Origin of the sequence: Ramlibacter tataouinensis (assembly GCF_027941915.1) — a bacterium.
Classification (GTDB): domain Bacteria; phylum Pseudomonadota; class Gammaproteobacteria; order Burkholderiales; family Burkholderiaceae_C; genus Ramlibacter; species Ramlibacter tataouinensis_C.
Map to the genome: position 1 here is coordinate 170,564 of NZ_CP116009.1, position 113,680 is coordinate 284,243.

At 70.0% G+C, this 113,680-nt stretch carries 93 protein-coding genes, 4 tRNA genes and 1 riboswitch (2 of these 98 cut by a window edge); of the genes, 63 read left to right on the plus strand and 34 right to left on the minus strand.

Going from position 1 to position 113,680, the window contains the following annotated elements; all coding sequences use genetic code 11:
• The 3 genes in view from PE066_RS00750 to PE066_RS00760 are tightly spaced (at most 7 nt apart) and all read right to left on the minus strand, a layout consistent with a single transcriptional unit that may run on beyond the window.
• Positions 1 to 269: the 5' portion of a hypothetical protein gene (locus PE066_RS00750; protein WP_271234665.1), read on the minus strand. It extends 46 nt beyond the left edge of the window; only the first 269 of its 315 coding nucleotides appear in the window; it begins with the start codon at positions 267 to 269; its stop codon lies beyond the left edge, outside the window.
• Complete coding sequence (locus tag PE066_RS00755) at positions 269 to 700, minus strand: DNA polymerase III subunit chi (RefSeq protein WP_271234666.1); 432 nt, start codon at positions 698 to 700, stop codon at positions 269 to 271. Before PE066_RS00755 ends, PE066_RS00750 begins: the two co-directional genes overlap by 1 nt.
• A 7-nt stretch (positions 701 to 707) precedes the next feature.
• Positions 708 to 2,255, minus strand: a complete 1,548-nt coding sequence (locus PE066_RS00760; protein ID WP_271234667.1) for a leucyl aminopeptidase — start codon at positions 2,253 to 2,255, stop codon at positions 708 to 710.
• Positions 2,256 to 2,293: 38 nt separating this feature from the next.
• Between PE066_RS00760 and lptF the strand changes: the two genes are divergently transcribed.
• From lptF to PE066_RS00785, 5 genes are read left to right on the plus strand one after another with little or no spacing between them, the layout of a single operon-like run.
• Positions 2,294 to 3,400, plus strand: a complete 1,107-nt coding sequence (gene lptF, locus PE066_RS00765; protein ID WP_271234668.1) for an LPS export ABC transporter permease LptF — start codon at positions 2,294 to 2,296, stop codon at positions 3,398 to 3,400.
• Positions 3,397 to 4,497 (plus strand): LPS export ABC transporter permease LptG, encoded by a 1,101-nt coding sequence (lptG, locus tag PE066_RS00770; protein WP_271234669.1) that lies wholly within the window; start codon positions 3,397 to 3,399, stop codon positions 4,495 to 4,497. Before lptF ends, lptG begins: the two co-directional genes overlap by 4 nt.
• Complete coding sequence (locus PE066_RS00775; RefSeq protein ID WP_271234670.1) at positions 4,494 to 4,856, plus strand: sirohydrochlorin chelatase; 363 nt, start codon at positions 4,494 to 4,496, stop codon at positions 4,854 to 4,856. The genes lptG and PE066_RS00775 overlap by 4 nt, the downstream gene beginning before the upstream one ends.
• 44 nt (positions 4,857 to 4,900) lie before the next feature.
• Positions 4,901 to 5,845, plus strand: coding sequence for a CysB family HTH-type transcriptional regulator (locus PE066_RS00780; RefSeq protein ID WP_271234671.1), 945 nt, complete (start codon positions 4,901 to 4,903; stop codon positions 5,843 to 5,845).
• Positions 5,835 to 7,004 (plus strand): pyridoxal phosphate-dependent aminotransferase, encoded by a 1,170-nt coding sequence (locus tag PE066_RS00785; protein ID WP_271234672.1) that lies wholly within the window; start codon positions 5,835 to 5,837, stop codon positions 7,002 to 7,004. The genes PE066_RS00780 and PE066_RS00785 overlap by 11 nt, the downstream gene beginning before the upstream one ends.
• 6 nt (positions 7,005 to 7,010) lie before the next feature.
• Here PE066_RS00785 and PE066_RS00790 read toward each other — a convergent pair whose 3' ends face one another.
• Positions 7,011 to 7,904 carry a ketopantoate reductase family protein gene (locus PE066_RS00790; RefSeq protein ID WP_271236646.1) on the minus strand — a complete coding sequence of 298 codons (894 nt, stop codon included), beginning with the start codon at positions 7,902 to 7,904 and terminating at the stop codon, positions 7,011 to 7,013.
• A 149-nt stretch (positions 7,905 to 8,053) separates the two neighbouring features.
• On the opposite strand from PE066_RS00790, the gene PE066_RS00795 reads away from it, so the two are divergent.
• Entirely contained in the window at positions 8,054 to 8,749 is a 696-nt protein-coding gene (locus PE066_RS00795; RefSeq protein WP_271234673.1) for an SGNH/GDSL hydrolase family protein, read from the plus strand.
• Between the two features lie 83 nt (positions 8,750 to 8,832).
• Positions 8,833 to 9,297 carry an EVE domain-containing protein gene (locus tag PE066_RS00800; protein ID WP_271234674.1) on the plus strand — a complete coding sequence of 155 codons (465 nt, stop codon included), beginning with the start codon at positions 8,833 to 8,835 and terminating at the stop codon, positions 9,295 to 9,297.
• A gap of 61 nt (positions 9,298 to 9,358) precedes the next feature.
• Here PE066_RS00800 and clpA read toward each other — a convergent pair whose 3' ends face one another.
• Together clpA and clpS are read right to left on the minus strand one after the other, a co-directional pair.
• Positions 9,359 to 11,674: an ATP-dependent Clp protease ATP-binding subunit ClpA gene (gene clpA, locus PE066_RS00805; protein WP_271234675.1), complete on the minus strand. Its 2,316-nt coding sequence runs from the start codon at positions 11,672 to 11,674 to the stop codon at positions 9,359 to 9,361.
• 54 nt (positions 11,675 to 11,728) lie between these two features.
• Entirely contained in the window at positions 11,729 to 12,097 is a 369-nt protein-coding gene (clpS, locus tag PE066_RS00810; RefSeq protein ID WP_271236647.1) for an ATP-dependent Clp protease adapter ClpS, read from the minus strand.
• Positions 12,098 to 12,373: 276 nt separating this feature from the next.
• On the opposite strand from clpS, the gene PE066_RS00815 reads away from it, so the two are divergent.
• Complete coding sequence (locus PE066_RS00815; protein WP_271234676.1) at positions 12,374 to 12,691, plus strand: cold-shock protein; 318 nt, start codon at positions 12,374 to 12,376, stop codon at positions 12,689 to 12,691.
• A gap of 123 nt (positions 12,692 to 12,814) precedes the next feature.
• On the opposite strand, the gene icd is transcribed toward PE066_RS00815, so the two are convergent.
• Positions 12,815 to 14,068 (minus strand): NADP-dependent isocitrate dehydrogenase, encoded by a 1,254-nt coding sequence (gene icd / locus PE066_RS00820; RefSeq protein WP_271234677.1) that lies wholly within the window; start codon positions 14,066 to 14,068, stop codon positions 12,815 to 12,817.
• 212 nt (positions 14,069 to 14,280) lie between these two features.
• Between icd and PE066_RS00825 the strand changes: the two genes are divergently transcribed.
• From PE066_RS00825 to PE066_RS00835, 3 genes are all read left to right on the plus strand, one after another.
• Positions 14,281 to 14,487, plus strand: coding sequence for a hypothetical protein (locus tag PE066_RS00825; protein WP_271234678.1), 207 nt, complete (start codon positions 14,281 to 14,283; stop codon positions 14,485 to 14,487).
• Positions 14,488 to 14,674: 187 nt separating this feature from the next.
• Entirely contained in the window at positions 14,675 to 14,890 is a 216-nt protein-coding gene (locus PE066_RS00830) for a hypothetical protein (RefSeq protein WP_271234679.1), read from the plus strand.
• A 67-nt stretch (positions 14,891 to 14,957) separates the two neighbouring features.
• On the plus strand, positions 14,958 to 15,395 hold the full coding sequence (locus PE066_RS00835) for a DUF192 domain-containing protein (RefSeq protein ID WP_271234680.1): 438 nt from the start codon (positions 14,958 to 14,960) through the stop codon (positions 15,393 to 15,395).
• A gap of 75 nt (positions 15,396 to 15,470) precedes the next feature.
• On the opposite strand, the gene PE066_RS00840 is transcribed toward PE066_RS00835, so the two are convergent.
• Both PE066_RS00840 and xseA read right to left on the minus strand, forming a co-directional pair.
• On the minus strand, positions 15,471 to 16,052 hold the full coding sequence (locus PE066_RS00840) for a superoxide dismutase (protein ID WP_271234681.1): 582 nt from the start codon (positions 16,050 to 16,052) through the stop codon (positions 15,471 to 15,473).
• Between the two features lie 49 nt (positions 16,053 to 16,101).
• On the minus strand, positions 16,102 to 17,394 hold the full coding sequence (xseA, locus tag PE066_RS00845) for an exodeoxyribonuclease VII large subunit (protein ID WP_271234682.1): 1,293 nt from the start codon (positions 17,392 to 17,394) through the stop codon (positions 16,102 to 16,104).
• 329 nt (positions 17,395 to 17,723) lie between these two features.
• On the opposite strand from xseA, the gene PE066_RS00850 reads away from it, so the two are divergent.
• The 6 genes from PE066_RS00850 to adk all read left to right on the plus strand — a co-directional run bounded on the left by PE066_RS00850 (position 17,724) and on the right by adk (position 21,513).
• Positions 17,724 to 18,356 (plus strand): MotA/TolQ/ExbB proton channel family protein, encoded by a 633-nt coding sequence (locus PE066_RS00850; RefSeq protein ID WP_271234683.1) that lies wholly within the window; start codon positions 17,724 to 17,726, stop codon positions 18,354 to 18,356.
• On the plus strand, positions 18,353 to 18,781 hold the full coding sequence (locus tag PE066_RS00855) for an ExbD/TolR family protein (RefSeq protein ID WP_271234684.1): 429 nt from the start codon (positions 18,353 to 18,355) through the stop codon (positions 18,779 to 18,781). Before PE066_RS00850 ends, PE066_RS00855 begins: the two co-directional genes overlap by 4 nt.
• Positions 18,782 to 18,786: 5 nt before the next feature.
• The gene (lpxK, locus tag PE066_RS00860) at positions 18,787 to 19,788 is read left to right on the plus strand and encodes a tetraacyldisaccharide 4'-kinase (RefSeq protein WP_271234685.1); all 1,002 of its coding nucleotides are present in this window, start codon (positions 18,787 to 18,789) and stop codon (positions 19,786 to 19,788) included.
• Positions 19,769 to 19,975 (plus strand): Trm112 family protein, encoded by a 207-nt coding sequence (locus tag PE066_RS00865; RefSeq protein WP_271234686.1) that lies wholly within the window; start codon positions 19,769 to 19,771, stop codon positions 19,973 to 19,975. The genes lpxK and PE066_RS00865 overlap by 20 nt, the downstream gene beginning before the upstream one ends.
• A gap of 4 nt (positions 19,976 to 19,979) precedes the next feature.
• Entirely contained in the window at positions 19,980 to 20,744 is a 765-nt protein-coding gene (kdsB, locus tag PE066_RS00870) for a 3-deoxy-manno-octulosonate cytidylyltransferase (protein ID WP_271234687.1), read from the plus strand.
• 112 nt (positions 20,745 to 20,856) lie between these two features.
• Positions 20,857 to 21,513: an adenylate kinase gene (gene adk / locus PE066_RS00875; RefSeq protein ID WP_271234688.1), complete on the plus strand. Its 657-nt coding sequence runs from the start codon at positions 20,857 to 20,859 to the stop codon at positions 21,511 to 21,513.
• 161 nt (positions 21,514 to 21,674) lie between these two features.
• Here the strand turns inward: adk and PE066_RS00880 are convergent, their stop codons facing one another.
• Entirely contained in the window at positions 21,675 to 22,601 is a 927-nt protein-coding gene (locus tag PE066_RS00880) for an asparaginase (protein ID WP_440480560.1), read from the minus strand.
• 78 nt (positions 22,602 to 22,679) lie between these two features.
• Between PE066_RS00880 and lexA the strand changes: the two genes are divergently transcribed.
• The 9 genes from lexA to PE066_RS00925 all read left to right on the plus strand — a co-directional run bounded on the left by lexA (position 22,680) and on the right by PE066_RS00925 (position 31,612).
• Positions 22,680 to 23,354: a transcriptional repressor LexA gene (gene lexA / locus PE066_RS00885; protein WP_271234690.1), complete on the plus strand. Its 675-nt coding sequence runs from the start codon at positions 22,680 to 22,682 to the stop codon at positions 23,352 to 23,354.
• A 122-nt stretch (positions 23,355 to 23,476) separates the two neighbouring features.
• Positions 23,477 to 23,812, plus strand: coding sequence for a hypothetical protein (locus tag PE066_RS00890; protein ID WP_271234691.1), 336 nt, complete (start codon positions 23,477 to 23,479; stop codon positions 23,810 to 23,812).
• Positions 23,813 to 23,868: 56 nt separating this feature from the next.
• On the plus strand, positions 23,869 to 24,876 hold the full coding sequence (locus tag PE066_RS00895; RefSeq protein ID WP_271234692.1) for a D-2-hydroxyacid dehydrogenase family protein: 1,008 nt from the start codon (positions 23,869 to 23,871) through the stop codon (positions 24,874 to 24,876).
• 13 nt (positions 24,877 to 24,889) lie between these two features.
• Positions 24,890 to 26,083: an MFS transporter gene (locus PE066_RS00900; RefSeq protein WP_271234693.1), complete on the plus strand. Its 1,194-nt coding sequence runs from the start codon at positions 24,890 to 24,892 to the stop codon at positions 26,081 to 26,083.
• A gap of 8 nt (positions 26,084 to 26,091) precedes the next feature.
• Complete coding sequence (locus tag PE066_RS00905; RefSeq protein ID WP_271234694.1) at positions 26,092 to 27,615, plus strand: 3-hydroxyacyl-CoA dehydrogenase; 1,524 nt, start codon at positions 26,092 to 26,094, stop codon at positions 27,613 to 27,615.
• A 3-nt stretch (positions 27,616 to 27,618) separates the two neighbouring features.
• Positions 27,619 to 28,398 carry an oxepin-CoA hydrolase, alternative type gene (locus PE066_RS00910; protein ID WP_271234695.1) on the plus strand — a complete coding sequence of 260 codons (780 nt, stop codon included), beginning with the start codon at positions 27,619 to 27,621 and terminating at the stop codon, positions 28,396 to 28,398.
• Positions 28,399 to 28,490: 92 nt separating this feature from the next.
• Entirely contained in the window at positions 28,491 to 29,210 is a 720-nt protein-coding gene (locus PE066_RS00915; protein ID WP_271234696.1) for a Crp/Fnr family transcriptional regulator, read from the plus strand.
• Entirely contained in the window at positions 29,210 to 30,313 is a 1,104-nt protein-coding gene (locus PE066_RS00920; RefSeq protein ID WP_271234697.1) for a phosphotransferase, read from the plus strand. The genes PE066_RS00915 and PE066_RS00920 overlap by 1 nt, the downstream gene beginning before the upstream one ends.
• Positions 30,314 to 30,337: 24 nt before the next feature.
• Complete coding sequence (locus PE066_RS00925; protein ID WP_271234698.1) at positions 30,338 to 31,612, plus strand: acyl-CoA dehydrogenase family protein; 1,275 nt, start codon at positions 30,338 to 30,340, stop codon at positions 31,610 to 31,612.
• A 5-nt stretch (positions 31,613 to 31,617) separates the two neighbouring features.
• Here PE066_RS00925 and PE066_RS00930 read toward each other — a convergent pair whose 3' ends face one another.
• Positions 31,618 to 32,310, minus strand: coding sequence for a hypothetical protein (locus PE066_RS00930; RefSeq protein WP_271234699.1), 693 nt, complete (start codon positions 32,308 to 32,310; stop codon positions 31,618 to 31,620).
• Between the two features lie 60 nt (positions 32,311 to 32,370).
• Between PE066_RS00930 and PE066_RS00935 the strand changes: the two genes are divergently transcribed.
• On the plus strand, positions 32,371 to 33,063 hold the full coding sequence (locus tag PE066_RS00935; RefSeq protein ID WP_271234700.1) for a glutathione S-transferase C-terminal domain-containing protein: 693 nt from the start codon (positions 32,371 to 32,373) through the stop codon (positions 33,061 to 33,063).
• Positions 33,064 to 33,096: 33 nt separating this feature from the next.
• A complete protein-coding gene (locus PE066_RS00940) occupies positions 33,097 to 33,606 on the plus strand; it encodes a hypothetical protein (protein WP_271234701.1) in 510 nt (169 codons plus the stop codon).
• A gap of 6 nt (positions 33,607 to 33,612) precedes the next feature.
• Here the strand turns inward: PE066_RS00940 and PE066_RS00945 are convergent, their stop codons facing one another.
• The 3 genes from PE066_RS00945 to PE066_RS00955 all read right to left on the minus strand — a co-directional run bounded on the left by PE066_RS00945 (position 33,613) and on the right by PE066_RS00955 (position 35,136).
• The gene (locus PE066_RS00945; RefSeq protein WP_271234702.1) at positions 33,613 to 34,029 is read right to left on the minus strand and encodes a hypothetical protein; all 417 of its coding nucleotides are present in this window, start codon (positions 34,027 to 34,029) and stop codon (positions 33,613 to 33,615) included.
• Positions 34,030 to 34,340: 311 nt separating this feature from the next.
• Positions 34,341 to 34,416, minus strand: a tRNA-Lys gene (locus PE066_RS00950).
• 72 nt (positions 34,417 to 34,488) lie between these two features.
• Positions 34,489 to 35,136, minus strand: a complete 648-nt coding sequence (locus PE066_RS00955) for a phosphoribosyltransferase (RefSeq protein WP_271234703.1) — start codon at positions 35,134 to 35,136, stop codon at positions 34,489 to 34,491.
• A 430-nt stretch (positions 35,137 to 35,566) separates the two neighbouring features.
• Between PE066_RS00955 and PE066_RS00960 the strand changes: the two genes are divergently transcribed.
• Positions 35,567 to 36,691 carry a hypothetical protein gene (locus tag PE066_RS00960; protein WP_271234704.1) on the plus strand — a complete coding sequence of 375 codons (1,125 nt, stop codon included), beginning with the start codon at positions 35,567 to 35,569 and terminating at the stop codon, positions 36,689 to 36,691.
• Between the two features lie 2 nt (positions 36,692 to 36,693).
• Here the strand turns inward: PE066_RS00960 and lysC are convergent, their stop codons facing one another.
• From lysC to PE066_RS00980, 4 genes are all read right to left on the minus strand, one after another.
• Positions 36,694 to 37,146: an Rz1-like lysis system protein LysC gene (gene lysC / locus PE066_RS00965; protein ID WP_271234705.1), complete on the minus strand. Its 453-nt coding sequence runs from the start codon at positions 37,144 to 37,146 to the stop codon at positions 36,694 to 36,696.
• Positions 37,147 to 37,687: 541 nt separating this feature from the next.
• A tRNA-Arg gene (locus PE066_RS00970) sits at positions 37,688 to 37,764 on the minus strand.
• A gap of 46 nt (positions 37,765 to 37,810) precedes the next feature.
• Entirely contained in the window at positions 37,811 to 37,912 is a 102-nt protein-coding gene (locus PE066_RS21395; protein WP_369128083.1) for a DUF3606 domain-containing protein, read from the minus strand.
• Between the two features lie 245 nt (positions 37,913 to 38,157).
• Positions 38,158 to 38,234: transfer RNA gene (locus PE066_RS00980), tRNA-Pro, on the minus strand.
• Positions 38,235 to 38,279: 45 nt separating this feature from the next.
• Between PE066_RS00980 and PE066_RS00985 the strand changes: the two genes are divergently transcribed.
• Positions 38,280 to 38,669, plus strand: coding sequence for a DUF488 domain-containing protein (locus tag PE066_RS00985; RefSeq protein ID WP_271234706.1), 390 nt, complete (start codon positions 38,280 to 38,282; stop codon positions 38,667 to 38,669).
• Positions 38,670 to 38,750: 81 nt separating this feature from the next.
• Here PE066_RS00985 and PE066_RS00990 read toward each other — a convergent pair whose 3' ends face one another.
• The 4 genes from PE066_RS00990 to PE066_RS01005 form a co-directional block, all read right to left on the minus strand.
• Positions 38,751 to 39,353, minus strand: coding sequence for a hypothetical protein (locus PE066_RS00990; RefSeq protein WP_271234707.1), 603 nt, complete (start codon positions 39,351 to 39,353; stop codon positions 38,751 to 38,753).
• 250 nt (positions 39,354 to 39,603) lie between these two features.
• Positions 39,604 to 41,028: a benzoyl-CoA 2,3-epoxidase subunit BoxB gene (boxB, locus tag PE066_RS00995; RefSeq protein ID WP_271234708.1), complete on the minus strand. Its 1,425-nt coding sequence runs from the start codon at positions 41,026 to 41,028 to the stop codon at positions 39,604 to 39,606.
• Between the two features lie 32 nt (positions 41,029 to 41,060).
• Positions 41,061 to 42,752, minus strand: a complete 1,692-nt coding sequence (gene boxC / locus PE066_RS01000) for a 2,3-epoxybenzoyl-CoA dihydrolase (protein WP_271234709.1) — start codon at positions 42,750 to 42,752, stop codon at positions 41,061 to 41,063.
• Positions 42,749 to 43,717, minus strand: coding sequence for a helix-turn-helix transcriptional regulator (locus PE066_RS01005; protein WP_271234710.1), 969 nt, complete (start codon positions 43,715 to 43,717; stop codon positions 42,749 to 42,751). The genes boxC and PE066_RS01005 overlap by 4 nt, the downstream gene beginning before the upstream one ends.
• 110 nt (positions 43,718 to 43,827) lie before the next feature.
• On the opposite strand from PE066_RS01005, the gene PE066_RS01010 reads away from it, so the two are divergent.
• The 11 genes from PE066_RS01010 (at position 43,828) to glgA (ending at position 61,752) form a co-directional block, all read left to right on the plus strand.
• Positions 43,828 to 44,301, plus strand: coding sequence for a flavodoxin domain-containing protein (locus PE066_RS01010; protein WP_271234711.1), 474 nt, complete (start codon positions 43,828 to 43,830; stop codon positions 44,299 to 44,301).
• A 113-nt stretch (positions 44,302 to 44,414) separates the two neighbouring features.
• Positions 44,415 to 45,986, plus strand: a complete 1,572-nt coding sequence (locus tag PE066_RS01015; RefSeq protein WP_271234712.1) for a benzoate-CoA ligase family protein — start codon at positions 44,415 to 44,417, stop codon at positions 45,984 to 45,986.
• Between the two features lie 74 nt (positions 45,987 to 46,060).
• Positions 46,061 to 47,254, plus strand: a complete 1,194-nt coding sequence (locus PE066_RS01020; protein ID WP_271234713.1) for an ABC transporter substrate-binding protein — start codon at positions 46,061 to 46,063, stop codon at positions 47,252 to 47,254.
• A 197-nt stretch (positions 47,255 to 47,451) separates the two neighbouring features.
• The gene (locus PE066_RS01025) at positions 47,452 to 48,315 is read left to right on the plus strand and encodes a branched-chain amino acid ABC transporter permease (RefSeq protein WP_271234714.1); all 864 of its coding nucleotides are present in this window, start codon (positions 47,452 to 47,454) and stop codon (positions 48,313 to 48,315) included.
• Positions 48,312 to 49,337 (plus strand): branched-chain amino acid ABC transporter permease, encoded by a 1,026-nt coding sequence (locus PE066_RS01030; protein ID WP_271234715.1) that lies wholly within the window; start codon positions 48,312 to 48,314, stop codon positions 49,335 to 49,337. The genes PE066_RS01025 and PE066_RS01030 overlap by 4 nt, the downstream gene beginning before the upstream one ends.
• Complete coding sequence (locus PE066_RS01035; RefSeq protein ID WP_271234716.1) at positions 49,330 to 50,079, plus strand: ABC transporter ATP-binding protein; 750 nt, start codon at positions 49,330 to 49,332, stop codon at positions 50,077 to 50,079. Before PE066_RS01030 ends, PE066_RS01035 begins: the two co-directional genes overlap by 8 nt.
• Positions 50,079 to 50,792: an ABC transporter ATP-binding protein gene (locus PE066_RS01040; protein WP_271234717.1), complete on the plus strand. Its 714-nt coding sequence runs from the start codon at positions 50,079 to 50,081 to the stop codon at positions 50,790 to 50,792. Before PE066_RS01035 ends, PE066_RS01040 begins: the two co-directional genes overlap by 1 nt.
• 231 nt (positions 50,793 to 51,023) lie before the next feature.
• On the plus strand, positions 51,024 to 52,916 hold the full coding sequence (glgB, locus tag PE066_RS01045; protein WP_336298444.1) for a 1,4-alpha-glucan branching protein GlgB: 1,893 nt from the start codon (positions 51,024 to 51,026) through the stop codon (positions 52,914 to 52,916).
• A gap of 31 nt (positions 52,917 to 52,947) precedes the next feature.
• Entirely contained in the window at positions 52,948 to 55,104 is a 2,157-nt protein-coding gene (gene glgX / locus PE066_RS01050) for a glycogen debranching protein GlgX (RefSeq protein ID WP_271234718.1), read from the plus strand.
• Between the two features lie 133 nt (positions 55,105 to 55,237).
• Positions 55,238 to 60,274 carry a malto-oligosyltrehalose synthase gene (locus PE066_RS01055; RefSeq protein ID WP_271234719.1) on the plus strand — a complete coding sequence of 1,679 codons (5,037 nt, stop codon included), beginning with the start codon at positions 55,238 to 55,240 and terminating at the stop codon, positions 60,272 to 60,274.
• Positions 60,271 to 61,752 carry a glycogen synthase GlgA gene (glgA, locus tag PE066_RS01060; protein ID WP_336298445.1) on the plus strand — a complete coding sequence of 494 codons (1,482 nt, stop codon included), beginning with the start codon at positions 60,271 to 60,273 and terminating at the stop codon, positions 61,750 to 61,752. The genes PE066_RS01055 and glgA overlap by 4 nt, the downstream gene beginning before the upstream one ends.
• Before the next feature lie 745 nt (positions 61,753 to 62,497).
• Here the strand turns inward: glgA and PE066_RS01065 are convergent.
• Complete coding sequence (locus PE066_RS01065) at positions 62,498 to 63,061, minus strand: NADPH-dependent FMN reductase (protein ID WP_271234720.1); 564 nt, start codon at positions 63,059 to 63,061, stop codon at positions 62,498 to 62,500.
• Between the two features lie 117 nt (positions 63,062 to 63,178).
• The gene (gene epsC / locus PE066_RS01070) at positions 63,179 to 64,087 is read right to left on the minus strand and encodes a serine O-acetyltransferase EpsC (RefSeq protein WP_271234721.1); all 909 of its coding nucleotides are present in this window, start codon (positions 64,085 to 64,087) and stop codon (positions 63,179 to 63,181) included.
• Between the two features lie 174 nt (positions 64,088 to 64,261).
• Here epsC and PE066_RS01075 point away from each other — a divergent pair, with 174 nt between their 5' ends.
• Entirely contained in the window at positions 64,262 to 64,534 is a 273-nt protein-coding gene (locus PE066_RS01075; RefSeq protein ID WP_271234722.1) for an oxidative damage protection protein, read from the plus strand.
• Between the two features lie 12 nt (positions 64,535 to 64,546).
• Positions 64,547 to 66,394, plus strand: coding sequence for a tRNA (5-methylaminomethyl-2-thiouridine)(34)-methyltransferase MnmD (mnmD, locus tag PE066_RS01080; protein ID WP_271234723.1), 1,848 nt, complete (start codon positions 64,547 to 64,549; stop codon positions 66,392 to 66,394).
• Here mnmD and PE066_RS01085 read toward each other — a convergent pair.
• Positions 66,369 to 67,118, minus strand: a complete 750-nt coding sequence (locus tag PE066_RS01085; RefSeq protein WP_271234724.1) for a response regulator — start codon at positions 67,116 to 67,118, stop codon at positions 66,369 to 66,371. The genes mnmD and PE066_RS01085 overlap by 26 nt on opposite strands.
• A 136-nt stretch (positions 67,119 to 67,254) precedes the next feature.
• Here PE066_RS01085 and PE066_RS01090 point away from each other — a divergent pair, with 136 nt between their 5' ends.
• From PE066_RS01090 to PE066_RS01140, 11 genes are all read left to right on the plus strand, one after another.
• Positions 67,255 to 69,066 (plus strand): nitrite/sulfite reductase, encoded by a 1,812-nt coding sequence (locus tag PE066_RS01090; RefSeq protein WP_271234725.1) that lies wholly within the window; start codon positions 67,255 to 67,257, stop codon positions 69,064 to 69,066.
• Positions 69,063 to 69,455 carry a DUF934 domain-containing protein gene (locus tag PE066_RS01095; RefSeq protein ID WP_271234726.1) on the plus strand — a complete coding sequence of 131 codons (393 nt, stop codon included), beginning with the start codon at positions 69,063 to 69,065 and terminating at the stop codon, positions 69,453 to 69,455. Before PE066_RS01090 ends, PE066_RS01095 begins: the two co-directional genes overlap by 4 nt.
• Positions 69,455 to 70,177 carry a phosphoadenylyl-sulfate reductase gene (locus PE066_RS01100; protein WP_271234727.1) on the plus strand — a complete coding sequence of 241 codons (723 nt, stop codon included), beginning with the start codon at positions 69,455 to 69,457 and terminating at the stop codon, positions 70,175 to 70,177. Before PE066_RS01095 ends, PE066_RS01100 begins: the two co-directional genes overlap by 1 nt.
• Positions 70,174 to 71,106, plus strand: coding sequence for a sulfate adenylyltransferase subunit CysD (cysD, locus tag PE066_RS01105; RefSeq protein WP_271234728.1), 933 nt, complete (start codon positions 70,174 to 70,176; stop codon positions 71,104 to 71,106). The genes PE066_RS01100 and cysD overlap by 4 nt, the downstream gene beginning before the upstream one ends.
• The gene (locus PE066_RS01110; protein WP_271234729.1) at positions 71,106 to 72,368 is read left to right on the plus strand and encodes a sulfate adenylyltransferase subunit 1; all 1,263 of its coding nucleotides are present in this window, start codon (positions 71,106 to 71,108) and stop codon (positions 72,366 to 72,368) included. The genes cysD and PE066_RS01110 overlap by 1 nt, the downstream gene beginning before the upstream one ends.
• Positions 72,369 to 72,477: 109 nt before the next feature.
• Complete coding sequence (gene fdxA, locus PE066_RS01115) at positions 72,478 to 72,801, plus strand: ferredoxin FdxA (RefSeq protein WP_271234730.1); 324 nt, start codon at positions 72,478 to 72,480, stop codon at positions 72,799 to 72,801.
• Between the two features lie 145 nt (positions 72,802 to 72,946).
• A complete protein-coding gene (locus PE066_RS01120) occupies positions 72,947 to 74,050 on the plus strand; it encodes an NAD(P)/FAD-dependent oxidoreductase (protein ID WP_271234731.1) in 1,104 nt (367 codons plus the stop codon).
• Positions 74,051 to 74,134: 84 nt separating this feature from the next.
• Positions 74,135 to 74,235, plus strand: a riboswitch (TPP riboswitch).
• Positions 74,236 to 74,294: 59 nt separating this feature from the next.
• Positions 74,295 to 75,593 (plus strand): purine-cytosine permease family protein, encoded by a 1,299-nt coding sequence (locus tag PE066_RS01125; protein WP_271234732.1) that lies wholly within the window; start codon positions 74,295 to 74,297, stop codon positions 75,591 to 75,593.
• A gap of 379 nt (positions 75,594 to 75,972) precedes the next feature.
• Entirely contained in the window at positions 75,973 to 77,985 is a 2,013-nt protein-coding gene (locus PE066_RS01130; protein ID WP_271234733.1) for a TonB-dependent siderophore receptor, read from the plus strand.
• Positions 77,986 to 78,023: 38 nt separating this feature from the next.
• Positions 78,024 to 78,099, plus strand: a tRNA-Asn gene (locus PE066_RS01135).
• Positions 78,100 to 78,221: 122 nt separating this feature from the next.
• Entirely contained in the window at positions 78,222 to 79,028 is an 807-nt protein-coding gene (locus PE066_RS01140; RefSeq protein WP_271234734.1) for a universal stress protein, read from the plus strand.
• Between the two features lie 91 nt (positions 79,029 to 79,119).
• Here PE066_RS01140 and PE066_RS01145 read toward each other — a convergent pair whose 3' ends face one another.
• Positions 79,120 to 80,823 (minus strand): ShlB/FhaC/HecB family hemolysin secretion/activation protein, encoded by a 1,704-nt coding sequence (locus tag PE066_RS01145; RefSeq protein ID WP_271234735.1) that lies wholly within the window; start codon positions 80,821 to 80,823, stop codon positions 79,120 to 79,122.
• Positions 80,820 to 98,642 (minus strand): leukotoxin LktA family filamentous adhesin, encoded by a 17,823-nt coding sequence (locus PE066_RS01150; RefSeq protein ID WP_271234736.1) that lies wholly within the window; start codon positions 98,640 to 98,642, stop codon positions 80,820 to 80,822. Before PE066_RS01150 ends, PE066_RS01145 begins: the two co-directional genes overlap by 4 nt.
• 289 nt (positions 98,643 to 98,931) lie before the next feature.
• Here PE066_RS01150 and aat point away from each other — a divergent pair, with 289 nt between their 5' ends.
• Genes aat through PE066_RS01165 form a run of 3 tightly spaced genes read left to right on the plus strand, consistent with a single transcriptional unit; the run spans position 98,932 to position 101,276 of the window.
• The gene (gene aat, locus PE066_RS01155) at positions 98,932 to 99,690 is read left to right on the plus strand and encodes a leucyl/phenylalanyl-tRNA--protein transferase (RefSeq protein ID WP_271236477.1); all 759 of its coding nucleotides are present in this window, start codon (positions 98,932 to 98,934) and stop codon (positions 99,688 to 99,690) included.
• A complete protein-coding gene (locus tag PE066_RS01160) occupies positions 99,687 to 100,448 on the plus strand; it encodes an arginyltransferase (RefSeq protein WP_271234737.1) in 762 nt (253 codons plus the stop codon). Before aat ends, PE066_RS01160 begins: the two co-directional genes overlap by 4 nt.
• A 30-nt stretch (positions 100,449 to 100,478) precedes the next feature.
• Positions 100,479 to 101,276, plus strand: coding sequence for an IclR family transcriptional regulator (locus PE066_RS01165; protein ID WP_271234738.1), 798 nt, complete (start codon positions 100,479 to 100,481; stop codon positions 101,274 to 101,276).
• Positions 101,277 to 101,351: 75 nt separating this feature from the next.
• On the opposite strand, the gene PE066_RS01170 is transcribed toward PE066_RS01165, so the two are convergent.
• The 7 genes from PE066_RS01170 to PE066_RS01200 form a co-directional block, all read right to left on the minus strand.
• Entirely contained in the window at positions 101,352 to 102,392 is a 1,041-nt protein-coding gene (locus PE066_RS01170; protein WP_440480594.1) for a D-alanyl-D-alanine carboxypeptidase family protein, read from the minus strand.
• 124 nt (positions 102,393 to 102,516) lie between these two features.
• Positions 102,517 to 104,055, minus strand: coding sequence for a 2-isopropylmalate synthase (locus tag PE066_RS01175; protein WP_271234740.1), 1,539 nt, complete (start codon positions 104,053 to 104,055; stop codon positions 102,517 to 102,519).
• 11 nt (positions 104,056 to 104,066) lie between these two features.
• Entirely contained in the window at positions 104,067 to 105,761 is a 1,695-nt protein-coding gene (gene leuA / locus PE066_RS01180) for a 2-isopropylmalate synthase (RefSeq protein ID WP_271236478.1), read from the minus strand.
• Positions 105,762 to 105,978: 217 nt separating this feature from the next.
• Entirely contained in the window at positions 105,979 to 106,797 is an 819-nt protein-coding gene (gene pssA, locus PE066_RS01185) for a CDP-diacylglycerol--serine O-phosphatidyltransferase (RefSeq protein WP_271234741.1), read from the minus strand.
• A 138-nt stretch (positions 106,798 to 106,935) separates the two neighbouring features.
• Positions 106,936 to 107,952 (minus strand): ketol-acid reductoisomerase, encoded by a 1,017-nt coding sequence (gene ilvC / locus PE066_RS01190; RefSeq protein ID WP_271234742.1) that lies wholly within the window; start codon positions 107,950 to 107,952, stop codon positions 106,936 to 106,938.
• Between the two features lie 34 nt (positions 107,953 to 107,986).
• Entirely contained in the window at positions 107,987 to 108,478 is a 492-nt protein-coding gene (ilvN, locus tag PE066_RS01195; RefSeq protein WP_135265519.1) for an acetolactate synthase small subunit, read from the minus strand.
• Positions 108,479 to 108,591: 113 nt separating this feature from the next.
• Positions 108,592 to 110,379 carry an acetolactate synthase 3 catalytic subunit gene (locus PE066_RS01200; protein WP_271234743.1) on the minus strand — a complete coding sequence of 596 codons (1,788 nt, stop codon included), beginning with the start codon at positions 110,377 to 110,379 and terminating at the stop codon, positions 108,592 to 108,594.
• 265 nt (positions 110,380 to 110,644) lie between these two features.
• On the opposite strand from PE066_RS01200, the gene PE066_RS01205 reads away from it, so the two are divergent.
• The 6 genes in view from PE066_RS01205 to PE066_RS01230 are tightly spaced (at most 43 nt apart) and all read left to right on the plus strand, a layout consistent with a single transcriptional unit that may run on beyond the window.
• Positions 110,645 to 111,211, plus strand: a complete 567-nt coding sequence (locus PE066_RS01205; RefSeq protein WP_271234744.1) for an RNA polymerase sigma factor — start codon at positions 110,645 to 110,647, stop codon at positions 111,209 to 111,211.
• Positions 111,208 to 111,630: a DUF3619 family protein gene (locus PE066_RS01210; RefSeq protein ID WP_271234745.1), complete on the plus strand. Its 423-nt coding sequence runs from the start codon at positions 111,208 to 111,210 to the stop codon at positions 111,628 to 111,630. Before PE066_RS01205 ends, PE066_RS01210 begins: the two co-directional genes overlap by 4 nt.
• Entirely contained in the window at positions 111,630 to 112,373 is a 744-nt protein-coding gene (locus PE066_RS01215) for a DUF3106 domain-containing protein (protein WP_271234746.1), read from the plus strand. The genes PE066_RS01210 and PE066_RS01215 overlap by 1 nt, the downstream gene beginning before the upstream one ends.
• Before the next feature lie 43 nt (positions 112,374 to 112,416).
• Positions 112,417 to 112,944, plus strand: a complete 528-nt coding sequence (locus tag PE066_RS01220; RefSeq protein ID WP_271236479.1) for an RDD family protein — start codon at positions 112,417 to 112,419, stop codon at positions 112,942 to 112,944.
• Between the two features lie 13 nt (positions 112,945 to 112,957).
• On the plus strand, positions 112,958 to 113,365 hold the full coding sequence (locus PE066_RS01225) for a diacylglycerol kinase (RefSeq protein ID WP_271234747.1): 408 nt from the start codon (positions 112,958 to 112,960) through the stop codon (positions 113,363 to 113,365).
• Positions 113,362 to 113,680: the 5' portion of a TIGR00730 family Rossman fold protein gene (locus PE066_RS01230; RefSeq protein WP_271234748.1), read on the plus strand. It continues 269 nt past the right edge of the window; only the first 319 of its 588 coding nucleotides appear in the window; the start codon lies at positions 113,362 to 113,364; its stop codon lies off the right edge, out of view. Before PE066_RS01225 ends, PE066_RS01230 begins: the two co-directional genes overlap by 4 nt.

Here is a 113,680-nt window from a genome sequence, read left to right on the forward strand (position 1 = left end):
ACCAGTTCATCGGCCAGCGCCTCGGCGACGACGGCGCCGACCACCGCCTCGACCTCTTCGCGCAACGCCGGCGCGAGCGTGCGGCTGTGCTCCAGCACCACGCTGGCGATCGCCTCGCGCAGCCGCTTGTCCAGCGTGAGGTCGATGCGCTGCATGATGCGATGGACCAACTCGTGCTGCGAGGGCGCTTCGCTCGCCGCGGGCGGCGCGGCGCCCGCCACCACCTCGGTCAGGGTCGGCACGTAGCGCGGCGGGGTGCGGTGGGCCATCAGCGCGCGGGCCCCACTTCGAACTGGTCGACGGCGTAGCCGCGATCCTTGTAGTGGCGCCAGCGGCGCCGCCCGTGCTGCCGGTCGTCCGGCTCGGCCGAAACGACTTCGATCAGGCGCTCGAAGCGTTCGAAGCCCTCGGGCACCGCGGCGCCCAGGTTCACCAGCACCTGCTGGTGCGGCGCCGAACGCGGCGCCGATGCCAGCACGATGGGCGAGCGGGCCTGGACCCGCTGCCCCTGGGCGGCGTCATGGCAATGCGGCAAAAAGTCAAGCGGGCTGAACGACCACAGGGCGATGTCCAGCTCGCGCAGGACATCGTCCTCCCCGGTCACGACCACCTGCGCGCCCGTGCCCCAGGCCTTGCGCACCAGCCGGCACGCGTAGCCCAGCTTGTCGGGCGCGTTGAAGTGGAACGCGACCTCGGTCATGACCGGTTCAGGCGGCCGCCTTGCGGCCCGCGCCGCCCGTGCGCCTGGCCATGGCGGCGCCGGCGGCAGGCTTGCGCTTGGCAGCGGCAGCCGGCTTGCGACCGGCAGCGCTGGGCGCCTGCTGGCCCAGCAGGTACTGCACCAGGAGGCCGACCGGGCGGCCGGTGGCGCCCTTGGCCGCGCCGCCCTTCCAGGCCGTGCCGGCGATGTCCAGGTGGGCCCACGGGTAGCGGGATGCGAAGCGCTGCAGGAACTTGGCGGCCGTCACGGCGCCGGCCGGGCGACCGGCCACGTTGGCCATGTCGGCGAAGTTGGTCTTCAGGCCCTCGCCGTACTCGTCGTCCAGCGGCATGCGCCAGCAGGGATCGCAGGCCGCATCGCCCGCCTCCTGCAGCGCCAGGGCGAGATCGTCGTCGCTGGCGAACAGGCCGCTGCGCACGGCGCCCAGCGCGATGACGCAGGCGCCCGTGAGCGTCGCGATGTCGACCACGGCGCGCGGCTTGAACCGCTCGGCATAGGTCAGCGCGTCGCACAGGATCAGGCGGCCCTCGGCGTCGGTGTTCAGCACTTCGATGGTCTGCCCGCTCAGGCTGGTGAGCACGTCCCCCGGCTTGAGGGCGCGGCCGTCGGGCAGGTTCTCGCAGCTGGGGATGAGGCCGACGACGTTGATGGCCGGCCGGACCTCGCCCAGTGCGCGGAAGGTGCCCAGCACGCTGGCGGCGCCGCCCATGTCGAACTTCATCTCGTCCATCTCGGGCGCCGGCTTGATCGAGATGCCGCCGCTGTCGAAGGTGATGCCCTTGCCGACCAGCACCACCGGCGCCTCGGAGGCCGCCGCACCCTGGTACTTCAGCACGATGAAGCGCAGCGGCTCCTCGGAGCCGCGTGCCACGGCCGCGAGCGCGCCCATGCCCAGTTTGGCGACTTCCTTCGGGCCCAGCACCTCGCACTGGAACCCATGCGCCTTGGCCAGCTTCTTCGCCTCCTCGCCCAGCCGCGTGGGCGTGGCCAGGTTGGGCGGCAGGTTGCCCAGCTCGCGGGCGAATTCGATGCCGTTGGCGGCAGCGCGGGCCGCATCGAAAGCGCCCTGGTGGGCCGCGACGTCACCCGCCACGGCAATCGTGACGCGCTGCAGTTCGCGGCCTTCCGGCTTGGATTTGGTGGCGACGAAGACGTAGCTGGCCTCGGCCGTGCCGGCGACGGCGGCGCGCACCGCGCCTTCGGGCGCGTCGGCCGGCAGGCAGACGACCAGGCGCTTGACGCCCTTGCTGCGCAGGGCGGCTACCGCGGCATGCACGGCGGCCTGGATGCGTTTGGCAGAACCGTCGCCCGCCCCCGCCAGCACCAGCCGGCTGGCGGCGACGCCCTCGAACCGGTAGGCCTGCAGGAGCTTGCCGGGCTTGCCTTCGAAGTCGCCGGCCTTGCGCGCCTCCTGCGCCAGCCGCGACACCGGGTCGGACCCGCCGGCGAAGTCCTCGCCCATCACCACCACCAGTGCATCGCACTTTTGCGCGGCCGCCTCGGCGAGCCCCAGTGCCTTGAGTTCGAAGTTCATAATCCCGTGTTTCTTCTCGCGAGCCGCGTTTCGCGCCGATGTTATTCCATTCCTCCCTGCGCAGAGAGCTGGCCCGCAGCTTCGGCGCGACCCTCGTGGTGCTGGTGACCATCGTCATGACGATGACCCTGATCCGCACCCTGAGCCAGGCCAACCGCGGCAGCGTCAACCCCCAGGAAGTGCTGATGGTCATGGGCTATACGGTGCTGGGATACCTGCCGCCCATCCTGACGCTGTGCCTGTTCATCGCCATCGTGGGCACGCTCTCGCGCATGTACAGCGACAGCGAGATGGTGATCTGGTTCTCCGCCGGGCGCGGGCTGTCGGCGCTGCTGCGGCCGCTGCTGATGTTCGCCTGGCCGATCCTGGCCGTGATCGCCGCCATGGGGCTGCTGGTCTGGCCCTGGGCCAACCAGCAGACGCAGGACCTGAAGGACCGCTACGGCAGCCGCGGCGACCTCGAACGGGTGGCGCCCGGCCAGTTCCAGGAGTCGGCCAGCGGCACCCGCGTCTTTTTCCTGGACAAGGACACGCCGGACAACAAGTCGGGCAAGAACATCTTCATCTCCACCGTCGAGAAGGGCAAGCAGACCGTCACCACGGCGCGCACCGGGCGGGTGGTGACCGAAGGCGAGACCCAGTTTCTGCTGCTGTCCAACGGCCAGCGGCTGGAGACCCAGGTGGAGGGCGGCAACCTCAAGATCAGCGAGTTCCATGAGCTGGGCAACAAGGTGGGCAGCACCCAGCTCGGTCCGCAGGACAACGCGCCGTCCAAGACGCTTTCGACCTATGCGCTGCTGGCCAGCCCCAGTGGCCCCAACCTGGGCGAGCTGGCGTGGCGCATCGGACTGGCGCTGGCGGCCCTCAATTTCGTGGTCATCGCCATCACCGTCTCCAGCGTCAACCCGCGCGCCGGCCGCAGCGGCAACCTGGTGTTCGCGCTGTTCGCCTTCATCGTCTACTACAACCTCCTGAACCTGGGCCAGAGCTGGATCAGCAGCGCGCGCGTGGGCTTCCTGCCGTTCATGCTCACCCTGCACGGCGGCACCTTCGCCCTGGCCGCCCTGTGGCTGGGCAAGCAGCACAACAACTGGGCATTGCCGCGGCTGCGGCGCCAGCAGCGGGCCGCAGGGGCGGCGGCATGAAGACCATCCGCCGCCTGATCTACCGCGAGGTGCTCTCGGCCGTGGTGTTCGTGGCCGCCGGCTTCCTGGCTCTTTTCTTCTTCTTTGATTTCGTCGACGAGCTGCCCAACGTCGGCAAGGGCGGCATCGCCACCTACAAGCTCACGCAGGCGCTGCTGTACGTCACGCTGCTGATGCCCAACCACCTGTACGAGCTGCTGCCGATCGCCGTGCTGATCGGCACCATCTTCGTGATGGCGCGGATGGCGCAAAGCTCCGAGTACACCATCCTGCGCACCAGCGGCCTCGGCCCGGGGCTGGCGCTGCGGACCCTGCTGCTGCTGGGCCTGGGCTTTGCCGCCCTCACCTTCGCGGTCGGCGACTACATCACCCCGGCCGCCGACAAGGCCGCGCAGTTGCTGCGGGCGCGCTACCAGGGGCGCATCAGCATCGGCCAGACCGGCGCCTGGCTGAAGGAGCGCCAGGCCCAGTCCACCTGGAACGTCAACGTGGCGGCGCTCGCGCCCGACGGCTCCATGCAGGGCGTGCGCCTGTTCGAGGCGGACGACCGTGGCCACATGATCAGCACCACCACGGCTGCGCGCGCGGTCTTCGGCGACCAGGGCTGGGTGCTGCAGGACGCCCAGGTCACGCGCTACCTCACGCGCACGCAGGCACCCACGGTGGAGCATGTCGTGCGCGCCGAGTTCGAATGGCCGACCCGGATCACGCCGGAAATGGTCTCGGTGGCGCTGCTCAAGCCCGACCGCATGAGCACCGTGGCCCTGTTCGAGTACATCCAGCACCTGGAAGACAACGGCCAGACCTCGCAGCGCTACGAGATCGAGTTCTGGCGCAAGGTGTTCTATCCGCTCAGTTGCCTGGTGATGGTGGTGATGGCGCTGCCCTTTGCCTACCTGCACTTCCGCGCGGGCGGGATCACCAGCTACGTCTTCGTCGGCGTGCTGATCGGCATCAGCTTCTTCCTGCTCAACAACGTGTTCGGCTACATGGGCAACCTGCGAACCTGGTGGCCGTGGCTGACGGCGGCCGCGCCCGGCCTGCTGTACAGCCTGCTGTCGCTGGGGGCGTTCACCTGGCTGGTGCTGCGGCGATGACGCGCGGCATCGTCCTGCTGGGCCACGGCTCGCGCGATCCGGCCTGGCGCGAGCCCATGGACGCGGTGGCGGCGCGCATCCGCGCACGCGCGCCCGATGCGCTGGTGGCCTGCGCCTTCCTCGAGTGGCAGGCTCCCGACCTCGCGGCGGCGATCGACCAGGTCGCGCAACAAGGGGCCACGTCGGTGGCGGTGCTGCCGGTGTTCGTCGGCGTCGGCCGGCACGTCCGCGAGGATCTCCCGGAGCACTTGGCCGCTGCGCGGCGCCGGCACCCGGCCCTGACGATCACCGCCCTGGCTTCGGTCGGCGAACAGGCGGCGGCGCTCGACTGCATGGCCTCGATTGCGCTCGGAGCTTAGTACGCTGCAGGCATAATAGGTTCCTGCTTAAGACCAAATTCGGCATGAACCTTCACCAGTTCCGCTTTGTCCAGGAAGCGGTCCGCCGCAACCTCAATCTCACCGAGGCGGCCAAGGCGCTGCATACCTCGCAGCCGGGCGTGTCCAAGGCGATCATCGAACTCGAGGAAGAGCTGGGGGTGGAAATCTTCGCCCGCCACGGCAAGCGCCTCAAGCGCGTCACCGAACCCGGCTTGCACGTGCTCAAGAGCATCGAGCTGATCATGCGCGAGGTCGGCAACCTCAAGCGCATCGGCGAGCAGTTCAGCGCCCAGGACAGCGGCACCCTGTCCATCGCCACCACCCACACCCAGGCCCGCTACGTGCTGCCGGGACCGGTGGCCAAGCTGCGCGAAGCCTACCCCAAGGTGAACGTCAGCCTGCACCAGGGATCGCCCGACCAGGTGGCCCGGATGGTGATCGACGAGGTGGTGGAGATCGGCGTGGCCACCGAATCGCTGACGGACTACCCCGAGCTGGTGACCCTGCCCTGCTACGAGTGGCAGCACATGCTGGTGGTGCCGCACGAGCATCCGCTGGCGCGCAAGGAACGCATCACGCTGGAGGACCTGGCGGCCGAGCCGATCATCACCTACCACCCGTCCTTCACCGGCCGCACCCGCATCGACGCCGCCTTCGCCCAGCGCAAGCTGAAGCCGCGGGTGGCGCTGGAGGCGATCGACTCGGACGTGATCAAGACCTACGTGCAGCTCGGCCTGGGCATCGGCATCGTCGCCGAGATGGCGATCCGCGGCGATGGGCAGGACGGTTTGACCGCGCGCCCGCTGGGCGCGCTGTTCGGCCAGAACGTCGCGCGCATCGCCTTCAAGCGCGGGGTCTACCTGCGCAACTTCGTCCTGCGGTTCGCCGAGCTGCTGTCGCCCGACCGGCTGAACCGCAACCTGATCGCCAAGGCCATGAACGGCCACGTGAACGACTATGACCTTTGAAACTGCGCCGCGCACGCCGGCCGTCCAGACCAAGCTGCCCAGCGTGGGCACGACCATCTTCACCGTGATGTCGGCCCTCGCCAGCGAGACCGGCGCCGTCAACCTGGGCCAGGGCTTCCCCGACTTCGACTGCGACCCGCGGCTGGTGCAAGCCGTGACCGACGCGATGACCAGCGGCTTGAACCAGTACCCGCCCATGGCCGGCGTGCCGGCGCTGCGCGAGGCGGTCTCGGCCAAGGTCGAGGCCCTGTATGGCCGCAGCTACGACCCGGGCGCCGAGGTGACCGTCACGGCCGGCGCGACCCAGGCCATCATCACCGCGATCCTGGCCGTGGTCCGGCCGGGGGACGAAGTGATCGTGCTGGAGCCCTGCTACGACAGCTACGTGCCCAACATCGAGCTGGCCGGCGGCACCGTGGTGCGCGTGCCGCTGGTGCCCGGCAGCTTCCGGCCGGACTTCGAAGCGATTGCAGCGGCGATGACGCCGCGCACCCGCGCGATCCTGGTCAACTCGCCCCACAACCCCAGCGCCACGGTCTGGACGCGCGAGGAGATGCTGCAGCTGCAGGACCTGCTGGCGCCCACCGACGTGCTGCTGATCAGCGACGAGGTCTACGAGCACATGGTGTTCGACGGCCAGCCGCACCAGAGCGCGGCGCGCTTTGCCGGCCTGGCGGCCCGCGCGTTCATCGTGTCGAGCTTCGGCAAGACCTACCACGTCACCGGCTGGAAGGTCGGCTACGTGCTGGCGCCGGCGGCCCTGTCGGCGGAATTCCGCAAGGTGCACCAGTTCAACGTGTTCACGGTCAACACGCCGGTCCAGCACGGGCTGGCGGCCTACATGGCGGACTCCCGGCCGTACCTGGAGCTGCCGGGGTTCTACCAGCGCAAGCGCGACCTGTTCCGCGAGGGCCTGGCACGCACCCGGCTGCGCATGCTGCCCAGCCAGGGCAGCTACTTCCAGTGCGTCGACATCTCCGCCGTCAGCGACCTGCGCGAAGACGAGTTCTGCCAGTGGCTGACGCGCGAGATCGGCGTCGCCGCCATCCCGCTGTCCGCCTTCTACGGCGACGGCTTCGACCAGCGCGTGGTGCGCTTCTGCTATGCCAAGAAGGACGAGACGCTGAACCAGGCGCTGCAGCGGCTGGCGCGGCTCTGAGGAGCGTTACCGCTTGCCCTCGATCAGCTTCACCAGGGCCCACAGCACCCGGTTGACCGGCGTCGCAATGCCCAGCGCCTGCCCACGCCGCATCACCAGGCCATTGAGGTAGTCGATCTCGCTGGGCTTGCCGCGGGCGAGGTCCTGTGCGGTCGACGAGAACTGGGCGGGCATGGTCTCGGCGATGCGGCGCACCGCGGCGTCGATGTCGCCGGGCAGCTGCACACCGTCGGCCGTCGCCACGGCCAGGCATTCATCCACCACGTCGCGCATCACTTTCTGGATGCCCTCGCCGCGCACGTTCTCGCCGTAGGGCCGCTGGGCAATCGCCGACACCGCGTTGTAGGCGCAGTTCAGGATCAGCTTGGCCCAGAGGGCGCCCCGCACGTTGTCCGAGATCTCGGCGGGAATGCCGGCGGCCGCCAGGGCCTGCGCCGCTTCGGCGCTTCGCGCGGCCGGCTCGATCACCAGTTCGCCCCGGCCGTGGTGCCGGACGTGCCCCGGGCCGGCCATCTCCGTCGCCACATAGACCACCGCCGCAGCGACCGAGTGGCCCGGCAGCACCGCGCGCAGGCGATCGGCGTTGTCCACGCCGTTCTGCAGGCACAGCACCAGGGCGTCGCGTTCGAGGTGCGGCGCGATCTGCGCGCCCGCCGACTCGGTGTCCATCGACTTCACGCAGAACAGCACCAGGTCCGCGCCGCGCACCGCCGAAGCATCGCTGCCTGCAGCCAGCCGCACGCGCTCGTCGAAGCTGCGTGTTTCCATGCGCAGGCCATCGCGCTCGATCGCCTCGGCGTGAACCGGACGCGCGATCAGCGCCACCTCGTGCCCGGCGCGGGCCAGCATGCCGCCGTAGTAGCAGCCGACCGCCCCCGCCCCCATCACCGCCACGCGCAATGCACCAGCCATGCGCCCGATTGTAGGCAGGGCGCGGTGCCAGGCGATCGGCAACGGAGCGCTACACACGGGCGCGCCTGCTTACAGACGGCGGCGCCGGGCGACTTCCAGAATGCGGTGCTTTGAATCGCTTGCGGGAAGAAGGAAGCATGAACCGCAGAGAAGCGGCCAGTCTGCTGGGGTCGCTGCTGCTGGCCGCATGCGGAGGCGGATCCGGACTCGATGCCACCCCCGAGGCGTCGGGTTCGGCGAGCCTGCGCACACCACCCACCCCCGATCTGGCCTTGTGGGGCGACTCCATGGTGCCGCCGCTGGCGCGCGCGCTGAGCCAGTTGCAGCCGGGGCGGCAGGTGTTCGACGGCGGCGTCGACGGCGAGACGTCCATGCAAGTGCTGGAGCGGCTGAGGGCGGCGCAGCCGGCGTTGCGCGACCGGATCACGATCTTCTGGTTCGGCCACAACAACTTCCGCCAGTCGGGCCCAGCGGCCGCCGCCCGGATCAAGTCGGACCTCGCGGCGGCGGTTGCCAGCCTGGCTCCCGGCAACGACGACTTCGTGGTGCTCGCGCTGGTGAACGACGCCGGCGCCGCACCGGCCGGCACGGCCGAACACGACGCCGTCGTCCGTCTCAACCAGGACCTGGCGGCTGCGTACCCGCTTCACTTCCTGGACATCCGCCGCTTCATGGTGGACCAGGCCGATCCCGCGACGGCGCAAGGCGCGAGCGACCTGCGCAACGACGTTCCGGCGTCCACCCTGCGCGCCGACAGCATCCACCTGAATGGCTTCGGCGCCGACGTGCTGGCCCGGCGCATCCAGGTGCTGCTGCAGGACTTCGGCTGGTAGCGCCGTTTCCCGGCCTGGTGCCGCCACGGCTTCCTGGCCGCCGGCGGCCGCCCATAATCCGGCGCGACTGTCCTGGGGGAGCGATGAAGCACTACTGGCTGATGAAGTCCGAGCCCGACGAGGCCTCGGTGGACGATTTCCTGGCGGCGCCCGGTGCAACCCTGCCCTGGACCGGGGTGCGCAACTACCAGGCGCGCAACTTCATGCGCGACACCATGCGCATCGACGACGGCGTCCTGTTCTATCACTCCAGCTGCGCCGAGCCGGGCATCGTCGGCCTCGCGCGGGTGGCGTCGGCGCCCTACCCCGACCCCACCCAGTTCGACCCGACGTCGCCCTACCACGACGAAGCCTCCCGCCCGGATGCGCCGCGCTGGATGCTGGTGGACGTGCAGGTGCTGGAGAAGACGCGCAACCTCACGCTGCCCGAGATGCGCGGCATTCCCGAGCTGGCCGACATGCTGGTGCTGAAGAAGGGCAACCGGCTGTCGATCACGCCCGTCGAACCCCAGCATTGGCGGCTGGTGACGAAACTGCTCGGCCCATAGAAAAGCCGCCCCAGGGGGCGGCTTTCGGTCGCGGGGCGGCGGTTCGCCCTGCTCGGGCGCGTTACTCGGAAGAGATCTCTTCCGGTTCCGGCTTGGCCCTGCCCTCCTTCTTCGGCAGCGGCTGGATGTCGAGCAGGACCTCGTCCTTGTCGTCCAGGTCCACCGTCAGGCGCCCGCCTTCGGTCAGCCGGCCGAACAGCAGTTCGTCGGCCAGCGCGCGCCGGATCGTGTCCTGGATCAGGCGCTGCATCGGCCGCGCGCCCATCAGCGGGTCGAAGCCCTTCTTGGCCAGGTGCTTGCGCAGCTTGTCGGTGAAGGTGACATCGACCTTCTTCTCGGACAACTGCTGCTCCAGCACCAGCAGGAACTTGTCGACCACGCGCAGGATGACCTGCTCGTCCAGCGCCTTGAAGCTGACGATGGCGTCCAGGCGGTTGCGGAACTCCGGCGTGAACAGGCGCTTGATGTCGGCCATCTCGTCGCCCGCCTCGCGCGGGTTGGTGAAGCCGATCGCCGCCTTGTTCATGGTCTCGGCCCCCGCGTTGGTGGTCATGATGATGATCACGTTGCGGAAGTCGGCCTTGCGCCCGTTGTTGTCGGTCAGCGTGCCATGGTCCATCACCTGCAGCAGCACGTTGAAGATGTCGGGGTGCGCTTTCTCGATCTCGTCGAGCAGCAGCACCGCGTGCGGCTTCTTGGTAATGGCCTCGGTCAGCAGGCCGCCCTGGTCGAAGCCGACATAGCCCGGGGGCGCACCGATCAGGCGCGACACCGCGTGCCGCTCCATGTACTCGGACATGTCGAAGCGGATCAGCTCGATGCCCATGATGTAGGCCAGCTGCTTGGCCGCCTCGGTCTTGCCGACCCCGGTGGGGCCGGAGAACAGGAACGAGCCGATCGGCTTGTCGCCCTTGCCCAGGCCCGAGCGCGCCATCTTGACGGCGCCCGCCAGCACCTCGAGGGCCTTGTCCTGGCCGAACACCACGGACTTGAGGTCGCGCTCGAGGTTCTGCAGCTTGCCGCGGTCGTCGTTGGACACGTTGGCCGGCGGGATGCGGGCGATCTTGGCCACGATCTCCTCGACCTCGGCCTTGGAGATCGTCTTCTTGCGCTTGCCCGCGGGCAGGATGCGCTGGGCCGCGCCGGCCTCGTCGATCACGTCGATGGCCTTGTCGGGCAGGTGCCGGTCGTTGATGTACTTGGCCGACAGCTCGGCCGCCGCCTGCAGGGCGTTGGCCGCGTACTTGACGCTGTGGTGCTCCTCGAAGCGCGACTTCAGGCCCTTGAGGATCTCAATGGTCTGCTCGACGGTCGGCTCGACCACGTCGACCTTCTGGAAGCGCCGCGACAGGGCCGCGTCCTTCTCGAAGATGCCGCGGTACTCGGTGAAGGTGGTCGCGCCGATGCACTTGAGCTGGCCGCTCGAGAGCGCCGGCTTGAGCAGGTTGGACGCGTCCAGCGTGCCGCCCGAGGCCGCGCCGGCCCCGATCAGGGTGTGGATCTCGTCGATGAACAGGATGGCGTTGGGCTTGTCCTTGAGCGACTTGAGAACGCCCTTGAGGCGCTGCTCGAAATCGCCGCGGTACTTGGTGCCCGCCAGCAGCGCGCCCATGTCGAGCGAGTAGACGTTGGAATCGGCCAGGATCTCGGGCACGTCCTTCTGGACGATGCGCCAGGCCAGGCCCTCGGCGATGGCCGTCTTGCCGACGCCGGCCTCGCCCACCAGCAGCGGGTTGTTCTTGCGCCGGCGGCACAGGATCTGGATGACGCGCTCGACCTCGTACTCGCGGCCGATCAGCGGGTCGATCTTGCCGTCCTTGGCCTGCTGGTTGAGGTTGACGGTGAACTGCTCCAGCGGCGAGGCCTTCTCGTTCTTCTCGCCGCCTTCCTCGCCGTCGGCGCCCGACGACTCGCCGCTCTTGGCGGGCTCGGGCGGGTCGCTCTTCTTGATGCCGTGGGCGATGAAGTTGACCACGTCCAGCCGCGTGACGCCCTGCTGGTGCAGGTAGTACACGGCGTGCGAATCCTTCTCGCCGAAGATGGCCACCAGCACGTTGGCGCCGGTGACTTCCTTCTTGCCGTTGCCGGTGGACTGCACGTGCATGATCGCGCGCTGGATCACGCGCTGGAAGCCCAGCGTCGGCTGGGTATCCACGTCGTCGGTGCCGGCGACCTGCGGCGTGTTGTCCTTGATGAAGTTGGACAGCGACTTGCGCAGGTCGTCGATGTTGGCCGAGCAAGCCCGGAGCACCTCGGCCGCGCTGGGGTTGTCCAGCAGGGCCAGCAGCAGGTGTTCCACGGTGATGAACTCGTGGCGCTGCTGCCGCGCCTCCACGAACGCCATGTGGAGGCTGACTTCCAATTCCTGGGCAATCATGAACTTTCCTTTTGCCTTGCTTGCTGGGAACGCGGTGAGCGCTTGGACTGCGCGTTACTCGACAGGTTCACTCACGCACTGCAGCGGGTGGCCTGCCTGGCGGGCGGCTTCCTGGACCTGCTCCACCTTGGTGGCAGCGACGTCGCGGGAATAGACCCCGCAGATGCCTTTTCCGTCGAGGTGGATCTTGAGCATGATCTGGGTTGCCGTCTCGCGGTCCTTGTTGAAGAACTCCTGGATCACCACGACCACGAACTCCATCGGGGTGTAGTCGTCGTTGAGCATGACGACCTGGTACATCTGGGGCGGCTTCGTCTTCTGGGTCCGCCTCTCGAGCACCACGGAGCCGCCGTCGTCCTCCGTCGGCTGCGCGCGGGGCGCGACCGGTGCGGGCACGGGTGGTTTGCTGGCCATGAAATTCATTCTATCGAGCAGGCTTTCGCGCTGCACCGCCAATCTGAAATGGTGACGGGGGCGCCACATTCAAGCAGCGCGGCCGGAGCCAGCTGAGGGCCTTCCGCGCGCTCAGCCGGGTCGGCTGCGCGCCTCTCTAGTTTCCCCGCCGAGCGGGGCTCGCGGCCGATTGCATCGCCCGAAGGAGCCATCAAAACTTTAGTATGTGGAAATGTTGACAGCCCCGGGCCTGATCCGTGACACTCGCGCGCAGGAATTCGAGGGATTGGAGAGAGGGGCCCCGTCATGGCGACCGGTACTGTCAAGTGGTTCAACGATGCGAAGGGATTCGGGTTCATAGAGCCCGACGGCGGCGGCTCGGACGTGTTCGCCCATTTCTCGGCCATTGCGATGGAGGGGTTCAAGACCCTCAAGCAGGGCTCGCGCGTGAGTTTCGAGATCACCGAGGGCCCGAAAGGCCAGCTCGCGCAGAACATCCAGACCGAGGCCCAGCCCAACGGCGCCGGCCCGGCAGCCGAAGACGAGAGGCCGCCGCGGCAGTCCAAGGTGCGGGCGCCGCAGTTCCATGCTTCCGGGCAGCGGGCGGATCTTCCGGCCGAGTAGGCGGCCTGGCCATGAAGAACAGCCGCCCCGTGGGCGGCTGTTTCGTTTCTGGGGCTGTGGATCCCCGCTTTCGCTGCGCTCGCGGGGATGACCTCGCGCGAGGGCCTTCGGCCCTCATGCAAGTCACATCTGGTCGATCATGACCTGGCCGAAGCCGGAGCAGGACACCTGGGTGGCGCCGTCCATCAGGCGGGCGAAGTCGTAGGTCACCTTCTTGGACAGGATGGCTTTTTCCATCGAGCTGATGATCAGGTCGGCGGCCTCGGTCCAGCCCATGTGGCGCAGCATCATCTCGGCCGACAGGATCTCGGAGCCGGGGTTGACGTAGTCCTTGCCGGCGTACTTCGGCGCGGTGCCGTGGGTGGCCTCGAACATGGCGACCGTATCGCTGAGGTTGGCGCCCGGGGCGATGCCGATGCCGCCCACCTGGGCCGCCAGCGCGTCGGAGACGTAGTCGCCGTTGAGGTTGAGCGTGGCGATCACGCTGTATTCCGCCGGGCGCAGCAGGATCTGCTGCAGGAAGGCGTCGGCGATGGAATCCTTGATGGTGATGTCCTTGCCCGTCTTCGGGTTCTTGAACTTGCACCACGGGCCGCCGTCGACCTCGACCGCGCCGAATTCCTTCTTGGCCAGCGCATAGCCCCAGTCACGAAAGCCCCCTTCCGTGAACTTCATGATGTTGCCCTTGTGCACCAGCGTGACGCTGGGCTTGTCGTTGTCGATGGCGTACTGGATGGCCTTGCGCACCAGGCGCTCGGTGCCCTCGATCGAGACCGGCTTGATGCCGATGCCGGACGTCCCGGGGAAGCGGATCTTGGTGACGCCCATCTCCTCGATCAGGAACTTGATGACCTTCTGCGCCTTGTCGGACTGGGCCTCGTACTCGATGCCGGCGTAGATGTCCTCGGAGTTCTCGCGGAAGATGACCATGTTGGTCTTCTCCGGCTCCTTCAGCGGCGAGGGAACGCCCTTGAAGTACTGGATCGGGCGCAGGCAGACGTACAGGTCCAGCTCCTGGCGCAGCGCCACGTTCAGCGAGCGGATGCCGCCGCCCACGGGCGTGGTCAGCGGGCCCTTGATCGAGACGACGTAGTCGCGCACGGCGTGCAGCGTCTCCTCGGGCAGCCAGACGTCGGGGCCATAGACCTTGGTCGATTTCTCGCCGGCATAGACCTCCATCCAGTGGATCTTGCGCTTACCGCCGTAGGCCTTGGCGACCGCGGCGTCGACCACCTTGAGCATGACCGGCGTGATGTCCATCCCCGTGCCGTCGCCCTCGATGTAGGGAATGATCGGCTGGTCCGGCACGTTCAGCGAAGTGTCGGCGTTGACGGTGATCTTCTGGCCCTGGCTGGGCACCTTGATGTGCTGGTACATGGAGGAAAGCGTCCTTCGGGGAGGATGTGGAATGCTGGGTCGCCGCGGGCTGCGGCAAACCTCGGGATTCTAGCCGCCGGCACCGGCGCCCCCTCGCGCGCAGGCCGCCAGCCCGTCCGTGTCAACCGCCGGCCAGCCCCGCGCGTTGCGGCTGGAGCTTCCCGGCGACGGGAGGTGCTTTTCGAAAATCATCATCCCAAAGGAAGAAAACCATGACCAAGCTTCTCGGCTCCCTGATCGCCGCCCTGTTCGCCACCGCCGCCTTCGCGCAAGCCACCCCGGCCGCCGCCCCGGCTGCCCCGGCCAAGGCCGAAGCGAAGAAGGAAGAGAAGAAGGAAGCCAAGGCCGAAGCCAAGGCGGAGAAGAAGGAAGCCAAGGCCGAAAAGAAGGCCGACAAGAAGGAAGAAGCCAAGAAGTAAGGCCTTCCGGCCCCTGGAAGATGCCCGCCTCGCGCGGGCATTTTTCATGGGACCGAGGCCGGCCCCGATCCGCCGGACAGGCACTGTCAACGGGCGCATCGGCCGCCCCGTTACGGGGGAGCCTTCCGCACCCCGGGAGGACAACCGAAACCGGTTCCCTGCAAACTGACCCGAGAGGATCCTGATCATGTCCAAGCTGCTCGCCGCCCTGACGGCCGCCCTGTTCTCCGCCGCCGTGTTCGCGCAGGCCACCCCGGCCACGCCCGCCACGCCGGCGGCCCCGGCCAAGGCCGAAGCCAAGAAGGAAGAAAAGGCCGCCGCCAAGGAAGACAAGGCTGCCGCCAAGAAGTCCAGCAAGAAGACCGCGAAGAAGGCGAAGAAGGCCGAAGACAAGAAGGCCTGATTTCCGCGCCTTGGCGCCCGGTGCCCGCTTCGGCGGGCACTTTCGTTTCGGCCGCACAATCGTGCCCATGAAAGCCCTGATTGCAGCCATCGCGCTGGGGGCCGCCGCCGCGGCCGCCGCGCAGGAGCCCCAGACCGACCTGCCGCGCGTGCACCTGGCCGCCGGCATGCACCAGATCGACGCCCAGCTCGCGCGCAGCCCCGACGAGCGCGCCACCGGTCTGATGTGGCGCCGCCAGATGCCCCAGCACGAAGGCATGCTGTTCGTGTTCGCTCAGCCCTCGGTCCAGTGCTTCTGGATGAAGAACACCCTGCTGCCCCTGTCGGCCGCCTTCCTGGACGATGACGGCACGGTCGTCAACATCGCCGACATGCAGCCGCAGTCGCTCGACTCCCACTGCTCCGCGCGCCCCGTGCGCTACGTGCTCGAGATGAACCAGGGCTGGTTCGCCAAGCGCGGCGTCAAGGCTGGGTCAAAGCTAACCGGCCAGCCTTTCCAGAAATAGCGGAACCACAAAAGGACAAGGGCCGCGAAGCGGCCCTTGTTTCCTATTGGAGCGGAGCGGATACCAGCGTAGCGGTTACGCGAAGTTCTTCTGCGCGAACTCCCAGTTCGCCAGCTTGTCCAGGAAGGTCTCGACGAACTTCTGGCGCAGGTTGCGGTAGTCGATGTAGTAGGCGTGCTCCCAGACGTCCACCGTCAGCACCGCCTTGTCGGCCGTGGTCAGCGGGGTGCCGGCGGCGCCGGTGTTGACGATGTCGACGCTGCCGTCCGGCTTCTTGACCAGCCAGGTCCAGCCGGAGCCGAAGTTGCCGACGGCGGACTTGACGAAGGCTTCGCGGAACGCCGCGTAGCTGCCCCACTTGGACTGGATCGCCTGCGCCAGCGCACCGGTGGGCTCGCCGCCGCCGTTGGGCTTCATGCAGTTCCAGAAGAACGTGTGGTTCCAGACCTGGGCCGCGTTGTTGTAGATGCCGCCGGAGGACTTCTTGACGATGTCTTCCAGTTCCATCTTCTCGAACTCGGTGCCCTTCTGCAGGTTGTTCAGGTTCACCACGTAGGCGTTGTGGTGCTTGCCGTGGTGGTACTCCAGGGTTTCCTTGGAATAGTGCGGCGCCAGCGAATCGATCGGGTACGGGAGCGGGGGCAGGGTGTGTTCCATGGTTCCTCGAGTTGGTTGTTGGTCTGTCAGAAGCGGACGATTCTAGGCACTAAAGCAACCTCGGCTGGACCACCGCCAGATCAACCTCTCCTTCCGACAGGGTTGCCCGCAGCACCTGGCCGGTGCGGGTCTGCGCCGCCCGGCAAACCACGTGCCCGTCCTCGTCGGTCAGCAGCGCATAGCCGCGCTGCAGCACCAGCCGCGGGTCCAGCAGTTGCAGCCGCAGGTCGGCGCGGTGCAGGCGCTCGTGCTGGCGCTGCAACTCGCGGGGCAGCGCGGCCGCGTGGCGGCTGTCGCGTGCGGCCAGTTCCGAGCGCGCCCGTTCGAGCCGCAGCCGCACCGCATGGCGCAGCCGGTCGCCGAGCTGGCCGAGGGCGCGCTGCTGCTGGGCGAGCCGCGACGAGGGCCGGCCCAGGCGTCCGCTGGCCTGGTCCAGCCGCTGCGCGGCCGTGTCCAGCCGGCGCATGACGGCGGCCCGCAGGCGCTCGTCCGTGCCTTGCAGGTCCTGCAGCCAGTCCGCACGCGGCCGGGTCACCAGCTCGGCGGCGGCGGTCGGGGTCGGCGCGCGCAGGTCGGCGCAGAAGTCGGCGATGGTGAAGTCGGTCTCGTGGCCGACGCCGCACACCAGCGGCACCGGACTGCGCACCACCGCACGGGCCAGCGCTTCCTCGTTGAAGGACCACAGGTCCTCGATCGAGCCGCCGCCGCGCACCAGCAGGATCACGTCGATGCGGCCCGCCGCCGCTTCGACGTACAGCGCCTCGAGCGCACGGACGAGCTCGCCCGCGGCCTGAGGCCCCTGCACCGGCGCGGGCGCCAGCACCACCGGGATGTGCGGCACGCGCCGCCGCAAGGCGGTGGCCACGTCGTGCAGCGCGGCGGCGCCGGTGGAAGTGACCAGGCCGATCGCGCGCGGCATCGCCGGCAGGGGCCTCTTGCGGTCGGCATCGAACAGGCCTTCGGCTTCCAGCCGGGCCTTGAGCTGGGCGAAGCGCTCGTACCAGGCGCCCTGCCCTGCCCGCCGCAGGCTTTCGACCACCAGCTGCAGGTCCCCGCGCGGCTCGTAGACCGTCAGCCGGCCCTGCACCTCGACCAGGTCGCCGTCGCGCGGCACGAAATCGAGCAGGCCGGCCGCCCGGCGGAACATGGCGCAACGCAGCTGACCCTGCGGATCCTTGAGCGAGAAGTACAGATGCCCGCTGGACGGGCGCGAGCAGCCCGAAACCTCGCCGCGGACCGCCACCGGATTGAGTCGCGCGTCCAGGAAGTCCGCAACGGCGCGGCACAGCGCGCCGACTTGCCAGATCCGCGGCGAAAACGCTGGGTCGGCCGGGCCGGTCATCAGGCGCGACGCGGCTGGCCAGCACATCCGCAACGGGACTTAGTCCACAGCGCGAGCGGGCTGCACTTGGAAACGAACCCGTCCCGGGAAAATGCTGATTCCGTCGAGCAAGTGCTTGATTTCACAGCGTTTTTTCCTGCTGAATTTGTGATCGAACTGACAAATGGAAGCATTCATGCGGCCTGCGCGGCCATGGGGCGGTGGTTCTGCACAAAGTTGTCCACATCTTCTGTGAGTCGCTTCCTACGGTCGATGGCGTTTGTCCGACCGCGCCCGAGCTCCTCCATAATCGCGCCACCTTTTCGCATTCCAAGCCCGGCGGAGCCCCTTTGTTTTCGATCATACAAGCCGCAGGCTGGCCGATCTGGCCGCTGGTTGCCTGCTCCATCCTTGCCCTGGCCCTGGTCATCGAGCGCTTCCTCAGCCTCAAGACCGCCCGGGTGGCGCCTCCCCGGTTGCTGGACGAGGCCATCTCGGTTTCGCGGGCGGCGGTCCCCGCACCGGACGTCGTCACCCAGCTCGAGCAGAACTCCGCCCTCGGTGAAGTGCTGGCCAGCGGCTTTCGCGCGCTCAACAGCGACCCGCGCTGTACCGAATCGGACCTGCGCGCCACCATGGAAGGCGCCGGCCGCGCCGTCGCCCACCGGCTGGAGCGCTACCTGAGCGCGCTGGCCACCATCGCCTCGGCGGCGCCGCTGCTCGGCCTGCTGGGCACGGTGATCGGCATGATCGAGATCTTCGGCTCGCAGGCGCCCAGCGGCGGCGCGCCCGGGGGCAACCCGGCGCAGCTGGCGCACGGCATCTCGATTGCGCTCTACAACACGGCCTTCGGCCTGATCATCGCGATCCCGGCGCTGATCTTCTGGCGCTACTTCCGCGCCCGCGTCGATGCCTACCTGCTCACGCTGGAACTGGCGTCCGAGCGCTTCGTGCGCCACCTGCTGGCCCTGCGGCGCGCATGAACTTCCGCGGCCGCACCCGGGAAGAGCCGGAGATCAACCTGATCCCGTTCATCGACGTGCTGCTGGTGGTGCTGATCTTCCTGATGCTGTCCACCACCTACAGCAAGTTCACCGAGCTGCAATTGCGCCTGCCGGTGGCCGACGCCGACGCCCAGCGCGACTACCCGCGCGAGGTGATCGTCGGGGTGGCCAGCGACGGCCGCTACACCGTCAATCGCGAGGCGGTCAGCGGCCGCAGCCCCGACGTGCTGGCGCAGGCGCTGTCCGAAGCCGCCAAGGCCGGGCGCGAGAGCGTCATCATCATCAGCGCCGACGCCACTGCGCCGCACCAGTCGGTGATCACCGTGCTGGAAGCGGCACGCCGCTCCGGCCTGCAGCAGATCACCTTCGCGGCGCAGTCGTCGGCGCAGGCCGGCGGACGCTGAAGCCGATGCGCCAGGCCCTGCAGAGCGCCTGGCTGCGCCGGGGGCCGCTGGCCCGGGCGCTCTTCCCCGTTTCCCTGCTGTACGGCAGCGCGGTGCGCGTGCGTGGAAGCCTGTACCGCGCCGGCATGCTGGAAGTGGAACGCGCGCCGGTGCCGGTCGTGGTGGTCGGCAACGTCGTGGCCGGCGGCGCCGGCAAGACACCGGTGGTGATGGCCATCGCCGAGCGGCTTGCGGCCGAAGGGCTGAAGGTCGGCGTGGTCTCGCGCGGGCACGGCCGGCACGGCGGCGACTGCCTGCCGGTGGCGCCCGGCAGCGATCCGGCCAAGGTCGGCGACGAACCCCTGCTGGTGGCCACGCGCTGCCGCGTGCCGGTGTTCGTCGCCGCGCGCCGTCCGCAGGCCGTGCAGGCGCTGCTGCAGGCGCATCCCGGCACGCAGGTGATCCTCAGCGACGACGGCCTGCAGCACCGCGCGATGGCGCGGGACGTGGAGATCTGCGTCTTCGACCGGCGCGGGGTGGGCAATGGCTGGCTGCTGCCGGCGGGGCCGCTGCGCGAGCCATGGCCGCGCGCGGTCGACCTCGTGCTGCGCGACGCGCAGACGCCCGGCATCGAGGGCTTCGTGGTGCGGCGCCGGCTGGCAGGCTACGCCTGGCGAGCCGACGGCGAGCGCCTGGAGCTGCGGGCGCTGGCGGCTGCGGGTGATTGCGCGGCCCTGGCGGGGATCGCGCAGCCGCAGGCCTTCTTCGACCAGCTGCGCGCGGCCGGCATCCGGCTGCGCGAGACCTGGGCCTTGCCGGACCACCACGAATTCGGCGCCCCGGAGCCCTGGTCCGCGACCGCCGGGCCGCTGCTGTGCACCGAAAAGGACGCCGTCAAGCTGTGGCGCCACCGCCCCGACGCCTGGGCCGTTCCGCTGGAGCTGGAGATCGACGCCGGCTTCTGGCCTGCCCTGCATTCGCTGCTGCGGCCAAAGCTATCATCGCCGGATGGACCCCAAACTGCTTGAGCTGCTGGTCTGCCCGGTCACCAAGGGCCACCTCGACTACGACCGCTCGCGGCAGGAACTGGTCTCGCGCAGCGCCCGCCTCGCCTACCCGGTCCGCGACGGCATCCCGGTGTTGCTGGAGGACGAGGCGCGCGCCCTGAGCGACGAGGAACTCGAGCGCCTGCCCACGCGCACCCCGCTGGCCTGACGCCGTGGGCTTCACCGTCGTCATTCCGGCGCGACTGGCCTCGACCCGGTTGCCCAACAAGCCGCTGGCCGACATCGCCGGCAAGCCGATGGTGGTGCGCGTGGCCGAGCGGGCCCGCCGCTCGGGAGCCAGCCGCGTCGTCGTCGCCGCCGACAGCACCGCCATCGTCGAAGCCTGCCGCAGCCACGGCGTCGAAGCGCTGCTGACCTCGCCCGACCATCCATCGGGGACCGACCGGCTGGCCGAAGCCAGCCGCCTGCTGCAACTGGGCGACGACGAGATCGTGGTCAACGTGCAGGGCGACGAGCCGCTGATCGAGCCGGCCCTGGTCGACGCGGTCGCCGCGCTGTTGCTGCAGCGGCAGGACGCATCCATGGGTACCGCGGCGCACCCGCTGCAGGACGTCGCCGAGTTCGCCAATCCGAACGTGGTCAAGGTCGTCACCGACGCCGCCGGCCTGGCGCTGTACTTCAGCCGGGCGCCGATCGCCTGGTGGCGCGATGGCTTTGCCAACGGCATGGCCAGCCTGCCCGAGCCGGCCCCGCTGCGGCACATCGGCATCTACTCCTATCGCTCCGGCTTCCTGCGCCGCTTCCCCGACCTGCCGCCGGCGCCGATCGAGCAGCTCGAGGCGCTGGAGCAGCTGCGCGCGCTCTGGCATGGCCACCGGATCGCGGTGCACGTGAGCGCCGGTGCGCCCGGCCCCGGGGTCGACACGCCGGACGACCTGGCGCGGGTGCGCGCCGCCTTCGCGCGGCTGCCGGATTGAGCGCAAGCCGCGCCGAGGCTGCGTGCTATCCTCAAGCGCAATGACGCGCAGCGGCCCGGCGGGAGGATGATCACGGGCCCGCGGCGCCGCTTCCAACCTTCCGAGGACATCCATGAGACTGATCTTGCTGGGCGCACCGGGCGCTGGCAAAGGCACGCAGGCCGCTTTCGTCTGCCAGAAGTACGGCATCCCCCAGATCTCCACCGGTGACATGCTGCGCGCCGCCGTGAAGGCCGGGACGCCGCTGGGTCTGGCCGCCAAGCAGGTGATGGATTCGGGTGGCCTGGTCGGTGACGACATCATCATCGGCCTGGTCAAGGAACGCCTGACCCAGCCCGATTGCGCCAAGGGGTTCCTGTTCGACGGCTTCCCGCGCACCATCCCGCAGGCCGAGGCGATGAAGCAGGCCGGCGTCGCGCTCGACTACGTGCTGGAGATCGACGTGCCGTTCGACGCCATCGTCGAGCGCATGAGCGGGCGCCGCTCGCACGTGGCCTCGGGCCGCACCTACCACGTCAAGTTCAACCCGCCCAAGGTGGACGGCGTCGACGACGTCACCGGCGAGCCGCTGATCCAGCGCGACGACGACCGGGAAGAAACCGTGATGAAGCGCCTGCAGGTCTATGCCTCGCAGACGCGCCCGCTGGTGGACTACTACGCCAACTGGGCCAAGGACGATCCCGCCCGCGCGCCCAAGTACCGCGCGATCAGCGGCATCGGCACGGTCGAAGAGATCACCGCCCGGGTGCTGGCGGCGCTGGAGAGCTGAGCCCGTCTCGGCAGCCTTCCCGCGCAGGCGGGGCCTTCGCGTCGAGGTGCGTTGCGCTGGATCCCCGCCTTCGCGGGGGGTGACATTGCTTCCCAAGCCAATCTGAATGCCCCGCCTTCGCGGGGGACGGTGCCCCGCGGTCGCGGGGGACGGCGGCTTCCTCAGCCCAGCAACTCCAGCAGGAGGTCCACCCGCGCCTTCACCGGTGTCAGCGGGTGCGCCGGCAGGCGGTCGCCGGGCTGGCCGATCACCTCGCCGTCCAGGCAGCGGGTCGAGCGCACCACGCGCACGCCCCGGTCCATGGCACGCAGCAGCGCCTGCTCCATCTCCGAGTTGAGGCTGCCGTTGCCGGTGCCGGCCGCCACCAGGCCGCGCACGCCGGCGGCCACCAGGGCATCGACCGTGCGCGCGCCCGCGCCGGCCTGGTTGGTGACGATCTCGACCCACGGCCACTCGCGCGTGCGTGCGAGCCGGTCCAACAGCGCCGCCTCGGCCGAGCCCTGCGGCCAGGCCCGCAACCGGCGCAGCCGGCCGGCTTCCACGTAAGCCAGCGGCCCGGCGTCGCCGGAACCGAACGCATCCAGCCGGTACGGGTGCAGCTTGCGCACCTCGGCCGCGCCGTGCACAACGCCGGCGCAGACCGCCGTCACGCCTTGCGCCCCGGGGTGCCGGGCGACGGCAAAGGCGTCCACCAGGTTCTGCGGACCGTCCGGCACCAGCGCCGTGGCCGGCCGCATGGCGCAGGTGATCACCACCGGCCTGGCGGGCGCCAGCACGCGCTGCAGGAACCAGGCGGTTTCCTCCAGCGTGTCGGTGCCATGGGTGATGACGATGCCGGCCACGTCCGCCTGCGCCAGCCAGTGGGCGCAGCGGGCCGCCAGGGCTTGCCACACGCCGAAAGCCATGTCCTTGCTGTCGATCTGCGCCACCTGCTCGGTGGCGACCGGCACGCCGGCCAGCTCGGGAATGCCCGCCAGCAGCTCGCCGACGCCGATCTGGCCGGCGACGTAGCCCATGTCCGCGCCCGGTGCGCCCCTTCCTGCGATGGTCCCCCCGGTGCCCAGCACCACGATCCTGTTCGAAGTCACTTGCACTCTTTCCCTAAACTGGTTAAAAATACAGATACTGGATGGGTAGCCAGTGACTGCCCCCGAAGGAGCCAGCCCATGACCGAGTCGCCCAAGCTCACCGCGCGCCAGCAGCAGATTCTGGACCTGATCCAGGCCGCCGTAGCGCGCACCGGCGCCCCGCCCACCCGCGCCGAGATCGCCGCCGAACTGGGCTTCAAGTCGCCCAACGCCGCCGAGGAGCACCTGCAGGCGCTCGCCCGCAAGGGCGTGATCGAGCTGGTCAGCGGCACCTCGCGCGGCATCCGCCTGAAAGACGCCACGCTGCGCTCCATCCACGAGTCGCGCTTCAAGCAGTTCGCGCTGTCGCTGCCGGGCATGGCGCAGATCCCGCTGCCGCTGGTCGGCCGCGTGGCGGCCGGCTCGCCCATCCTGGCGCAGGAGCACATCGACCAGACCTACTACGTCGAGAGCACCCTGTTCCAGCGCCGCCCCGACTACCTGCTCAAGGTGCGCGGCATGTCTATGCGCGACGCCGGCATCATGGACGGCGACCTGCTCGCCGTCATGGCCACCCGCGAAGCCAAGAACGGCCAGATCGTGGTCGCGCGGCTGGGCGACGAGGTCACGGTCAAGCGCTTCCGGCGCAACAAGCAGGTGGTCGAGCTGCACGCCGAGAACCCGGACTACCCGACCATCGTGGTCAATCCCGGCGAGCCGTTCGAGATCGAGGGCCTGGCCGTGGGCCTGATCCGCAACACCATGCTGATGTAGGCCGCCGCCGGAAGGCAGCAGGTGGCGGGCGTATGGCGCGCAAGGCGCCATCACCCTGCGCCTTCCGGCACCGCATCGCCAATCTCGCCTGTGTTTCGTGCCTGAAGTTCAAGGAAAGCGACATGGGACTCACGATCTGCACTTTCGCCCGCGTGCTGGGCGCGGCTCGCCGCTGGTTCGCCGGCCGCGCCGCTTCCGCGGCGCATCAGCCGGCCTTCGCCGGCTCGCCGCTGCGGCCGGCGGGCATCCGCGGCCTGCACACCGCACCCTGCCGCGCGCAGGTCGCCTGGCCGCAGCGCAGCCCCTCGCCCCTGCCGCGGCGGCCGTTGCGCGTGCTGCGCGTGGTCGACGCCGCGCTCGGCCCCCGCACGGCCGGGCGGCTGGTGATCTCCGGCCGCATGGCCGACGTCTGCGCCGAGCTCGACCGCCTGGTCGCGCTGGAGTCGGCCGCCGCCTGAGCTGTTCATGGGCCACAAGCGGAAACGCACAGCGTTTCCGATGTGACAATCGCCCCATGAACATCGTGATCCTCGACGATTACCAGGACGCCGTTCGCAAGCTGCAATGCGCGGCCAAGCTCGAGGCCTTCCCCGCCAAGGTCTATACCAACACCGTCAAGGGCATCGGCCAGCTGTCCGTTCGCCTGCGCGACGCCGACGTGATCGTGCTGATCCGCGAGCGCACCCCCATCAGCCGCCAGTTGGTCGAGAAGCTGCCGCGCCTGAAGCTGATCTCCCAGACCGGCCGCGCCGGCCCACACATCGACGTGGCGGCCTGCACCGAGCGCGGCGTGGTCGTCACCGAGGGCATCAGCTCACCCGTGGCCCCGGCCGAGCTGACCTGGGCGCTGATCATGGCCGCCATGCGGCGCCTGCCCCAGTACGTCGCCACGCTCAAGCATGGCGCCTGGCAGCAGTCGGGCATGAAGTCGGCCTCCATGCCCACCAACTTCGGCCTCGGCATGGTGCTGCGGGGCAAGACCCTGGGCATCTGGGGCTACGGCAGGATCGGCCAGCTGGTGGCCAGCTATGGCCGCGCCTTCGGCATGCAGGTGCTGGTGTGGGGCCGCGAGGGCTCGCGCTCGCGCGCCGAGGCCGACGGCCACATCGCCGCCGAAAGCCGCGAGCAGCTCTTCACCTACAGCGACGTGCTCAGCCTGCACCTGCGGCTCAACCCCGAGACCGAGGGCATCGTGAGACTCGAGGACCTCTCGCGCATGAAGCCGCACTCGCTGTTCGTCAACACCTCGCGCGCCGAGCTGATCGAGCAAGACGCGCTGATCGCCGCCCTGAACCGCGGCCGCCCCGGCATGGCCGCGATCGACGTGTTCGAGAGCGAGCCGATCCTGCAGGGCCACGCCCTGCTGCGGCTGGAAAACTGCATCTGCACCCCGCACATCGGCTACGTCGAGCAGGAAAACTACGAGTTGTTGTTCGGCTCGGCCTTCGACAACGTGGTCAACTTCATCCGCGGCGAGCCGACCCACGTGGTCAACCCCGAAGCCCTGCAGGTGCGCCGCTGAAGCGGGCCGCGCCATGACAGCGCCCGGCGCCGCCGCAGCCACGGCCGGCCGCGCCGCCCCAGCGCCGGTTCTCTGGGCGCTGCTGTTCGGCAACTTCGTCATCGGCGCCGGCGTGATGGTGGTGGCCGGCACCCTCAACGAGATCAGCGATTCCCTGCAGGTGCCGGTGGCCACCGCCGGCCAGTTGATCACCGTCGGCGGCGTGGTGATGTGCCTGGGCGCGCCGCTGCTGGCCGCCGTGGTCGCCGGCTGGGACCGGCGCCGGCTGCTGGCCCTGGTACTGCTCTGGTACGCGCTGCTGCACCTAGCGTGCGCGCTGGCGCCGGGTTTCGGCGCCCTGCTGTCGCTGCGGGCGCTGGCGGTCGTCGCGCCCGCCATCTTCACGCCGCAGGCCGCGGCCTGCGTCGGCTTGCTGGTGCCCGCACACGAACGCGGCCGCGCGATCACCTTCGTGTTCCTCGGCTGGTCGCTGGCCTCGGTGCTGGGAATGCCGATGGGCGCCTTCATCGGCGGCGTGCTCGGCTGGCAGGCGGCCTTCGGCGCCGTGGCCGTGCTGGCGATGGTCGGCGCCGCTTGGGTCTGGCGCAGCATGCCCGACGGCGTGCGTCCACCTGCGCTCTCGGCGCGCGCCTGGGCCGACACGCTGGGCTCGCGTCCGCTGATGCTGTGCATCGCGGTGACGGTCCTGTACTCGGCCGGGCAGTTCGTGCTGTTCTCCTACCTCGCGCCCTACTTCCGCCATGCCCTGGGCACGGGGCCGACGGCGATCAGCCTGATGTTCATGTGGTTCGGGCTGTTCGGCTTCATCGGCAATGTTCTGATGTCGCGCAACGTCGACCGCGTGGGCGCCGCCCGCTCGGTGGGGATCGGCATCGGCCTGATGGTCGCCAGCTTCGCGCTGTGGCCGCTGGGCACCTCGGTGCTGGCGATGGCGCTGGTGGTGGTGCCGTGGGCGCTGGGCTGCTTTGCCTCCAACTCGGCCCAGCAGGCCCGGCTGGTCGGCCTGGCGCCCGGCCTGGCCGCCGGCTCCATCGCCCTCAACTCCTCCGCCATGTATGCCGGACAGGCGATCGGCGCCGCCGGCGGCGGCTGGCTGATGCTGCACAGCGGATTCGGCCTGCTGCACTGGGCCGGGCTCGCTTCGCTGATCGCGGCCCTGGGCCTGAGCATGCTGGCCACCCGGGCGACCAGGACCGCGCGCGGATAATCCCGGCCATGCAAACACCCCTCTTCCCAACGATGGCCGTGGTGGGCACCGGCGCCATGGGCCGCGGCATCGCGCAGATTGCCGCGCAGGCCGGCAGCCGCGTGCGCCTGTTCGACGCGCAGGCCGGCGCCGCCGGCAAGGCCGTGCAGGAGATCGGCAACCAGTGGGACCGCCTGCAGGACAAGGGCCGCATGGACGCCGCCGCGGTCGCTGATTGCAAGGCCCGCTTGCTGCCGGCCGGCGACATCGCCGAGCTGGCCGACTGCCAGCTGGTGGTCGAGGCGGTGGTCGAGCGCCTGGAGGTGAAGAAGGAGCTGTTCGCGCGGCTCGAGACGATCGTGGCACCCGAGGCCGTGCTGGCCACCAATACCTCGTCGCTGTCGGTGACCGCCATCGCTGCGGGCCTGCAGCGTCCCGGCCGCTTTGCCGGCTACCACTTCTTCAACCCGGTGCCGCTGATGAAGGTGGTGGAGGTGATCGCCGGCCTGCGCAGCGACCCGGCCGCCTGCGAGCAGCTGGCCGCCTACGCGCGCCAGATGGGCCACACGCCGGTGCAGGCCCAGGACACGCCCGGCTTCATCGTCAACCACGCCGGCCGCGGCTACGGCACCGAGGCGCTGCGCATCGCCTCGGAAGGCGTGGCCGACTTCGCCACCATCGACCGCATCCTGCGAGACCAGGCCGGCTTCAAGCTCGGGCCGTTCGAGCTGCTGGACCTCACCGCGCTCGACGTCTCGCACCCGGTGATGGAGTCGATCTACCGCCAGTACTACGACGAGCCGCGCTACCGCCCGAGCGTGATCACCGCGCAGCGCCTAGCCGGCGGCCTGCTGGGCCGCAAGTCGGGCGAGGGCTTCTACCGCTACGTCGAGGGCAAGGCCCAGGTGCCGGCCGAGCCGGCCCCGCCGAAGGTCGACGAGATGCCGCCGGTGTGGGTGTCGACCCGGGCGGCGCGACGGCAGGAGCTGTACCAGTTGCTCAAGGACCTGGGCGCGACGATCGAGACCGGCCAGTCTCCCTCGCTCAACGCCCTGACGCTCGTCGCCCCGCTCGGCTTCGACGTCACCACGGTGGCCGTGGTCGAGCGGCTCGACCCCGCCCGCACCGTTGGCATCGACCTGCTGATCGACGATGCGGCCACCCGGCGCCGCGTGCTGGCCACCAACCCGGCCACGCGCGCCGACATGCGCGATGCGGCGCATGCGCTGTTCGCCCGCGACGGCAAGCCGATCAGCGTGATCCGCGACTCGGGCGGCTTCGTCACCCAGCGCGTGCTGGCGACGATCGTCAACATCGCGTCCGACATCTGCCAGCAGCGCATCTGCACGCCCAAGGACCTGGAGACCGCCGTGACCCTTGGTTTGGGCTACCCGATGGGCCCGCTGGCGATGGGCGACCGCTGGGGCCCGGCCAACGTGCTGGAGGTGCTGTTCAACCTGCAGACGGTCTATGGTGATCCGCGCTACCGCCCCAGCCCCTGGCTGCGCCGCCGCGGCGCGATCGGGCTGTCGCTGCTGCAAGAGGAAACCTAGGCCGTGCCCGCCCAGCTCCAGAGCACCAGCGAAGGCAGCACCATGGTGCTGACCATCCGCAACCCCGAGCAGCGCAACGCGCTCGGGCCGGAAATCTACGCCGCGGGCGTCGAGGCGCTGAACGTCGCCGAGTCCCACCCCGACGTGCGCAGCGTGGTGATCACCGGCGAAGGCGGCATCTTCTGCGCCGGCGGCAACCTGCAGCGCCTGCAGGCCAACCGGCAGCAGCCGCCCGAGGTGCAGGCGCGCAGCGTCGAGGGCCTGCACGACTGGATCGAGACCATCCGCAGCTTTCCCAAGCCGGTGATCGCGGCCGTGGAAGGGCCGGCCGCCGGCGCCGGCTTCTCGCTGGCGCTGGCCTGCGACTTCATCGTGGCCGCCGCCGATGCGGTGTTCGTCATGGCCTACAGCACGGTCGCGCTGTCGCCCGACGCCGGCGCCACCTGGTCGCTGGGCCGCGCGCTGCCGCGCCAGCTGGCCAGCGAGCTGCTGCTGTCGGGCGAGCGCATCGGCCCCGACCGGCTGCATGCACTGGGCGTCGTCAACAGGGTCGTGCCGCAAGGCAGTGCCCTGGCCGAAGCGCTGGCCCTGGCCGAGCGGCTCAACGCCCGCGCACCCAATGCGCTGGCCAGCATCAAGGAACTGCTCAACGAAGCGCCGGGCGCCAGCCTGCACCAGCAACTGGCCGCCGAGCGCGACCACTTCGTGCGCAACCTGCACCACCCCAACGGCGGCATCGGCATCGCGGCGTTCCTGGCCAAGGAAAAGCCGCGCTACCGCTGAGCCGCAGCGCGGTCGCGCTGCGCCGCGACGCCGGGGCCGCGGGTCCCGCAAGCGACAATGGCCGCGCCTGCCAGTCACTGACAAGACAGACCATGGACGAGCCCATTCTTACCATCGAGGAACGCGAGGCGATCAACGGCGGCCGCTGGTTCTCTTCGCTCTCCCCTTCGCTGCGCCACGACATCCTCCGATGCACCTACGTCAAACGCTACAAGGACGGCGAACTGATCGCCGCGCGCGGCGATCCGCCCGAGGAATGGATCGCGTGCGCCAAGGGCGCGGTGCGGGTGAGCTCGACCTCGATCTCGGGCAAGCAGATCACGTTGACCTACGTGGAGCCGGGCATCTGGTTCGGCGACGTCGCGATCTTCGACGGCGACCGGCGCACGCACGATGCCTACGCGCACGGCGACTCCACCATCGTGTGCGTGGCGCGGGCCGACCTGCGCAAGATCCTGGCCTCGCACGTCGAGCTGTACGAGGCGCTGCTGCGCCTGCATGCGCGGCGCATCCGCCAGCTTTTCGGGCTAGTGGAGGACCTCAACACCCTGCCCCTGCGCGCGCGCCTGGCCAAGCAGCTGCTGCACCTGGTGCGCAGCTACGGCGTGCCGCAACTGGCCGACGGCAGCGAGATGCGCATCGGCCTGCACCTGGCGCAGGAGGAGCTGGCCCAGCTGCTGGGCGCCTCGCGCCAGCGGGTCAACCAGGAGCTCAAGGCCATGGAACGCGATGACGTGATCCGCATCGAGCCGGGCGGCCTGATCGTGCGCAACCGCGAAGGGCTGATGCGCATCGTCGAGGCTGATCTCTGATGAGCGAGTTCGACCACTTCATCGGCACCGGCCCCGTCGGCGAGCGCCACGCCTTCGACGTCGCCGCCCTCACCGCCTGGCTGCGCCAGAACCTGCCCGGCTTCGAGGGGCCGCTCTCGGTCGAGCTGTTCAAGGGTGGCCAGTCCAACCCGACCTACAAGCTGGTCACGCCGGCGCGCAACTACGTGATGCGCGCCAAGCCGGGGCCGGTGGCGAAGCTGCTGCCGTCGGCCCATGCCATCGAGCGCGAGTTCGCCGTGATGACCGGCCTGGCCGGCACCGACGTGCCGGTGCCGCGCATGCACTGCCTGTGCGAGGACGAGTCGGTCATCGGCCGCGCCTTCTACATCATGGAGTTCATGCAGGGCCGCGTGCTGTGGGACCAGGGCCTGCCCGGCATGTCGCCCGCGCAGCGCGGCGAGATCTACGACGAGATGAACCGCGTGATCGCGGCGCTGCACACGGTCGATTTCGCCGCGCGCGGCCTGGCCGGCTACGGCAAGCCGGGCAACTACTTCGAGCGCCAGATCGGCCGCTGGACCAAGCAGTACAAGGCATCGGCGGACGGCGCGGGCCCCATGAGCCAGCCGATCCCGGCGATGGAAAAGCTGGTCGAGTGGCTGCCGGCGCACATCCCGGCCGCCGCGCGCGACGAGAGCAAGGTCTCCATCGTCCACGGCGACTTCCGGCTAGACAACCTGATGTTCGATGCCGGCCGGCCGCGCGTGATCGCCGTGCTCGACTGGGAGCTGTCCACGCTCGGCCACCCGCTGGCGGACTTCAGCTACCACTGCATGTCCTGGCACATCCCGCACGGCTCGTTCCGCGGCATCGGCGGACTGGACCTGGCGGCGCTGGGCATCCCCGCCGAGGACGACTACATGCGCCGCTACTGCGACCGCACCGGCCTGTCCACCGTCGCCGACCTCAAGGCCGACTGGAACTTCTACATGGCCTACAACATGTTCCGCATCGCCGCCATCCTGCAGGGCATCGCCAAGCGGGCGGAGGCGGGCACTGCGTCCAGCGCGCAGGCGGTGGCTTCCGGCAAGACCGCCCGGCCGATGGCCGAGCTTGCCTGGCAGTTCGCCCAGCGCGCCTGACCCCCACCTTTCGAAAGGCACTCCATGGACTTCGAGTACTCCCCCAAGACACGCGAACTGCAGGCCAGGCTCCTGAAGTTCATGGACGACCACATCTACCCCGGCGAGCGCGCCTACCACGACGAGCTGCAGGCCAACACCGCCGCCGGCAAGCGCTGGACACCGCTGAAGACGATCGAGGACCTCAAGCCCAAGGCCCAGGCGGCCGGCCTGTGGAACCTGTTCCTGCCGAAGGACACGGCCGAAGCCTCGGGCTACCACGGCGCCGGGCTGTCCAACCAGGAGTACGCGCCGCTGGCCGAGATCATGGGCCGCGTGCCATGGGCCAGCGAGGTGTTCAACTGCTCGGCGCCCGACACCGGCAACATGGAAACGATCGCGCGCTATGGCTCCGACGAGAACAGGGCGCGATGGCTCAAGCCGCTGCTGGAAGGCCAGATCCGCTCGGCCTTCGCCATGACCGAGCCGGCAGTCGCCTCGTCGGACGCCACCAACATCTGCACCCGCATCGAGCGCCAGGGCGACGAGTACGTGATCAACGGCCACAAGTGGTGGACCTCGGGCGCCAACGACCCGCGCTGCAAGGTCTTCATCACCATGGGCAAGACCGACCCCGACGCGCCCAGGCACTCGCAGCAGAGCATGATCCTGGTGCCGTCCGACGCGCCAGGCATCCGCATCGCGCGCGCGCTCAACGTGTTCGGCTACGACGACGCGCCGCATGGCCACGCCGAGGTGTTCTTCGAGAACGTGCGCGTGCCGGCCAGCAACATCCTGCTGGGCGAAGGCCGCGGCTTCGAGATCGCCCAGGGCCGCCTGGGCCCGGGGCGCATCCACCACTGCATGCGCCTGATCGGCCTGGCCGAGCGCGCGCTCGAGCTGATGTGCCGCCGCTCGCTCAGCCGGGTTGCCTTCGGCAAGCCGGTCGCGGCCCAGACCGTGACCCAGGAGCGCATCGCCGAAGCCCGCTGCAAGATCGACATGGCGCGCCTGCTCACGCTGAAGGCGGCCTGGATGATGGACGTGGCCGGCAACAAGGTCGCCCGCACTGAGATCGCGATGATCAAGGTGGTGGCGCCCAGCATGGCCTGCCAGGTGATCGACTGGGCCATCCAGGCCCACGGCGGCGGCGGCGTCAGCGACGACTTCCCGCTCGCCTATGCCTACGCCGGCGCGCGCACCCTGCGCTTCGCCGACGGCCCCGACGAGGTGCACCGCAATGCGATCGCCAAGTGGGAACTGGGCAAGTACGGCAGCTACGGCAAGGACGCCCCGCCGGCGGCCACGCGCGGCGCCTGAGCCTTCTACGAGAACGCCTTGACCGCGTTCTCGCAGGCGCGCCCGAACACACGGGTGGCGTGCTGCAGCGCGGGCAGCGCATCGGGCCCCTGCTCCATGCGCAGGTAGGCCCGGCCGCGCAGCAGCATCAGCAGCACCGGCAGTTCGGCGGCGGGTGCCGGCTCGGGCCACTCCATCAGCAAGTGGGCCAGCTCCGCATCCACCCAGGACTGGGCCTGGCCGCGGTCGTCGGCGACCACGGCGTAGCGGCTCCAGAACACGCGCGGCATGCTGTCCCAGCCCACCTCCTCGTGCATGGCCAGCAGCCGCATCTCCTCGGGCAGGCTGGGGTCCACGCTGGTCTGCAGCGAATCGGTGTACAGCGCATAGGCCTGCTTCTCCAGCGATTCCTTGAGCGGCCGGTTCATCGCGACCACCAGGACGTCGGGATCGATGTCGAGCTCGGCGCGGCCCCGCAGTTCCTCGCCGCGGATGTACTTGCGGCCCGGGCGCCCCAGTTCCATGCGCCAGCCCTTGCCGGCCACCCGGCCTTCGAAGGCGAGCGCGGTGGCGCCCGACTGGGTCGCCACGGTGAACCCCTGGCCGGCGGCCCAGTCGGCCGCCTTGCCGGCCAGCGGCGACGCCATCGACGCCGGCGGCAAGCGCTGCTCCGGCGCCTGCCGGAGCGGGGAGAATGCCTTGCGGATGCGGTCGAACATGGCGCGCGGGATTGACCTACAGTGGCGCATTATCGAAGCAAACCCCAAGCGACCGAACCGATGATCGAAGTCTTCAGCTGGCCGACGCCCAATGGCCACAAGGTGCACATCCTGCTGGAGGAATGCGGCCTGCCGTACCGGGCCACCGCCGTCGACATCGGCGCCGGCGACCAGTTCCAGCCGGATTTCCTGGCGATCAGCCCGAACAACAAGATCCCCGCGATCACCGACCCGGAAGGCCCCGATGGCGAGCCGATCTCGCTGTTCGAGTCGGGCGCGATCCTGGTCTACCTGGCCGGCAAGACCGGCCGCTTCCTGCCCCGCGGCGACCGCGCCCGCTACGAGGTGCTGCAGTGGCTGATGTTCCAGATGGGCGGGGTCGGCCCGATGCTGGGACAGAACCACCACTTCCGGCAGTACGCGCCCGAGAAGATCGCGTACGCCATCGAGCGCTATACCAACGAAGCCCGGCGCCTGTACGGCGTGATCGACCGGCGCCTGGCACACAGCCGCTGGCTGGGCGGCGACGAGTATTCGATCGCCGACATCGCCACCTGGCCCTGGCTGCGCAACTGGAAGAACCAGGGCATCGAGCTGTCGGACTACCCGGCGCTGGAGCGCTGGTTCCACGCCATCGAGCAGCGGCCCGCCGTGCAGCGGGGCATCCAGGTGCTGGCCGATCGCCGCAAGCCGATCACGGACGAGCGCGCGCGCGAGATCCTGTTCGGCAGTACTCAGTACCAGCGGCGCTGACCGCCGGACACGACGGCCAGCGGTCCGCCTCCGATGCCCACCGCACTCCAGCTCGCTGCCGGCGATCCGGCCCTCGAAGAGCGCGTGCGGGCCTGCCGCAGGCTGCTGTCGCGCCGGGCCCTGGTGGGTGCGGCGGCCAGCGCGGTGCCCGTCCCGGGGCTGGACTGGGCGGCCGACGCCGCCCTGCTCACCCGCTTGCTGCCGGAGATCAACGGGGCCTTCGGCCTCACGCCCGACCAGCTCGCCCGGCTGCCGCACCACCGGCGCGACCAGGTCCAGAAGGCCGTGTCCGCCGTCGGGTCGGTCGTGATCGGCCGGATGGTGACGCGCGAGATGGTGCTGCGTCTGGCGCGCACCGTGGGCCTGCGCATGACCGGCAAGCAGGCCGCCCGCTACGTCCCGCTGGCGGGCCAGGCGGTGGCCGCGCTGATGGGCTATGCCGCCCTTCGCTACCTGGGCGAAGAGCACCTCAAGGATTGCGTGCGGGTGGTCAGGGACGCGCGCCTGGCGCTGCCCGCGCCCGAGGCGCTGCGGCTGCGCTGATCCCGATCAGTGGCTGAGCGACTGCGCCGAAAGCTTGCGCAGCACCTGCTCCTGGTCCAGCAGGCGAGCCGCCAGCCGTGCACCGTGGCGCAGCCAGCGCAGGTCGCGCTCGGCCGTGGCCTCGTCGGCGCTGGTGCAGCAGAGCATGCCGTGCACGCTGCCATCGCGCTTGAGCACCGGGGCTTCCAGCAGCCGCCCGGCTGCGGCTTCGCAGGCCACCCCGGTGGCCAGCGCCGCGGCCGGCCCGTGCTCCAGCGCCTCGACCACCCGGAAGCGGCGAGATCCGTCCGTGTAGTGCCCAACGAACACCACGTCCATGCCGTGCTCGCGCAGCATGGCCAGCACTTCGCGGATGGCGTCAGGCCGGCTCATGGCGGCGGACGCGTGGATCGTGGCGTTGGCGGCGGGGCTGGCGGGGCTCATGCGGGCGGGCTCGGGACGAATGGGAATCCTACCCATGCGCCGTGGCGGGGTTGTGGCGCCGCGTAACAGCACCGGCATGGTCGCAACGGCCGGGCCGGGCCCGTTCGTGTTCGCAGCAACGCGAAACTCAAGTACCGGCGCGGGCGCGCAGCGGCCACGTCGCATGCCGCCAATGGATGAGCCTTGTTACGTTTGCGGCCGGGCGTGTGGCGTTTTCGCACGCGACGCATGGCGCCACCCCGGCCCGGGCTTCGGCGCAAAGACAAAGGGCTGCCGTCGGTGCGAAACCTGCGGCAGCCCTTGGGGATGGGTGGTAGGACGTGCAGGATTCGAACCTGCGACCAACGGATTAAAAGTCCGCTGCTCTACCAACTGAGCTAACGTCCCACGGCAAAGCCCACGATTATAGCCAGCGGAGTGCCCACGGCTGGGCTGGCATCCGGCGATTTTGTTGGCGGTTCAAGGAGCCGGTCCGGCCCGCGCCAGCAAGCTGCGCACCTCGGCGTCGCTGGTCTGCGGGAAGTGCCGGTACCACAGGCTCACGGCGCGGAAGGGCATCGGAATCGCCGGGCACACCAGTTCGTCGACGGCCGGCCGCACCAGCTCGCAACCTTCGCTCGAGCCCACCGGCACGGCCGCGCACAGGCGCAGCGGGCCGGCGCTGCGAACCGCTCGCGCGGCCGCCAGCAGGCTGGCGCCAGTGGCCAGGCCGTCATCGACCACGATCACGCTGCGGCCGGCCAGTTGCAGCGGCAGGCGCCCGCCGCGGTACAGCAGTTCGCGGCGCTGCAGTTCTTCCAGTTCCCTGGCCGCGACGCGCTCGACGTCGACCGGGTCCACCGGCATGCCCGGCAACGGCGCGACCACCCGCACGCCGCCGGACGCGATCGCGCCCATGGCGACCTCGGGCGCTCCCGGATAGCCGAGCTTGCGCACCACGAACACGTCCAGCGGCGCCGCCAGGGCGTGCGCCACTTCGGCGGCCACCGGCACGCCGCCACGCGGCAGCCCGAGCACCAGCAAGCCGGGCGCGCCGCGCCAATGCGCAAGCCTGGTGGCGAGGACGCGGCCTGCCTCGCTTCGGTCGCGATACGGAAGGTCGGCCATGTGCTTCCCTCTTTGGGCACACAGTGTGCGCCCGATCGGGCCTCGTCGCCCGTCGGGATGCTCGGCCGGCGATGTCGCGCCACGGTGCGGCGCTGCCCGACGTGAAGAAGTGGTCCGCGCCAGGTATCGGTGAATGGCGGCAAGCAGTCTCGCCGCATCGGTGGCAGCGCGGTGGCAGATGCAGCGCGGGGCAATGGGAACGGCAGCGGCCTGGCCTGCCCGGAGGGACTCGAACCCACAGATAGCTTATTCCTTGTTGTGCTGGACTGCGCTCCAGAGGGGATGGTGTGCTGCGTGGTGCTGGATTCGGCCGATTCTTCCCCGGATTCCTACCCGGCTCGAACCCACCCTTAAGAAATCGCCCCACCACCCGTCGCGCGATCAGGGCTACCCTAACCTCAGCCATAGAGCGAGGGAGGGAGGGAGAGGGATGAAATGGCTCTTGGGGGTCATCCTGGCCGCCGCAGTTTCGGCCTGCACGGGTGGATGCGGCGGGGGTGGCGGCTCAGGCGCGGGCGCGGCGGTCGGGGCTGACATTGCCACGCCGGCACGGATCGTCGGCTACTCGCAGACCGCCGACTTCATCACCCTGGAATTTGACCGACCCGCCGCCGCAAGATACGCAATGGCGGCGTCGGTCCCGCTTGAGGTGAGCTCCCTGCTGGGAATGGAAGAGCGCGCCGTCAACGTCCCGAGCGGAAAGGCGATCACCATCCCGATTCAGAACGAACCCACTGCGGGGGAGTACTCCATCGTCGTCTGGATTGGCAACGAATACGTCGAGGTGGTCCGGCAGTCGGAGGACTGGCTTCGGCAGACCTTCGACTTCGCGCGCCCCGGCGGCTACTCCATTCTTGGCCGACGCACGATCGAGGCGATCGCACCAGAAGGCGAGGTCCAAGCCTCGGCCCTGACCGTTGTCGGAACGCCCGTCATCGCCGCTGCACCTGAGGACGTGAGCCCATACGACGAGATCGACAAGGCGGCTGGCCTGCTTCGCCACCTCTGGCAGCAGCCCCTCCAGCAAGGACCGACGAGCAAGAGCTACGACGAATTCCTGTCCCATCCCCTGCCGACGAAGATGCAGCTCGTCCAAAGCGGTGACTTCGCCATCATGTGCTCAGGGTTCCGCGACCTGTTTGCCCACGCCTCACTTGGTGTCGACGGGCTCAAGGTGCGGCTGGTCGAGGCCGCGAACTACGCCCCGCAGCTACCGGACCTTGTGACCTACAGCCACTCGACGGCAGAAGTCTGGGTGGAGGGGCTGGGCCGCTGGGTGCTGTTCGACCCATGGCTCGGGATCATGGTGACGCGGCAGGGCGAGCCTGTCGGCGTTCGGGAGCTGCTGGACGATCCCTCGGGCATCGAGGTCGCGCCCGTCATCGACGCGGTGCCGCGCAAGTACCGCGAAGAGAGCGGGCAAGTGGTTCACAACACGTTCAGCCCCTCGTCAGTGCAGGCCGAGCGGTTCACTTGCGGCCCGCTGGGGTGCGCGCCGGGTTATGTGGAGTACTTCAAGAGCGTCACCGTGCGCGACGTGGTTGCGCTGGAATAGTTCTATGCGGGAAAGGTCAGCGCGGCCACGCCTCCACCAGCGCCGCCCGCTTCAACCGCTAGCACTCGTAGGCCCCGATCCACTTGCACCGCCCACTGCGCCAGGTCTTGAGCCGTGGCGCCATCCGGCAGGTCACTCGGCCGGCTGCACGCCGTCACCAGCGCCACAGGCGGCGGGTCGATCTTCGCGGGCACAGGCGGCTGCACGGTTGAGCACGCCGACAGCAGCAGGCTCAAGGGGCAAGCAGCAAGGTTCTTGGTGACATAGCGCACCTCCGTGATGGTCTCAGTGATGACTCGCTCGCGCGCCTCGGCGGCAACCGTGTAGCGCCTCTCGGCGGCGGGCTGCAGCTCGCGGTTGCGCTCCTGCTGGGCGATGGTGGCGGCGTGGTACTCGGCGTGCACCCTCTGCCGCTCGTCGGCGCGGATGCCATCAGGCTGGAGCGCAACGAGCAAGAGGGTGGGAAGGGATGAGCTGAGCCATGTGCACCGATCCAGACGGAGCAGCGTGCTTCCCGCAGTACGGCATTGCGCCGCACTCGCACGCCTACGATGCTGTCGGTCTCATAGAACCAGGCCGGACGTCCATCCTCCCGCGCGAGGAGTGGCCGACGAACTTCCAAGAAGATCCGCCCGGCTCCGGCCACGGGTTGTATTGGTGCCCGTACTGCGGCGAAGGGAAGCCGCACGCCCTCCAACCAGGGGAACAGGGAGCATGAGCGCAGTCCTGCAGATCCCCGAGTCGCCCGGCCGCCCGGTTCAGGTGGCCGCCAGCCGGTTCGTTACCATTGAGCTTGCCGAAGTCCTGACCGGCTTCACCCAGGGGGCAGGGCCTGGCGCAGCACACTGGCCTTGTTGTTGCGCGCGGCATTACAGCGAGGAAATCGCGCGCTACTTCGGGGCCTGCGCACCTCCGAGAGCCCTGGCGCAGCGCTGGGGTTGTGGTTGGACTGGCGCACCACGAAGGAGCTAAGTGCGCGTCTCCATTGAGAAATTCTGGCCTGCCCGGAGGGACTCGAACCCCCGACCTGCTGCTTAGAAGGCAGCTGCTCTATCCAGTTGAGCTACGGGCAGGCGGACGCCGGATTCTCGCATCCCGGCTGCTGCTGCGCGACGGTGCTCAGCGCGGCTTGCCCCCACCGCCCAGGTATTGGCGCACCTTGTCGGCGCGATTGCCCACCGCTTGCACGGCTTCCTTGAGGCGTTCGGGGGTGGTGTTCAGGCCCTTGGCCCAGTCGCGCTACTCGTAGTCCTGGTGCACGTTGATGCGCTGGCGGTCCTGGCCCTGCGACTGGCTGCGGATGTCGGGCATCACGATCTCCCTGGTAGACCACTGAACCGTACCGCGACGGGCGGGTTACACGTTGCAGGCGCAGCCCATCGGGCCAGGACAGGAAAAACCGCGCGGGGGGAGCTCCAGTGGCCATTCGGCCAAAGGGAGAAGCCTTCGTGAATCGAAGGCCCGGCTGGTCGGAGCGGAGGGATTCGAACCCCCGACCCTCTGGTCCCAAACCAGATGCGCTACCAGGCTGCGCTACGCTCCGAACCCAGGCATTCTAACGACCGCAGTTGCACCGAGGAGACGAGAGATGGCGATCCGCATCGTGAGGCTGGGCACAGCGCGCAAACCCGGCGAGGGGCTGCGCATCGGAACGGTCCGGCGGCCGCCGCGCGGCGTGCCGAAGGAACGCTTCGCCGCCGACGACTGGTACGACGTCTGGTACCCCAACCTGTCGCCCAGCCCGCCGGTGATGCAGATGGCACTGCAGGCGAAGGACGACAAGGAGTGGGCGGCGTTCGTCCGCAAGTTCAAGGCCGAGATGGCGCAGCCCGACGCGAGCCGTTCGCTCGACCTGCTGGCCGCGCTGTCGCACGGCAGCCATTTCTCGATGGGCTGCTACTGCGAGAACGAAAGCCACTGCCACCGCTCGGTGCTGCGCGAGTTGCTGCAGCAGCGCGGCGCCGACATCGCCGCCTGACGGGCGGGCGCACCCCCAAGGAAAAAAACGCCGGCCAGTGCCGGCGTTCGGGAGCGCATTCGCCCCAGTGATCGGCGCGATCTAGTCCAGCTTCCTGGCCTGCCCCGGAGGCAGGCAGCCGTTGTCCTTCTTCGCCAGGCCCGGCGGGCAATCGCCGCGGTTGCCCATGGCCGAGCCGGTGGACGACGACGACGAGCCATTCGGCGTGGCGGTGGACGTGCTGTCGCTGGTGGTGCCGCCGTTCAGGTAGATGTTGTTGGTGTTGCTGTTGGTGGCGCTGGAGCTGGAGCCGGACGTGGCATCGCTGCCGCTGGCCGAACCCGCCGTGCTGCCGGCGGTGCTCCCCGCTGTGTCGCCGCTGCCCACCGGGGCGGGCGTCGCACCGGAATTGGTGGCCGGCGGCGTGCCGCTGGCACCCATGGCGCTGGTGCCGCTCGGCTCGGCGGTGGAGCCGGAGCCGGCTGCCGTGGCGCCCGGCTGGACGATGGCGCCGCCGCTGGCGCCCAGCGTGCCGTCCGTGGTGGCGCCCTGGCCGCTCACCGAGTTCTGGGACGACAGGCTGCCGCTACTGGTCGCGGAAGCTCCGGACTGGGTGTCCAGGGTCGAGCCGCTGCTGGCGGTCTGCGCATACGCGGCGCCGGCAACAAGGGTGGAAGCGAGCAGGTAGCTCAGAAGTTTGCTCATGCGTGGATCTCCGTGAAGTGGAACCCGCGGCGCGACGGTTGCGCCAGGGCATGACGGCAGGATGCCTGCACGGCCGCGCTGGCGCGGTCGGACGCATGAACACATCCGGGTGCGAGGGTTCCGACAGCGGTAGGAGACGGACAACGGCGATTGGCGGCATCGCGCCACACGAGAACTCGCCCCAGTGACCGGCTGGCAACAAAAAAAGCGCCGGCAAGCGGCGCTTCTTGTTGCGGCCGAACGACCCGGCTCAGAGCTTCACGTACTCGTACTCGATCGGCTGCGCATTGATGCCACGGTCGGGCGGGGCGATCCAGGCGGCCATCTTGCCGGGCTCGGTGACGCGCTGCATCAGGCTCTTGACGAAGCGCAGGTCCTCCTCGGTCGGCAGCCATTCGGCCTTCTTCGCCTCGAACTCGGCGGCGCTGATCGGGTTGCCCTGCGGGTCGGTGTGCATGCCCGCCCAGGCGCCCACGTTGCGGCGAAAGCGCGTCGAGGGCAGCTTGAACTCGAACGGCACGCCGGCCTTCTTGACCAGCATGTTCCAGCGCGTCACACCGATGTTGCAGTCCTTGGCGTACTCGATGCGGGTGATCTCGTTGATGCCGTTGCGCACCGAGATCGTCTCGTCCCGCACGCCGCCCTTGCCGTCCGGCACCTGGATGGTCATGCCGGTGTCGGATTCGACGTGGTCGGCGAACTTGGCCTCGTCGGGCCGGCCCTTGATGCCGTTGCTGAAGTAGTTGGCGGCGTTGGACGAAGCCTCCGAGCCGAACAGGTCCAGCGAGCTGGTGAACCAGAAGTTCATGAACTTCTGGATGGTGGGCAGGTCGATGGCGCCGGCCTCGCGGATCCTCTTCCAGTCGTCGGTGTCCAGCTCCTTCATCACCTCCAGCGTGCGCTTGATGGTGCGGCCGACGCCGGTCTCGCCCACGAACATGTGGTGCGCCTCCTCGGTCAGCATGAACTGGCAGGTGCGCGACAGCGGGTCGAACGCGCTCTCGGCCAGCGACTTGAGCTGGAACTTGCCGTCGCGGTCGGTGAAGTAGGTGAACATGAAGAAGGACAGCCAGTTGTCCATGGGCTCGTTGAAGGTGCCCAGGATGCGCGGCTTGTCCGGGTCGCCCGAATGGCGCTCCAGCAGCTCCTCGGCCTCCTCGCGGCCGTCGCGGCCGAAGTAGGCGTGCAGCAGGTAGACCATGGCCCACAGGTGGCGGCCCTCCTCCACGTTGACCTGGAACAGGTTGCGCAGGTCGTAGAGGGACGGTGCCGTGTGGCCCAGCAGGCGCTGCTGCTCGACCGACGCCGGCTCGGTGTCGCCCTGGGTCACGATCAGGCGGCGGAAGGTGGAGCGGAATTCGCCGGGCACGTCCTGCCAGGCGTCCTGCCCCATGAAGTCGCCGAAGCCGATCTTGCGGCCTTCCTGCTTGTCGGCCAGGAAGATGCCCCAGCGGTAGTCGGGCATGGGCGTGTAGCCGTACTGGGCCCAGCCCTGGGCATCGACGCCGACGGCGGTGCGCAGGTAGACGTCGCTGGCCTTGAAGTCGCTCGGGCCCATCTCGTCCCACCAGCGCAGGAAGGCCGGCTGCCAGTGCTCGAGGGCGCGCTGCAGCTGGCGGTTGTCGCCCAGGGCGACGTTGTTGGGAATCAGGGCTTGCAGGTCAATGGTGCTCATGATGGTCCTCGTCTCCGGTCAGGCCGGCTCAATCAAATCCGCTTCCAGTCGAACTTCGCCTTCTTGCCCGTGCCGAACAGCTTCAGCGCGCCGTCCTCGCCGACGGCGTTGGGACGGATGAAGATCCAGTTCTGCCAGGCCGACAGTCGGCCGAAGATGCGCGTCTCCATGGTTTCCCTGCCGCCGAAGCGCAGCGAGGCTTCCATGCCGGTCAGGGCGTCGGGCGACAGCGAGGCGCGCTCTTCCAGCATCAGCCGGATCTCGTCGTCCCAGTCGATGTCGTCCGGCGTCAGCGTCACCAGGCCCAGGCCGAGCGCCTGGTCGGCGCGCAGCGCGCTGCCCTGCAGGGCGTGCAGTTGCTCGATGGTGCCGGCGTCCTCGCTGAAGCGGGTCTGCAGGCGGGTCAGGCCGTTCACCTCCGGGTACCAGCCGAAGTTCGCCGCCGACAGGTGCAGCGCCGGCGCGACGTCCGGCGCGTCCGGCAGGTCCAGCATGTAGATGCGGTCGCAGGCCAGCGCCAGCTCGTAGAAGGTGCCGGCGAAGCACGAGCCCTGGTCGACCAGCGCGATCAGCGAGCGGCTGGTGACGTCCAGGCGGGCCAGCGTGCGGCGCAGCAGGCCCAGCGTCTCGCGCACCAGCCAGTGGTCCTTGCGTTGCTGCAGCACCGCGTCGGCCTGCAGCACGCGCTGGGCATCGCCGCGGGTCTTGATCACCCAGGTGCCGACCTCCAGCTCGTTGGTGCGCAGCTGCAGGATGGCGTCGTCGAGCTCGCGGGCGAACTTCAGCGGCCACCACTGCGCGCCGGCGGCCACGATGGCCTCGGGCGTGGATTCCACCGCCGCGGCCGGCGCGTTCACCGTGAGGGTGGCGATGCGCTGGGCGCGGTCGATCTGCACGTCCACCGTCTCGTAGCGGTAGCCCTGCTCGTCGATGCGGACGGCCAGCGGCACCAGCTCGATGCCCTGCTCCGGGCCCTGGCGGCCGGACTGCTTGCGCAGCGCCTCGACCTCCGCCGCCACCAGCTGCGGGAACTGCTGCGGCTTGGCGTACTCGTCGATCAGCTTCCAGTCCTTGGCGCGGTCGGCGCGCACGCCTTCGCTGGTGGTGCAGAAGATGTCGGCCAGGTCGCGCCGCACCTTGCGCTTGTCGGTCACGCGGGTCAGGCCGCCGGTGCCCGGCAGCACGCCCAGCAGCGGCACCTCGGGCAGGCTGACGGTGGACGAGCGGTCATCGACCATCACGATGCGGTCGCAGGCCAGCGCCAGCTCGTAGCCGCCGCCGGCGCAGGCACCGGTGACCGCCGCCACCGACTTCAGGCCGTCGTGCTGCGAGGAGTCCTCCAGCCCGTTGCGGGTCTCGTTGGTGAACTTGCAGAAGTTCACCTTCCAGGCATGGGTGGACAGCCCCAGCATGTAGATGTTGGCGCCCGAGCACCAGATCTTCTCCTTGCCGGACTCGAACACCACCACCTTGACGCCGGGGTGCTCGAAGCGGATGCGGTTGATCGCATCGTGCAGCTCGATGTCGACCCCGAGGTCGTAGCTGTTGAGCTTGAGCTTGTAGCCCGGCTTGATGCCGCCGTCCTCGTTGATGTCGAGCTTCAGGCGCGCGACGTCGCCCTCGACGGACAGGCTCCAGTGCTGGTAGCGGGCGGGATGGGTGGCGAAGCTGACCAGCTCGCGGTCGCCCTGCTTGAACAGCAGGGGTTCGGTCATGGCGTTCATGATGACGCGGTCTCCTTGGGAATGCGGGGGGTGGTGGAGGCCTTGGCGGGCCGCCGCGCTTTGTTGCCGGTGGGGAGGGCCGTCGCAGCGGGTGCCGGCACGGCCCGCTCGAGGTCCTTGAACGATTGCTGCACGCTGCGCGCGGCGGTATCGACCACCGCGTCGGCACGGGCGTACAGCGATTCGCGGCTGGCCAGGATGCGGCGCAGGTCGTCCAGCGCCTCGCTGGTGGCGCCGCGGGTGGTGTCGAACGGGCGCATGTCGCCTTGCGCCACCACCCGGCTCATGTGCTCCTCGGGGCTGGCCTTGAGCCAGACGCAGTAGAAGCGGCTTTGCAGCAGGTCGAAGGTCTCGCGCTCGCTGACGATGCTGCCGCCCGTGGTCATGATCACGCCGTCGGGGTGCTCCTCGGCGATGCGGAACAGCGCGCGCCGCTCGTAGCGGCGGAAGCCCGCCTGGCCGTGCAGCAGCAAAATCTCGTTCATGCCGATGCCGGCCTCGCGCTCGATCTCGCGGTCGAGTTCGACGAAAGGCACGCCGCGGTCGGCGGCCAGCTGGGCGCCCAGGGTCGACTTGCCGGCGCCGCGCAGGCCGATCAGCGCGATGCGACGCTCCCGGCCCTGCTCCTCGCCCAGGCCGAAGGCGCCGGCCAGCAGCGAATGGGCCTGGTCGAGCCGGGCGTCGTCCAGCCGCTCCAGCAGGTCGTGCAGCCTGCTGAGCGCCGGTCGCGGCGCGTCCTGGAACAGCTCCAGCACGGTGATGTGCAGCGCGCGCGCCGCGGCCTGCAGCGAATGGATGGAGACGTTGCCCTTGCCGGTTTCCACGTCGGCCAGGAAGCGCTCGGACAAGCCCGAATCATGGGCCAGCTGCTTGCGGGTCATGCCCCGGCGCGCCCGCCAGGCGCGCACGCGGTTGCCCAGTTCGGCCATGGTGGCCTGGGTATCTTCGGCAGTGAGAACGGGCATGTGGCTGGGCAATTCCGATCCAGCTGTTGATCTGGATCAAGATTGCACTATACTTCCGTCCATCGACATGTCAAGCAGTTTGCTGCATGTCAAACCAAGGAAGTGGCCTTATGAAGCTGAAAATCCTCGTCGGCACCATGACCAGCACGGCCGACTATGTCGCCCAGGCGATCCAGATGGACTGCGCCGACCTGGTGGATGAGATCGAGGTCGTCATGATGGATGGGCTGGATGCCAGCGCCTTCGACGAAGATGCGCTTTATCTCATCTGCACCTCGACCTACGGTTCCGGCGACGTGCCGGACAACGCCCGCGCCCTCTACGAGTCGCTGGACAGCGCGCCCAAGTACCTGGGCCACGTGCGCTACGGCGTGATCGCCCTGGGCGATCGCACCTACCAGCAGACCTTCTGCTTCGGCGGCAAGAAGTTCGACGAGCGCCTGCAGGGCCTGGGTGCCCAGCGCATCGGCGAAGTCTTTCTCCATGACGCCAGCGCGGGAACCATGCCCGAAGAGGAAGGCACCGCCTGGTGCCGCCAGTGGCTGACCCAGGCGCTGGCACCCGAGGAAAAGGCCGCGGCTTGAACTGACAACTTGCGCGACGCGGGCGCTTGTGCCCATATTGCCGGCGGGCCACGTGGCCCGTCCCGCCGCCCGCAGGTGAACAGGCGGCAAACGAAGAACGAGGAGACCGGCCCATGCACATGAGCCACGCCGACCACGGCAGCCGTCCGCCCCAGGTGGACATCCCGCGCGACTACAACGCCGCGCACGACCTGCTGGCGCGCAACGCATCGCGTCCCGACAAGCCGGCGTTCATCGATGCGAGCACCGGCGCCACCCTCACCTATGGCGAGCTCACCGAGCAGGCGCACCGCTTCGCGAACGCGCTGCGCGAACGCGGTTTCCAGCCCGAGGCGCGCGTGCTGGTGGCGATGCTGGACACGCCGGAATGGCCGGTGGTCTTCCTCGGCTGCATGCTGGCCGGCGTGGTGCCGATCGCGGCCAACACCCTGCTGACCGCGCCTGACTTCGAGTTCATGCTGCGCGACTCGCGCGCGCAGGCCCTGTTCGTCTCCAAGCCGCTGGCGGCGACCTTCGATCCCATCATCGGCAAGGCGCCGGCGCTTCGGACCGTGATCCTGGCCGGCGCCGACGGCCCCGACACGGTGGCCGGCCTGGTGGCGGCGGGCTCGCCCGAGCCGAAGGTCGAGGCGACCTGCGCCGACGCAGCCTGCTTCTGGCTGTATTCGAGCGGCTCGACCGGCACGCCCAAGGGCACGGTGCACCTGCACAGCCACCTGATCCAGACCGCCGAGCTCTATGGCCGCGGCGTGCTCGGCATCCGCGAGGACGACGTCGTCTATTCGGCCGCCAAGCTGTTCTTCGCCTACGGGCTGGGCAACGCCCTCACCTTCCCGATGGCCGTGGGCGCCACCACCGTGCTGCTGCCCTCGCGGCCGACCCCGGGCGACGTGTACGGCGTGCTGAAGAAATTCCAGCCGACGATCTTCTACGGCGTGCCCACGCTGTATGCGGCGCTGCTGGCCGACCCGGCGCGGCCGAAACGGTCGGAGCTGAACCTGCGCGTGTGCACCAGCGCCGGCGAGGCGCTGCCGGCCGAGATCGGCAAGCGCTGGAACGCCGAGTACGGCTGCGAGATCCTGGACGGCATCGGCTCCACCGAAATGCTGCACATCTTCCTGTCGAACCGGCCCGGCGAGGTGCGCTACGGCACCACCGGCAAGCCGGTGCCCGGCTACGAGCTGCGCATCGTCGGCGACGAAGGCCAGGAGTGCGGCGTCGGCGAGATCGGCGAGCTGCAGATCAGCGGGCCCAGCGCCGCGCTGATGTACTGGAACAACCGCGGCAAGACCAAGGCGACGTTCTGCGGCGAGTGGACGCGCAGCGGCGACAAGTACACGCGCGACGCCGACGGCTACTACACCTACGGCGGGCGCAGCGACGACATGCTCAAGGTCGGCGGCATCTACGTGTCGCCGTTCGAGGTCGAGGCATCGCTCATGACGCACCCCGCCGTGCTGGAGGCGGCGGTGATCGGCCTGGCCGACAGCGACCAGCTGGTCAAGCCCAAGGCCTACGTGGTGCTCAAGGCCGGCGTACAGGCCGATGCCGTCGAACTGCAGCAGCATGTGAAGGCGCAGCTCGCGCCTTACAAGTACCCGCGATGGGTCGAGTTCGTGAGCGAACTGCCCAAGACCGCGACCGGCAAGATCCAGCGATTCAAGCTGCGGCAACTCGCCGGCTAGGGTAAATCTTGGTGCATCCGCAGGCACCCTGCGGTACAAATTGCTTTAGGCCTCAACTATATGGAGAACCACGAATGACCACACGCCGCCTCGTCCTCACCCGCAGTGCCGCCGTCGTCGGCGCCGCGTCCGTCGGCCTGCTGCTGCCGCAGATCGTTCGCGCCCAGTCGAACCGCGTTCGCGTCGGCTTCATGCTGCCGTACACCGGCACCTTCGCGCAGCTCGGGGTGAACATCGAGAACGGCGTGCGCATGGCGATCAACGAGAAGGGCGGCAAGCTCGGCGGCCGCGAGATCGAGTGGTTCAAGGTCGATGACGAGTCGGAGCCGTCCAAGGGCGTGGAGAACGCGCAGCGCCTGGTGCAGCGCGACAAGGTCGACGTGCTGATCGGCACCGTGCACTCGGGCGTTCAGATGGGCATCCAGCGCGTGGCACGCGAGTCCGGCGTGCTCAGCCTGATCCCCAATGCCGGCGTCCACGCCGCCACCCGCGGGCTGTGCGCGCCCAACGTGTTCCGCACCTCGTTCACCAACAGCCAGCCGACGCTGGCGCTGGGCAAGCCGATGGTCGACAAGGGCCTGAAGAAGGCGGTGTGGATCACCTGGAAGTACGCGGCCGGCGACGAGGCCTTCGAGGGCTTCAAGGAAAGCTACACCAAGGCCGGCGGCACCATCGTCAAGGAACTGGGCCTGCCCTTCCCGAACGTGGAGTTCCAGGCCCTGCTGACCGAGATCGCCTCGCTCAACCCCGATGCCGTGGCCTGCTTCTTCGCCGGCGGCGGCGCGGCCAAGTTCATCCGCGACTACGCGGCCGCGGGCCTGAAGGGCAAGATCCCGCTGTGGGGCTCGGGCTTCCTGACCGAGGGCGTGCTCGACGCCGCCGGTGCGGCCGCCGACGGCATCATGACCACGATGCACTACAGCGACTCGCTCGACACCCCGCGCAACAACAAGTTCCGCGGCGACTTCGCGCGCACCTTCAAGCTGCAGCCGGACGTGTACGCGGTGCAGGGCTACGACACCGGCCTGCTGCTGGCCCAGGGCATGGAAGCCGTCAAGGGCGACATCGGCAACAAGCAGGCGCTGTACAAGGCGCTGGAGACCCAGACCATCGACAGCCCGCGCGGCAAGTGGACCATGAGCAAGGCCCACAACCCGGTCCAGGACATCTACCTGCGCCGCGTCGAGAACAAGGAGAACAAGGTGATCGGCGTCGCCGCCAAGGCGCTGGCCGACTCCGGCGCCGGCTGCAAGATGGCCAGCGCCTGACGCTGCGCGCCGCGCGGGCATGCGCCCGCGCCCGCCGGGGCCGCAGGGGGCTCGAGGCCAGGCCAACGGCCTCCCAGCCCTTTTTCTCGGCCCCTGCATGAACTGATCCATTCCCAACGACAATCCGCGCGTGGCCCGGCGCCCGTGTCCCGGATGCGGTTGGCCCTCGCCCCATCGCTTCTAGCCCGTTCTCCCAATTGGACTTCTCCACCTTCCTGCTCCAGCTGCTCAACAGCGTCCAGTACGGGCTGCTGCTGTTCATGCTGGCCGCCGGCCTGACCCTGATCTTCGGGATCATGGGCGTGGTCAACCTGGCCCACGGCAGCTTCTACATGCTGGGCGCCTACCTCGCCTGGTGGCTGACCCGCAGCTTCGGCAGCCTGACGCTGGCCATCGCGCTCGGCTCGGTGCTGGCGGTGGCCTTCGGTTTGCTGCTGGAGCGCCTGCTGTTCCGGCACTTCTACCACCGCGACCACCTCGACCAGGTGCTGCTGACCTTCGGCCTGATCTACGTGTTCGAGGAAGCGCGCTCGATCTTCTGGGGCGACGACGTGCACGGCGTGTCGATTCCGGAAGCGCTGGGCGCCTCCATCCCGCTGACCGACAACCTGTCGTACCCGGTGTACCGCCTGTTCATGTCGGGCCTGTGCATCGTGCTGGCGATCGGGCTGTACCTGCTGATCTCCAAGACGCGCCTGGGCATGAAGATCCGCGCCGGCGCCTTCAACCACGACATGACCGAGGCGCTGGGCATCAACATCAAGCGCATCCACGCCATCGTGTTCGCGCTCGGCGTCGGGCTGGCCACCATCGCCGGCATGATCGCCGCGCCGATCTCCAGCGTGTACCCGAACATGGGCTCGCAGGTGCTGATCATGTGCTTCGTGGTGGTGGTGATCGGCGGCATCGGCTCGGTGCGCGGCGCCCTGATCGCCGCCCTGCTGGTGGGCGCCGTCGACACCTTCGGCAAGGTGCTGCTGCCGCAGGTGGCGGGCATGCTGGTCTACATCCTGATGGCAGCGGTGCTGCTGTGGAAGCCCGAAGGGCTGTTCAAGCAATGAGCGCAGCCAAGTCCCACCTCGAAGTCCTCCCGCGCAGCCTGCAGGTGCTGCTGGTGCTGGGCTTCATCGCGCTGGCGGCCTTCCCGTTCGTCGGCACCGACTTCTACGCCAGCATGGTCGCCCGGATGATGATCCTGGCCATCTTCGCCATGAGCCTGGACCTGCTGCAGGGCGTCACCGGGCTGGTGTCGCTGGGCCATGCCGCCTTCTTCGGCATCGGCGGCTACATGCTGTCGATGGTGTCGTCCGACAGCGGCGCGGTCAGCCTGTGGTGGACCCTGCCCGTGGCCTTGCTCGCCTCGGCGCTGTTCGCCCTGGTGATCGGCTTCTTCGTGGTGCGCACGCGCGGCATCTACTTCATCATGGTGACGATGGCGTTCGCCCAGATGCTGTTCTACCTGGTGTTCGACAACAAGGACCTGCGGGTCTTCGGCGCCTCGCTGCGCCTGGGCGGCTCGGACGGCATGTACATCAACTTCAAGCCGGATGCGGGCCTGTTCGACCTGGAGGACAAGAAGGTCTTCTACTTCTTCACCCTCGCCTGCCTGGTCCTGGTCTACGCCTTCCTGCGCCGGCTGCTGTGGAGCCCGTTCGGGCGCGTGCTGGCCGGCATCCGCGTCAACGAGCACCGCATGCGCGCGCTCGGTTACGGCACCTTCGGCTACAAGCTGGCCGCCTTCACGCTGGCCGGCGCTGTGGCCGGGCTGGCGGGCTACCTGTGGGGCGCGCAGACCGGCTTCGTCAACCCGGAGCTGATGGGTTTCCACATGAGCGCGCACGCCATCATGATGGTGATCCTGGGCGGCATGGGCAACTTCGCCGGCGCCATCGTCGGTGCGTTCGCGTTCGAGTACCTGCTGCACCTGTTCAAGGACCTGCCCGACATCGGCGCTTTCCGCGCCGGCAAGCACTGGCAACTGTGGATGGGCCTGTTCATCGTGCTCGTGGTTGCGTTCGCGCCGCGCGGCCTGCTCGGCGTGGCCGAGCGGCTGCTGCACCGCAAGGGGGGCGGCGATGCCTGAAGTCCTGCTCTCGGCCCAGGGCCTGACCAAGCGCTTCGGCGGCCTGGCCGCGGTGAACGACGTGTCCATCGACCTGTGGCGCGGCGCCATCCACGCGGTGATCGGCCCCAACGGCGCCGGCAAGTCGACGCTGACCAACCTGCTGTCGGGCGATCTGCCGCCCACCAGCGGCCGCATCCGGCTGGGCTCGGACGAGGTCACCGGCCGCAGCCCCGAGCGCATCTCGCGCGCAGGCCTGGGCCGCAGCTACCAGAAGACCAACATCTTCCTGCCCTTCACCGTGTGGGAAAACGTGCGCCTGGCCGCGCAGTCGCGCGCCCAGCACCCTTTGCGCTGGCTGCGCCGCGCCACCTCGTTCAAGGCCACCAACGAACGGGCCGAACGCGCCATCGAGTTGGCCGGCCTGGCGCAACGCCGCGATGTGGTGGCCGGCACCATCAGCCACGGCGAGCAGCGCCAACTGGAAATCGCCATGACGCTGGCCACGGCGCCGCAGGTGCTGCTGCTGGACGAACCGCTGGCCGGCATGGGCACGGCCGAAGCCGAAAGCATGGTGGAGCTGCTGCAGCGCCTCAAGGCCGCGCACGCGATCATGCTGGTGGAGCACGACATGGATGCGGTGTTTGCCCTGGCCGAGCGGCTGACGGTGATGGTCAACGGCCAGGTGATCGCCAGCGGCACGCCCGAGCAGATCCGCTCCGATGCCGGCGTGCAGGCGGCCTACCTGGGAGAGGAGCACTGATGTCCGAGCTCCTGATCGACGCCCGCGGCCTGCACACCTACTACGGCCAGAGCCACATCCTGCGCGGCGTGGACTTCCAGGTCGCGCGCGGCGAGACCATCGGCCTGATGGGCCGCAACGGCATGGGCAAGAGCACCCTGCTCAAGACGCTGATGGGCCTGGTCAAGCCGCGCGACGGCAAGGTCCAGGTGATGGGCCGCGACATGACCGGCTGCGCGCCATACGAGATCGCGCAGCTGGGCGTCGCCTACGTGCCCGAGGGCCGCGGCATCTTCGGCAACCTGAGCGTGGTCGAGAACCTGAAGATGGCGGCCCGCGCCGGCACCCGCGGCCAGCGCGACTGGACCTACGAGCGGGTGCTCGAGACCTTCCCGCGGCTGGCCGAGCGGCTGTCGCACGGCGGCCAGCAGCTGTCGGGCGGCGAGCAGCAGATGCTGACCATCGGCCGTGCGCTGATGACCAACCCCGACGTGCTCATCCTCGACGAGGCCACCGAAGGGCTGGCGCCGCTGATCGCGCGCGAGATCTGGCGCATCTGCGGGCTGATCCGCGAATCCGGCATCTCGACGGTGATCGTCGACAAGAACTGGAAGCACGTCACGCGGCTGACCAACCGCAACCTCATCCTGGTCAAGGGCACGGTCGTGTTCACCGGCAGCTCGGATGAGCTGCGCGCCCAGCCCGAGCTGCTGGCCCAGCACCTGGGCGTGTAAGCCCCTGACTTGCCGCGACGCGGCATTCTTCCATCGGCGATGTGAATCGGGCGCCCATGCGGGCGTCCGCTGGAATCGACGTGCCCCTGTAGGCACGGGCCTACGGCATTTCGCCGGGGCTTCCTTCATGCTCTCCACAGCGTGCGCAGCAGAATTCTTTGCACACGCAAGTTACGGAACATGACGGCCAGCCACCTCCCCTCCGGCGCAGTCGCTTCCCAGGTTCCGGGCGTGCAACGGGCCGCCGACCGTCCCAGCCACCACCACCGCCAGTTCGAGGTCATGGGGGCCCATCCGGACGGGCCGGGCACGCGCTTCACGGTCTGGGCGCCGAATGCGCGCCGCGTCTGCGTGGCCGGCAGCTTCAATGGCTGGCACGGCGAGCCGCTGCAGCGGCTGGAAGATGGCAGCGGCCTCTGGCACGGCCGGGTCGAGGGCGCCCACGCCGGCGACTTCTACAAGTACCGCATCGAGGGCGCCCACGGCGAGTGGATGGACAAGGCCGACCCGTATGCCTTCCGCAGCGAGCATCCGCCCGGCACCGCCTCGCAGATCTGGGGGCTGGCGCACGACTGGGGCGACCGCGAGTGGATGGCGCAGCGCGGCGAGCGACAGTCGCACCGCGCGCCCATCTCCATCTACGAGGTGCACCTCGGATCCTGGCAGCGCGAGGAGGACGGGCGCGTCCTGAACTACCGCGACCTCGCCGTGCGGCTGGCCTCGCACTGCCGCACCTTGGGCTTCACCCACGTGGAGCTGATGCCGGTGGCCGAGCACCCGTTCTACGGCTCCTGGGGCTACCAGACCACCGGCTACTACGCGCCGACCGCGCGCTATGGCACGCCGCAGGACCTGATGGTGCTGGTGGACACGCTGCACCGGCAGGGCATCGGCGTGATCCTGGACTGGGTCGGCTCGCATTTCCCCTCGGACCGGCACGCGCTGGCCCGCTTCGACGGCACCGAGCTGTACGAGCACGCCGACCCGCGCCTGGGCTACCACCCGCAGTGGAACAGCCTGATCTTCAACTACGGGCGCTACGAGGTACGCGACTTCCTGATCAGCAACGCCCTGTTCTGGCTGGAGAAGTACCACTTCGACGGGCTGCGCGTCGATGCGGTGGCGTCGATGCTGTACCTGGATTTCGCGCGCGAACCGGGCCAGTGGATCCCCAACCCCGAAGGCGGCAACCAGAACCTGGAGGCGGTGCGCTTCCTGCAGGACCTCAACAGCGCCGTCTACGCCGCCTTCCCCGACGTGCACATGATCGCCGAAGAGTCCACCGCATGGGCCGGCGTCTCGCGCCCGGTGCACGACGGCGGCCTGGGCTTCGGCATGAAGTGGAACATGGGCTGGATGAACGACACGCTGCGCTACCTGCAGCGGCCGCACTTCTTCCGGCGCTGGCACGGCGACGACATCCGCTTCTCCTCGGTCTACGCCTTCAACGAGAACTTCGTGCTGCCGCTGTCGCACGACGAGGTGGTGTACGGCAAGGGCAGCCTGCTCGGCCGCCAGCCCGGCGACGAGTGGCAGCGCTTCGCCGGCCTGCGCGTGCTGTACGGCCTGATGTGGACGCACCCCGGCAAGAAGCTGCTGTTCATGGGCGGCGAGTTCGGCCAGCTGCAGGAGTGGCACCACGAGCGCACGCTCGACTGGCACCTCTGGGCGCGGCCGTTGCACGCCGGCGTGGCGCGCTGGGTGGCCGACCTCAACGACGCCTACCGCAACCTGCCGGCCCTGCACGTGAACGACTTCCACGGCGAGGGCTTCGCCTGGCTGCCGGTCGAGACGCCGGAGCCGCAGACGGTGCTGGCCTTCGTGCGCCGCGGCGAAGCGGGCGACCCGCCCGTGGTCGCCCTGTGCAACCTGACCCCCGAGCCGCGCCACGGGCTGCGACTGGGACTGCCCCATGCCGGCCCCTGGCGCGAACTGCTCAACAGCGACGCGCCGTGCTACGGCGGCAGCGGCATGGGCAATCTCGGCCGCGTGGACGCGGCCGAGCAGCCGCTGGCGGACCGGCCCGCCAGCGCCAGCCTGACCCTGCCCCCCCTGGCCACCCTGGTGCTGGTCGGCGACGTGGAGCGCCTCGATGCACCGTCTCCTGGCGCAGACCCACCATGAGCGCCCACTGCAACGTGCTGGCGGCGTTCGCATGAGGGTGGGCGCTCTTCCCGCCCCATCGCCCCCGACCGAAGCACAACTGCCGGATCGCTGCGAGCCCGGCCGCCCCTTTCCGCTGGGCGCCACGCTCGAGCCCCAGGGCGTCAACTTCGCCGTCCATTCCAGCGTGGCCGACAAGGTGGAGGTCTGCCTGTTCGACCGCACCGGCACGCGCGAGGTGCGGCGCCTCGCCCTGCCCTGCCGCAGCGGCGACATCTGGCATGGCCTGGTGCGGGGCCTGCCGCCCGGCACCCGCTACGGGCTGCGCGTGCACGGACCCTACCAGCCGCACGAGGGGCTGCGCTGCAACCCGCACAAGCTGCTGCTCGATCCTTGCGCCAAGGCGCTCGACCGCCCGCTGCGCGGCGGCGCCTGGCAGTACGGCTACACGCTGGGCGGACCGGCCCGCGACCTGGCCATGGATGCGGCGGACAACGCGTCCGCCGCCGCCAAGTGCGTGGTGCTGGACACCGCGTTCGATTGGGGCGGCGACCGCCGGCCGCAGACGGCCCTGGCCGATACGGTGTTCTACGAGGTCCACGTGCGCGGCTTCACCCGCTTGCTGGACGCCGTGCCGCCGGCCTTGCGAGGCACCTTCGGCGGCCTGGCCAGCGAACCGGCGCTGGCCCACTTCAAGCGCCTGGGCGTCACCGCCATCGAGCTGCTGCCGGTGCACGCCTTCAACGACGAGCGCCGGCTGATCGACCTGGGCCTGGCCAACTACTGGGGCTACAACACCGTGGCCTTCTTCGCGCCCGAACCGCGCTACTGCGCCGGCGGCGACCCGAACGACTTCAAGCGCATGGTCAAGGCGCTGCATGCCGCCGGGCTGGAGGTGATCCTGGACGTGGTCTACAACCACAGCTGCGAAGGCAACCACCTCGGCCCCACGCTGTGCCTCAAGGGCATCGACAACCCGTCCTACTACCGGCTGGCCGAGGACCGGCGCTACTACGACGACGTCACCGGCACCGGCAACACGCTGGACACGAGCCATCCGGCGACGCTGCGGCTGGTGATGGACAGCCTGCGCCACTGGGTGCAGGAGATGCACGTCGACGGCTTCCGCTTCGACCTGGCGCCGGCGATCGCGCGCAACGGCGGGTACGACTTCGACCATCGCTCGCCCTTCCTGGCGGCGGTGGCGCAGGATCCGGTGCTGCAGCAGGTCAAGCTGATCGCCGAGCCCTGGGACATCGGCGACAACGGCTACCAGGTCGGCGGCTTCCCGGCCGGCTGGTCGGAGTGGAACGGGCGCTACCGCGACGCGGTGCGCGATTTCTGGCGCGGCACCGACGGCGCGGTGCAGGAGTTCGCGGCCCGGCTGGCCGGCTCTGCCGACATCTACGCGCCGTCGCGCCGCTTTCCTACGGCCAGCATCAACCTGGTGACCGTGCACGACGGCTTCACCCTGGCCGACCTGGTCGCCTACAACGACAAGCACAACGAGGCCAACGCCGAGGACAACCGCGACGGCGAGAGCCACAACCGCAGCTGGAACTGCGGCGTGGAAGGCGCGACCGACGACGAGGAGGTGCTGGCGCTGCGCGAGCGGCAGCAGCGCAACTTCCTGGCCACGCTGCTCTGCTCGCGCGGCGTGCCGCTGCTGCTGGGCGGCGACGAAATGGGCCGCAGCCAGGGCGGCAACAACAACGCCTACTGCCAGGACAACGCGGTGAGCTGGGTCGACTGGAGCCCGGCGCGGCGCCAGGACCCCTTGCTCGATTTCACCCGGTCGCTGATCGCGCTGCGGCGCTCGCTGCCGGTGCTGCGCGAAGACCGCTTCCCCAGCGGCGAGCCCGATGACGTGGACCGGCGCGAGCTTGCCTGGTACAGCGTCTGGGGGCTGCCCATGACGGAGGAGGAATGGACCAACCCGGCGGTGCGCTGCATCGCCGCGCTGTTCGACGGCCGCTTCGCGCCCATCGACGGCCGGGCCAGCCCCAGCGTGCTGCTGCTGTTCAACGCCTCGCCCGAGCCCGTGGTCTTCACGCTGCCGGAAGTGAGCGGCCTGTCGGAGTGGCGCGTGCGCGTGGACACCGGCCAGGGTCATTTCGAGCCTGCCGAGGCTGAGCGCGTGCAGCCGCAGGCCCGCATCGAGCTGCAGTCCCACGCGATGGCCGTGCTGGTGGAGGAACTGGCGGCATGAGGTGGGCGCACGCCATGCGCTTCGGCGCCACCGTGCAGGCCGGCCCCGCGCCGGGCGGCGCGGCGGGCGGGTGCGTAGAGGAAGTGTCCGGTGCCCAGTCCGCTTGCGGCGTTCACGGCTTGCGCGGGTCGCCATGAACCCCGACCCCGACCTCGCCCGCCGGGCCGAGCAGTGCGGCATCGCCCTGCGCTACACCAGCTTCTGGGGCGAGGAGCAGGCGGTGCCCGATGCCGTGCTGGCGCAGGCGCTGGCCAGCATGCGTGCGGACGAACTCGGGGCGTTCGAGGTCGAGGGTTTGCCGCCGGTGCACGTCGCCGTCGAAGGCGACGAGGTCCGGATCGCCTGGCAGGGCCCTTGCGATGCCACGCACTGGAAGCTGCGCCGGGAGGACAGCGACGAAGCCGCATCGCTGCACGGCGAAGTCATGCACGACGGCAGCGCGCACTCGATCACCCTTCCCGCCGACCTGCCGGCCGGCTACTGGCAGCTCACCGTCGCCGGCAGCGAGGCCACCACCTGCCTCCTCGTCATCGCCCCGCGCCGTTGCTGGACCCCCTCCGCGCTGCTCGAGGGCGAGCGCTGGTGGGGCTGCACGGTGCAGCTCTACGCACTGCGCTCCGCGCGCAACTGGGGCATCGGAGATTTCGGCGACCTGCGCCGGCTGGTGGACGCCGCCGCGCGGCAGGGTGCCTCTTTCGTCGGCCTGTCGCCGCTGCACGCTTTGTTCCCGCAGCGGCCCGAAGCCGCCAGTCCCTACAGCCCGTCCAGCCGGCGCGCGCTCAACCCGATGTTCCTGGACGTGCAGGCGCTGGCCGAGGTCGCCGGCTGCGACGAAGCGCAGCGCAAGCTGCACGACGAGGACTTCCAGGACCGGCTGCGCCGCCTGCGCGAGACCGACCAAGTCGACTACGCCGGCGTGGCTGCCGCCAAGGAAGAGATGTTGGCCCTGCTCTGGCGCCACTTCGAGACGCAAGAGCTGCAGGCAGCCTCGCCGCGCAGCCAGGCCTTTGTCCGCTTCATGCAGGAACGCGAGGCCACACTGGGCCCGCATGCGCTGTTCGAGGCGCTGCAGGCGCACCTGCAGGCGAGCGATCCGGGTGCCTGGGGCTGGCCGGACTGGCCGCCGGGGTGGCAGGACCCGGAAGGCGAGGCAGTGCAGGCATTCCGCCGCACACACGCCTCGGCGATCCGCTACCGCTTGTGGCTGCAGTGGCTGGCCGAGACGCAGCTCGAATCCGTTCAGCGCCACGCCCGCTCGCGCGGCATGGGGCTGGGGCTGTACCGCGACCTGGCGGTGGGCGTCAACCCGGGCGGCGCCGAAACCTGGGTCCGGCCTTCGCTCCATGCGCTGGGCATGGCCGTGGGCGCGCCGCCCGATCCCCTGAACATCCAGGGGCAGAACTGGGGCCTGCCGCCGGTCAACCCGGTGCTGCTGCGCGCGGCGCGCTACCAGCCCTTCATCGACACCCTGCGCGCCAACATGCGCCACGCCGGCGCGCTGCGGCTGGACCACGTGATGGCCCTGATGCGGCTGTTCTGGATCGGCGCCGAGGGCGGCACCTACGTCCGCTACCCGCTGCGCGAGCTGCTGGGCATCCTGGTGCTGGAGAGCCATCGCCAGCAATGCCTGGTGATCGGCGAGGACCTGGGCAATGTCGCGCCCGACATGCGCGAGGCCATGCGCGAGCGCGGGCTGTTGTCGTATCGGCCGCTGCTGTTCGAGCGCACGCCCGCCGGCGGCTTCCGTCCGCCCGCCGAGTGGCCGCCGCAGGCGCTGGCCGTCGCCAGCACGCACGACCTGCCGACCCTGCGCGGCTTCTGGCTGGGCGATGACCTGGAACTGCAGGCGCAGCTCGGCCTGTTCCCGGACGATGCCCGGCGCGAACTGGCGGTGCTGGACCGGGCCCAGGACCGGGCCCGGCTGCTGCTGGCCCTGGAACGCGAACGGCTGCTGCCGCCTGGCGCGAGCGCACAGCCGGCCTCGGTGCCGGATGCCACGCCCGAATTCGTGGCCGCCGTGCATGCCTTTCTCGCTCGCACGCCGTGCTGGCTGGCCGGGGTGCAGCTGGAAGACGTGGCCGGCCAGCGGCTGCAGGTCAACGTGCCCGGCACCACCGAGGACCAGTGCCCCAACTGGCGGCGCAAGCTCGATCTGCCGCTGGAGACGCTGGCCAGCGACGCGCGCTTCGCCGCCGTGGCGGCCGTGATGCGGGCCGAGCGCAGCGGCCCGGCGCCCGATGCCGCCCCGGCCGAGCTGCCTCCGCTGGACAGCGCGCGCATCCCGGCCGCCACCTACCGCGTGCAGTTCCACGAGGGCTGCCGCTTCGCCGACGTGGCCGAGGCCGTGCCCTACCTGCGGGCGCTGGGCGTGAGCCATCTCTACAGCTCGCCGTTCCTGCGCGCCCGCCCCGGCAGCACCCACGGCTACGACATCGTGGACCACTCGGCGCTCAACCCGGAGCTGGGCGACGAGCACGACTTCGAACGGCTGTGCCGCGCGCTGCGCCGCCACGGCATGGGCCACATGCTGGACCTGGTGCCCAACCACATGGGCGTGCTGGAAGCGGACAACGCCTGGTGGCTGCAAGTGCTGGAACACGGCCAGGCTTCGGCCCATGCGCAAACCTTCGACATCGAGTGGGACCCCGCGGCGCCCGAGATGCGCGGGCGGGTCCTGCTGCCGGTGCTGGGCGACCACTACGGCCGGGTGCTGGAGGCCGGCGAGCTGCGCCTGCACTTCGCCGCCGAGGCCGGCGCCTTCGAGTTGCGCTACTTGGACCACCGCTTCCCGCTCGACCCCGCGAGCTACCCGGACATCCTGGCCGTGCTGCCGCCACCGTTCGCGCAGGACGAGGCCGAGAGCGACAGCCACGCCGTGGTCGCCTCGCTGCTCGCCTCGTTCGAGCGGCTGCCGCCGCGCGACAGCGCCGACGAAGGCGAGCGCCGCGCCCGCGTGCGCGACGCGGCGATCTACCAGCGCAACCTGGCGCGGCTAGCAGGGCGCCATGGCTGGCTGGCCCGGTGGATCGCCGCCTGCATCCAGCGATTCAGTGGCACGCCGGGCGACGCCGCCAGCTTCGACCGGCTGGACCGCCTCGTTGCGCGCCAGGCCTGGCGGCTGGCCGACTGGCACGTGGCGAGCGACGACGTCAACTACCGGCGCTTCTTCGACGTCAACACGCTGGCGGGGCTGCGCATGGAACGCCCCGAAGTCTTCGAGGCCACCCACGCCCGGGTGCTGCAGTGGCTGCAGGACGGGCACCTGGATGCGCTGCGCATCGACCACCCCGACGGCCTGTCAGATCCGCAACAGTACTTCGAACGACTGCAAGCCCGCCATGCGCGCCAGGCGGAAGTCGCTGGCCGCGAGCCACGCGCGCTGTACCTGGTGGTCGAGAAGATCCTGGCCGGGCACGAGCCGCTGCCGCACGGCTGGCCGGTGCACGGCGACACCGGCTACCGCTTCGCCGCGCTGGCCAACGGGCTGTTCGTCGACGGCAGCCGGGTCGATGCCATGGACCAGGGCTATCGCAGCTTCACCGGCGTGCGCGAGGACTTCGCCGAAATCGCGTACCAGTGCAAGCGCCTGATCATCGGCAGCTCGCTGTTCTCCGAGCTGAACTGGCTGGTGGAGGCGGTCCATCGCATCACCCGGGCCAACCGGCGGCGCTGCGACTTCACCCGCCACCGGCTGCGGCTGGCGCTGGCCGAGATCGCCGCCGGCTTTCCGGTCTACCGCACCTACCTGCGCGTGGGCGAGCCGCCCAGCGCCGCCGACCGGCGCCACCTCGACTGGGCGGTGGCGGCGGCGCGCCGCCGACTGGGCGGCTCCGAGGCCGGCGTGCTGGACCACGTGCGCGAGGTGCTGCTGGGCGAAGGCGAAGCCGCCGCCGTGCCGGCGCCGCAGCGGGCCCGCCTGCTGGCGCGCTGGCAGCAGTTCACCGCGCCGGTGATGGCCAAGGCGGTGGAAGACACGGCCTTCTACCGCTACCTGCGCCTGGTCTCGCTGAACGAGGTCGGGGGCGAACCGGCGGCCTACGGCATCTCGGTGGCGGCCTTCCACGCCGCCAACCTGGCGCGCGCCCGGCACCGGCCGCAGTGCCTGCTGGCGACCTCCACCCACGACAGCAAGCGCGGCGAAGACCTGCGCGCGCGCATCGACGTGCTGTCCGAGCAGCCCCACACCTGGCTGGACGCCGTGCAGCGCTGGGCCGGCTGGGCCGAGCGCTTCGTCACCGACACCGAAGCCGGCCCGGCGCCCAGCCGCAACGACATCTGGCTGCTGTTCCAGACCCTGGCCGGGCTGTGGCCGGCGCTGGAGCCCCATGCGCAGGAACGCGCGGCCTTGCGCGAGCGCCTGCAGGCCTACATGCGCAAGGCGGCGCGCGAGGCCAGGCAGCGCACCAGCTGGATTTCGCCCGACCCCGCCTACGAGGACGCGCTGGCGCGCTACGTCGAGGCGGTGTTGCGACCGGGCGCCAACCCGTTCGCCGACGAGCTGCAGCGCTTCACCGCACGCCTCGCGCCCTGGGGCTTTCGCAACAGCCTGGCGCAGCTGGCGCTCAAGTTCACCGCCCCCGGCGTGCCGGACATCTACCAGGGCTGCGAGCGCTGGAACTTCAGCCTGGTCGATCCCGACAACCGGCGGCCGGTGGACTTCGGCGAGCTGGCGCGTTCACTGGCGCAGCTCCAGGCGCGCTGCGCCGACGGCGTCGCGCCGCCAGGGTTGTGGGCGGAGCTCCAGGCCCGCATGGCCGACGGCCGCATCAAGCAGGCGGTGACCTGGCGCCTGCTGCAATTGCGCCGGCGCTGGCCGCAGCTGTTCCGCGACGGCGCCTACCTGCCGTTGCCGGCCGAGGGGCCGGCCGGCGAGCATGCCGTCGCCTTCGCCCGCACCCACGCTGGCGACGCCGCGCTGGTGGTGGCGGCGCGCCTGGCCTGCAGCCTGTGCGGCAACGACGAATCGCGCTGGCGGCCGGCCCTGTGGCGCGGCACGCGCCTGCGCGCCAGCGATGCATCTGCGCTGGCCGGCTGGCCGGCCTGGCGCAACGCGCTCACCGGGATCGAGCTCTCCGCGCACGCGATGACCGACCTGGAAACCCTCTTCGCCAGCGCCGCCGGCCTGCCCTTTGCCGTGCTGGAGGCGCACCAGGAAAAGGAGCCGGCATGAACGTCCTCTTCGCCACGCCCGAATGCGCCCCCTACGTCAAGACCGGCGGCCTGGGCGACGTCAGCGGCGCCCTGCCGGCGGCGCTGGCGGCGCGCGGCCACGACGTGCGCGTGCTGCTGCCCGCCTACCGCGGCATGAAGGTCAGCGGCGAGCTGGGCGACGGCATCGACCTGCCGGCCAGCGGTCCCTGGCCGGCCGCGCAACTGCTGCCGGTGAAGGCCGACAACGGCGTCACGCTGCTGCTGCTGGCCTGTCCGGCCCTGTACCAGCGCGCCGGCGGCCCCTACCTGGACAGCAGCGGGCGCGACTACGCGGACAACGCCCTGCGTTTCGGCTTCCTCAGCCGGGTGGCCGCCCTGCTCGGCACCGCCGGCAGCCCGATCGAGGGCTGGCAGGCCGACATCGTGCACGCCAACGACTGGCCCTGCGCGCTGGCGCCGCTGTACCTGGCGCACGCGCGCAAGCAGGACACGCACCGGCCGGTGGCCGCCAGCGTGCTGACCATCCACAACATCGCCTTCCAGGGCGTATTCGAGCTGGCCCAGGCCGACCGGCTGGACATTCCCGGCCCCTGGCGCGGCATCGAAGGCGTGGAGTTCTGGGGCCAGCTGTCCATGCTCAAGGGCGGCCTGCAGTTCGCCCAGGCGATCACCACCGTGAGCCCGACCTACGCGCAGGAGATCCAGACGCCGGCCTTCGGTGCCGGCCTCGACGGCGTGCTGCGCAGCCGCGCCGACCGGCTCACCGGCATCCTGAACGGCATCGACACGGCGGTGTGGAACCCGGCCTCGGACCCCTTGCTGCCTCACCGCTACACGGCCGACGACCTGTCGGGCAAGGCGCGCAACAAGGCCACGCTGCAGGCGCAGTGCGGCCTGTCGCCCGATCCCAACGCGATGGTGTTCGGGCTGGTGAGCCGGCTCACACCCCAAAAGGGCATCGACCTGGTGCTGCAAGCACTGCCGGCCCTGCTGCAGTCCGGCAGCCAGCTCGCGCTGCTGGGCAGCGGCGATGCGCAGTTGCAGCAGCGGCTGCTGGAGGCCGCCGCCCATGCCCCGCGCGCTGCCAGCGTGACGCTCGGCTTCAACGAAACGCTGGCCCACCTGATCGAGGCCGGCTCGGACTGCTTCCTCATGCCCTCGCGCTTCGAGCCCTGCGGCCTGAACCAGATGTACAGCCAGGCCTATGGCACGCCGCCGGTGGTAGGCGGCACCGGCGGGCTGGTGGATTCGGTGGTGGACGCGACGCTGGATCCGGTCGGCGGCAGCGGCTTCGTCATGCGCTCGGCCGATGGCGAAGGGTTTGCCGAGGCCCTGGCCCGCGCGCGCGCCGCATGGACGCGCCCGGCCGAGTGGCGCCGCATCCAGGGCAACGGCATGCGCCGCGACTTCGGCTGGACGGCCAGTGCGGGGCGTTACGAGCAGGTGTATGCCGAGGCGGTGGAGCGGGCTCGGCCGCGGTCTTATCCGACGGCTTGAAACGGGCGGCCGGGAGGACACGCCCTCCATCCTCCACGGCCGCTTTTCGCTTGCGGCAACCTACCCTGGAAGAAACCCCCTTGCCAATCGACCGCCGTCTTTCGCCTGCGGCGACCTACTTTTCTTTGCTTCGCCAAAGAAAAGTAGGCAAAAGAAAGGCGACCCCGGTGCCTGTGACCCGCGCTGTCGCGCGGGCAACCTTCGCCTCGGCTGCTCGGCCGGGGCCCGCACGAAACTCGCCGCACCGCCTTCCCTGCGGTCGGCGGCGCTTTCGCTCAAACAGCGTGCAGGCCTGATCCGGCCTCCGCCGCGCCGCGAAGGCACAGTCACAGGGGAGCAAGGGTCAACACGGCCGCAAGCGGCCGTGTCCTTGTGGTGGTGGGGCTTGGCATAGCGCACCGCCATGTTGTGGTGGTGGGGCCTGCCAGCACGCCGCCATGTCAGGCACCTCTTCGAATTCGCACGCTGGTTCACGCGGTGGGCGGCGCCTGACGGGGCCGATTTGTGGGGCGCCGCGAAATTGCTCCGGCCTGGAGCAGCGCGCCGCAGGCGCGCGGACGTGCACTGACTTGGCGGCAACTGTCCGAGTGGTGCGACGAAGGAGCACAACGAGTCTTGCCGCCCGCCCCAGGCCGGAGCCATTTCGCGGGAAGCCCTCCAAGCGAAGCGCGCAGGGTCGCCACACCATGAGGCACCGGCAGCCGCGCCCCCCGGCCTCGGCTCACCCTACTTCAAGCGCGGCGCGTCAGGCGGTCGCGTGCTTCTTCACCCAAGCGCAGTACTTGTCCATCCACCCCTGCAGGAACTTGCGGGTCTCCTCGATGCCAATGCCGCCGTCGGGGGCGAACAGGCCTTCGCGGGCCTGCACGAAGGCCTCGGGCTGGCCGAGGGTGGGCATGTCCAGGTAGGCCAGGGTGTTGCGCAGGTGCTGCTGCGCCATGGACGTGCCCAACGCGCCGACCGAGATGCCGATCACGCCGGCCGCCTTGCCGGCGAAGGCGCTCTGGCCATAGGGCCGCGAGGCGTTGTCGATCGCATTCTTGAGCACGCCGGGAACCGAGCGGTTGTACTCGGGTGTCACGAACAGCACGCCCTGGGCGTTGCTGATCTCGCCCTTGAGCCGCTTCACCGGCTCGGGCATGTTGGCGTCCAGGTCCTGGTTGTACAGCGGGATGTCGCTGAGGACGCACTCCTGGAAACTGAATTCGGACGGCGCCATCTTGAACAGCGCGTGCGCCAGCTTGCGGTTGAACGAGTCCTTGCGCAGGCTCCCCACGAGGACGGCGACACGGTAGCTGTTGGTGGCCATGGTTTCTCCAGTTGCAGTTGAGGCGGGACAATCCCCATTCTGGGCGGATCGCGCGTGCCGTGCCGGGGGCCGCAACCTTTCGCAAGGACTGTCGCAGGTGCATGCCTGCAGGCCCGTTCAGCTCACGCCGCGGCCTTCGTCGTTGCGCGCCTGCGCCACGCTGCCGCCGGCCGGCACGTCGTGGGTGACCCAGACGTTGCCGCCGATCACCGCGCCCTTGCCGATGGTCACGCGCCCCAGCACCGTCGCGCCGGCATAGATGACCACGTCATCCTCGACGATGGGATGCCGCGGCAGGCCCTTGGTGAGCTGGCCGTCTTCGCCCACCGGGAAGCGCTTGGCGCCGAGCGTGACGTTCTGGTAGAGCCGCACGCGCTCGCCGATGACGCAGGTCTCGCCGATCACGACGCCGGTGCCGTGGTCGATGAAGAAGCCGGCACCGATCGTCGCGCCGGGATGGATGTCGATGCCGGTGCGGCTGTGCGCGCTCTCCGAGACGATGCGCGCCAGCAGCGGCAGCCCGAGCTGGTACAGCTTGTGGGCCAGCCGGTGGTGGATCATGGCCAGCACGCCCGGGTAGCACAGCAGGACTTCGTCGACGCTGCGTGCCGCCGGGTCGCCGTGCCAGGCGGCCAGCACGTCGGTGTCCAGCAGGCGGCGGATCGCCGGCAGCGACTGCGCGAAGTCGCGCACCAGCGCGCCGGCGCGCTCCCTCACGTCGGCCGTCGGCCCTTCGCCGCGGCGCGAAGCCTGGCAGACCTCCAGCACCGCCTGCTGCAGCAGGCCGCGCAGCGCCGCATCCAGCGTGTGGCCGACATAGAAGTCCTCGGACTCGTTGCGCAGGTCGGGCGGGCCCAGGCGCATGGGGAACAGCGCGCCCTTGATCTGCTCGACGATGCGCTCCAGCGCCTGCGGCGAGGGCAACTCGCGCCCGCCGTTCTCGCGCGAGCGTCCCTGCGAGTCGCGCCAGTCGCTGCGCGCCGCGTGCAGGCCCTGCACGACGGCGCCGATGTCGAAGGAGGTCATGGGTGATGGGTTTCCAGATGGAAGGGCGCCACGATACCGGAGAACGCCGGCCACCGATGCGACGCAGCCCAACATCCCGCGCCGCGCTGGGGGTGTGCGCCGGCGCGTTGCACAGGAGGGCCATGCGATGTTGCTACAGTCGGCGGGTTCCCTTTCGTTCAGCAGGAGGCGCCGATGGCGCGCACGGTCCAATGCATCAAGCTCGGCCAGGAAGCCGAGGGCCTCGATTTCCCGCCCTACCCGGGCGAACTTGGCAAGCGCATCTACGACAACGTCAGCAAGCAGGCCTGGCAGGATTGGCTCAAGCACCAGACCATGCTGGTCAACGAGAACCGGCTGAACCTGGCCGACCAGCGCGCCCGCGAGTACCTCAAGCGCCAGATGGAGGCGCACTTCTTCGGCGGCGGCGCCGACGTCGCCCAGGGCTACGTCCCGCCCACGCGCTGATCGCCGCCCACCGTGGCCGAGCCGGTCGAGTGGCTGCCTGACGGCACGCCGCGCAGCGCGCGCTTCGACGACATCTACCGCAGCCACGCCGGCGCCCTGGCGCAGGCGCGCCATGTGTTCCTGGGCGGCTGCGGGCTCCCGCAGGCCTGGGCCGGGCGACCGCAGTGGCGCATCCTGGAAACCGGCTTCGGGCTGGGTCTGAACTTCCTGGCGGCCTGGCGCGCCTGGAAGGACGATCCGCAGCGCCCGCAGATCCTTCACTTCGTCTCCGTCGAGGCCTGGCCGGTCGCGGCCGGCGACCTGCTGCGCAGCGCCGCCGCCACGCCCGAACTGGAGCCGCTGGCGCGCGAACTGGCGGCGCAGTGGTGGGGCCTGGTACCCGGCTTCCACCGGCTGCAGTTCGAGGGCGGGCGCGTGCTGCTCACGCTGTGCGTGGGCGAGGCCCGGCCGCTGCTGCGCGAACAGGCGTTCGCCGCCGATTCGGTGTTCCTCGATGGCTTCGACCCGCAGCGCAACCCGGCGATGTGGGCACTGGACACGCTCAAGGCGGTGGCGCGCTGCTGCCGCCGCGGCACCCGGCTGGCGACCTGGAGCGTGGCCGGACACGTGCGGCGCGACCTGGAGCTGTGCGGCTTCGCGGTGGAGAAGGTGCCCGGCCTGCCGCCCAAGCACGAAAGCCTGCAGGCGCGCTTCAACCCGCCCTGGACGCTGAAGCATGCGCCGCCGCAGCCGCGCGCGGCGGCCGTCGGCAAGGCCTTCGTGGTCGGCAGCGGGCTGGCCGGCGCCGCGGTCGCCGCCGCACTGGCGCTGCGCGGCTGGCAGGTCCAGGTGCTGGATGCCGCCGCGGCTGCGGCCGCCGGCGCCTCGGGCCTGCCTGCCGGGCTGCTGGCGCCGCACACCTCGCCCGACGACAACCTGCTCTCGCGCCTGTCGCGCGCCGGCGTGCGCCTGAGCCTGCAGCAGGCGCAGATGCGGCTGGCGGCCGGCCGCGACTGGCAACGCACCGGCGTGCTGCAGCGCCGCTTCGACCCGCGCCGGCTGCCCGACCTGGGTCCCTGGCAGCACGATTGGCAACAGCCGCTCGACGAGGAAGCGGCCAGCGTCTGGCATGCCGCCGCGGCCTGGGTGCGCCCCGCCGCGCTCGTGCAAGCCTGGCTGGCCGAGCCGGGCATCGAGTGGCGCGGCCACACGCCGGTCGATCGCCTCGAGCGGCACGAGGGGCAATGGCAGGCGCTGGACGCGGCCGGCCAGGTGCTGGCCCGGGCCGACCTCGCGGTGGTCGCGGCCGGCCTGGACAGCGCCGGGCTGCTGCCTTCCTCCGGCGACGACCCCGCGGCCCCTGCCATCCGCCTGCATGCGGTCCGCGGCCAGGTGAGCTGGGACCTGCTGGAGGCCGGCCCGGCCCTGGCGGCGCACCCGCACAACGGCAAGGGCCACTTCCTGCCCGACGTCCAGCTGCCGCAGGGCCGCGCCTGGCTGTCCGGCTCCACCTACGTGCGCGCCGACCGCTCGACGCAGGCGCGACCCGAGGAGCATCGGGCCAACCTGGAGCGGCTGCGCCTGCTGGTGCCCGACGCGGCGCAGCGGCTGGCGGCGCGCTTCGAGCGGGGCGAGGTGCGCGCCTGGACCGGCGTGCGCTGCGCCTCGGGCGACCGCCGGCCGCTGGTGGGGGAGATCGAACCGGGCCTGTGGGTCAGCACGGCGCTGGGTTCGCGCGGGCTGACCTTCGCGCACCTGTGCGCCGAACTGCTGGCTGCGCGCCTGCACGCCGAGCCGCTGCCGGTACCGACCCGGCTGGCCGCCGCGCTCGATGCGACCCGGCCGGCGGCGATCGCTACGCGCGTTCCAGCAACGCCTTGAGCCGGGCGGGATCGGCCGGCATGGCCAGCAGCGCCGGCCGCCCGCTCCACAGCGCGCGCAGCCGGTCGACGACCGAGACGCCCGGCTTGGTGACGATCAGGTGCGCGCCGCCCTGCCCGCCGGTGCGCAACTGCCGCACGAAGTCCCAGCCGTCCTCCCCGCCCAGCCCGAAGTCCACCAGCAGGATCGAATAGCGGTTCAGGCGCGCGAGTTCCAGCGCGTCGGCCGCCGTCGCGGCCTCGTCGGCCTGGGTCAGTCCGGCGAGCGACAGGCGGGCGCGCAGGTACAGGCGCTCGTTGCGGTCGGCGGCGGCGATCAGCGCCCGCTGCGGAGGCGGGCCGGGCTCGGGCGGCAAGGTGTCCTGGGCTTCCTCGTCGGTCGTCGCACCGAGGTCGAAATCCAGGTCCGGCGGCGGCCCGAAGAGCTGGTCCATGGCCGCGATGACGTCCGGCCACTGGATCGGGCGCTGGAAGCTGCGCCAGGCGGTGGGCGGCGCGCCGGCGCCCACCCAGATCATCTTCAGCTCGTGGTTGCTCGGGGATTCGAACTCGACCACCGCCTCGTGCGATTCGCTGTCGATCAGCGCCATCTGGGCGGCCACGCCGTAGTCGGGGCTCCACAGCGCGTAGCCCGTGTCGCGTTCCTCCGACAGGCGAAACAGGGTGTTCAGCGCGTGGCGCTCCACGTCGCTGAACCCCAGCACCTTGACGAAGACCCTCTGCATCTGTTCCCCGGCTTTGGGCCGGAATTATGGCCGCTGGCCCAACCGTGGGAAATCGAGCCCGCATATGCATATGCGCATAAGCGGCCAAGAAAAAAGTCGTTGGGGCGCGGGGCCGCGCCTCCTAGAGTCGCGCCCCATGTACCGTTACACCGAGTTCGACCGCGCCTTCGTGCAGGCCCGGGCCGCGCAGTACCGCGACCAGCTCGAGCGCCACCTGGCCGGCCAGTTGCCGGAGGACGATTTCCGCCCGCTGCGCCTGCAGAACGGCTGGTACGTCCAGCGCTACGCGCCCATGCTGCGCGTCGCCGTGCCCTATGGCGAGATCTCCAGCGCGCAGCTGCGCGTGCTGGCGCGCATCGCGCGCGAGTACGACCAGCCCGATGCCGACCTGCTGCACCGCGCGCAGCAGCAGCAGCTGGCGCTGGGCGAAGTGCCGGTGCCCGGCGGCACGCCGGTGGCGAGCCGCCTCAAGCACGGCTACGGCCACTTCACCACGCGCACCAACGTGCAGTTCAACTGGATCCCGCTGGTGCGCAGCGCCGAGGTGATGGAGCTGCTGGCAAGCGTCGACATGCACGGCATCCAGACCAGCGGCAACTGCGTGCGCAACATCACCGCCGACGCGCTGGCCGGCATCGCGCCCGACGAGATCGCCGATCCGCGGCCCTTCTGCGAGATCCTGCGGCAGTGGAGTTCGCTGCACCCCGAGTTCTCCTTCCTGCCGCGCAAGTTCAAGATCGCCATCAACGGCGCGCAGGAGGACCGCGCGGCGCTGGGCTGGTACGACATCGGCCTGCAGCTGCTGCGCAACGAGGCCGGCGAGCTGGGCTTCCGCGTCCAGGTCGGCGGCGGCATGGGCCGCACGCCCATCATCGGCACCGTGGTGCGCGGCTTCCTGCCCTGGCACCAGCTGATCAACTACGTCGAGGCGGCGATCCGGGTCTACAACCACTACGGCCGCCGCGACAACGCCTGGAAGGCGCGCATCAAGATCCTGGTCAAGGCCGAGGGCCAGCGCTACATCGATGCGGTCGAGGCCGAGTACGCCCGCATCGTGGCCGGCGGCGCCGCCCACACCATCACGCAGGCCGAGTACGACCGCGTGGCCGCATGCTTCGAGGCCCCGTCGGTGCGTCCCACGCTGAAGGACCCGCGCCTGCACGAGATCGTGCGCGACGACGCCGAAGCCGACCCCGGCTTCGACCGCTGGCTGCAGCGCAACGTGCGCGCCCACCGCGATCCGGTGCTGCGGGCCGTCACGCTGTCGTTCAAGCGGCTGGGCCAGGCGCCCGGCGACGCCACCGCCGACCAGCTCGATGCCGCGGCCGAACTGGCCCAGCGCTTCTCCTCGGGCGAGGCGCGCGTCACCCACGAGCAGAACCTGCTGCTGCCCTGGGTGCACCAGGACGACCTGCCCGAACTGTGGGCCGCTGCCCGCAAGCTGGGGCTGGCGCGGCCCAACATCGGCCTGCTCACCGACATGATCGCCTGCCCGGGCGGCGACTTCTGCTCGCTGGCCAACGCGCGCTCGCTGCCGATCGCCGAGGCCATCACCCAGCGCTACCAGGACCTGGACGAGGAGCACGACCTGGGCGAGATCGACCTCAACATCTCCGGCTGCATCAACTCCTGCGGCCACCACCATGCCGGCCACATCGGCATCCTCGGCGTCGACAAGGACGGCCGCGAGTGGTACCAGGTGACGGTGGGCGGCGCCGACGGCTCCGACCTGTCCGGCGCCGCCACGCCGGGCAAGGTGCTGGGCCCCTCCTTCAGCGCTGCGGAAGTGCCGGAAGTGGTCGAAGCCCTGCTGGACACCTATCGGCGCGAGCGCATCAGCGTGGAGGGGCGGCTGGAGACCTTCATCGCCACCGTGCGGCGCACCGGCATCGAGCCCTTCAAGGCCGCCGCCAACGCAGCCCGCCTGGCAGAGAAGGAGACCGCATGACGGCCCGCACCCTCCAGGTCCTGACCGCCCACGAGTACGCGGAGATGGGCACCGGCATGAACGTGCTGCGCATCGCCAACGACCGCGACGTGGAAGACCTCGACTTCGAAGGCGCCCAGGTGATCGAGCTGGACTTTCCCCGGTTCACCGACGGCCGCGCCTACAGCCAGGCCCACGCGCTGCGCCGGCGCGGGTTCGGCGGTGAACTGCGCGCCGTCGGCGCGGTGCTGATCGACCAGCTGGTGCTGATGCAGCGCAGCGGTTTCTCCAGCGCGGTGCTGCGGGCCGACCAGAACCCGGCCCATGCGCAGCGCCAGTTCGATCGCTTCGCCGCCTTCTACCAGGGCGACGCCACCGGCAACCAGCCGCGTTTCCGGAGCGCGGCCTGATGCGCGCGACCGAGCTGCACGCGCGGCCTTCGCCCGGTTACGAAGCCCGGCTCGAGCGCACGCGTTCGCTGCTGGTGCGCGCGGCGGCCGGGTACGCGCCGCTGGTGCAGGCCAGCAGTTTGGGTGCCGAGGACATGGTGATCTCGCACCTCGTGCAGTCGCTGGAGCTGGACATCCCCGTGTTCGTGCTCGATACGGGCCTGCTGCACGCCGAGACGCTGGCGGTGCTGGAGCGCCTCCAGGCGCGTTCGCGCGTGCCGGTGCAGGTCTGGCGGCCGGAACCGGATGCGGTGATCCGCTTCGTCGAGCGCGAAGGCGACCGGGCCATGTACCGCAGCGTCGAGCTGCGCAAGGCCTGCTGCCACATCCGCAAGGTCGAGCCGCTGCAGCGCGCGCTGGCCGGCCAGCGCGCCTGGATCACCGGGCTGCGGCGCGAGCAGTCGGCCGCCCGCGCCGAAGTGCCGCTGGTGGACGACAGCGAGCCGCGCGTCAAGTTCAACCCGCTGGCCGAATGGACCTGGGGCGACGTCTGGCACTGCATCGCGACCGAGGGCATCGACTACCACCCGCTGCACGACCAGTTCTATCCCAGCATCGGCTGCGCGCCCTGCACCCGGGCGATCAGCCTGGGCGAGGACTTCCGGGCCGGGAGGTGGTGGTGGGAGGATGCGTCCGCGAAGGAATGCGGCCTGCACGTCAAGACCGAAGGAGAACCCGCATGAACGCCCGCGTGGACCCGCAGCTGCTCGCCCGCCTGGGCAACGGCCACCTCGATGCGCTGGAGGAGGAAGCGATCTTCGTGCTGCGCGAGGTGGCTGGCGCCTTCGAGCGCCCCGCCCTGCTGTTCTCCGGCGGCAAGGATTCGCTGGTGCTGCTGCGCTGTGCCGAGAAGGCGTTCGGCATCGGCCGCCTGCCCTACCCGCTGCTGATGATCGACACCGGGCACAACTTCCCGGAGGTCACCGGTTTCCGCGACCGACGCGCGGCGGAACTGGGCGCCGAGCTGATCGTGCGCAGCGTGGAAGACTCGATGCGGCGCGGCACAGTCCGCCTGGCCCGCCCCGACGAACCGCGCAACCCGCACCAGTCGGTCACCCTGCTGGAGGCGGTGGAGGAGTTCCGCTTCGACGCGCTGATCGGCGGTGCCCGCCGCGACGAGGAGAAGGCCCGCGCCAAGGAGCGCATGTTCTCCCACCGCGACGGCTTCGGCCAGTGGCAGCCCAAGAGCCAGCGGCCCGAGCTGTGGACGCTGTTCAACACCCGGCTGCACCCCGGCGAGCACTTCCGCGTGTTCCCGATCTCCAACTGGACCGAGCTGGACGTGTGGCAGTACATCGAGCGCGAGCAGATCGAACTGCCGTCGCTCTACTACGCGCACCAGCGCCAGGTGGTCGAGCGCAAGGGCCTGCTGGTGCCCGTGACCGAGCTGACCCCGCCGCGCGAAGGCGAAACCGCCACCCCGCGCACGGTGCGCTTCCGCACCCTGGGCGACATCACCTGCACCTGCCCGGTGGCCAGCACGGCCGCGAACGCCGCCGAAGTGGTGGCCGAGACGCTGGCCGTCGAAGTCAGCGAGCGCGGCGCCACCCGCATGGACGACAAGACCTCGGACGCGTCCATGGAGCGGCGCAAGAAGGAAGGGTATTTCTGATGGCGACCGATACCGCAGCCCCGCTGCGCTTCATCACCGCCGGCTCGGTCGACGACGGCAAGAGCACGCTGATCGGCCGGCTGCTGGTCGACAGCAAGGCCGTGCTGCAGGACCAGCTGGCCGGCGTACAGCGCGCCGGCGCCACCGACCTGGCCCTGCTCACCGACGGCCTGCAGGCCGAGCGCGAACAGGGCATCACGATCGACGTGGCCTGGCGCTACTTCGCCACGCCGGCGCGCAAGTTCATCATCGGCGACGCGCCCGGCCACGAGCAGTACACCCGCAACATGGTCACCGCCGCTTCGGCCGCGGACGCCGTGGTGGTGCTGGTCGATGCCACCAAGCTGGCCTGGCAGGCGGGCGAGCCGGCGCTGCTGCCGCAGACGCACCGGCACGCCCTGCTGGCCCACCTGCTGCGGGTGCCCTCGATCGTGTTCGCGGTGAACAAGCTCGATGCCATCGAGGACCCCGCGCTGGCCTTCGGCCGCATCGCGTCCGCCCTGCAGCGCTTCGCCGCAGCCGCCGGCCTGCAGGCGCAGGCGGTGGTGCCGGTCTCGGCGTTGCAAGGGCTCAACGTGGTCCAGCCCACGCCGGGATGGTGCGGCTACCAGGGCCCGTCCCTGCTGCAGTGCCTGGAATCGCTACCGGTAGCAGCCGCCGAGACCCAGGAAACCTTCTCGTTCCCGGTGCAATGGGTGGAGAAGGCGCCCGAGGGCAGCGACACGCGCCAGGGCCGCCGCGTGTTCTGGGGCCGGGTGGCCACCGGCGCGGTGGCGCCGGGCCAGGCCGTGCGGGTGATGCCCTCGGGGCAGACGGCCCAGGTGGTGCAGGTGCTGGACGGCGTGCGCCGGCCGCGCGAAGTGGCCGCCGGCCACAGCGCCGGCCTGGTGCTGGACCGCGAGGTCGATGTCTCCCGCGGCGACTGGCTGCTGGCGGCCGACGCGCCGGAAGCGGTGCGCGAGCTGTCGGGCACCATCGCCTGGCTGGACGACGAGCCCCTGCCGGCCGGCCGGGTGTACTGGGCGCTGCACGGCCACCGCTGGGTCAAGGCCCGCGTGCGGCGGGTGGTCCATCGCCTGGACATCCACACCCTGCAGCCGCAGCCGGCCGGGGAACTGGAGCCCAACGCCATCGGCCGGATCGAGTTGGCCCTGCAGGAGCCGCTGGCCGTGCGCTCCTTCGGGCGCGCCCGTGGACCGGGCTCGCTGGTCCTGGTCGATACCACCAGCCACCGCACCGCCGCGGCGCTGCTGGTCGATTGAGCAACGTCAAGGTAGCCCGCCGGGCTCTGCGGCACCATGCCCTCGAGCCCGTCCGGCCCCTGCCGGACCGTTAAAATTCGGGGTTTTCCCCAGCGATGACCGCCAGCACATGACCCACGTCGTCACCGAACAATGTATCCGCTGCAAGTACACCGACTGCGTGGACGTCTGCCCCGTGGACTGCTTCCGCGAAGGCCCCAACATGCTGGTGATCGATCCGGACGAGTGCATCGACTGCGCCGTCTGCATCCCGGAGTGCCCGGTGAACGCGATCTATGCCGAGGAGGACGTCCCGGCCGACCAGGTGGCCTTCATCAAGCTCAATGCCGAACTGTCGCCGGCCTGGAAGAGCATCACCAAGCGCAAGCCGGCGCTGGACGACGCCGAGGAATGGAAGGACAAGCCGGGCAAGCTCTCGGAGCTCATCCGGTAATAGGACCACCCCGGGACAACGACCACCCCGAAGCGCCTTCGGCGCCTCCCCTCAAGGGGCGCCGCCAGCGGCCCGGCGAAGCCGGTTCCGCGGCGGCCCCGAGTAGGTGAGGCCCAGAGCGATAGCGGAGCAAGCTAGGATTCGAATGGAACCCCGACTCAGCCAAGAAGTGATCAAGACCGCCGCCGAGCATGACGGCCCCATCGAGACCGACGCCGTGATCGTCGGGGCCGGCCCGGTCGGGCTGTTCCAGGTCTTCGAGCTGGGCCTGCTGGAGATCAAGGCCCACGTGATCGATTCGCTGGCCTACCCCGGCGGCCAGCCGATCGAGCTTTACCCGGACAAGCCGATCTACGACATCCCGGCCATCCCGGTGTGCACCGGCAAGGAGCTGACCGACGCCCTGCTCAAGCAGATCGAGCCGTTCGGCGCCACCTTCCACCTGGGCCAGACCGTCACCGAGCTGAGCAGGCAGGACGACGGCCGCTTCTTCGTGCAGACCTCCAAGGGCACCCAGTTCCTGACCAAGACCGTCTTCATCGCCGCCGGCGTGGGCGCCTTCGAGCCGCGCACGCTCAAGGTCGACGGCCTGGACAAGTTCAGCGACTCGCAGCTGTTCTACCGGGTCCGCAACCCGGCCGACTTCGCCGGCAAGAACCTGGTGATCGTCGGCGGCGGCGACTCGGCGCTGGACTGGACGCTCAACTTCGCGGCCGAGGGCCCGAACAAGGCCGAGAGCGTGATCCTGGTGCACCGGCGCGACGGCTTCAAGGCCGCGCCCGCCTCGGTGGCGAAGATGCGGGAGCTGTGCGACCAGTACGAGATGCAGTTCATCGTCGGCCAGGTCACCGGCTACGAGGAAAAGGACGGCCGCCTGACCGGCGCCAAGGTCACCGGCGCCGACGGCGTGACGCGCGTGGTGCCGCTGGACATGCTGCTGGTGTTCTTCGGCCTGTCGCCCAAGCTGGGGCCCATCGCCGACTGGGGCCTGGACATCGAGCGCAAGCAGCTGGTGGTGGACACCGAGAAGTTCTCCACCAGCGTGCCCGGCATCTTCGCGGTGGGCGACATCAACACCTACCCCGGCAAGAAGAAGCTGATCCTCTCGGGCTTCCACGAATGCGCGCTGGCCGCCTTCGCCGCCGCGCCCATCATCTTCCCGGAGAAGGGCAAGATCCACCTGCAGTACACCACCACCTCGCCCAAGCTGCACAAGGTGCTGGGGGTGGAGTCGCCGGTGTTCGACTGACACCGCACGGCAGCCATGGCATGACGGGGGCCCTGCGGGGCCCTTCTTCATGGCGGCTTACAATCCGCGCCGCGCTCGCAAGGGCGCATCCGCTAGGGGTGTTGCTGCCTTCAGGCAGCGACTGAGACAGTCCCTTCGAACCTGATTGAGGTAATCCTCGCGCAGGGAAGCCGGCCAACGCAGCAGCGCCCTTCGCGGGCTTCGCTCCCAGGCTTGCCTTCGCGCGACCCACTGGAGTTTCGCGATGGCCACCCTCCCGCCTGCCGCAGCAACGCTGCCCCTTCCCGCCGCCAACCAGGCGCTGACACCCCTGCCCGCTTCCGAGCGCGTATTCGGCTGGCGCGAACACGCGTCCCTGTGGTTCAGCCTGGGCGTCGGCCTGCTGGTGATGCAGGTCGGCGCCTACCTGGTGCCGGCGCTCGGCGCGCGCGATGCCCTGCTGGCGATCGTCGCCGGTTCGGTCATCGGCGCCGGGCTGCTGGCCTGGGTCGCCAAGCTGGGCTGCGACAGCGGCCTGGCCAGCGCCGGGCTGATGCATGCCGTCTATGGCAGCGGCTTCGCGCGGCTGCCCATCGTCCTGAACATCGTCCAGCTGCTCGGCTGGGGGACGTTCGAGCTGGTCGTGATGCGCGATGCCACCGTGGCCATCGCCGCCCAGGGCGGCAGCGCCGCCGGCTGGTGGCCGCTGGCCGCGACGCTGGCCTGGGGCGGGCTGGTAGCGCTGCTGGTCTCCGGCTCGATGGTGCGGCTGGTGCGCCGAATCGTCTCGCGCGTCGCGCTGCCGCTGGTGGTGCTGTCGCTCCTGTGGCTCAGCTGGCAGTTTCTCGGCATGGCCCAAGCGCAGGGCTGGCAGGCGCTGTGGCGCCGCCCGGGCGCCGGCGGCATGGGCGTGCTGCAAGCCCTGGACCTGGTGATCGCCATGCCGATCTCCTGGCTGCCGCTGGTGGCGGACTATGCCCGGCACGGCTCGAGCGGGCGCGCCGCCCTGAAGGGAACCTGGTTCGGCTTCGCCCTGGCCAACACCTGGTGCTATGCCCTCGGCGTGCTGGTGGCACTGACCCTGCCCAGCCAGGACCTGGTGACGGCCCTGCTGCTGGCGCAAGGCGGCCTGATCGCGCTGTCGCTGATCCTGATCGACGAGGTCGACAACGCTTACGGCGACGCCTACTCGGGTGCCGTGTCCAGCCACAGCCTGGCGCCGGGCTGGAGCATCCGGCGCTGGGGACTCGCCATGGCCGTGGTCTGCACCGCCATGGCCCTGGTGCTGCCCATGCACAGCCTGGAGCCGTTCCTGCTGCTGCTCAGCTCGGTGTTCGTGCCGCTGTTCGGCGTGGTGCTGGGCCGGCTGTCCTTCGGCACCGACACCGTGGCGCTGCTCGCGCGGGCGCGCCGCGCCGAAGCGGTGCCGATCGCGATCTGGGTCGCCGGCATCGTCACGTACCACGCCTGCGGCCGGTTCGCGCCTGCACTGGGCTCGGCCCTGCCCGCGCTGGCGCTGACCTTCGCGCTGGCGTGGGCCACGCGGCCGCGGGCGAAATCCTAGGCCGCCCGCAGTCGCGCCGGCTGCAGCGCCTGCGCATCGGGCGGTGTTCGCCCCAGCAGCAACGCCGCCTCGTCGAGGTTGGGCGTGACGCGTGCCGCTAGAATCCGCGAACGCTTCGCCGCTTGCGGTGAAGTCCGCTGGGGGTGTTGCCGTGCGCGGCGACTGAGAGAGTCCCTTTGAACCTGATTGAGGTAATCCTCGCGCAGGGAAGCAAGCGTCGGGCGGCGCTCCGGGTTCTCGCAGGAGCAGCAAGCCGTCCCCCGCTGGCCCACCTGCCACCACCGTTGAAGGACACGGCGTGGCACGACTCCAACCGATTCCGGGCGCAGTAGCGCTCCTTCTTCTTGCGCTGTCCGCGGCGCAGGCGCAGGAAACCACCTTGCGCCCCCTCGTCATCACGCCGGCCGAGGTGCCGGCGGCGGCCGACGTCACCGGCTTCGGCGACTTCCCGCGCAAGGAAGTGCCGGTGTCCACCACCGTCATCACCGGCCAGGAGATCGACGACAGCGGCGCACGCCGCCTGGCCGACCTGACCCGCTTCGACAGCTCCGTCAGCGACGCCTACAACGCGCCCGGCTACTGGGACTTCCTGTCCATCCGCGGCTTCACCCTGAACAACCAGTTCAACTACCGGCGCGAGGGCCTGCCGATCAACGCGGAGACCACGATCCCGCTGGACAACAAGGAACGCATCGAGGTGCTCAAGGGCACCAGCGGCATCCAGGCCGGCACCAGCGCGCCGGGCGGGCTGGTCAACTATGTCGTCAAGCGCCCGACCGCACGCCCGCTGCGCGAAGTGCGCCTGGAGGCGAGCCAGCGCGGCAGCCTGCTGGGCGCGGTCGACCTGGGCGGCCGCTTCGGGGTCGACGACGCCTTCGGCTACCGCCTGAACGCCGCGCAGGAGCGCCTGCGCCCGCTGGTGCGCAACACCGACGGCGAGCGCAGCCTGCTGGCGCTGGCGGCCGACTGGCGCGCCAGCCGCGATGCGCTGGTGGAAGCCGAGATCGAATGGAGCCGGCACGGCCAGCCCAGCCAGACCGGCTTCAGCCTGCTCGGCAACGTCCTGCCCGGCCCGGTGGACCCGCGGCTGAACCTGAACAACCAGCCCTGGCTGCAGCGCTCGCAATTCGACGCCCTCACCGGCACCCTGCGCTTCACCCAGGCGCTGGGCAGCAACTGGCGCTGGACCGCGCAACTGGGCACCCAGCGGCTCGAGACCGACGACTTCACGGCCTTTCCATTCGGCTGCTCGGCGGAAGGCAACTTCGACCGCTTCTGCTCGGACGGCACCTTCGACTACTACGACTTCCGCAGCCAGGACGAGCGCCGCCGGCGCGATGCCGCGGCCGGTAAGCTGGCCGGCAGCGTGCAGGCCGGCGGCGTCACGCACGAGCTGTCGGGCGGGGTGCTGCGGCATCGCACGCGAGATCGCTTCAACCCGCAGGCCTTCAACCTGGCCGGCACCGGAACCATCGACGGCCTGGCCGTGGTGCCGCCCAGCCCGGTGACCGGCTTCATCGTGCCGGACCGCGACGAGCACACCACCGAGTTCCACCTGCAGGACGCGGTCCGCTGGAACGATCGCCTGACCACCTGGCTGGGCGTGCGCCACACGCGCCTGGACCGCGGCTACCGCCAGAGCCTGACCACGCCGTGGGCGGCCGTCAGCTACAAGCTCGGCGACCAGGTGGCGTACGGCAGCTGGGGCGAAGGCGTGGAGTCCTGGCAGGTCACGACCGATCCGCTGTTCGCCCTGGCCAACGCCGGGCAGGTGCTGCCGGCCGCCAAGTCGCGCCAGGCCGAGGTGGGGCTGCGCGGCGGCGATGCGGCGCTGGGCTGGCAGGTCGCGCTGTTCCAGGTGCGCCGCCCGATGACCAACTTCGACTTCTGCACCCGCACCTTTGCCTGTGCCGTCGGCCAGTACGACGGCTCGGCCGTGCATCGCGGGCTGGAGGCCTCGGCGCAATGGACGCAAGGGCCGTGGCGGCTGCAGGGCGGCGCCACCCTGCTGCGCGCGCGCCGCGAAGGCAGCGTCTACGAGCCCGCCACCAACGGCCAGCAGCCGGTGAACGTGCCGGAGGTCGTGCTGCGCGGCAGCGCCGCCTACCGCCTCGCGGCCGTGCCGGGCCTGGAGCTGCAGGGCCACGTCTCGCACGAGGGCTCGCGCCCGGTGCTGGCCGACGGCTCGGTGTCGATCCCCTCGTGGACGCGCCTGGACGCCGCGCTGCGCTACGAGCGCCGCATCGGCGCGGCCGACACCACCTGGACCGTGGGCGTGCACAACCTGCTGGACCGCCGCTACTGGCGCGAATCCCCCACCCAGTTCGCGCACGTCTACCTGTACCCGGGTGCCCCTCGCACCCTTCGCGTGTCTTTTGCTGCCGCGTTCTGAAGAAGAGCCGAAAAGTCCCGCTATAATCGAAGGCTCTTTCCCCGATAGCTCAGTCGGTAGAGCGCCGGACTGTTAATCCGTAGGTCCCTGGTTCGAGCCCAGGTCGGGGAGCCAAATCCAGCAAGGCCCCGCACGCAAGTGCGGGGCCTTTGCTTTTGGCTGAGCCGAATGCAGCCGCACTTGCCCGATTCGAGCGCCTGCGGCAAGCTGGGGCCGCAACTTCCGCCCCACACGCCATGTACACGCGAATCCTTGTTCCGGTCGACGGCTCGTCGTTCTCGAACCAGATCCTGCCGCTGGCAGGCACGATCGCGAGGGCGACCGGCGCCCAGCTGGCCCTGTACCGCGCGGTCGGAAGGACCGACGGGGTCGCCGAGGCGCGCCATGCATTGCAGACCCTGGCCGATTCCTGCGGGGCCGAGGCCATCTGCACGGAGGTGCACGGGGGCGTGGCCGAGGCGATCCACCAGGAAGCCGAGCGCGTTCCCGGCACGCTGGTGGCCATCACCTCGCATGGGCGATCCGGCGTCATGCGCGCCGTGCTCGGCAGCACGGCGCTGGACGTCTTGCGCACCGGCGGCAACCCCATCCTCGTCTACCGCCCCCGGGAGCCGGCCGCGGGTTCGGCAGCCGCCGGGGCGGCGATCGAACGCATCTTCGTTCCGCTGGACGGCAGCCCCTTGTCCGAATCGATCATCCCGCAGGCCGTGGACCTCGCGCGCGGGTTGAAGGCGCGCATGGTGGTGGTCGCGGTGCTCGGCCGGGTCGGTGCGTCCGGGCTGGAAGGGCTCGACGTCATGGAGTCCAACTACGTCCAGAACCAGGCGGCGGCGATCACCCGGACGCACGGCATCGATGCCGGGTGGGAGGTCCTGCATGGCGATCCGGAGAAGGCAATTCCGGAATTCGTGCGCAACTACCCCGCTTCGATCCTGGCCATGACCACGCGCGGGCGCAGCGCCGTGACCTCCGCCCTGCTCGGCAGCGTCACGGCCGCTGCCTTGCGGGACGGGGGCGTGCCGGTGTTCACGCGCCTGCCGTGAGGCGAGCCCGCGCGGGCTTCGATCCTTTGCCGCTGCTTCCCAAGGCCAGCGGCAGCAACGCCGGCAGCGCGTCAGTGCCCGTCGGCCCCCTTCAAAGCAGGTGCCAGATCAACTGCGCGTTGATGCGGTAGTTGCGCGGCTCCTCCGGTGGCGCGCCGACCGGCAGGCTCAGCGTCACGCGGGCGCTGGCGGTGCTGCCGAAGGTCAGGTTGACGCCGGCACCGACCGCGGTGAGCGCATCGGAGCCGCGCGGATTCAACTGCGGCCGGAACGGGCGGACCACGCCGTGGTCCAGGAAGACGAAGGCCGATCCGGCAGCGGCGGACGACGGCGGCAGGGCCAGCCGGTAATGCGCCTCCAGGTTCAGGACATACCCGCGGTCGCCGGAGAACAGGCCCAGCGAGTGGCCGCGCACCGAGCCTTCGCCGCCGATCACGATCTGCTCGCTGGACGGCAGCAGCTTGAGCGGGGCGTACTGCCAGGAGAGCGAGCCCACCAGCGTCAGGTCGGGGCTCCAGGTGAGGCTGCGCCGCAGGGTGCCGCGCAGCAGCGTGTAGTGGCGCGCGGGCGCGCCGTCCGGCCGGTCGATGCCGGAGCCGAGTTCGGCGGTGCCGGTCCAGTAGCCGTTGTCGCCGAGGACCTGCAGGTCCAGCCCCACGGTGCCGCCCGAGAGTTCGGACGCCGTCAGCGGCGTGCCGACGATCCAGTTGGCGGTACGCCGCTGCTTGAACGAGGCCAGCGCGTCGAGCTGAAAGCGCGATTGGACCCGCAGCGGATGGCGCAGCGACAGCGAGATCGACTCGGCCGAACCGGTGACGTCGAGCGGCGCGATCGGCCCGTTCACGACGCGCGTGCGGTCCTTGAAGTAGCCCAGCGTCAGCCGGGTGCCGAGCCTGGTGACTGGCACGCCGTAGCTGAGGTAGTTGCCTTCGTGTCCTTCCGATCGAACCGCCGACAGGTAGATGTCGTCACGCCGGCCGGTCAGGCTGCGGCGCATGTAGGCAACGCCCACGCGCCCCTCGCCGGTGAGCGTCGAACCGGAGTTGTCGACGAACAGGCGCAGCTCGTTGCGCTTGGGCTCCTGCACCTGCAGCTGGATGTCGGTCTGGCCAAGCTCGCTGCCGGGCCGCAGGTCGGCGCGCAGCTGCGCGTCGTTGCTGCGGTTGAAGCGGACCAGGTCCTGCTCGAGCTCGCCCATGTCGACCAGCATCGGCGGCTTGAGCGTGAGCCGGTCGCGGATGTAATCCTCGTTGGTCGACTCGTTGCCCTGGATGCGCACCTGCCCGACCCGCCCTTCCACCAGCCGGATGCGCACCGTGCCGTCGGTGACGTCCTGCGGCGGCAGCACGGCCTGCGCGGTGACGATGCCCTTGGCCCGGTACAGCTCGTTGATGCGCGCCGTCAGCTCGCGCAGGTCCGACAGGCGCAGGCTGCGGCCGCGGTAGCCCGCCACCAGCGCGTCGATCGCCCCCGCATCGAGCAGCTCCGAGCGCGGCTCGACCCGGATCTCGCGCACCTCGAAGGGCATGGAATCGGCCCCCGCAGGGGCGGGTTCCGCCGGCGCGGTGGGCCGCACCGGCTGCTCGATGCGGTCGCGGCGCAGTTCGTCGGCGCGCATGCGCCGCTCGCGCTCGATCTCGCGCTGCTGGATCACCGCCGGATCGGACCCGGGCGGAATCTGGACCGGCTGCGCCAGCGCGCCGCCGGCCAGGACGAGGAAGGCCAGCCCGAGCGGCAGGCGCGAAGTCTCGCGGCGATGTCCGCCGCTGCATGGTTCGTGTTGCAGGGTTCTCACTCCTCGCGCCGCTCCTCGCCCTCGGCGGCCGGCGGCTGGCCCAGCATCACCGGCACACCGGTGTAGCGCACGGTCTCGCCGCTGGGCTGGATGGCGGGCCGCGACGGCGGGTTGGCCAGCCGCACCACCAGCGCGCCCTGGTCGAGCGAGGTTTCCGCCACGCTCGAATCGAGCCCGGTGGACTGGCTCAGCACCGTGTGCGTCAGGTACTTGCGGTGGATGATGTCGGCGCCGCGCGTCTCGAACGCGCTGCGGTCCAGGTACAGGTAGAAGGTTCCGGGCGCGCTGTACAGCTGCACGTCGTACGGGTTCTGCACGGCCGGGCTGGCGTTGTCCATCAGCAGGCGGGTCTGCGGGTTGTCCACCAGCAGCCGGTTGCCGATGTAGCCGGAGACCAGCTCGATCGTGCCGGTGGGCGCGGTCAGCGCCGCGTTCTGCGCTGCGAAGCGGTCGAACGTGATGCCGAACGGGCTGTTGATGGTCAGCCGGACATTGCTCATCACCGGCCGGTTGCGGCCGATCAGCGTGGCCTGCAGCGCCGGCGACGCCTGGGTGTGCTGGATCGACGCATCGACGCTGTCGCTCACCAGCACCAGCCGGCGGCCGACTTCGAAGCTGTCGCCGACGATGGCGTCGCGCGCATAGAGCACCACGCCGCCGCCGACCACCCGGCTCACGTCGATGGCGCCGTTCTGCGCATCCATCGTCGCGTCGCCCGCGACCGCATGGACCAGGTTGCCGGTGATGTTGTCGCGCGCGACCAGGGTGGCATTGCCGATGGTGGCGACGACGTCGCCCACGCGGATGTCCGAACCGGCGGTCAGCGTGATGTTCCCGTTGGCGGTGCCGGTGCCCAGGTCGATGTCGCCGTTCGTGGCGGTCAACACGGCGCTGCCGGCCGTGCTGGTCACCGTCGTCGCATCAACGTTGTCGGCCGCGACCAGTTGCACGTCGTGGGCCGCACGGGTCAGGTTTCCGGTGGCGCTCCCGCCCTGCGCGTTCAGCAGCACGTTGCCGGCCAGGCTCTCGATGCGCGTGTAGCGCGCCCCCGGCGTGCCGCCAATCGACTGGCCGGCGGTGATGGTGACATCGTTCCGGGCTTCCACCACGTCCACCTTCACGTTGCCGGTCGTGGCCGTCAGCGTCACGGTATCGGCCGAGTCGGTGGTGCTGGCCACCAGGTCGCCCGTCGCAGTGGTGGCAGCGAGGCTGCCGGCACCGGTCGTCAGCGCGTTCGCGGTGATGCCGGTCTGGGCGTTCAGCGTCATCGCACCTTGCGCGTTGGCGCTGCCGAGCAGCATGGCGCCGGTCTGCGCGGTCGCAGCCAGCGCGCCGTTGACGGCTTGCGTGGTCGTCAGGTCGAGCTCGTTGCTGGCCGTCAGCGTCACGTTGCCGTTGCCGCGGGTGACATCGCCCGTGATGCTGCCGCCTTGCGCATTCAGCGCCACGTGGCCGCCCAGGCTCTCGATGCGCGTGTAGCGCGCCCCCGGCGTGCCGCCGATCGACTGGCCGGCGGTCACGGTCACGTCGTTCTGGCCTTCGACCACATCCACCTGCACGTTGCCGGTCGTCGCCGTCAGCGTCACGGCGTCGGCCGCGTCGGTGGTGCTGGCCACCAGGTCACCCGTCGCAGTGGTGGCAGCGATGCTGCCGGCGCCGGTCGTCAGCGCGTTCGCGGTGATGCCGGTCTGGGCATTCAGCGTCAGCGCACCTTGCGCGTTGGCGCTGCCGAGCAGGATGGCGCCGTTCTGCGCGGTGGCGGTCAGCGCGCCATTCACGGCTTGCGTGGTGCTCAGGTCGAGGCCGTTGCCGGCCGTCAACGTCACGTTGCCGTTGCCACGGGTGACGTCACCCGTGATGCTGCCGCCTTGCGCGTTCAGCGCCACGTTGCCGCCCGCGCTCTCGACGCGCGTGTAGCGCGCCCCCGGCGTGCCGCCGATCGACTGGCCGGCGGTGACTGTCACGTCGTTCCGGGCTTCGACCACGTCCACCTTCACGTTGCCGGTCGTCGCCGTCAGCGTCACGGCATCGGCCGAGTCGGTGGTGCTGGCCACCAGGTCGCCCGTCGCAGCGGTGGCAGCGATGCTGCCGGCGCCGGTCGTCAGCGAGTTCGCGGTGATGCCGGTCTGGGCGTTCAGCGTCAGCGCACCTTGCGCGTTGGCGCTGCCCAGCAGGATGGCGCCGTTCTGCGCGGTGGCCGTCAGCGCGCCATTCACGGCTTGCGTGGTGCTCAGGTCGAGGCCGTTGCTGGCCGTCAACGCGACGTTGCCGCTGCCGCGGGTGACGTCGCCCGTGATGCTGCCGCCTTGCGCGTTCAGTGCCACGTTGCCGCCCAGGCTCTCGATGCGCGTGTAGCGCGCCCCCGGCGTGCCGCCGATCGACTGGCCGGCGGTGACGGTGACGTCGTTCTGGGCGTCGACCACGTCCACCTGCACGTTGCCGGTCGTGGCCGTCAGCGTCACGGCATCGGCGGCGTCGGTGGTGCTGGCCACCAGGTCACCCGTCGCAGTGGTGGCAGCGATGCTGCCGGCGCCGGTCGATAGCGAGCTCGCGGTGATACCGGCCTGGGCCGTCAGCGTCATCTGCCCTTGCGACCGGGCCGATGTGCCCACGGCCACCGACCCGCCGGTCGAAGTCAACGCCAGTGTGCCGTTCTGCGCCGTGGTGCTGGTGGCAGCCAGGTTCCCGCCCGCCACCATCTGCACATCGCCGCCGGCCGTCGTGCTACCAGCCGTCAGCGTGCCGGTGGCGGAGAGCTGGGCCCGGCCGCCGGTGGCCGTCACGGTGCCGGTCGACAGGTTGCCGCCGAGGGCCGCCAGGAGGGCATCGGTTGCCGCGGTCACCGAGGTGATGGCGGCCGACTGCGCGGCCACGTTCACCGAGGCGGTCGCGCTGCCCAGCGTGGCCGCGCTCAGCGCGCCGCCCACGCTCAGGTCCAGCGTGCCCTGGGCGGACGCGCTGCTGACTGCCAGGTCGTCCCGTTCGGACAGGTAAATCGAGCCGCCGCTGCTGGCAGCCGCCAGCGAGGCGACCTGCATCTCGATCGCATTCGGCCGCGCCGCATCGGCCGCACCCGGCCCCGTCTGCGTGGCATTGCCGATGCCGCCGGCTGCGGTGAGCGTGACGCCCGCCCCGGCCGCGTTGGCGACGATATCGTCTTCGGCGTCCTCGCCGGCTTCCAGGATGCGTCCTGCCGTGCTGGTGGCACTCAGCGCCGCGGCCGTTGCGTTGCCGGTCTCGATGTGCGACAGGAACATGTCGCCGGCCGTCGCCAGCGTGATCGTGCCGGTCTGGCTGCGGATGTGGGAGCCGTCCGCCATGTCCAGCGTCGGAGCGGCGATGCCGATCGCGCCGGACCCGGTATCGAGGCTGCCCGTGGCCTGGAAGTTGATGCCGCCCGCGCTGGACTGCAGCGTGGCGGTTCCTGCCCCGGCGACGTTGACCGCGCCGTGGATGTCCAGCCCGGTGGTGCCGCCGCGCAGCACCAGGTCGCCGCCGCTGACCGACATGCCGTCCACCCGCAGCGGCGCCGCCGCCAGGTTGTCGATGTAGGTCCCGCCGTTGCGGCTCACGGTGACCAGCGGACCGCCGGTGCTGTCGACTTCGATGGCGTTGCCGGCGCTGCCGATGGCGCCGCCGGCGTCCAGCCGCAGGCCGCCCACCTTGGCCTTGAGCGTGCCGTCGTTGATCGCATCCAGGATCGATCCCGGCGCGGCCAGCGACGCCGCCCCCGCCGAGAACAGCGAGGACAGGTTGATGTGGCCGGTGAGTTCCCTCAGGTGCACCGGTCCGTTGGCGCGGGCCGTCAGCGCGTAGCCGTCCTGCAGATCCAGCTTGAGCGGGTCGGCCTCGGTGCCGATGCCGCCGGAGCCGCCTTCCACCAGCAGGTTGCGCCCGCTGATGGCGGCCGTGTCGGGCCCGGTCTGCACGTCCCGGATGCCCTTGGCCACCTTGATGCGGATGTCGCCCTGCGCGCTGTTGATGGCCTTGACGTTGACGTCGCCGGCGCCGCCGCCCAGCGTGCCCTCGGAGCCGAGATAGACCTCGTTCTTCGCGTTGATGGTGATCGAGCCGCCCTCGCGGAAATCGACGTCGACGTCGTCCTTGATGTCGATGAAGACCTTGTTGGCCACGTTGTCGACGCGGATGTCGTCGCGCTCGGCACCGGCCGCGGCCAGCTTCTGCTGGTCGGTGAAGCTGCCGGCGTTGGCCAGGCTCAGTTCCACCGTGCCGGCCGACTTGCCGACCGAGCCGTTGAGCGCGTTCAGCGTGACGTGTCGGCCGATCACGTTCGCCTCCTCCACCTGCGCCGTGGTGTCGCCGGTGGTGCGGATCGATCCCAGCGACATCGAGTAGCGCAGCTGCGACTCGGTCCAGCTGCCGCCCTTGGCCAGCGCGGTGCTCTCGGCCGTGGACACCGAGTAGGAGAACGAGGGGTCGTAGGTGCCGGAGCCCCAGGCCGCATGGGCCGCCTTGATCTCGTTGGTGCGGTCGGCTTCGTACGCCGCGATCTGCACGTTGTCCCAGCCGATCGCGCCGAGGTTGGCGCGCTCCTGCGCCGAGGCCACGTAGGCGTAGGTCGAGGGATCGAAGCTGTCGGCCGCGAACTGGCCGGGGATGATCACGCCGTCGCCGTCGAGCTGAGGCCGCACGTTGCGCAGCTGCCAGTAGGCGTGGTAGCCCTGCTCCTTCGATTTTTTGTAGCTGGCCTCGTTGGCGACCACCTTGGCGGATGCCGAGGCGCCGGTCAGGCCGAGCGAGTTCCACCAGCTGCGCAGCTCGTCGATGCTGCGGTCGTCGGCGGTCTCGCTCTTGTTCCAGTCGTACAGGCTGCCGTTGGCCACGCTGATGGTGACGTCACCGGCCTGCGACTCGACCTTGTCGAGGTAGAGGTGGCCGTTGGCCTGGCGCACGTTGATGTTGCCGGCCGCCCCGGCCGACAGCCCGCCGGAGGCCTTGGAGGTCTCGTCGACCTGGCCGACCTGCAGGTTCAGCGCCGTCGTGTCGGTGCCGATGGCGCCATTCACGGCCTTGAGGACCACGTCCTGGCCCTTGATGCGCACCGCGCTGTCGACGCCGGTGGCGATCGACACCAGGTTGCGCTCGGCCGTGACGTAGGCGTTGGCCGTGCCGGCGTCGATCGAGTTGACCGTGATGTCGCCGCTGGTGGTGCGCAGCGCCACCACGGCGTTGCTCGAGCGCGCCTTGACGTCGCCGCTGCCCACCTGCTGCAGCGTGATCGCCGACGCCTCGGTGCCGATGCCGTCGCGGCCGTACAGGTCGTGCGCCTTGGCGATCAGCGTCGACTGCGCCGTGTCCACGCCGCTCGCGCCGCTCGACAGGCCCTGGATGCTGCCGGCGCTGGAACTCATGGTCAGCGAGCCGTTGCGGCTGGCGATGGCGCCCTGCCCCAGCAGGATCGAGCCGACCGACTGCACCGTGACGGCGCTGGTGTCGTAGCCGGCGAAGTTGATCGCGATCGGGTAGTCGGCCTTGACCGAGAAGCGGTGGAAGTCCTGGCCGATGCGCTTCCAGACCTCCACGTCCTCCCGGCACCAGTACGCGCCGCAGCCATGGCGGCCGGTCTCGTAGCTGGAGGCGTGGTGGAAGTCCCTGGTCGTGCGGTAGCTGAAGTCGTACTTGAACGCCGTACCGGCGTTGGCGGGGTCGTACTCGAGGTAGCCGCCGCGCTGGAAATCGATGGTCGTGCCCGGCACGTAGTAGTAGTTGGTCAGCCAGTAGTCGCTGCCATCGTCGCGGGCGCAGCTGTCGCCGCCGATGCCGTAGCAGCCCTTGGTGGTGTAGACGACCTTGTCGCGCTGCACCACCTGCTGCTGCCCGGCCGTCCAGCCGAAGCGCCAGCCGGCCTGCGGCGCGTACGTGGTGTCGCGCGTGTTGCTGACGTAGCTCGGGCTCTTCTCCTCGCTGCCCCAGAACTCCTTCTTCTGGATGTCGGCGCCGATGCGGCGGAACTCGGTGGTGACGAAGCGGTTGCTGCCGTCGGGCGCCAGCCGCGAGGTGTCGGTGATCCGGATCACGCCCTCGAGGTTGTTGCCGGCATCCAGGCCCTGCAGCACGACGGCGTGCGCCGTGTCGTTCTTGACGTAGATCTTGCCGTAGCCGTCGATGGTGCGCAGCTGGCCGCCGCCGGTGTTGATGATGCGGCCGGTCAGCTGCATGTAGCTGCCTTCCAGCGCGACCGGCTTGATCTCGATGCGCTGCTCGCGCGCGTTCCACACCGCGTCGATCAGCTTCTCGGCATTGCCGCCGCCGTAGTACTTCAGGCCGGACAGCGCGTAGTACGGGTCGGCCGGGCGGTTGGCGCTGTAGTGCGCCTGCGCGTTGGCGATCTGCTGCTCCACGCTGGCCGCGCCGCGGGCGCCGCTGATGGCGTCGAGGTGGACCGACATCTCCGGCATGCCGGCCTGCACCAGGCCGTTGATGTTCAGGATGCGCGCGTTCAGGAACACGTTGTTCCCGGCCACGATGCCGCCCAGGCCGTTGCGTCCGGTGCCGACCGTCTCGCGGGCGCCGTTCGGGTTGGTCGCGCTGGCGCCGATGGCGTAGTTGATGGAACGGTTGCGGTAGTCGTCGACGAAGGCGTTGGCGATGTCGGACCACAGCGCGGTCGGGTCGCTGGCCACCGGGTAGAAGCCGTCGACGAAGGACAGCACGAAGTCGCGCCCGGCGGTGATGTGCACCTCGTTGCCCAGCACGCGGGCCCCGGTCTGGGTGCCGTCGCGGCGGGTCACGCTCTTGATGATCACGCTGCCGTCGGGGTTGGTCAGGTTGATCACCCCGTTCATGTTGCGCACCTCGTCGGTCACCTCGAGGTTGGGCTGCGCGCTGCTGTTCGACGGCACGTCGATGGTGACGTTGATCGACGGCGCCCCGCCGGCGGAGCCGGTGGTGATCGAGCCGAAGGCGGCGCCGCCGCCGGTGCGGCTGTTGATCTCGGCGTTGCTGGCCACCGGTGCGCCGTTGAGGTACAGGTGGCCGCCCGGGTTGTCCGGAATCTTCAGGTAGCCGACCCGGATGTAGTTGTCCGAGCTGGACTGGATGTTGATGCTGGCATTGCCCGGCGCCTTGAGCGTGCCGGTGCCATACAGGCGGCCGCCCTTGACGTGGATGTCGCCGCCGGTGGCCGTGATGTTCTCGATCGGCGTGAACCACACGATCTTGGACGTCACGCCGGCGCCCAGGTAGGCGTCGCGGTCGGCCTTGAGCCGCTGGATCTCGGCGTCGAAGGCCGCCACGATCTCGGGCGAGTTCGCGTACTGGGTCTTGAGCTGCTCGTAGCGCGCCAGGTCGGCGTTGATGGAGGCGACCAGGTCCTGCTGGAAGCTCTGGCCGACCCGGGCTCGCGCGTCCTCGCTGTTGGCGGTGATGGTCGGGTTGGCGCCGGAGCCGGAGATCGCCAGGTTCACCACGTTCTGGATGCCGACCTCCACCGCGCCGTTGACCATGGCACCGGTGGTCGCCAGCGAGGTGCTGCTGCCGCCGGTGGTCTCGAAGGACACGTCGCCGCCGCCGAAGGCGTTGGAGATGGCGCTGCCGATGGCGGCCAGGGCCTGCTGGTACAGGTCCTTGGCGACGCCGTGGCCGCGCACGTGGGTGTTGCCCGCCGTGGTGTCCAGGTAGATGTCGCGCACCGAGCGCACCTTGGCGCGGTCGTGCACGAACACCTGGTTGTCCTGGTTCACCAGCGCGTCGGCTTCGGGCGACCCGGTGATCGGGATCGCCACGTTGTTGAAGACGTTGGTCAGGGCGGTGGCGCGCAGGTCGTTGACGCTGGCGCCGGCCTGGCCGGCCTGGAGCTGGATGTTCCAGTCGGCGCGCAGGCTGGCATCGGGGTTGATCACCACCGAGTTGGCGGTGCGCACGGCGGAACCCGACGCGCCCTTGGCCACCCCGGCCAGGCCGTAGGTGGAGGTGTAGCTCTCGGTCTGGACGTTGGCCGAGGTGCTGGCGCCCATCACGATCTCGCCCTTGGAGTCGACCGTCGCGCCCTGCCCGACCTCGGCGCTCGCGTTGGCGGTCGCGTCGAAGTCGGAATCGGCCAGCGCCACGGCGATGGCGCCACCGGCATCCAGGTGCGCCTTCTGCGTCGCCTGGATGCTGTTGAGCGCTGTCACCGTGACCTGGCCGTAGCGGCCCTCGTCGTCGTCGCCCAGCAGGCGCACCGTCGCGTTCTTGCCGATGCGCGCGAGGGTGTCGAGCCGCAGGTCGGTCTCGGCATACGCGCCGGCGCCGGCGAACAGGCCACCCGATGCGGCCTTGACGTCCCAGCCGTTGTCGGGCTTGACCGCCAGGTTCTCGGCCTTGATCGACAGCGGCAGCTGGATGCTGGTCGCGTCGGCGCCGACCTGCAGCACGGCGTTGTCGGCCACCTGCGCGGTGACGCGCGAGTCGATGTCGTGTTCGCCATAGGCGCCGCTGCCACCCACCACGCCGGCATTGACGCTGTCGGTGCGGGAGTTGAACTTGGCGGTGTGCCGGGCCGACAGGTCGGCGGCATTGGGCGTCAGCGGGTTGGCCGTGGTGCCGGCCTTGTAGTCGGTCAGCACGTTCGAGAAGTTGCGCGTGCGCGCGTGCGCCGCCTGGCCGGCGATCGCGCCGCCGGAGCCGGCGACCGCGCTGGCGTAGTTGTCGTCGTGGCCGCTGGCCCGCATGACCAGGTTGGCGCCGGCGTCGCCCTTGACGCCGCTGCCGATCCGCGCGGTGGTGCTGGTACGGTTGCCGTCGGAGGAGCCCGCCTCGGCCAGCGCCGTGTTGGCGCCGATCGCCAGCAGGCCGCCGACGCTCACGCCGGTCACGCTGGCCGACTGGCGGCTGTCGTTGGCGGCCGTGACCACCAGCGAGCCGGATTCGGCGTCGTCGCTCAGCGCCACCGTGACGTTGTCGCCGACCTCGGAGCCGACCGTGGCCTTGTGGCTGGCGCGAGCGTCGGTGGCAGCGATGCCGACCAGCCCGCCGCCCGCGCCGGCGATGGCTTCGGCCTTGGCCGTGGGCCCGGTGCCGACCCGGCTGGAGGCGTCGGTGGTGAGGCTGCGGGCCGTGATCGTGCTGCCGGCGTTCACGCCGGCGTCGACCGCGAGCGTGTTGACGGCGCTGGCGCTGGACACGCCGATGCCGGCGTAGAGCGCCCCGGAGTAGCCCTGGGCCCGGGCGGAACTGGCCGCGGTGTAGGCCGCATCGACGCGCACGTTGCCGCCGGCGGCATTGATCACGCCGCCGAGCCGCGCAGCGACGCTGCCGGTGTCGCTGGCCCGGGCATCGGCGCCCGCGCCCGCATAGACCCCGCCGGCGCCGCCCCAGGCATGGGCCGTCACCGCGCCGGAGCGGGTGGCCAGCACTGCCAGGTCGCGTGCGCCGAGGTGGGCCGTGGCCGTGCCGGTGGCGCCTTCGCCGAAGACCGAGCGGGTGCTGCCGCTCTTCTGGGCATCGGCGATCACCGCGCCGGCGGCAACCGCGCCGGCACTCGCGCCCCAGGCGCTGGCCTTGACGTCGGTGCTGTCGGTGGCGCGCACGGTGGAGGCCGCGTTGCCGCCGGTGCGCGTCAGGGTGCTGCCTTTGGAGACGCTCGCCTCCACGGTGCTGTTGGAAGTGGCGAGCGCCACCGCGGCGCCGACGGCCACCAGCCCGGCCGACCCTTGCACGGCCTGGGCCCGGACCGCCTCTTGTGCCGCGCTGCCGGCCTGCGAGCGGGCCTCGACCAGGATCTCGCCGCCGGCGCTGATGGTGTTGCTGCCGGTGGTGCGCGCGCGCACGTCGCTCTGCAGGTCGGTGACGGCCACCCCGCCGCCCGCGCCGACCAGGCCGCCGACCGCGCCGGAGCCGGCGCCGGCATCGAGCTGGTTCTTCTCGGTCGCCTGGATCTTCACGGCGCCGGTGGCGTCCAGCGTGGTGCCGCTGGCGGTGGCCAGCGTGGCGGTGGCCGAGGCGCCGGTGACGCGGGTCTTCAGGTCCTGCTTGCCGCCGCTGTTGATCGCATCGACCTCGGAGGCACGCAGGCCGATCGCGCTGGCGTTGCCGGATGCATCCACGTTGCCGGCGCTGCCGGCCTCCAGCCGGTTGCCCGCGGTGATGCCGCTGGCCCTGGAGACCGTGCCGTCGTTGTCCTTGTCGATCTCGCGGCGGGCCTCGCTGCCGGGTGCGTCGCCCGACAGGACGACCGCCGCGGCTCCGCTGAGGCCCACGGCCGAGCCGCCGCCGACGGCCAGCGCCAACGCCTGGGCGTCGCGGTCGGAGGTGGATTCGATGCGGATGTCGCCCGCGGCATGCACCGAGCCGTTCTCGATCGCGGCCTGGGTGGCGTTCTCGATGCGGATCACCGAGGCACCCGCAGCGATGCCGTAGCCGCCCAGCGCCAGGCCGACGGCGCCGCCCTTGGCGGTGGTGTCGACCGTGTCGTTGGCAACCACCGAAACGTTGCCGGCGCGGGCACCGGCCAAGCCGATGGTGCTGCCCGCGACCCGTGCGACGGTCGTGTTCTTGATGACGGTGACGACCGCGTTGCCGGCGAACGCCAGTCCGCCCGCACCGGCGCCAGCCACGGCGATGGTGTCGATGCCGGTGCTGCTGTCGGCGTTGACCGCCACCGCGCCGGCGGTATTGACGGTGGTGTTCAGCACCTCCGCCCGGGTGGTGTGCTCGTCGATGGCCACGCCGACCGAGGCCGCGCCGGCACCGCCGCCGGCCGCCACGCCGCCGGTGGCCAGGAAGATCCGGGTGTCGTGGTCGGCCTTGACCTGCAGGCTGCCGGCGTCGATGGTCGAGCCGCTCGCGTAAGCGTGCGTCAGCCCCTGGAAGGTGGTGGCTGCCGCCGTGCCCACCAGCGCCGCCAGGCCGGCCGAGCCGCCGACGGCATAGGACGAGGCACCCTGCGTGCTGCGCGCCTCGACCACGGCCGCGCCCAGCGCCGCCACCGAGGCGTTCTCCAGGTAGGCCTTGGTGTTGCGGCTGAAGGCGTTGGTCTCGATCGCGCCGCCCACGCCAGCCGCCCCGGCGGTCAGCGAACCGACGAAGCCGTTGGCGAACGAGTGGTCGCTGGCCTTGACCGACAGGTTCTGGTTGGGGTGCCCCTCCAGCACCGTGTCACGGTTGACCTGCGCGCCCTTCACGTACGCCGTGGTCTCGCCGCCGATCAGGTTGAGGTTGGTGACGCCGCCGACGCCGGCGTACTTGCCGGCCGCGACGTTGACGACGATGTTCTCGATCGAGTGCGAGGCCGAGGCATTGACCGCCACCCCCCGCACGGTTTCGTCCGCCTTGCGGCCGGCCAGGTCGGTGCGGCCCCAGCCAGCCAGCGCGCCGCCATTGGCCATGATGTTGTCGTAGGCGCCCGAGACGCCGATCGGCGATGCCAGCAGGCCGCTCTTGACCGTCAGCGCGTCGCTCGAGTAGGCCCGGCCGTCGACCCGCGTGGTCGCGCCGTCGATGAAGGCCCGGGTGCTGCCGCTGATGCTGTTCACGGCCACCGACGCGCCCACCCCCACGGTGGACAGGCCGATGCCGGCCGAGCCGGCGACCAGCGTGATCCTGTCGTCGGCGTCGGCGATGACGCCGACGTTGTCGTCGGCCGCGACCTGGGCGCCGCCGTCGATGCGCGCCGTCGTGTCGTTGCCGATCAGGTTGACGGCGACCGAGCCGCCGACCGCGACCTGGCCCGAGGCGGCCACGCCGGCGGCCGCGGCCTTGATCGATTCGTCGGACTCGGCCTTGACCAGCATCGATTTCACCTGCTGGCCGCTGCTGCCGGCCTTCTTGCCGGAGATGGCCGCTTCGGTGGTGTTGGCGATCCGGTTCACCGCGGTGGCGACCCCCGCCGCCGCGGAGCCGGAGAAGGCCGCGCCGCCGGCCAGCGTCTCGATGGTCGCGCTGTCGCTGGCCGTGACCTTGGCGGCGGTGCTGGGGTCGCGCACCTGGAGCGGACCGCCGTCGCCGTCGGTGACGGTTTTGACCGCCGCGCCGGTGACGGTGGAGTCCACCAGCTTCGCCCGCGTGGTGTTGGTGATCTCGTTGGCCGCCGCCGAGCCGGAGAAGGCGAACTTCTGCGAGGCGCTGGCCGCCACGGCGAGTGCCGTGATGGCGCCGCTGGAGGTGGCCTGCAGTTCCAGCGTCTCGGCGCCGTCGATGTCGGCGCCCTGCACGTTCACCACCGCGCTGTCGCCGATCTTGCTGTACGCGATCGCGCCGCCCACCGCGTTGGTGCCGGCCGCGATGCTGCCGGCCAGCGTCTGGATGGTGGCGCTGTCCCGCGCCAGCACGCGGAAGCTGTCGGCGCCGTTGTCGCCCAGGCGGGCGGTGGCGTTGCGGAACTCGGCCGTGGTGGCGTTGTCGATGAAGTTCAGCGAGATCGAGCCGGCGAAGCCCACGCCCTCGCCGGCCACCGCGCCGGCCACCGCCGCCGAACGGATGACGGAGGCGTTCTGCGCGTCGATGCGGATCACGTCCGCGCCGGTCAGCGTGGCGGGGCCCTCGACCTTGGCCGTGACCGTGTTGTCGATGTTGTTGTAGGTGGCGGCGGCGCCGCCGGCCGAGCCCTGCAGGCTGGCCGACACCGCACCGGCCAGCGTGTCCAGCCGGCTGTTGTCGGTGGCGACGACCTTCACTTCCTTCGCCGTGGCGGTCTTCGCGCTGGACGCACTGATGCGGGCGGTGACTGTGTTGTCGACCTCGTTGATCGTGGCCGAGCCGGTGCCCGCCAGGTCGCTGCTGACGGCCACGCCGGCGGCGATCGCCAGCATGCTGGTCTTGGAGTCGGCCTTGACTTCCAGCGTGCCGCCGGTGGCCGTGACGGTGGCGTCGGCCACCGCGGCTTCCAGGGTGTTCTGGATCCGGTTGTAGTTGATGGCGATGCCGGCGCTCTTGCTGCCGCTGCCCGGCGTGAAGGTGGCGTTGCCGGCCACCGCCGTGATGCTGTTGCCGCCGGCCACGGCGTCGATGCCGCCGACGTGCGAGCGCACCGTGCTGCCGTCGTAGTCCATGCCCTCGTCGCCGCTCGCGGCAAACAGGGTGTCCAGCGACGCAACCTTGTCGACGTCCTGCGCATTGACGAGCACCGAGCCGGTGCTGGCGACGGTGGCGTTCTCGATCTTCGCCACCGTCCGGTTGGTGACGTCGTTGATCACCACCGAGCCGGCGATCTGGATCGCGCTTTGCTTGGTGCTGGCCGCCACCATGGCCGCGCCGGAGGCGATCTGCATGGAGTTGAAGGCGCTCACGCCCACCGTGTCGAACTGCGTGACGGTGGAGCCGCCGCGGATCGCCGCCTCGGTGTCCTGCCGCACGTCGGCGTAGCTGACCGCGCCGCCGACGCCGCGGGTGCCGCCGAAGGCCAGCGCGCCGCCGCCGGTGCCCAGCCGGGTCCGGTTGTAGGCGGCCACGTCCAGGTTGCGGCCGGTGCCGGACGCATCGCCGGTGAGGGTGGCGTTGTCCACCAGCGCCGAGACCTTGTTGCGAGTGGCGCCGGTGTCGTCGGTCGCGCTGTCGGTGTCGAAGAAGGTCAGCGACAGCGCGCCGGTGCCCTGCCACGAGGTGTGGGTGCCGGTGCTGGCGTCCACGTTCAGGCCGACGCCGATCGACAGGGTCTCGCCGCCCTTGACGGCATGCACGGCGACATCGTTGGCCCCCGTGACGGTGGCATTGCGGATCGCCGCCTCGGCGCCGCCGGCGATGACGTTGACCGCGACCGCGCCGGCCACGCCGACCGAGGGCGAACTGCCGGCCTGCTTGCCGCGGGTCAGCGCGCCGCCGGCCGCCGCCGTCACGATGTCGGTCTGGTTGACTGCCTGCACCTGGAGCGAAGCCTCCTGGGTGCCTTCCTTGAACTGCTCGATGGTGGCGTTCTCGACCTTGGCCGTGGCCTGCACGTCGGCCTCGTTGACCGCCACCGAGCCGGCGCCGGCCAGCGTGAAGCTGTACTTGGTGCCGCCCTTGGCCTGCTTGCCGCCCTGGCTGGCGCCGGACTCGGGCTTGCTGTCCACCACGCTGGCGATCGTCAGCAGCGTCTGGTCGTACTTCTCCTTGAGCTTGGTGAAGGTGCCGCCCTTGTCGTCGGAGTTGGACGCCACGGCGCCGGCCACCGCGATGGTCTCCAGGTGGCCGGCCGTGTCGGCGCGCACCGCCAGGTCGCGCGCCACGACCTTGCCGGTGCTGAGGTTCAGCGCGCTGCTGCGCCCGGCCATGGTGTCGTTGTCGGCGACGGCCGCGAGCGCCGTCAGGTTGGCGGTGTTGCTGGCCACGCCGATGCCGACCGAGGCGCCATTGGCGAACGACAGGCCGCCCCCCACGGCCCACGACACGCTGTCGTCCTTGGCCCTGACGTCAATGTCGGCCGCGCGCACGGTGGCCTCGTTGTCGATCACGGCCGCCGTGGTCCGGTCCAGGGTGGTGGCGGTGAAGGTGCCGCTCAGGCCCACGCTCTCGCCGGCCCCGGCCACGGCCGCCACCGTGACGAGGTTGGCTTTGGAGCCGGCGCTGAGGCGGAACTCCTCCGTGGCCTCGGTCGTGCTGGCGGAGCCGCGCACCAGCGCGCCTTCGCGCAGCAGCGCCAGCGTCTCGCCGGTGTAGCGCACGTCGTTGTAGGAGCCGCCGATGGCCGCCGGCCCGCCGGCGGTCTTGGTCGGCTTGCCGACCAGCCAGCGCAGGGTGGTGTCGGTGTCGGCGCGCACGTGGGCCGCCGCATCGAACTTGAAGGTCTGGTCGTCGTCGGCCGTGTCGCCCACCCGCACGGTGGGCCCGGACCAGGCGCCGGTGGCGCTGCCGCTGAGGATCAGGCTGGCGCCGGTATCGACGATGGCGCGGGCATCGATCTCGTAGCCCTGCATGTTCACCGCGCCGGCCAGCCCGGCCTGGGTGCCGGAAGCCTTGGCCGAAGCTCCGCCGTTGAACCAGCTGAACGGATCGATGGCCAGCGTGAGGTTCTCCACGCTCTCCTTGACCTCGCCCCACGAGCCCCAGTCGCTGACCGAGCCGATCGATTTCTCGGGCACCAGGACGTCGGCCGAAACGCCGATGCGCGGCGCCTGCAGCACGGCGTTGGCGGCGACGATGGAATCGGCCGAAGCCTTGTACTTGGCGATGGCCACGCCGGCGGACACCGACACCTTGGACGTGTCCGTGGTCGACTGGCTCTTGTTGGAGTTGGACACGGCGGCGGCGTGGGCCTGGGCGCCGGTGCTCTCCTGCAGCACCCGCGCGGCGCTGACGACCTGCTCGCTGGCCGTGATGCGGCCGCCGACCTTGGCGGTGGCGGTCGCTTCGGATTCGGCCCAGGCGATGGCGCCGCCCAGGCGGAACGGCGACTCCTTGGGCTTGACCTTGGAACTGAGCGGCTCGCCGAACAGCAGTGCGACCAGCGAATCCTGGCCGGCCTCGGTGACGCCCAGCGCCTTGCGATCGACGCCGTTGACGATGGCGTCGGTGAGCGTCTGGCCGACCTTGGAGGTCGCCACCGTCTCGTCCTGCGCGATCCGGTTGACCGACAGCACGTTGACCGATTTCGCGCCGCCGATGTCGGCGGCGATCTCGGCGCTGGTGCTGGACTTGTGTTCGCTGATCGCCAGCACCACCGCCGCCATGCCCTCGCCGCCGGCGTCCTGGCCGGCGGTCGAGGCCGAGGCGTTGCTGAACGAGTTGTGGTTGGTGGCGGCGACCTGCACCGTGTCGCTGACATTGACGGTCGCGTTCTGCTCGATGCGGGCCGTGGCGTTCACGTCGGCCTGGGTGAAACCGACCGCGAACGACATGGCCATCTTGCCGTCGGCGCTGCCTTCCACCTCGCCCGCCAGTTCGGCGGTGTTGTGCGCGCGCATGGACAGGTTGGCGGCCGTGACGCTCGAGCCACCCTTGAGCTCGACCTTGGCATCCGCCTTGTTGCGCATGTACATGGCGCCCAGGCCGATCGGCGATGCCACGCCGGGCGGGCCGGGCGGAGTGCTGGTGATGGCCGCCTTGGTGTTGTTGGTGGCGTCGAGCGTGACGTTGCCCGATGCCTGGATCTGCGTGCCCGAGTTGATGCTCACCGTGGAGGCGCCGATCGCCTGCGAGTGCACCAGGTCCAGGCCCACGAAGGCCGCCAGCATCTGGCTGGCGCCGTGCGCCGCGATGGTGACCGTCTGCAGCGCGGCATCGACGGCGCTGCCGGTGCTCTGCCACTCGTTGGTGATGGTGGTGGTGGCGGAGACGTTCACGTCCTTGCCGCGCACGCTGGTGCCGGTCAGGCTGACGCTGGCGCTGCCCTCGCGGTAGCCCATGGCATTGACGATGGGCGTGCGCGCGGCCTCGATGTCGACGTTGCCGCCGGTGCCTGTGCCGGTGGCGTGGGCATGGAGGCTGGCGGCGCCGGCCGTGATGGCGGCCGACTGCAGCAGGATGTTGCCGCCCTTGCCGTTGGCTGCGGTGGCCAGCACCTTGACGCCGTCCTCGATGGTGATGGCGTGGCCGAAGATCTCGTTGCCGCGTGCGTCCAGGGTGATGTCACCGGCGTTGAAGGCACCGGTGGCGTGCGAGAGCAGCTTGCTGCCGGACTTCAGCACGATCTCGGGCGCCTTCAGCGTGATCGTGCCGGAGTGGCCTTCCGAGGCCGCCGCCTCGTAATCGGTGGTGCCGGCCGCCACGTCGCGGCTGGAGATCACCACGCCGGTGTCCAGGATGATCTGGTCGGTCGCGACGAACGAGATGTTGGCGCCGTCGGTGATCCGCCCGGAGGTGCTGGCGGTGATGGTGGTGGGGTCGATCAGCACCGAGCCGTTGGCGCCGTCCTGCGCCTTGGCCAGGAACTGGCCGCCGTCCAGGCGCACGTTGTCGCGCGCGCTCAGCTCGATGAAGCCGCCGTCGCCGGAGCTGCCGGCGCGGGCGTCGATCACCGCGCCGCTGCGGAAGCTGGCATCGCGGTCGGCCCACAGGTTGACCGTGCCGCCGGCCGAGCCTTCGCCGGTGCCGCGCGCAGTGAGGTTGGCGCCGGCCCGCAGGTCCAGGTTGCCGCCCGCGCGGATGTCGATCTCGCCCCCCTTCACCCCGGCCGAGCCGGCCGCGGCCAGCATGCCGCTGACGGCCACGTCGCCGTCGGCGACGATGCGGATGCGGCCGGCTTCGGCCACCACGTGCGAGCCGGAAGCCAGGCCGTTGGCATTCACCACGTCGCGGAAGTCGGGCGCGCTGCCCAGGAAGCGGGCCCCGGCGTACACCACGCCGCCGACGTTGATCGTGCCGGCCGAGAAGGCCACGCCGTCGATGGCATTGACCGTGCCCTGGATGGAGATCAGGCCGGTGCCGCTGCGCGGCGCGGTGCCTGCCAGCAGGCTGCCGACGGCGGCCGGGTCGGGCATGCCGGGCGACAGGAAGAAGCTGTCGGCGAATTGCTGGGTCGGGGTGCTGACGTTCAGGCTGCCGACATTGACCACGCCGCCGGCGCCCACGACGAAGCCGTGCGGGTTGGCGAACCAGACGTTGCCGCCGATGCGGCCGTCCTTGACGGCATTGAGGATGCCGTCGATTTCGGTGCGGTGGTCCCGGACGATGTTGACCAGGTGGGCCGCACCGGTGGGCACGTGCAGGTTGGTGGCGGTGGCCGCCGGCACGCTGAAGGTGTGGAAGGAGTTGAAGGCATTGCCGGCCTGCAGCGTGCCGGTGTGCACGTCGGTGATCGACCCGTTGACCGTCACCGTCGTCGCCGTGCGCCCATCGGGCCGGATGGCCTGCGCCTGCGCCAGCGGCGCGCTCACCAGCAGGTACGAACCCAGGAAGAAGGCCAGCGAGCCGTCCCAGCGCCAGCGCGCGCCAACCTGCAACCGGGGGGTGGTGATCATGTCCATGCGGGTACCTCGAGGGGCCCGGAACGGGGCAATCGCGCAGCGACCGCAGCCAGGCCGAGAAAAGTCAATGAAACATTGTGCGTGCTTCGTGTCCAGTTGTGAACCATAGAGAGCCTGCTTGACGGTGAGCAAGGCGGCGTGCGACGGAGAAATGAAGACTTTCGGGTCGGCTTTCGACGCATCTCGACACCGAAGTAGGAACATCCGGAAAGGCCGACGCGGGCTCCGTCCGGTGCCGAAGGGGTCGCGGGAGCCCGCCCTCGACGTTCAGGAACAATGGGACCGCGGCATGACCCTTCCGATGAAGCTTCCCTGGCTCCAACCCGGCGATCCCTTTCCCCCGGCGAAGCGGGCCTGGGGGTCCGCCGACCCCGCGCCCGGCCTGCTCGCGGCCGGCGGCGCACTGGACGTCGACACGCTGCGGCGCGCCTACTGCGGCGGCATCTTTCCCTGGTTCAGCGAAGGCCAGCCCATCCTGTGGTGGAGCACCGACCCGCGCATGGTCCTGTTCACCGCCGAGTTCCGGCTGCACCGTTCACTGCGCCGGACGCTGCGGCATTTCACCGAAGACCCGCGCTGCGAGGTGCGCATCGACAGCGCCTTCAGCGACGTCATCCGCGCCTGCGCGGGCAGCCCGCGTGACGGCCAGTCGGGCACCTGGATCCTGCCGGAGATGGTCGATGCCTACGAGGACTTCCATCGCGCCGGTCATGCACACAGCGTGGAGACCTGGATCGACGGCGAACTGGCCGGCGGCCTGTACTGCGTGGCGGTCGGCCACGCCGTGTTCGGCGAGTCCATGTTCACGCGGGTGCCGGACGCATCCAAGATCGCGCTGGCGGCGCTGGTGTCGTTCTGCCGCGCGCACGGCATCGACAGCATCGATTGCCAGCAGAACACCCGCCACCTCGCCTCGCTGGGCGCGCGCGAGATCCCGCGCGCGGAGTTCGTGGCTGCGGTCGCGACACGCGCGAAACGCCCGGCGCCGGAGTGGAAATTCCTCCCCGTATACTGGCGCGAACTCCTGTTGCCGAAGCCTGCCGCGTGACGCACCTCAAGGACCTCCCGCTCCAGACGCTGCAGTTCTATGCGACCGCGCCCTACCCGTGCAGCTACCTGCCGGGCAAGCAGGCCCGCTCGCAGGTGGCCACCCCCAGCCACCTGATCCACAACGACGCTTACTCCGACCTGGTCATCAGCGGCTTCCGCCGCAGCGGCATGTTCACCTACCGGCCGTACTGCGACGGCTGCCGCGCCTGCGTGCCGCTGCGCGTGCTGGCCGAACGCTTCCAGCCCGATCGCAGCCAGCGCCGCGCGTGGGCGCGCCACGCCAACCTGCAGGCGCGCGTGCTCAAGCTGTGCTTCGTGCCCGAGCACTACCAGCTCTACCTGCGCTACCAGAGCGGCCGCCATGCCGGCGGCGGCATGGACCACGACAGCATCGACCAGTACACCCAGTTCCTGCTGCAAAGCCGGGTCAACTCGCGGCTGGTCGAGTTCCGCGAAACGCTGGCCGACGGCTCGCCCGGCGCGCTGCGCATGGTCTCCATCCTCGACGTGCTGGGAGACGGCCTGTCGGCGGTCTACACCTTCTACGAACCGGAAGGCGCGGCCAGCTACGGCACCTACAGCGTGCTGTGGCAGATCGACCAGGCGCGCAAGCTCAAGCTGCCGCACGTCTACCTGGGCTACTGGATCGCCCAAAGCCCCAAGATGGGCTACAAGGCGCGCTTCCAGCCGCACCAGGTGTTGCAGGAAGGCCGCTGGGTGGACGGTACGCCCCGGTCGGCTGATTTCACAAAGTAAAATCGCGGGAACGCCCCAGCCGTTTCCGCCATGAAGAAGTCCGACAGCGGCGCCGCCGCGACTCCCACGATCCAGGTCATCGAGCGCATGTTCGCGCTGATCGACGTGCTCGCCTCGCGCGAGGAGGCGATCTCCCTCAAGGAGATCAGCGAGAAGACCGGCCTGCACCCCTCCACCACCCACCGCATCCTCAACGACCTGGCCGTGGGCCGCTTCGTCGACCGACCCGAGGCCGGCAGCTACCGGCTGGGCCTGCGCCTGTTGGAGCTGGGCAACCTGGTGAAGGCCCGGCTGAACGTGCGCGACGCCGCACTGGTGCCGATGCGCGAGCTGCACCGCGTGATCCTGCAGCCGGTGAACCTCTCGGTGCGCCAGGGCGACGAGATCGTCTACATCGAGCGTGCCTACAGCGAGCGTTCGGGCATGCAGGTGGTGCGGGCGATCGGCGGCCATGCGCCGCTGCACCTCACCTCCACCGGCAAGCTGTTCCTCGCCGCCGACGAGTCGCAGCGCGTGCGCGCCTACGCCACCCGCACCGGCCTGGCGGGCCACACGCGCAACAGCATCACGCAACTGCCCGTGCTCGAGCGCGAACTGGCCAAGGCGCGCCAGTACGGCATCGCCCGCGACAACGAGGAGCTGGAGCTGGGGGTGCGCTGCATGGCCGCCGGCATCTACGACGACCAGAGCCGCCTGGTGGCCGGCCTGTCCATCTCCGCCCCCGCCGACCGGCTGGACGAAGGATGGCTCAGCAAGCTCCAAGCCACCGCCAACGAGATCTCGGCCGCGCTGGGGTACAAGCCCCCCCTACCCGCAAGAGCCGCCTGACGAGGGCGGGAACCCACAAAAGGACACGGCGCCCAAGGCGCCGTGTTTCGTGTTGGAGCGAAGCGGATGCCCGGGTTAACCGCTGACCTGACGGATCACCGTCGCTTCCGAGGCCTTCGCAGCCGCCGGGGCATTCGATTCCACCCAGCGGCGCACCCGTTCGGCGTCGCCCAGCCGGCTGAGCTTGCCGGCGGAATCCAGGAATACCATGATCACCTTCCGGCCCGCGACCTTGGCCTGCATGATCAGGCACTGGCCGGCCTCGGAGATGTAGCCGGTCTTCTGCAGGCCGATCTCCCAGTCGGGGTTCTTCACCAGCCGGTTGGTGTTGTTGTACTGCAGCGTGCGCTTGCCGATGGCCATCTCGTAGCCGGGCGAGGTCGAGTATTCGCGCAGCAGCGGATCCTGGTAGGCGGCCTGCGCCAGCGTGGCGAGGTCGTGCGCACTGGACTGGTTGCGGCTGGACAGGCCGGTCGGCTCGACGTACTGCGTGTCCTTCATGCCCAGCAGCTTGGCCTTGGCGTTCATCAGCTTGACGAACACGTCCAGCCCGCCGGGGTAGGTGCGGCCGAGCGCGTGGGCTGCGCGGTTTTCGCTGGACATCAGCGCCAGGTGCAGGGCCTCGCCGCGCGTCAGGCGGGTGCCCACGCGCAGGCGCGAGCGGCTGCCCTTCTCGGTATCGACGTCGTCCTGCGTGATGGTGATCTCTTCATCGAGCGGCAGCCCGGCTTCGCTGACGATCAGGCCGGTCATCAGCTTGGTCAGCGAGGCGATCGGCAGCACGGCCTGCTCGTTCTTGGAGAACAGCACTTCGCGCGTGTCCTGGTCGATCACCAGGGCGACGCTGGACTTGAGATCGAGGTTGTCGGGAGTGCCGTGCAGCCCGGCCAGCTGGCCATAGGACGGACGGGGTGTCTGCGTGACCACCACCGAGCGGCGCTTCTTGCCGATGCTGGCCTTGACGGCGCGCTGGCTGGTGGCGGCGCGCTGCTTCTTGGCGACCGATCCCTTGCGCGTGCCGGCTTCGGCCGGCGCCGGCGCGAACGCAAAGACGACTACGACGGCGGTGAGCGTGCACAGGGCGCGCGACAAGGTTCTGGCCAGGGCCTTCGGCATGGGGGAGTGCATCCGGTCTCCTTCGTGTCTTGTTTCAGGCCCGTGGCGATCTTGCGAAAGTTACACAAGATCAACGACTTAGGCAAGGAACCTCAGCTGGAGACCGAATTATATGGACACAACCCTAACCTTGCGCAGCCACCCGATCAGCTTTACTTTGTAACTTGTTGAGTGCGCTGAAATAAGCCTTGGCCGAGGCGACCACGATGTCGGGGTCGGCCCCCACCCCGTTGACCACCCGGCCCGAGTTCTGCAGCCGGACGGTGACCTCGCCCTGGCTCTCGGTGGAGCCGCTGATGGCGTTGACGGAATACAACACCATCTCGGCGCCGCTGCGCACATGGCTCTCGATGGCCTTGAGCGACGCATCGACCGGGCCGTTGCCGTCGGACTCGCCGCGCACCTCCTTGCCGTCCGCGGTGAACACGACCACGGCGTGCGGCCGCTCGCCGGTCTCGCTGTGCTGGGCCAGCGAGACCAGGCGGTAGGTCTCCTGCTCGTGGGTGACCGCCTCGTCGCTGACCAGGGCGAGGATGTCCTCGTCGAAGATCTCGCTCTTGCGGTCGGCCAGCTCCTTGAACTTGGCGAACGCGGCGTTGATGTCCGCCTCGCTCTCGAGCTGGACGCCGAGATCCTGCAGGCGCTGCTTGAAGGCATTGCGGCCCGACAGCTTGCCCAGCACGATCTTGTTGGCGCTCCAGCCGACGTCCTCGGCCCGCATGATCTCGTAGGTGTCGCGCGCCTTCAGCACCCCGTCCTGGTGGATGCCGCTGGCGTGGGCAAAGGCGTTGGCGCCGACCACGGCCTTGTTGGGCTGCACCACGAAGCCGGTGGTCTGGCTGACCATGCGGCTGGCCGGCACGATGTGCTGGGTCTCGATGCCGACGTCCAGCCCGAAGTAGTCCCTGCGGGTCTTCACGGCCATGACGATCTCTTCCAGCGAGCAGTTGCCGGCACGCTCGCCCAGGCCGTTGATGGTGCACTCGACCTGGCGGGCGCCGCCGATCTTCACGCCGGCCAGCGAGTTGGCCACCGCCATGCCGAGGTCGTTGTGGCAGTGCACCGACCAGATCGCCTTGTCGGAGTTGGGGATGCGCTCGCGCAGCGTGCGGATGAAGTTGCCGTACAGCTCGGGCACGGCGTAGCCCACCGTGTCGGGCACGTTGATGGTCGTGGCGCCTTCGGCGATGACCGTCTCCAGCACCCGGCAGAGGAAGTCGACCTCGCTGCGGTAGCCGTCCTCGGGCGAGAACTCGATGTCGCCGCACAGGTTGCGCGCGAAACGCACCGACTGCCTGGCCTGCTCCAGCACCTGCTCGGGCGTCATCCGCAGCTTCTTTTCCATGTGCAGCGGCGAGGTCGCGATGAAGGTGTGGATGCGCGCCCGCTCGGCGCCGCGCAGCGCCTCGGCGGCACGCGAGATGTCGCGGTCGTTGGCGCGCGACAGCGAGCAGACGGTCGAGTCCCTGATCGCGTTGGCGATGGCCTGCACCGCCTCGAAGTCGCCGTTGGAGCTGGCCGCGAAGCCCGCCTCGATGACATCGACCTTCAGCCGCTCGAGCTGGCGCGCGATGCGCAGCTTCTCCTCGCGGGTCATCGAAGCGCCGGGCGACTGCTCGCCGTCGCGCAGGGTGGTGTCGAAGATCATCAGCTTGTCGGCCATGTCGTATGTCCTCATTTCGCCGGCGCCAAGGCCGATTCGGGTTGGTTCGCCGGAGTCACGCCCGCCCGCCGCAGGCCGCTGACGATGGCCTTGAGCGAAGCGGACACGATGTTCGCATCCTGGCCGACGCCGAACAAGGTGCGTTCGCCGACCCGCAGCTCGAGGTAGGCGATGGCCTGCGCGTTCGCGCCGACGCCGATCGCGTGCTCGCGATAGTCCAGCACCCGCAGCGTCTCGCCGGTGGCCGCAGCCAGGCCTTGCACGAAGGCGTCGATCGGGCCGTTGCCGCTGCCCTGCACGCGGACGCCGGTGCCGCCGAGCTGCACCTGGGCCGCCAGCGTGACGCGGCCGCCCTCGCCTTCCTCCAGCACCTGGTGGCGCGGCGCCGCGCCGCTGCGCAGGCCGTACTCGCGCTCGAACAGCTCGAAGATGTCGCGTGCGGTCAGCTCCTTGCCGTTGTCGTCCATGACCGCCTGCACCACCTGGCTGAACTCGATCTGCAGCCGGCGCGGCAGCTCCATCCCGTACTCGGTCTCCAGCAGGTAGGAGATGCCGCCCTTGCCCGACTGGCTGTTGACGCGGATCACCGCCTCGTAGCTGCGGCCCAGGTCCTTGGGGTCCAGCGGCAGGTAGGGCATGTCCCAGATGTCGCCTTCCTGGCGGGCGGCGAACGCCTTCTTGATGGCGTCCTGGTGCGAGCCGGAGAACGAGGTGTAGACCAGGTCGCCGGCATAGGGGTGGCGCGGGTGCACCGGCAGCTGGGTGCAGTGCTCGGCCGTGCGCCGGATCTCGTCGATGTCGGAGAAATCGAGGCCGGGATCGACGCCCTGGGTGTAGAGGTTGAGCGCGACGTTGACCAGGTCGAGGTTGCCGGTGCGCTCGCCGTTGCCGAACAGGCAGCCTTCCAGCCGGTCGGCACCGGCCATGACGGCGAACTCGCCGGCCGCGGTGCCGGTGCCGCGGTCGTTGTGCGGGTGCACCGACAGCACGATCGAGTCGCGGCGCGCCAGGTGGCGGTGCATCCACTCGACCATGTCGGCGAAGATGTTGGGGGTCGAGTGCTCCACCGTCGAGGGCAGGTTGACGATGCACTTGCGCCCGGGCGTCGGTTGCCAGACCTCGGTGACCGCATCGACCACGCGCTTGGCAAAGGCCAGCTCGGTGCCGGAGAACATCTCCGGGGAATACTGGAACACCCAGTCGGTCTGCGGCTGCTCGGCCGCCAGTTCCTTGAACAGCCGGGCCTGGCGGGTCGCCAGCTCGACGATGCCGTCCTCGTCCAGGCCCAGCACCACCTTGCGCATCACCGGCGCGGTGGCGTTGTACAGGTGCACGATGGCGCGGCGCGCGCCCCGCAGCGCGTCGAAGGTGCGCTCGATCAGGGGCTCGCGCGCCTGCGTCAGCACCTGGATGGTGACGTCCGGCGGGATCAGGTCTTCCTCGATCAGCTTGCGCACGAAGTCCCATTCCACCTGCGACGCCGACGGGAAGCCGACCTCGATCTCCTTGAAGCCGATCTTCACCAGCGCCTGGAACATGCGCAGCTTGCGATCGATGTCCATCGGCTCGATCAGGGCCTGGTTGCCGTCGCGCAGGTCCACGCTGCACCACAGCGGCGGGCGGCCCAGCACCGCGTCCGGCCAGGTCCGGTCCTTCAGGCCGACCGTGGGGAACGGGCGGTACTTGGCGGCGGGGTTCTTGAGCATGGACATCGTGGTCTTTCGTGGAAGTGGAACCAGCAGCCCCAACGAAAAACGGCCCGCTGCTGGTGCATACGGGCCGTCGAGGCTGGTTCTTGCGCGCGCGCTACCGTCTCCGCCCGGAGGGGATTAGCAGTAGGGCCAGCGCAATTCGGTTCATGGGATGTCAATGTAGCACATCGAGCCGACCTCGGCCGTGGCAGGGAATGGCCTGGCTTGCTCCTCAGCGATGCAGTCCGCGCTCGTCCGGCTCGTCGGTCGACGTGCTGATCACGCTGGTCTGCAGGCCCTTGGCCTTGCGCCAGCCATAGAGCGCGTAGCCGGACAGCCCGTAGATGCAGAACAGCACGAACAGCACCACCGGCGGATCGATGTTGATGACCGCGATGCCCAGCGCGATCAGCACGATCACGACAAAGGGCACGCTCTTCTTCATGCGCAGGTCCTTGAAGCTGTAGAACGGCACGTTGGTCACCATGGTCAGCCCCGCATAGAGGGCGATGGCGAACATCACCCACACCATCTCGTAGCCCTTGACGCCGTAGTCGTTCATCAGCCAGATGAAGCCGGCCACCAGCGCGGCAGCGGCGGGTGACGGCAGGCCCTGGAAATAGCGCTTGTCGACAACGGCGGTGTTGACGTTGAAGCGCGCCAGTCGCAGCGCGGCGCAGGCGCAATAGACGAAGGCCGCGATCCAGCCCCAGCGGCCCAGGCCCTTGAGCGCCCACTCGTAGGCGATCAGCGCCGGCGCGGCGCCGAACGACACCATGTCGGACAGCGAATCCATCTGCTCGCCGAAGGCGCTCTGGGTGTTGGTCATGCGCGCCACGCGGCCGTCCAGGCTGTCCAGCACCATCGCCACGAAGACACCCACCGCGGCCATGTCGAAGCGCTGGTTCATCGCCATCACCACGGCGTAGAAGCCGCCGAACAGGGCCGCCAGCGTGAACAGGTTGGGCAGGATGTAGATGCCCTTGCGGCGGCGGCGCACCACGATGCCTTCTTCGGGGCTGTGGTCGGTGTGGGTGGGGCCGTTGTGCATGGATGGAAGTGTAAGGAAGAAAAAAGGCGGCCTTGCGGCCGCCTCTTTTCCGGATCCCGCGTCGCGGGGAATGATCTGCTCGTGGATCCCCGCTTTCGCGGGAATGACCTCGCGTGCGGCCTGCGGCCGCGTGCGAGGTCAGTTGCGGGTCTGGTCGACGAGCTTGTTCTTCTTGATCCAGGGCATCATCGCGCGCAGCTTCTCGCCGACCACCTCGATCTGGTGCTCGGCGTTCAGGCGGCGGCGCGACTGCAGGGTCGGCGCGCCGGCGCGGTTTTCCAGGATGAAGCTCTTGGCGTACTCGCCGGTCTGGATGTCCTTGAGCACCTGCTTCATCACCTGCTTGGTCTCGTCGGTGATGACGCGCGGGCCGGTGACGTACTCGCCGTACTCCGCGTTGTTGGAGATCGAGTAGTTCATGTTCGCGATGCCGCCTTCGTAGATCAGGTCGACGATCAGCTTGAGCTCGTGCAGGCACTCGAAGTACGCCATCTCGGGCGCGTAGCCGGCTTCCACCAGCACTTCGAAGCCGGCCTTGATCAGCTCGACGGTGCCGCCGCACAGCACGGCCTGCTCGCCGAACAGGTCGGTCTCGGTTTCCTCGCGGAAGTTGGTCTCGATGATGCCGGCCTTGCCGCCGCCGTTGGCCATGGCGTACGACAGCGCCAGGTCGCGCGCCTTGCCGGACTTGTCGGCATGCACGGCCACCAGGTGCGGCACGCCGCCGCCCTGGGTGTAGGTGCTCCGCACGGTGTGGCCGGGCGCCTTGGGCGCGACCATCCAGACGTCCAGGTCGGCGCGCGGCACGACCTGGCCGTAGTGCACGTTGAAGCCGTGGGCGAAAGCGAGCGAGGCGCCCTGCTTGATGTTCGGCTCGACGTCGTTCGTGTAGACGGTGGCGATCTGCTCGTCGGGCAGCAGGATCATCACCACGTCGGCCATCTTCACCGCCTCGGCCACGGCCGCGACCTTCAGGCCGGCCTTCTCGACCTTGGGCCAGGAAGCGCCGCCCGGGCGCAGGCCGACCACGACCTTCACGCCGCTGTCGTTCAGGTTCTGCGCGTGCGCATGGCCCTGCGAGCCGTAGCCGATGATGGCGACGGTCTTGCCCTTGATCAGGCTCAGGTCGCAGTCCTTGTCGTAGTAAACCTTCATGGTCTCTCCAGTAGAAGTCGGGGGGAAATGGGGGTCAGACCCGCAGCACGCGCTCGCCGCGGCCGATGCCGCTGGCGCCGGTGCGCACGGTCTCCAGGATGGCGGTGCGGTCGATCGCCTCCAGGAACGCGTCGTTCTTGGACTGGTCGCCGGTCAGCTCGATGGTGTAGCTCTTCTCGGTGACGTCGATGATGCGGCCGCGGAAGATGTCGGCCATGCGCTTCATCTCCTCGCGCTCCTTGCCGACCGCGCGCACCTTGACCATCATGAGCTCGCGCTCGGTGTAGGCGCCCTCGGTCAGGTCGACCACCTTGACCACCTCGATCAGCCGGTTCAGGTGCTTGGTGATCTGCTCGATGACGTCATCCGAGCCCGTGGTCTGGATGGTCATGCGCGACAGCGACGGGTCTTCCGTCGGCGCCACGGTGAGCGATTCGATGTTGTAGCCGCGGGCCGAGAACAGGCCGACGACGCGGGAGAGTGCGCCGGGTTCGTTCTCCAGCAGCACGGCGATGATGTGTTTCATGTGCGATTCCTCTTTTCGCCGCCCTCCCCCCGCACCGGTAAGTGCGAGGCTCGGCGGGCAATAGATTCGTCCAGGAAGGACGCGTGTCGCGCAGCGACCGCGTCACCGTGCGTTCAAAGGTCTTCGCTCCCCAGCAGCATCTCGGTGATGCCCTTGCCCGCCTTGACCATGGGCCAGACGTTCTCGGTGGGGTCGGTGCGGAAGTCCATGAAGACCGTGCGGTCCTTGAGCTTGCGCGCCTCGCGCAATGCCGGTTCCACGTCCTGGGGCTTTTCGATCAGCATGCCGACGTGGCCGTAGGCCTCGGCCAGCTTCACGAAGTTCGGCAGCGCGTCCATGTAGCTGTGGCTGTAGCGGCCCTCGTAGTCGAGTTCCTGCCACTGGCGCACCATGCCCAGGTAGCGGTTGTTCAGCGAGATGACCTTGATCGGCGTGTTGTACTGCAGGCAGGTCGACAGCTCCTGGATGCACATCTGCACCGAGCCCTCGCCGGTGATGCAGTACACCTCGGAGTCCGGCTTGGCCATCTTGATGCCCATGGCGTAGGGGATGCCCACGCCCATGGTGCCCAGCCCGCCGGAGTTGATCCAGCGGCGCGGCTCGCGGAACTTGTAGAACTGCGCCGCCCACATCTGGTGCTGGCCGACGTCGGACGTGATGTACGTGTCCACGTCCTTGGTCAGGTTCCACAGCGTCTCGATCACGTGCTGCGGCTTGACGACCTCGCGGTTGGCGCGGTCGTACTTCAGGCAGTCGCGCTTGCGCCAGCCCTCGATCGTCTCCCACCAGCCGGCCAGCGCCTGCGCATCGGGCTTCTGGCCCGACTCGCGGATGTTGACCACCAGGTCGGCCAGCACCTCCTTGACATCGCCGACGATCGGCACGTCCACCTTCACCCGCTTGGAGATGCTGGACGGGTCGATGTCGATGTGGATGATCTTGCGCTCGGCCGAAGCGAAATGCTTGGGGTTGCCGATCACCCGGTCATCGAAGCGCGCGCCCACGGCCAGCAGCACGTCGCAGTTCTGCATCGCGTTGTTGGCCTCGAAGCTGCCGTGCATGCCCAGCATGCCCAGGAACTTGGGATCGGTGCCGTCGATCGCGCCCAGCCCCATCAGGGTGTTGGTGCACGGATAGCCCAGCAGGTCGGCCAGCGCGCGCAGCTCGGCCGTGGCATTGCCCAGGACCACGCCGCCGCCGGTGTAGATGTAGGGCCGCTTGGCCGACATCAGCAACTGCACCGCCTTGCGCACCTGGCCGCCGTGGCCCTTGCGCACCGGGTTGTACGAGCGCATCTCGACCTTGTCGGGATAGCCCTGCCAGGCAGCCTTGTTGAAGGACACGTCCTTGGGGATGTCCACCACCACCGGGCCGGGGCGGCCGCTGCGGGCGATGTGGAACGCCTTCTTCATCACCGTCGCCAGGTCGCGCACGTCCTTGACCAGGAAGTTGTGCTTGACCACCGGCCGGGTGATGCCCACCGTGTCGCACTCCTGGAAGGCATCGAGGCCGATCGCCGCCGTGGGCACCTGCCCGGTGACGATCACCATGGGGATGCTGTCCATGTAGGCGGTGGCGATGCCCGTGATCGCGTTGGTGACGCCGGGGCCCGAGGTGACCAGGGCCACGCCGACGTCGCCGGTGGCGCGCGCGTAGCCGTCGGCGGCGTGCACCGCGGCCTGCTCGTGGCGCACCAGCACGTGCTGCATGGTGTCCTGCTTGTACAGGGCGTCGTAGATGTGCAGCACCGCCCCGCCCGGATAGCCCCAGACGTACTTGACGCCTTCGGCCTGCAGCGCGCGAACCAGGATCTCGGCGCCGCGCAGTTCGGTGGGTGTGTGGGGGTCGGCGCCGGAACCGGCCGCCGCCGCGGAGGTGATCTCCGCCTTCGAGATTTCCATGATCAACCTTTCGGGCTTCGGGAACGAAAAACCAGTTGGGTGCCCCTTCACGCGCTCTCGTGAAGCCGTGTCGGGACTTTGAACCTCGGACCATGGGCGTGCCGATTGCGCCGCCGGATCCGGGCTCGTTTGCCTGTGACTTGCAGCCCGCATTATGTCACCCGGCCCGCGCCAGCCCAACCGCGCTGAGCCGGGTGCCATAATCGCCGCCGCCCGACCCACCCCCTTCCGGCGAGCCGCTGCGCCCCGGGAGGCCTACCGCGCCTTGGCCACCGAACGAGAACTGTCCGACTTCCTCAAGAGCGTCGAAAGGCGGGCCTTCAAGCGCTCCGTCTATCACGTGCGGGACGAAGAGGCGGCGCTGGACATCGTGCAGGAAAGCATGATGAAGCTGGCCGAGCACTACGGCGACAAGCCGCCGGCCGAGCTGCCGATGCTGTTCCAGCGCATCCTGTCCAACTGCACGCTGGACTGGTTCCGCCGCCAGAAGACCCGCAACGCCCTGTTCTCGAACATGAGCGACTTCGAATCGGCCTCGGACGAGGGCGAATTCGACCTGCTGGAAACTTACTCGGCCGTCGAAGGATCGCAACAGTCGGAAAGCGCCGAGGACAGCACGCGCCGCGCCGAGGTGCTGCGTGCGATCGAGGCGCAGATCGAGGCCCTTCCGCCCCGTCAACGCGAGGCTTTCCTGATGCGTTATTGGGAGGATATGGACGTGGCCGAGACCGCCGCGGCCATGGGCTGCTCCGAGGGAAGCGTCAAGACGCACTGCTCGCGGGCGGTCCAGGCCCTCAGCAAGGCACTGAAGGCAAAGGGATTGCAACCATGAATGAAGTATCCGCCCTGGCCCAGGCCCGCCACGACCAGTTCGGCCGCCGGGTCGCCGCCCGGCTCGACACGGCCACGGCCGGCTTGCCGCGCGACATCTCCGAGCGCCTGCGCGCCGCGCGCGAACAGGCGCTGGCCCACCGCAAGGCACCGGCCCTGCAGCCGGCGCACCCCGTCACCTCGACCGGCAACGGCCAGGCCGCCCTGCGCGGCCCCGACCGCATCAGCCCCTGGCAGCGCATCGCGATGGCGCTGCCGCTGGTGGCGCTGCTGGCCGGCCTGGTCGCCATCCAGCTCGTGCAGGACGATCGCCGCGCCAGGGAGGTGGCCGAGGTCGACGCCGCCCTGCTCACCGACGACCTGCCGCCCGCCGCCTGGGCCGATCCCGGATTCGTCCAGTTCCTCAAGTCCGGCCGCTGATGCGGGGGCCGCTCATGCACCCCTTCCGGCCCGGTTCCCGCGCAGCCGCTGCGCCCGGCGGCCTGCGCCGCCGCGCGGGCGCGCTCGCCGTGCTCGCCTCGGGTCTGATCGCCCTGCACGGCGCGACCGCACTGGCCGGCGCGCCAACGGCAGCCGCTTCCCCCAAGGCGCCCGCCACCAAGGCGACCCCGGCCGGCGGCACGCGGGCGGCAGCTGCCACAGGCTGGGCCGGCCTCAGCGCCGAACAGCAGCAGGCGCTGCAGCCGCTGGCGGCCGCCTGGCCCAAGCTGAGCGAAGCCCAGAAGCGCAAGTGGATCGCCCTCTCGCGCAACTACCCGCGCATGACGCCGGACGACCAGGCCCGCCTGCACAGCCGCATGACCGACTGGGTCGCGCTCAGCCCGCAGCAGCGCAGCCAGGCCCGGCTGAACTTCGCCGAGACCAAGAACCTGTCGGCCGACGACAAGAAGGCCAAGTGGGAGGCCTACCAGGCCCTCCCGCCCGAGGAAAAGCGCAAGCTGGCGGCCGGCGCGAACCCGCGCACGCCGCCCACCGCGGCGGCCCTGCGCCCGGTGCCGGACCAGAAGCTCGCCAAGCTGCCGCGCGCCAATCGCAAGAGCAAGCCACCGCGCATCGACCCGGACGACGCGCCGACTTCGCCGCCCGTGCAACCTGCGCAGCCGACGGTGCCGCCGGTGCAACCGGTGCAGCCGGTACCGGCAGCACCCTCCGGCCCCAACTGAGGGCGTGACCCGCATGACCCAACCGCCGGCCCCCCCCGGCGGCATGGCCCCGGATTGGCCTGCCGCCCCCGATCTCATCGCTCCACCGCTGCGCCGCCGCATGGCCTGCTGGGTGTACGAAGGCATGCTGCTGTTCGCCGTGGTGTTCGTCGCCGGCTGGCTGTTCAGCACCCTGGGCCAGGTGCGCAGCGGCATGGACGAGCGGCGTCCGCTGCTTCAGGCCTTCCTGTTCCTCGTCTTCGGCATCTACTTCACCTGGTTCTGGAGCCGTGGACAGACGCTGGCCATGAAGACCTGGAACATCCGCGTGGTCGACGTGGCCGGCCGGCCGCTCACCCAGGCGCGGGCCCTGCTGCGCTACGTGTGCAGCTGGCTGTGGTTCCTGCCGCCGCTGCTGGCGCTCGCGCCATTCCAGCTCGGCGGCGGCGAATACGCCGTGCTCGTGTCCGGCTGGGTGGCGGTCTGGGCCCTGCTCAGCCGCTTCCACCCGCAACGCCAGTTCTGGCACGACGCGCTGGCCGGTACCCGGCTGGTGACGGCGCCCGCCACGGAAGCGCCACGCCGGTCGTAGACAATCGGCAGCCATGTCCCGGTCGCCGCCCGCCCTCGAACCCTCCGTCAACCCGCAGAAGCTGCGCACCGGCATCGCCCGGATCTGGCACGCCACCGGCTATTCGCTGCAGGGCCTGCGGGCGGGCTGGGGCGAGACCGCCTTCCGCCAGGAAGCCACGGCCGCCCTGGTGCTGCTGCCGCTGGCCTTCTGGCTCGGCCAGGGCTGGGTCCAGGTGGCGCTGCTGGCGGGCTCGGTGCTGCTGGTGCTGATCGTGGAACTGCTCAACACCGGCATCGAGACCGTCGTCGATCGCATCGGCCCCGAGTGGCACGACCTGTCCAAGCGCGCCAAGGACATGGGCAGCGCCGCCGTGCTGCTGGCCCTGCTGCTGGCGCTGGGCATCTGGATGGCCGCCCTCGTGCAGAGGTGGCCGGCATGAGCGCCCCGCCCTTTTCCATCTGCGTGTACTGCGGCTCGCGCACCGGGCTGGCCGAAAGCTTCGTGCAGGCGGCGCGCGACGTCGGGCACTGGATCGGCCGCCGCGGCGGCCAGCTGGTCTACGGCGGCGGCAAGGCCGGGCTGATGGGCATCGTGGCGGACGCGACCCTGGCCGCCGGCGGCACCGTCATCGGCGTGATCCCGCAGGCACTGGTGGACCGGGAACACGCCAAGCTCGATTGCACCGAGCTGCACGTGGTCGAGACCATGCACGACCGCAAGCGGCTGATGGCCGAGCGCGCCGGCGCCTTCCTGG

What these genes read in the sequence shown, in the direction of transcription:
- PE066_RS00780 (WP_271234671.1), top strand. Translation starts at nt 4,901, where the DNA reads ATGAACCTTCACCAGTTCCGCTTTGTCCAGGAAGCGGTCCGCCGCAAC.
- PE066_RS00925 (WP_271234698.1), top strand. Translation starts at nt 30,338, where the DNA reads ATGGACTTCGAGTACTCCCCCAAGACACGCGAACTGCAGGCCAGGCTC.
- clpS (WP_271236647.1), bottom strand. Translation starts at nt 12,097, where the DNA reads ATGAATTTCATGGCCAGCAAACCACCCGTGCCCGCACCGGTCGCGCCC.
- PE066_RS00955 (WP_271234703.1), bottom strand. Translation starts at nt 35,136, where the DNA reads ATGGCCGACCTTCCGTATCGCGACCGAAGCGAGGCAGGCCGCGTCCTC.
- PE066_RS01220 (WP_271236479.1), top strand. Translation starts at nt 112,417, where the DNA reads ATGGCCCCGGATTGGCCTGCCGCCCCCGATCTCATCGCTCCACCGCTG.
- aat (WP_271236477.1), top strand. Translation starts at nt 98,932, where the DNA reads ATGACCCTTCCGATGAAGCTTCCCTGGCTCCAACCCGGCGATCCCTTT.
- PE066_RS01030 (WP_271234715.1), top strand. Translation starts at nt 48,312, where the DNA reads ATGAGCGCAGCCAAGTCCCACCTCGAAGTCCTCCCGCGCAGCCTGCAG.
- PE066_RS01120 (WP_271234731.1), top strand. Translation starts at nt 72,947, where the DNA reads ATGGAACCCCGACTCAGCCAAGAAGTGATCAAGACCGCCGCCGAGCAT.
- PE066_RS01200 (WP_271234743.1), bottom strand. Translation starts at nt 110,379, where the DNA reads ATGGAAATCTCGAAGGCGGAGATCACCTCCGCGGCGGCGGCCGGTTCC.
- lptG (WP_271234669.1), top strand. Translation starts at nt 3,397, where the DNA reads ATGAAGACCATCCGCCGCCTGATCTACCGCGAGGTGCTCTCGGCCGTG.
- xseA (WP_271234682.1), bottom strand. Translation starts at nt 17,394, where the DNA reads ATGACCGGCCCGGCCGACCCAGCGTTTTCGCCGCGGATCTGGCAAGTC.
- PE066_RS00945 (WP_271234702.1), bottom strand. Translation starts at nt 34,029, where the DNA reads ATGAGCCCCGCCAGCCCCGCCGCCAACGCCACGATCCACGCGTCCGCC.
- leuA (WP_271236478.1), bottom strand. Translation starts at nt 105,761, where the DNA reads ATGCTCAAGAACCCCGCCGCCAAGTACCGCCCGTTCCCCACGGTCGGC.
- adk (WP_271234688.1), top strand. Translation starts at nt 20,857, where the DNA reads ATGAGACTGATCTTGCTGGGCGCACCGGGCGCTGGCAAAGGCACGCAG.
- boxB (WP_271234708.1), bottom strand. Translation starts at nt 41,028, where the DNA reads ATGAGCACCATTGACCTGCAAGCCCTGATTCCCAACAACGTCGCCCTG.
- PE066_RS00865 (WP_271234686.1), top strand. Translation starts at nt 19,769, where the DNA reads ATGGACCCCAAACTGCTTGAGCTGCTGGTCTGCCCGGTCACCAAGGGC.
- PE066_RS00935 (WP_271234700.1), top strand. Translation starts at nt 32,371, where the DNA reads ATGATCGAAGTCTTCAGCTGGCCGACGCCCAATGGCCACAAGGTGCAC.
- PE066_RS01055 (WP_271234719.1), top strand. Translation starts at nt 55,238, where the DNA reads ATGAACCCCGACCCCGACCTCGCCCGCCGGGCCGAGCAGTGCGGCATC.
- PE066_RS00785 (WP_271234672.1), top strand. Translation starts at nt 5,835, where the DNA reads ATGACCTTTGAAACTGCGCCGCGCACGCCGGCCGTCCAGACCAAGCTG.
- PE066_RS01210 (WP_271234745.1), top strand. Translation starts at nt 111,208, where the DNA reads ATGAATGAAGTATCCGCCCTGGCCCAGGCCCGCCACGACCAGTTCGGC.
- PE066_RS01140 (WP_271234734.1), top strand. Translation starts at nt 78,222, where the DNA reads ATGTACACGCGAATCCTTGTTCCGGTCGACGGCTCGTCGTTCTCGAAC.
- PE066_RS00905 (WP_271234694.1), top strand. Translation starts at nt 26,092, where the DNA reads ATGCAAACACCCCTCTTCCCAACGATGGCCGTGGTGGGCACCGGCGCC.
- lexA (WP_271234690.1), top strand. Translation starts at nt 22,680, where the DNA reads ATGACCGAGTCGCCCAAGCTCACCGCGCGCCAGCAGCAGATTCTGGAC.
- PE066_RS00890 (WP_271234691.1), top strand. Translation starts at nt 23,477, where the DNA reads ATGGGACTCACGATCTGCACTTTCGCCCGCGTGCTGGGCGCGGCTCGC.
- PE066_RS00840 (WP_271234681.1), bottom strand. Translation starts at nt 16,052, where the DNA reads ATGGAACACACCCTGCCCCCGCTCCCGTACCCGATCGATTCGCTGGCG.
- PE066_RS00760 (WP_271234667.1), bottom strand. Translation starts at nt 2,255, where the DNA reads ATGAACTTCGAACTCAAGGCACTGGGGCTCGCCGAGGCGGCCGCGCAA.
- PE066_RS01065 (WP_271234720.1), bottom strand. Translation starts at nt 63,061, where the DNA reads ATGGCCACCAACAGCTACCGTGTCGCCGTCCTCGTGGGGAGCCTGCGC.
- PE066_RS01090 (WP_271234725.1), top strand. Translation starts at nt 67,255, where the DNA reads ATGTACCGTTACACCGAGTTCGACCGCGCCTTCGTGCAGGCCCGGGCC.
- PE066_RS01095 (WP_271234726.1), top strand. Translation starts at nt 69,063, where the DNA reads ATGACGGCCCGCACCCTCCAGGTCCTGACCGCCCACGAGTACGCGGAG.
- PE066_RS00940 (WP_271234701.1), top strand. Translation starts at nt 33,097, where the DNA reads ATGCCCACCGCACTCCAGCTCGCTGCCGGCGATCCGGCCCTCGAAGAG.
- PE066_RS01010 (WP_271234711.1), top strand. Translation starts at nt 43,828, where the DNA reads ATGAAGCTGAAAATCCTCGTCGGCACCATGACCAGCACGGCCGACTAT.
- PE066_RS01035 (WP_271234716.1), top strand. Translation starts at nt 49,330, where the DNA reads ATGCCTGAAGTCCTGCTCTCGGCCCAGGGCCTGACCAAGCGCTTCGGC.
- lptF (WP_271234668.1), top strand. Translation starts at nt 2,294, where the DNA reads ATGTTATTCCATTCCTCCCTGCGCAGAGAGCTGGCCCGCAGCTTCGGC.
- PE066_RS01015 (WP_271234712.1), top strand. Translation starts at nt 44,415, where the DNA reads ATGCACATGAGCCACGCCGACCACGGCAGCCGTCCGCCCCAGGTGGAC.
- PE066_RS00895 (WP_271234692.1), top strand. Translation starts at nt 23,869, where the DNA reads ATGAACATCGTGATCCTCGACGATTACCAGGACGCCGTTCGCAAGCTG.
- fdxA (WP_271234730.1), top strand. Translation starts at nt 72,478, where the DNA reads ATGACCCACGTCGTCACCGAACAATGTATCCGCTGCAAGTACACCGAC.
- PE066_RS01085 (WP_271234724.1), bottom strand. Translation starts at nt 67,118, where the DNA reads ATGCAGAGGGTCTTCGTCAAGGTGCTGGGGTTCAGCGACGTGGAGCGC.
- PE066_RS01125 (WP_271234732.1), top strand. Translation starts at nt 74,295, where the DNA reads ATGGCCACCCTCCCGCCTGCCGCAGCAACGCTGCCCCTTCCCGCCGCC.
- PE066_RS01165 (WP_271234738.1), top strand. Translation starts at nt 100,479, where the DNA reads ATGAAGAAGTCCGACAGCGGCGCCGCCGCGACTCCCACGATCCAGGTC.
- PE066_RS01040 (WP_271234717.1), top strand. Translation starts at nt 50,079, where the DNA reads ATGTCCGAGCTCCTGATCGACGCCCGCGGCCTGCACACCTACTACGGC.
- PE066_RS00985 (WP_271234706.1), top strand. Translation starts at nt 38,280, where the DNA reads ATGGCGATCCGCATCGTGAGGCTGGGCACAGCGCGCAAACCCGGCGAG.
- PE066_RS00795 (WP_271234673.1), top strand. Translation starts at nt 8,054, where the DNA reads ATGAACCGCAGAGAAGCGGCCAGTCTGCTGGGGTCGCTGCTGCTGGCC.
- PE066_RS00775 (WP_271234670.1), top strand. Translation starts at nt 4,494, where the DNA reads ATGACGCGCGGCATCGTCCTGCTGGGCCACGGCTCGCGCGATCCGGCC.
- boxC (WP_271234709.1), bottom strand. Translation starts at nt 42,752, where the DNA reads ATGAACGCCATGACCGAACCCCTGCTGTTCAAGCAGGGCGACCGCGAG.
- PE066_RS01110 (WP_271234729.1), top strand. Translation starts at nt 71,106, where the DNA reads ATGGCGACCGATACCGCAGCCCCGCTGCGCTTCATCACCGCCGGCTCG.
- PE066_RS00755 (WP_271234666.1), bottom strand. Translation starts at nt 700, where the DNA reads ATGACCGAGGTCGCGTTCCACTTCAACGCGCCCGACAAGCTGGGCTAC.
- PE066_RS01075 (WP_271234722.1), top strand. Translation starts at nt 64,262, where the DNA reads ATGGCGCGCACGGTCCAATGCATCAAGCTCGGCCAGGAAGCCGAGGGC.
- glgX (WP_271234718.1), top strand. Translation starts at nt 52,948, where the DNA reads ATGAGGGTGGGCGCTCTTCCCGCCCCATCGCCCCCGACCGAAGCACAA.
- glgA (WP_336298445.1), top strand. Translation starts at nt 60,271, where the DNA reads ATGAACGTCCTCTTCGCCACGCCCGAATGCGCCCCCTACGTCAAGACC.
- PE066_RS01170 (WP_440480594.1), bottom strand. Translation starts at nt 102,392, where the DNA reads ATGCCGAAGGCCCTGGCCAGAACCTTGTCGCGCGCCCTGTGCACGCTC.
- PE066_RS00835 (WP_271234680.1), top strand. Translation starts at nt 14,958, where the DNA reads ATGAAAGCCCTGATTGCAGCCATCGCGCTGGGGGCCGCCGCCGCGGCC.
- icd (WP_271234677.1), bottom strand. Translation starts at nt 14,068, where the DNA reads ATGTACCAGCACATCAAGGTGCCCAGCCAGGGCCAGAAGATCACCGTC.
- PE066_RS00990 (WP_271234707.1), bottom strand. Translation starts at nt 39,353, where the DNA reads ATGAGCAAACTTCTGAGCTACCTGCTCGCTTCCACCCTTGTTGCCGGC.
- PE066_RS00830 (WP_271234679.1), top strand. Translation starts at nt 14,675, where the DNA reads ATGTCCAAGCTGCTCGCCGCCCTGACGGCCGCCCTGTTCTCCGCCGCC.
- PE066_RS00855 (WP_271234684.1), top strand. Translation starts at nt 18,353, where the DNA reads ATGAACTTCCGCGGCCGCACCCGGGAAGAGCCGGAGATCAACCTGATC.
- PE066_RS00915 (WP_271234696.1), top strand. Translation starts at nt 28,491, where the DNA reads ATGGACGAGCCCATTCTTACCATCGAGGAACGCGAGGCGATCAACGGC.
- PE066_RS00800 (WP_271234674.1), top strand. Translation starts at nt 8,833, where the DNA reads ATGAAGCACTACTGGCTGATGAAGTCCGAGCCCGACGAGGCCTCGGTG.
- PE066_RS00930 (WP_271234699.1), bottom strand. Translation starts at nt 32,310, where the DNA reads ATGTTCGACCGCATCCGCAAGGCATTCTCCCCGCTCCGGCAGGCGCCG.
- PE066_RS00920 (WP_271234697.1), top strand. Translation starts at nt 29,210, where the DNA reads ATGAGCGAGTTCGACCACTTCATCGGCACCGGCCCCGTCGGCGAGCGC.
- PE066_RS01225 (WP_271234747.1), top strand. Translation starts at nt 112,958, where the DNA reads ATGTCCCGGTCGCCGCCCGCCCTCGAACCCTCCGTCAACCCGCAGAAG.
- PE066_RS01005 (WP_271234710.1), bottom strand. Translation starts at nt 43,717, where the DNA reads ATGCCCGTTCTCACTGCCGAAGATACCCAGGCCACCATGGCCGAACTG.
- PE066_RS01175 (WP_271234740.1), bottom strand. Translation starts at nt 104,055, where the DNA reads ATGGCCGACAAGCTGATGATCTTCGACACCACCCTGCGCGACGGCGAG.
- PE066_RS00960 (WP_271234704.1), top strand. Translation starts at nt 35,567, where the DNA reads ATGAAATGGCTCTTGGGGGTCATCCTGGCCGCCGCAGTTTCGGCCTGC.
- PE066_RS01215 (WP_271234746.1), top strand. Translation starts at nt 111,630, where the DNA reads ATGCGGGGGCCGCTCATGCACCCCTTCCGGCCCGGTTCCCGCGCAGCC.
- cysD (WP_271234728.1), top strand. Translation starts at nt 70,174, where the DNA reads ATGAACGCCCGCGTGGACCCGCAGCTGCTCGCCCGCCTGGGCAACGGC.
- PE066_RS01150 (WP_271234736.1), bottom strand. Translation starts at nt 98,642, where the DNA reads ATGGACATGATCACCACCCCCCGGTTGCAGGTTGGCGCGCGCTGGCGC.
- PE066_RS01100 (WP_271234727.1), top strand. Translation starts at nt 69,455, where the DNA reads ATGCGCGCGACCGAGCTGCACGCGCGGCCTTCGCCCGGTTACGAAGCC.
- PE066_RS01020 (WP_271234713.1), top strand. Translation starts at nt 46,061, where the DNA reads ATGACCACACGCCGCCTCGTCCTCACCCGCAGTGCCGCCGTCGTCGGC.
- PE066_RS00900 (WP_271234693.1), top strand. Translation starts at nt 24,890, where the DNA reads ATGACAGCGCCCGGCGCCGCCGCAGCCACGGCCGGCCGCGCCGCCCCA.
- pssA (WP_271234741.1), bottom strand. Translation starts at nt 106,797, where the DNA reads ATGCACAACGGCCCCACCCACACCGACCACAGCCCCGAAGAAGGCATC.
- epsC (WP_271234721.1), bottom strand. Translation starts at nt 64,087, where the DNA reads ATGACCTCCTTCGACATCGGCGCCGTCGTGCAGGGCCTGCACGCGGCG.
- lpxK (WP_271234685.1), top strand. Translation starts at nt 18,787, where the DNA reads ATGCGCCAGGCCCTGCAGAGCGCCTGGCTGCGCCGGGGGCCGCTGGCC.
- PE066_RS00815 (WP_271234676.1), top strand. Translation starts at nt 12,374, where the DNA reads ATGGCGACCGGTACTGTCAAGTGGTTCAACGATGCGAAGGGATTCGGG.
- ilvC (WP_271234742.1), bottom strand. Translation starts at nt 107,952, where the DNA reads ATGAAGGTTTACTACGACAAGGACTGCGACCTGAGCCTGATCAAGGGC.
- PE066_RS00825 (WP_271234678.1), top strand. Translation starts at nt 14,281, where the DNA reads ATGACCAAGCTTCTCGGCTCCCTGATCGCCGCCCTGTTCGCCACCGCC.
- ilvN (WP_135265519.1), bottom strand. Translation starts at nt 108,478, where the DNA reads ATGAAACACATCATCGCCGTGCTGCTGGAGAACGAACCCGGCGCACTC.
- clpA (WP_271234675.1), bottom strand. Translation starts at nt 11,674, where the DNA reads ATGATTGCCCAGGAATTGGAAGTCAGCCTCCACATGGCGTTCGTGGAG.